Source organism: Bifidobacterium sp. UTCIF-1, from assembly GCF_006408915.1.
Classification (GTDB): Bacteria; Actinomycetota; Actinomycetes; order Actinomycetales; family Bifidobacteriaceae; genus Bifidobacterium; species Bifidobacterium reuteri.
This window is the reverse complement of the sequence record NZ_JFAG01000001.1, coordinates 57,672-173,014: the sequence shown is the minus strand read 5'-3', so window position 1 is coordinate 173,014 and position 115,343 is coordinate 57,672. Positions and strand designations below refer to the sequence as shown.

General features: G+C 60.6%; 87 protein-coding genes, 3 pseudogenes and 2 riboswitches (2 of these 92 cut by a window edge). Of the genes and pseudogenes, 67 read left to right on the top strand and 23 right to left on the bottom strand.

Annotated features, from left to right (window positions below; genetic code table 11):
* The 10 genes from BW09_RS00680 to BW09_RS00635 form a co-directional block, all read left to right on the top strand.
* On the top strand, window positions 1–699 hold the 3' portion of the coding sequence (locus tag BW09_RS00680; protein ID WP_044088650.1) for a glutamate ABC transporter substrate-binding protein. Its footprint begins 141 nt before the window's first position; only the last 699 of its 840 coding nucleotides appear in the window; its start codon lies beyond the left edge, outside the window; the stop codon is at window positions 697–699.
* On the top strand, window positions 699–1,376 hold the full coding sequence (locus BW09_RS00675; protein ID WP_044088649.1) for an amino acid ABC transporter permease: 678 nt from the start codon (window positions 699–701) through the stop codon (window positions 1,374–1,376). The genes BW09_RS00680 and BW09_RS00675 overlap by 1 nt, the downstream gene beginning before the upstream one ends.
* A 4-nt stretch (window positions 1,377–1,380) precedes the next feature.
* A complete protein-coding gene (locus BW09_RS00670; protein ID WP_258184901.1) occupies window positions 1,381–2,580 on the top strand; it encodes an amino acid ABC transporter permease in 1,200 nt (399 codons plus the stop codon).
* Window positions 2,581–2,707: 127 nt separating this feature from the next.
* Window positions 2,708–4,210 carry a phosphatase PAP2 family protein gene (locus tag BW09_RS00665; protein WP_181161709.1) on the top strand — a complete coding sequence of 501 codons (1,503 nt, stop codon included), beginning with the start codon at window positions 2,708–2,710 and terminating at the stop codon, window positions 4,208–4,210.
* A gap of 178 nt (window positions 4,211–4,388) precedes the next feature.
* Window positions 4,389–8,204 (top strand): 5'-nucleotidase C-terminal domain-containing protein, encoded by a 3,816-nt coding sequence (locus BW09_RS00660; protein WP_258184900.1) that lies wholly within the window; start codon window positions 4,389–4,391, stop codon window positions 8,202–8,204.
* A gap of 257 nt (window positions 8,205–8,461) precedes the next feature.
* Window positions 8,462–11,035, top strand: a complete 2,574-nt coding sequence (locus tag BW09_RS00655) for an RNA helicase (protein ID WP_044088646.1) — start codon at window positions 8,462–8,464, stop codon at window positions 11,033–11,035.
* A gap of 63 nt (window positions 11,036–11,098) precedes the next feature.
* Window positions 11,099–12,478, top strand: coding sequence for a replication-associated recombination protein A (locus tag BW09_RS00650; protein ID WP_044088645.1), 1,380 nt, complete (start codon window positions 11,099–11,101; stop codon window positions 12,476–12,478).
* Window positions 12,479–12,551: 73 nt separating this feature from the next.
* The gene (gene mtrA, locus BW09_RS00645; protein ID WP_044088644.1) at window positions 12,552–13,271 is read left to right on the top strand and encodes an MtrAB system response regulator MtrA; all 720 of its coding nucleotides are present in this window, start codon (window positions 12,552–12,554) and stop codon (window positions 13,269–13,271) included.
* Between the two features lie 26 nt (window positions 13,272–13,297).
* Window positions 13,298–15,139 carry an MtrAB system histidine kinase MtrB gene (gene mtrB / locus BW09_RS00640; RefSeq protein ID WP_140464576.1) on the top strand — a complete coding sequence of 614 codons (1,842 nt, stop codon included), beginning with the start codon at window positions 13,298–13,300 and terminating at the stop codon, window positions 15,137–15,139.
* Between the two features lie 119 nt (window positions 15,140–15,258).
* Window positions 15,259–16,860 carry an LpqB family beta-propeller domain-containing protein gene (locus tag BW09_RS00635; RefSeq protein WP_241451108.1) on the top strand — a complete coding sequence of 534 codons (1,602 nt, stop codon included), beginning with the start codon at window positions 15,259–15,261 and terminating at the stop codon, window positions 16,858–16,860.
* 90 nt (window positions 16,861–16,950) lie between these two features.
* Here BW09_RS00635 and BW09_RS00630 read toward each other — a convergent pair whose 3' ends face one another.
* Window positions 16,951–17,220, bottom strand: coding sequence for a hypothetical protein (locus BW09_RS00630; RefSeq protein WP_044088642.1), 270 nt, complete (start codon window positions 17,218–17,220; stop codon window positions 16,951–16,953).
* 287 nt (window positions 17,221–17,507) lie between these two features.
* Here BW09_RS00630 and BW09_RS00625 point away from each other — a divergent pair, with 287 nt between their 5' ends.
* The 6 genes from BW09_RS00625 to BW09_RS00600 all read left to right on the top strand — a co-directional run bounded on the left by BW09_RS00625 (window position 17,508) and on the right by BW09_RS00600 (window position 25,459).
* Window positions 17,508–18,497 (top strand): ABC transporter substrate-binding protein, encoded by a 990-nt coding sequence (locus tag BW09_RS00625; RefSeq protein ID WP_044088641.1) that lies wholly within the window; start codon window positions 17,508–17,510, stop codon window positions 18,495–18,497.
* A 142-nt stretch (window positions 18,498–18,639) separates the two neighbouring features.
* Complete coding sequence (locus BW09_RS00620) at window positions 18,640–20,178, top strand: sugar ABC transporter ATP-binding protein (RefSeq protein ID WP_140462526.1); 1,539 nt, start codon at window positions 18,640–18,642, stop codon at window positions 20,176–20,178.
* Window position 20,179: 1 nt separating this feature from the next.
* Window positions 20,180–21,250: an ABC transporter permease gene (locus BW09_RS00615; RefSeq protein ID WP_044088639.1), complete on the top strand. Its 1,071-nt coding sequence runs from the start codon at window positions 20,180–20,182 to the stop codon at window positions 21,248–21,250.
* Window positions 21,247–22,266: an ABC transporter permease gene (locus BW09_RS00610; protein ID WP_044088638.1), complete on the top strand. Its 1,020-nt coding sequence runs from the start codon at window positions 21,247–21,249 to the stop codon at window positions 22,264–22,266. The genes BW09_RS00615 and BW09_RS00610 overlap by 4 nt, the downstream gene beginning before the upstream one ends.
* A 646-nt stretch (window positions 22,267–22,912) precedes the next feature.
* The gene (locus BW09_RS00605) at window positions 22,913–24,409 is read left to right on the top strand and encodes an MFS transporter (protein WP_044088637.1); all 1,497 of its coding nucleotides are present in this window, start codon (window positions 22,913–22,915) and stop codon (window positions 24,407–24,409) included.
* A gap of 63 nt (window positions 24,410–24,472) precedes the next feature.
* The gene (locus BW09_RS00600; RefSeq protein ID WP_044088636.1) at window positions 24,473–25,459 is read left to right on the top strand and encodes an NAD(P)-dependent oxidoreductase; all 987 of its coding nucleotides are present in this window, start codon (window positions 24,473–24,475) and stop codon (window positions 25,457–25,459) included.
* Between the two features lie 79 nt (window positions 25,460–25,538).
* On the opposite strand, the gene BW09_RS00595 is transcribed toward BW09_RS00600, so the two are convergent.
* The 5 genes from BW09_RS00595 to BW09_RS00575 all read right to left on the bottom strand — a co-directional run bounded on the left by BW09_RS00595 (window position 25,539) and on the right by BW09_RS00575 (window position 30,692).
* Window positions 25,539–25,961: a hypothetical protein gene (locus BW09_RS00595; protein WP_044088634.1), complete on the bottom strand. Its 423-nt coding sequence runs from the start codon at window positions 25,959–25,961 to the stop codon at window positions 25,539–25,541.
* Window positions 25,962–26,254: 293 nt separating this feature from the next.
* Entirely contained in the window at window positions 26,255–26,920 is a 666-nt protein-coding gene (locus BW09_RS00590) for a TM2 domain-containing protein (RefSeq protein ID WP_081886601.1), read from the bottom strand.
* A gap of 191 nt (window positions 26,921–27,111) precedes the next feature.
* Window positions 27,112–27,417, bottom strand: coding sequence for a YhbY family RNA-binding protein (locus tag BW09_RS00585; RefSeq protein ID WP_044088632.1), 306 nt, complete (start codon window positions 27,415–27,417; stop codon window positions 27,112–27,114).
* A 49-nt stretch (window positions 27,418–27,466) separates the two neighbouring features.
* On the bottom strand, window positions 27,467–29,944 hold the full coding sequence (locus tag BW09_RS00580) for an energy-coupling factor transporter ATPase (RefSeq protein ID WP_044088631.1): 2,478 nt from the start codon (window positions 29,942–29,944) through the stop codon (window positions 27,467–27,469).
* A gap of 82 nt (window positions 29,945–30,026) precedes the next feature.
* The gene (locus BW09_RS00575; RefSeq protein ID WP_044088630.1) at window positions 30,027–30,692 is read right to left on the bottom strand and encodes an ECF transporter S component; all 666 of its coding nucleotides are present in this window, start codon (window positions 30,690–30,692) and stop codon (window positions 30,027–30,029) included.
* 5 nt (window positions 30,693–30,697) lie between these two features.
* A riboswitch (FMN riboswitch) is annotated at window positions 30,698–30,850 on the bottom strand.
* Between the two features lie 483 nt (window positions 30,851–31,333).
* Here BW09_RS00575 and BW09_RS00570 point away from each other — a divergent pair.
* The 5 genes and pseudogenes from BW09_RS00570 to BW09_RS00550 all read left to right on the top strand — a co-directional run bounded on the left by BW09_RS00570 (window position 31,334) and on the right by BW09_RS00550 (window position 44,055).
* A pseudogene (locus tag BW09_RS00570) lies at window positions 31,334–39,464 on the top strand (beta strand repeat-containing protein).
* Between the two features lie 104 nt (window positions 39,465–39,568).
* Window positions 39,569–41,200, top strand: a complete 1,632-nt coding sequence (locus tag BW09_RS00565) for a SpaH/EbpB family LPXTG-anchored major pilin (RefSeq protein ID WP_044088629.1) — start codon at window positions 39,569–39,571, stop codon at window positions 41,198–41,200.
* A 107-nt stretch (window positions 41,201–41,307) separates the two neighbouring features.
* Entirely contained in the window at window positions 41,308–42,273 is a 966-nt protein-coding gene (locus BW09_RS00560; RefSeq protein WP_044088628.1) for a class C sortase, read from the top strand.
* Window positions 42,257–42,994: a prealbumin-like fold domain-containing protein gene (locus BW09_RS00555; protein ID WP_044088627.1), complete on the top strand. Its 738-nt coding sequence runs from the start codon at window positions 42,257–42,259 to the stop codon at window positions 42,992–42,994. Before BW09_RS00560 ends, BW09_RS00555 begins: the two co-directional genes overlap by 17 nt.
* Before the next feature lie 38 nt (window positions 42,995–43,032).
* Complete coding sequence (locus BW09_RS00550; protein WP_375137531.1) at window positions 43,033–44,055, top strand: glycosyltransferase family 2 protein; 1,023 nt, start codon at window positions 43,033–43,035, stop codon at window positions 44,053–44,055.
* 270 nt (window positions 44,056–44,325) lie between these two features.
* Here BW09_RS00550 and BW09_RS00545 read toward each other — a convergent pair whose 3' ends face one another.
* Window positions 44,326–45,111, bottom strand: a complete 786-nt coding sequence (locus tag BW09_RS00545; RefSeq protein ID WP_044088624.1) for a nitroreductase family protein — start codon at window positions 45,109–45,111, stop codon at window positions 44,326–44,328.
* Between the two features lie 231 nt (window positions 45,112–45,342).
* Here BW09_RS00545 and ppgK point away from each other — a divergent pair, with 231 nt between their 5' ends.
* The 3 genes from ppgK to BW09_RS00530 all read left to right on the top strand — a co-directional run bounded on the left by ppgK (window position 45,343) and on the right by BW09_RS00530 (window position 48,471).
* Window positions 45,343–46,110 (top strand): polyphosphate--glucose phosphotransferase, encoded by a 768-nt coding sequence (ppgK, locus tag BW09_RS00540; protein WP_140462522.1) that lies wholly within the window; start codon window positions 45,343–45,345, stop codon window positions 46,108–46,110.
* Window positions 46,111–46,365: 255 nt separating this feature from the next.
* A complete protein-coding gene (locus tag BW09_RS00535) occupies window positions 46,366–47,574 on the top strand; it encodes a pyridoxal phosphate-dependent aminotransferase (protein ID WP_044088621.1) in 1,209 nt (402 codons plus the stop codon).
* Window positions 47,575–47,676: 102 nt separating this feature from the next.
* Entirely contained in the window at window positions 47,677–48,471 is a 795-nt protein-coding gene (locus BW09_RS00530; RefSeq protein WP_044088620.1) for an energy-coupling factor ABC transporter ATP-binding protein, read from the top strand.
* 35 nt (window positions 48,472–48,506) lie between these two features.
* Here the strand turns inward: BW09_RS00530 and BW09_RS00525 are convergent, their stop codons facing one another.
* Entirely contained in the window at window positions 48,507–50,684 is a 2,178-nt protein-coding gene (locus BW09_RS00525; RefSeq protein ID WP_140462550.1) for a hypothetical protein, read from the bottom strand.
* A gap of 218 nt (window positions 50,685–50,902) precedes the next feature.
* Here BW09_RS00525 and BW09_RS00520 point away from each other — a divergent pair, with 218 nt between their 5' ends.
* Window positions 50,903–54,223 (top strand): hypothetical protein, encoded by a 3,321-nt coding sequence (locus BW09_RS00520; RefSeq protein WP_044088727.1) that lies wholly within the window; start codon window positions 50,903–50,905, stop codon window positions 54,221–54,223.
* Window positions 54,224–54,439: 216 nt separating this feature from the next.
* Window positions 54,440–57,160, top strand: coding sequence for an NAD-dependent DNA ligase LigA (gene ligA, locus BW09_RS00515; RefSeq protein ID WP_140462521.1), 2,721 nt, complete (start codon window positions 54,440–54,442; stop codon window positions 57,158–57,160).
* Here ligA and BW09_RS00510 read toward each other — a convergent pair.
* Entirely contained in the window at window positions 57,138–57,362 is a 225-nt protein-coding gene (locus BW09_RS00510) for a hypothetical protein (RefSeq protein ID WP_219846505.1), read from the bottom strand. The two genes, ligA and BW09_RS00510, sit on opposite strands and share 23 nt — an antisense overlap.
* Window positions 57,363–57,451: 89 nt before the next feature.
* Between BW09_RS00510 and BW09_RS00505 the strand changes: the two genes are divergently transcribed.
* Window positions 57,452–58,570: an Mrp/NBP35 family ATP-binding protein gene (locus BW09_RS00505; protein ID WP_044088615.1), complete on the top strand. Its 1,119-nt coding sequence runs from the start codon at window positions 57,452–57,454 to the stop codon at window positions 58,568–58,570.
* A 158-nt stretch (window positions 58,571–58,728) separates the two neighbouring features.
* Here BW09_RS00505 and BW09_RS00500 read toward each other — a convergent pair whose 3' ends face one another.
* The 5 genes from BW09_RS00500 to BW09_RS00480 form a co-directional block, all read right to left on the bottom strand.
* Window positions 58,729–59,718 (bottom strand): cation transporter, encoded by a 990-nt coding sequence (locus BW09_RS00500; RefSeq protein WP_140462520.1) that lies wholly within the window; start codon window positions 59,716–59,718, stop codon window positions 58,729–58,731.
* A 123-nt stretch (window positions 59,719–59,841) separates the two neighbouring features.
* Window positions 59,842–61,278 carry a type I glutamate--ammonia ligase gene (gene glnA / locus BW09_RS00495; RefSeq protein ID WP_094667715.1) on the bottom strand — a complete coding sequence of 479 codons (1,437 nt, stop codon included), beginning with the start codon at window positions 61,276–61,278 and terminating at the stop codon, window positions 59,842–59,844.
* Between the two features lie 301 nt (window positions 61,279–61,579).
* The gene (locus tag BW09_RS00490; RefSeq protein WP_140462519.1) at window positions 61,580–62,362 is read right to left on the bottom strand and encodes a DUF4191 domain-containing protein; all 783 of its coding nucleotides are present in this window, start codon (window positions 62,360–62,362) and stop codon (window positions 61,580–61,582) included.
* Between the two features lie 75 nt (window positions 62,363–62,437).
* Window positions 62,438–63,925: an NAD(P)/FAD-dependent oxidoreductase gene (locus BW09_RS00485; RefSeq protein ID WP_140462518.1), complete on the bottom strand. Its 1,488-nt coding sequence runs from the start codon at window positions 63,923–63,925 to the stop codon at window positions 62,438–62,440.
* Between the two features lie 191 nt (window positions 63,926–64,116).
* Window positions 64,117–64,737: a DUF3043 domain-containing protein gene (locus tag BW09_RS00480; protein ID WP_140462517.1), complete on the bottom strand. Its 621-nt coding sequence runs from the start codon at window positions 64,735–64,737 to the stop codon at window positions 64,117–64,119.
* A gap of 94 nt (window positions 64,738–64,831) precedes the next feature.
* Between BW09_RS00480 and BW09_RS00475 the strand changes: the two genes are divergently transcribed.
* The 4 genes from BW09_RS00475 to BW09_RS00460 all read left to right on the top strand — a co-directional run bounded on the left by BW09_RS00475 (window position 64,832) and on the right by BW09_RS00460 (window position 69,562).
* Window positions 64,832–66,199 carry a dipeptidase gene (locus BW09_RS00475; RefSeq protein ID WP_140462516.1) on the top strand — a complete coding sequence of 456 codons (1,368 nt, stop codon included), beginning with the start codon at window positions 64,832–64,834 and terminating at the stop codon, window positions 66,197–66,199.
* Window positions 66,200–66,530: 331 nt separating this feature from the next.
* Window positions 66,531–67,130 carry an ECF transporter S component gene (locus tag BW09_RS00470; RefSeq protein ID WP_140462515.1) on the top strand — a complete coding sequence of 200 codons (600 nt, stop codon included), beginning with the start codon at window positions 66,531–66,533 and terminating at the stop codon, window positions 67,128–67,130.
* Window positions 67,130–68,614, top strand: a complete 1,485-nt coding sequence (locus tag BW09_RS00465; RefSeq protein ID WP_181161701.1) for an ABC transporter ATP-binding protein — start codon at window positions 67,130–67,132, stop codon at window positions 68,612–68,614. Before BW09_RS00470 ends, BW09_RS00465 begins: the two co-directional genes overlap by 1 nt.
* A gap of 129 nt (window positions 68,615–68,743) precedes the next feature.
* Window positions 68,744–69,562: an energy-coupling factor transporter transmembrane protein EcfT gene (locus tag BW09_RS00460; protein WP_140462547.1), complete on the top strand. Its 819-nt coding sequence runs from the start codon at window positions 68,744–68,746 to the stop codon at window positions 69,560–69,562.
* A gap of 914 nt (window positions 69,563–70,476) precedes the next feature.
* Here BW09_RS00460 and BW09_RS00455 read toward each other — a convergent pair.
* The gene (locus BW09_RS00455) at window positions 70,477–70,959 is read right to left on the bottom strand and encodes a hypothetical protein (protein WP_258184895.1); all 483 of its coding nucleotides are present in this window, start codon (window positions 70,957–70,959) and stop codon (window positions 70,477–70,479) included.
* 186 nt (window positions 70,960–71,145) lie between these two features.
* On the opposite strand from BW09_RS00455, the gene BW09_RS00450 reads away from it, so the two are divergent.
* The 17 genes from BW09_RS00450 to BW09_RS11305 all read left to right on the top strand — a co-directional run bounded on the left by BW09_RS00450 (window position 71,146) and on the right by BW09_RS11305 (window position 87,457).
* Entirely contained in the window at window positions 71,146–71,571 is a 426-nt protein-coding gene (locus tag BW09_RS00450; protein WP_140462513.1) for a hypothetical protein, read from the top strand.
* Between the two features lie 23 nt (window positions 71,572–71,594).
* Window positions 71,595–71,726, top strand: coding sequence for a hypothetical protein (locus BW09_RS11035; protein ID WP_258184893.1), 132 nt, complete (start codon window positions 71,595–71,597; stop codon window positions 71,724–71,726).
* 167 nt (window positions 71,727–71,893) lie between these two features.
* Window positions 71,894–72,763 carry an RNA methyltransferase gene (locus BW09_RS00445; protein WP_140462512.1) on the top strand — a complete coding sequence of 290 codons (870 nt, stop codon included), beginning with the start codon at window positions 71,894–71,896 and terminating at the stop codon, window positions 72,761–72,763.
* 63 nt (window positions 72,764–72,826) lie between these two features.
* Entirely contained in the window at window positions 72,827–73,894 is a 1,068-nt protein-coding gene (gene pheS / locus BW09_RS00440) for a phenylalanine--tRNA ligase subunit alpha (RefSeq protein WP_140462511.1), read from the top strand.
* A gap of 7 nt (window positions 73,895–73,901) precedes the next feature.
* On the top strand, window positions 73,902–76,511 hold the full coding sequence (pheT, locus tag BW09_RS00435; protein ID WP_140462510.1) for a phenylalanine--tRNA ligase subunit beta: 2,610 nt from the start codon (window positions 73,902–73,904) through the stop codon (window positions 76,509–76,511).
* 56 nt (window positions 76,512–76,567) lie between these two features.
* Window positions 76,568–77,203, top strand: a complete 636-nt coding sequence (locus BW09_RS00430; RefSeq protein WP_140462509.1) for a DUF4190 domain-containing protein — start codon at window positions 76,568–76,570, stop codon at window positions 77,201–77,203.
* 165 nt (window positions 77,204–77,368) lie between these two features.
* Window positions 77,369–78,463 carry an N-acetyl-gamma-glutamyl-phosphate reductase gene (gene argC, locus BW09_RS00425; RefSeq protein ID WP_140462508.1) on the top strand — a complete coding sequence of 365 codons (1,095 nt, stop codon included), beginning with the start codon at window positions 77,369–77,371 and terminating at the stop codon, window positions 78,461–78,463.
* On the top strand, window positions 78,460–79,635 hold the full coding sequence (argJ, locus tag BW09_RS00420) for a bifunctional glutamate N-acetyltransferase/amino-acid acetyltransferase ArgJ (protein WP_140462507.1): 1,176 nt from the start codon (window positions 78,460–78,462) through the stop codon (window positions 79,633–79,635). Before argC ends, argJ begins: the two co-directional genes overlap by 4 nt.
* A 143-nt stretch (window positions 79,636–79,778) precedes the next feature.
* The gene (gene argB / locus BW09_RS00415; protein ID WP_044088594.1) at window positions 79,779–80,735 is read left to right on the top strand and encodes an acetylglutamate kinase; all 957 of its coding nucleotides are present in this window, start codon (window positions 79,779–79,781) and stop codon (window positions 80,733–80,735) included.
* Window positions 80,725–82,032, top strand: coding sequence for an acetylornithine transaminase (locus BW09_RS00410; RefSeq protein WP_044088592.1), 1,308 nt, complete (start codon window positions 80,725–80,727; stop codon window positions 82,030–82,032). The genes argB and BW09_RS00410 overlap by 11 nt, the downstream gene beginning before the upstream one ends.
* A gap of 26 nt (window positions 82,033–82,058) precedes the next feature.
* Complete coding sequence (gene argF / locus BW09_RS00405) at window positions 82,059–83,024, top strand: ornithine carbamoyltransferase (protein ID WP_044088591.1); 966 nt, start codon at window positions 82,059–82,061, stop codon at window positions 83,022–83,024.
* Window positions 83,021–83,533, top strand: a complete 513-nt coding sequence (locus BW09_RS00400) for an arginine repressor (RefSeq protein WP_044088589.1) — start codon at window positions 83,021–83,023, stop codon at window positions 83,531–83,533. Before argF ends, BW09_RS00400 begins: the two co-directional genes overlap by 4 nt.
* 125 nt (window positions 83,534–83,658) lie before the next feature.
* Complete coding sequence (locus BW09_RS00395) at window positions 83,659–84,897, top strand: argininosuccinate synthase (protein WP_044088588.1); 1,239 nt, start codon at window positions 83,659–83,661, stop codon at window positions 84,895–84,897.
* Window positions 84,898–85,242: 345 nt separating this feature from the next.
* Window positions 85,243–85,650: a GntR family transcriptional regulator gene (locus BW09_RS00390; protein ID WP_044088587.1), complete on the top strand. Its 408-nt coding sequence runs from the start codon at window positions 85,243–85,245 to the stop codon at window positions 85,648–85,650.
* A gap of 13 nt (window positions 85,651–85,663) precedes the next feature.
* A complete protein-coding gene (locus BW09_RS00385; protein ID WP_223847846.1) occupies window positions 85,664–86,833 on the top strand; it encodes a DUF1648 domain-containing protein in 1,170 nt (389 codons plus the stop codon).
* A gap of 294 nt (window positions 86,834–87,127) precedes the next feature.
* Window positions 87,128–87,259 carry a hypothetical protein gene (locus BW09_RS11030; RefSeq protein ID WP_258184892.1) on the top strand — a complete coding sequence of 44 codons (132 nt, stop codon included), beginning with the start codon at window positions 87,128–87,130 and terminating at the stop codon, window positions 87,257–87,259.
* A gap of 30 nt (window positions 87,260–87,289) precedes the next feature.
* On the top strand, window positions 87,290–87,457 hold the full coding sequence (locus BW09_RS11305; RefSeq protein ID WP_202962227.1) for a DUF3791 domain-containing protein: 168 nt from the start codon (window positions 87,290–87,292) through the stop codon (window positions 87,455–87,457).
* Window positions 87,458–87,583: 126 nt separating this feature from the next.
* On the opposite strand, the gene BW09_RS00370 is transcribed toward BW09_RS11305, so the two are convergent.
* Genes BW09_RS00370 through BW09_RS00360 form a run of 3 tightly spaced genes read right to left on the bottom strand, consistent with a single transcriptional unit; the run spans window position 87,584 to window position 88,362 of the window.
* Window positions 87,584–87,862, bottom strand: a complete 279-nt coding sequence (locus BW09_RS00370; RefSeq protein ID WP_044088586.1) for a DUF4160 domain-containing protein — start codon at window positions 87,860–87,862, stop codon at window positions 87,584–87,586.
* Window positions 87,855–88,082: a hypothetical protein gene (locus BW09_RS00365; protein ID WP_044088584.1), complete on the bottom strand. Its 228-nt coding sequence runs from the start codon at window positions 88,080–88,082 to the stop codon at window positions 87,855–87,857. Before BW09_RS00365 ends, BW09_RS00370 begins: the two co-directional genes overlap by 8 nt.
* Window positions 88,075–88,362 carry a hypothetical protein gene (locus BW09_RS00360; RefSeq protein WP_202962223.1) on the bottom strand — a complete coding sequence of 96 codons (288 nt, stop codon included), beginning with the start codon at window positions 88,360–88,362 and terminating at the stop codon, window positions 88,075–88,077. The genes BW09_RS00365 and BW09_RS00360 overlap by 8 nt, the downstream gene beginning before the upstream one ends.
* Window positions 88,363–88,423: 61 nt before the next feature.
* On the opposite strand from BW09_RS00360, the gene BW09_RS00355 reads away from it, so the two are divergent.
* The 4 genes and pseudogenes from BW09_RS00355 to BW09_RS00340 all read left to right on the top strand — a co-directional run.
* Window positions 88,424–90,193, top strand: a complete 1,770-nt coding sequence (locus BW09_RS00355) for a DEAD/DEAH box helicase family protein (RefSeq protein ID WP_081886603.1) — start codon at window positions 88,424–88,426, stop codon at window positions 90,191–90,193.
* Between the two features lie 116 nt (window positions 90,194–90,309).
* Window positions 90,310–91,791 (top strand): argininosuccinate lyase, encoded by a 1,482-nt coding sequence (gene argH, locus BW09_RS00350; protein WP_140462506.1) that lies wholly within the window; start codon window positions 90,310–90,312, stop codon window positions 91,789–91,791.
* Between the two features lie 79 nt (window positions 91,792–91,870).
* Window positions 91,871–91,972: riboswitch (TPP riboswitch) on the top strand.
* A gap of 186 nt (window positions 91,973–92,158) precedes the next feature.
* Complete coding sequence (thiS, locus tag BW09_RS00345) at window positions 92,159–92,353, top strand: sulfur carrier protein ThiS (protein ID WP_140462505.1); 195 nt, start codon at window positions 92,159–92,161, stop codon at window positions 92,351–92,353.
* 82 nt (window positions 92,354–92,435) lie between these two features.
* Window positions 92,436–92,819, top strand: a pseudogene (locus BW09_RS00340) (thiazole synthase); the annotation flags it as partial.
* Window positions 92,820–92,826: 7 nt separating this feature from the next.
* Here the strand turns inward: BW09_RS00340 and BW09_RS00335 are convergent.
* Window positions 92,827–94,095: an IS110 family transposase gene (locus tag BW09_RS00335; protein ID WP_140462504.1), complete on the bottom strand. Its 1,269-nt coding sequence runs from the start codon at window positions 94,093–94,095 to the stop codon at window positions 92,827–92,829.
* Window positions 94,096–94,370: 275 nt separating this feature from the next.
* Here BW09_RS00335 and BW09_RS00330 point away from each other — a divergent pair.
* The 10 genes and pseudogenes from BW09_RS00330 to BW09_RS00290 all read left to right on the top strand — a co-directional run.
* A pseudogene (locus tag BW09_RS00330) lies at window positions 94,371–94,856 on the top strand (thiazole synthase); the annotation flags it as partial.
* 184 nt (window positions 94,857–95,040) lie between these two features.
* Complete coding sequence (gene thiF, locus BW09_RS00325) at window positions 95,041–95,850, top strand: thiazole biosynthesis adenylyltransferase ThiF (protein ID WP_140462503.1); 810 nt, start codon at window positions 95,041–95,043, stop codon at window positions 95,848–95,850.
* An 86-nt stretch (window positions 95,851–95,936) separates the two neighbouring features.
* Window positions 95,937–97,253, top strand: coding sequence for a DsrE/DsrF/DrsH-like family protein (locus BW09_RS00320; RefSeq protein ID WP_140462502.1), 1,317 nt, complete (start codon window positions 95,937–95,939; stop codon window positions 97,251–97,253).
* A gap of 213 nt (window positions 97,254–97,466) precedes the next feature.
* Window positions 97,467–98,021, top strand: coding sequence for an HD domain-containing protein (locus BW09_RS00315; protein ID WP_140462501.1), 555 nt, complete (start codon window positions 97,467–97,469; stop codon window positions 98,019–98,021).
* Window positions 98,022–98,046: 25 nt separating this feature from the next.
* A complete protein-coding gene (locus tag BW09_RS00310; RefSeq protein ID WP_140462500.1) occupies window positions 98,047–98,946 on the top strand; it encodes a putative ABC transporter permease in 900 nt (299 codons plus the stop codon).
* Between the two features lie 159 nt (window positions 98,947–99,105).
* Window positions 99,106–100,428: a tyrosine--tRNA ligase gene (gene tyrS / locus BW09_RS00305; protein WP_140462499.1), complete on the top strand. Its 1,323-nt coding sequence runs from the start codon at window positions 99,106–99,108 to the stop codon at window positions 100,426–100,428.
* Window positions 100,429–100,520: 92 nt separating this feature from the next.
* Window positions 100,521–102,518: a lipopolysaccharide assembly protein LapB gene (locus tag BW09_RS00300; RefSeq protein WP_258184891.1), complete on the top strand. Its 1,998-nt coding sequence runs from the start codon at window positions 100,521–100,523 to the stop codon at window positions 102,516–102,518.
* Window positions 102,519–102,526: 8 nt separating this feature from the next.
* Window positions 102,527–103,573, top strand: coding sequence for an HAD-IIA family hydrolase (locus tag BW09_RS00295; protein ID WP_140462546.1), 1,047 nt, complete (start codon window positions 102,527–102,529; stop codon window positions 103,571–103,573).
* Window positions 103,570–103,746, top strand: a complete 177-nt coding sequence (locus BW09_RS10815) for a hypothetical protein (protein ID WP_181161702.1) — start codon at window positions 103,570–103,572, stop codon at window positions 103,744–103,746. The genes BW09_RS00295 and BW09_RS10815 overlap by 4 nt, the downstream gene beginning before the upstream one ends.
* An 81-nt stretch (window positions 103,747–103,827) precedes the next feature.
* A complete protein-coding gene (locus BW09_RS00290; RefSeq protein WP_140462498.1) occupies window positions 103,828–104,619 on the top strand; it encodes a TlyA family RNA methyltransferase in 792 nt (263 codons plus the stop codon).
* Window positions 104,620–104,651: 32 nt separating this feature from the next.
* Here BW09_RS00290 and BW09_RS00285 read toward each other — a convergent pair whose 3' ends face one another.
* The 3 genes from BW09_RS00285 to BW09_RS00275 form a co-directional block, all read right to left on the bottom strand.
* Window positions 104,652–105,329 (bottom strand): polymer-forming cytoskeletal protein, encoded by a 678-nt coding sequence (locus tag BW09_RS00285; RefSeq protein WP_258184890.1) that lies wholly within the window; start codon window positions 105,327–105,329, stop codon window positions 104,652–104,654.
* Window positions 105,330–105,544: 215 nt separating this feature from the next.
* Window positions 105,545–106,207 (bottom strand): TrkA family potassium uptake protein, encoded by a 663-nt coding sequence (locus BW09_RS00280; RefSeq protein ID WP_140462497.1) that lies wholly within the window; start codon window positions 106,205–106,207, stop codon window positions 105,545–105,547.
* Window positions 106,208–106,270: 63 nt separating this feature from the next.
* On the bottom strand, window positions 106,271–107,749 hold the full coding sequence (locus tag BW09_RS00275) for a TrkH family potassium uptake protein (RefSeq protein ID WP_140462496.1): 1,479 nt from the start codon (window positions 107,747–107,749) through the stop codon (window positions 106,271–106,273).
* Between the two features lie 182 nt (window positions 107,750–107,931).
* On the opposite strand from BW09_RS00275, the gene BW09_RS00270 reads away from it, so the two are divergent.
* The 3 genes from BW09_RS00270 to BW09_RS00260 are packed head-to-tail and all read left to right on the top strand — an operon-like array spanning window position 107,932 to window position 111,328.
* On the top strand, window positions 107,932–108,897 hold the full coding sequence (locus BW09_RS00270) for an NAD kinase (protein WP_140462545.1): 966 nt from the start codon (window positions 107,932–107,934) through the stop codon (window positions 108,895–108,897).
* Window positions 108,897–110,660 carry a DNA repair protein RecN gene (gene recN / locus BW09_RS00265; RefSeq protein ID WP_140462495.1) on the top strand — a complete coding sequence of 588 codons (1,764 nt, stop codon included), beginning with the start codon at window positions 108,897–108,899 and terminating at the stop codon, window positions 110,658–110,660. Before BW09_RS00270 ends, recN begins: the two co-directional genes overlap by 1 nt.
* 8 nt (window positions 110,661–110,668) lie before the next feature.
* Window positions 110,669–111,328 carry an HAD family phosphatase gene (locus BW09_RS00260; RefSeq protein ID WP_140462494.1) on the top strand — a complete coding sequence of 220 codons (660 nt, stop codon included), beginning with the start codon at window positions 110,669–110,671 and terminating at the stop codon, window positions 111,326–111,328.
* A 52-nt stretch (window positions 111,329–111,380) separates the two neighbouring features.
* Here BW09_RS00260 and BW09_RS00255 read toward each other — a convergent pair whose 3' ends face one another.
* The gene (locus tag BW09_RS00255) at window positions 111,381–112,001 is read right to left on the bottom strand and encodes a GNAT family N-acetyltransferase (protein ID WP_140462493.1); all 621 of its coding nucleotides are present in this window, start codon (window positions 111,999–112,001) and stop codon (window positions 111,381–111,383) included.
* Between the two features lie 247 nt (window positions 112,002–112,248).
* On the opposite strand from BW09_RS00255, the gene BW09_RS00250 reads away from it, so the two are divergent.
* Both BW09_RS00250 and BW09_RS00245 read left to right on the top strand, forming a co-directional pair.
* Complete coding sequence (locus BW09_RS00250) at window positions 112,249–114,300, top strand: sodium:proton antiporter (RefSeq protein WP_140462492.1); 2,052 nt, start codon at window positions 112,249–112,251, stop codon at window positions 114,298–114,300.
* Between the two features lie 115 nt (window positions 114,301–114,415).
* Window positions 114,416–115,343 carry the 5' portion of an ABC transporter ATP-binding protein gene (locus BW09_RS00245; protein ID WP_140462491.1) on the top strand. 188 nt of this gene lie beyond the right edge of the window, so 928 of the gene's 1,116 nt are visible here — the first part of the coding sequence; its start codon is at window positions 114,416–114,418; its stop codon lies off the right edge, out of view.

Below are 115,343 nucleotides of genomic sequence, written 5' to 3'. Positions count from 1 at the left end.
GGCCTCGGCTTCAAGAAGTCGGGCACCTATGTGGGCTTCGACGTGGACGTGGCCAAATACATCGCCAAGAAGCTCGGTTACTCTGAGGACGAGATCGTCTGGAAGGAGGCTCCGTCCAAGCAGCGCGAGGCGATGCTCCAGAACGGCGACGTGGACATGATCCTCGCCTCTTACTCCATCACGGACGAGCGCAAGAAGGCTGTATCCTTCGCCGGACCGTATTTCGTGGCCGGGCAGGATCTGCTGGTGCGCAAGGACGACCAGTCCATCAACGGTCCCGAAGACCTCAATGGCAAACGCCTGTGCTCGGTGACGGGTTCGACTTCCGCAGCCACCGTCAAGGAGAAGTTCGCCTCCGAGGTCCAGCTCATGGAACAGCCTGGATACGCCGAATGCGCCACCGCATTGTTCTCGGGCATCGTGGACGCCGTGACCACCGACGACATCATTCTCGCCGGACTCGCCTCCGCCTCACGAGGCAAGCTCAGGGTGGTCGGCAAGCCGTTCACTCAGGAATACTATGGCGTGGGCATCAAGAAGGGCGACACCAAGCTGGCCGTCAAAATCAACAACGCCATCGTCGATATGATTCAGGACGGCTCCTGGGAGAACGCGGTCAGCGACAACACCAAGGGCACCGACTACACGCCTGACGTGCGGTACAACCCGCCCACGCCGAACGAGGGGGAGGACGCCTGATGAACGGATTCCTGCAACTGTTTAGCCAGTATGATGTCCTGGGCGCTTTCCTGGTGAACATAGAACTGACCCTGTGGAGCGCCCTGTTTTCGATGATCCTCGGTGTGATCCTCGTCGTGATGCGCATTTCGCCGATCTCATCCCTCAGGGTCGTGGCCGGCGCGTATGTGGAGCTGTTCAAGAACCTGCCGCTGACCATCATCATGGTGTTCATGGTGCTTGGCGCCTACGCGCAGCTCAAACTCAGCTTCTCCGACACATTCGCCACCAACTTCTTCTGGCTCGCCGTGACCGGCCTGAGCCTGTACACGGCGGCATTCGTTTGCGAATCGCTGCGTTCGGGCATCAACACCGTGCCGATTGGCCAGGCCGAGGCGGCGCGTGCGCTGGGATTGGGCTTCATGCAGTCCGCCACCGAGATCATTCTGCCGCAGGCGTTCCGCGGTTCGGTGGCACCGCTCGGCAACACGCTGATTGCACTGCTCAAGAACTCCACCGTGGCCGCAGCGGCATCGGTCTCCACCGAAACCTCGTCGTTGATGAGCCAGATGATTGAATTCCGCCCGGATGTGATCATCCAGATCTTCCTGATCTTCGCCTTCGGATATGTGATTCTCATCATCCCGATCGGCATGCTCACCACATACCTGTCCAACAAGCTCGCCGTGAGGAGGTGACACCATGGCTGATACTTCGAATTCCGTATTGTTCGACGCCCCCGGTCCGAAGGGCCGTCGCACCATCCGCATCGCCAACTGGGTGGCCGGCATCGTATTCGCCGTGGTGCTGGTCCTGATACTCATGCGGTTGCACAATCCGCCGGACGGTGAGAACCAGCTCAGCTGGGAGCTGTGGAAGCCGGCGCTCGAGCGCGAGGCTTGGACTGACTTCTATCTGCCGGGCCTGTGGATGACCGTCAAAGCCACCGTGCTGGCCGTGGTCGGCGCCGTGGCGTTCGGCCTCGTGTTCGGCGTGGGTCGTCTGCTGCCGAATACGCTGTTGCGCGGCATATCCGCAATCATTGTGGAGTTCTGCCGTGCCGTGCCGGTGCTGCTGCTCATGATTTTCTTCTGGCGCTGGTTCGCCTTCGCTGGACTGCCCGACCCCTCCTACTGGGCGGTCGTGCTGGCTCTGGTGCTGTACAACGGTTCGGTGGTCGCCGAGCTGGTGCGCTCCGGCGTGGGCAACCTGCCGGGCGGTCAGCGAGAGGCGTCGCTGGCATTGGGATTGACCGAAACGCAATCGTTGGTGCAGATCGAGGTGCCGCAGGCGGTCTACGCCATGCTGCCGGCCGCCGTCACCCAGCTGGTGGTGGTGTTGAAGGACACCGCCCTGGGTTCGATCATCATGTACACCGACCTGTTGCAGGAATCACGTCGACTCGGCTCGATGTACTTCAATATCCTGCAGACGTTGGTCATGGCTGCGGTGATCTACTTCATCGCCTGCTGGCTGCTGTCCAGACTCGCCGAATGGCTGCCCGAGCGCATGCAGCAGCGCACCGCCGCCCCGGCCGAGCCTGAGCCGTTGGCGCCTATAGCCGCCGGCGACGCCTCCAATGTAAACCAGATCGCCGTGGCCAAGGAGGTCGAGGAGCTGCCGTTCGGCGGCGCCCCGCGCAAGTATCACGTGCACCATCGTGGAACCAACGCCTCGATTCGCAATTGGCGCAGGACGCGGTATGAGCAGGGTTATGACGTCGAGCATCCGGAAACCGAGGAACAGCACGATCGCGGTACCGGCAAGCCCGGTACGCCCCAAGCGCCCGATCCCAAGCTCTCGTCAAGGGAGCATGAGCATTCCGATCACGGCACGGTGTTCAAGCGTGGCGACAATATCGGGGGAGGGCGCACGAGCCTCGGTGCGAAGCCGAAAATCTGAGCCGTTGGACACGTCGTGTCGATCGTCTGGGAACCTTAGTCGGCGCTAGTGCGGCACAAAGAGTTCACCGAGTGTTCTATCGGCTCCACGGCTACGTAGCTGAACGGGGGATAGGTTGGAGCATATGATGTTGCGCAACCTATCCTCCGTTTTCGCTATCGCCGTATGTTTGCCTCTGGCCTTGGCCGCGGTACCTGCGACCGCCCAGGCCGACCAACTGCCCAACCCTGATTGGGTGTCGCTTTTGTCCGACTACGAAAAGGACTATTGGCAGGCACCGGTGGACTCTGAACACGGCGGCAAGGTCCTTGATGCCGCCGCCATGAAGCTGGACGAGGACCTGGCGGTGCAGATCAACCATCTGGGATCGGAAAACCTGGATGACAACGGGCTGAATGATCAGCGCAAACGCGCGCTCATCGATTCCGACCTGATCGGCGAGGAGACCATGCCCGACTCCCTGGGGCCTGTGCTGGGCAAGTACATGAGCGAAGGCTTCGCACAAGGAAAGCTCAACAGGATCTCCGACCTGTTCAAATTCAACGTGGCCTCCACCTTCCAATCCAAACGTGCCGCCATGCATCCAAGGCCCTATCTGAACCGCTCACAAAGCACACTCGGCGGCACGAACGATCTCGCCGGACTTCCCGCCACACTCGACATCAAGCAGTCGCCCTCGTGGCTCGAGCATATCCCCGGATATTCGACGCTCCAGAAGAACAGCTCCTACCCATCCGGGCATACTACCACCGCATATTCATGGGGTATTGCGCTCGCCGGCATGATCCCCGAACTGGCGCCGCAGATCATGGCCCGCACCTCGGAAGCGGGCAACAACCGCATCGTGCTCGGCGTGCATTATCCGTTGGACATCATGGGCGGACGCATCGGGGCGTCGGCGCAGAACGGACAGTATTGGCATAACGAATTCGCCTCCGCCGTTGTGCCGGCGGCTCGACAGCTGCGCGACTATCTGACCGAACGGTGTCAGGCCGACCATCATGGGGATACGCTGGCCGACTGCATCGCCGATCTCAAGGCCAACGGTTCGGGCGGATATTCCAACGACTTCCTCGACCCGGTGGCCACCGAACCGGTCAGGGACCAGTCGTCCGCCGTGCGCGTCTACACCGCGCGCATGACCTACGGCTTCCCGCAGGACAAGGACGAGGCCGGCCGGGAGTTCACCGCGCCGCGCGGGGCCGCCGACGTGCTGCGACTCGCATACCCACAGTTGCATGCCGATCAGCGCAATGCGATCCTGAAGGCCACGGCTCTGGATTCGGGATATCCACTGTGGGAGTCCTCCGAAGGCTGGCAGCGCATCAACTGGGCCAAGGCCCTGTGTGCCCGCGTCACGCTTGACCGGAATGGTGATGTGACCAAGGTGGAGACCGCCGACCAGACGAAGCTGAGCGGCCCCACCGTGGTCAATGCGCAGTACGCCGACAACGGCGACCATCCGCAATCGGACATACAGGCCGGAGAGAACAGCGCGGCCCAGGCCGGTCCTGATTCCTCGGTGATTCACATGGTGCAGGTGCCGGCTCTGACTGCTGTGGCGGTAGGAACCGCAGCCGCCGCGCTCATCGGAGTGCTCCTGCATCTGCGGGGCCGCCGCCGGCAATAGACGCCACCAATAGATGCCACTGTGAGTTGGTCCAGAGTTCAATTTGCAGACACATCCCGTTCTTGTCGGTACTGTGACCGGTTCATATTTCCTCCATAGGCTTGGAGATTGACCATGATTGCTCAGCGGACGGCCCAATGCCGTCCGTACATGGGCCACCGAGGAAGGGGACAGGGCAGTGAACCAATACACTGACTTCAAGCGCGGCACGAATCGTGCTATCGCGCTTGTCGCATCAATCGCCACATTGGCGGGATTGGCAGGCATGACGCCTGCGGCATTCGCCGCGCCGACAAGCCAGCCGCCAGCTGCGACCGCGCCGGCGACCGCCGCCGAGACGGACTCCGACGACAACATCATCAAGGACGAAACCACGGCGCTGTATCTCAAGCGCATCGAAGTGGGCACCGACACCGTCACCATCGGATCGAAGAACACCGCAGTCGTGGACATTTCCGGCTACTCGATTCGTGATGACAAGGACTCCGCAGACCATACGTACACCATCGCCGATGGCACCAAGGTGCCGGCAGTCGGCGAAGCCACCTTCAACCTGGACCAGCTTGCGGGCATCGGTCTCGGCAAGGAAGACAAGGTCCGCGTCTATGACAAGACCGGCAAGCTGGTGCTGAGCTTCAGCTGGAACGGCGACGACAAGAACGCCGTCTACGTGGCCAACACGGATGCCGATGGCATGGTCAAGGAAGGCGAAACCACCAATCCCGACAATCCTGGCAGCGGTGACACTGAGAAGTTCACCGTCGATGCATGGCCCGGCCTTGCCGAGGTGACGGCCATTGACGGCACGGATGAGTTCGGCGCCGGCCAGGCCACCGGAGAGCACACCGACGGCAACCTGTCCGGACTGGTCTATGAGCCCGGTGCCGACGGACAGCCCGGCACGCTGTGGGCGGCCGACAACGACCTCAACCCGACCCTCGGCATCACCGGCCCCAAGGGTGCAGGCGCCATCAACAAGTTCGTCTACAAGGACGGCAAGTGGCAGCAGGATCCCGCCGACGGCTGGACGTTCGACAAGGACGGCAAGACCAAGGGCGGCAAGCAGCTGCACTTCAAGGACGGCAAGGGCGGAGTCGACTCCGAGGGCATCACGCTGATCAATGGAGACGCCTCCAAGGGCGTGTTCATCGGTGCCGAGCGCGACAACGAGAACAAGAACACCCCGCGTCCCTCCATCCTGCGCTACGACGTGAGCCAGCCGACCACCGACACCAACGGTGACGGCGCGCAGGACCTCACCGCCGTCAACGAATGGAACCTGACCTCCGCGCTGACCCGGTTCGATGTGCAGATGGGTAAGGACGACGCGAACCTCGGCATCGAGGGCGTGGCATTCATCCCGGACGCGACGCTGCTCGCCAACGGTTTCCAGTCGAACCTCGACCCGGACAACGTGCACGCGTACGACCCGACCGGCACCCGCAACGATTTCGGCGGCCTGTTCTTCGCCGCGCTGGAGAAGACGGGAGCGATCTACGCCTTCGCCCTTGCCACCGTGGACGGTCAGGACGTCGCCTACCCGGTCGCCCAGATTCCGCTGCCGGCCGCCGCCACCAACGCCGGCTACTCCGGACCGCGTGACCTGTTCTGGGATGCCGAGCATAACCAGCTCATCGCCGAGGGCGACAACACCATCGGCGCCGATGAGAAGGCCACCAAGGCGCTGATCGGTACTTACGAGTTCAAGGACGGCGCCCTCCAGCTCACCAAGCTGACCGACACCCCGGCTGAAATCGCCGCGCAGAACTCCGAGGGCTACGCCATCACTCCCGACGCCGAGGCGTCCAAGGTGGTGGACGGCAAGAGCTACAAGCCGGTCTTCTGGGCCGACGACGGCGTGACCGACGGCCACTCCCTGCGTCAGGGCTGGATCGAGACCGCAGCGCCGGCCTCCACCAAGACCACCATCAACCTGCTGAACTTCAACGACTTCCACGGCCGCATCGACAAGAACCTCACGGTTCCGTTCGCGGCGACCATCGAACAGCTGCGAGCCGAATACCCGAACAGCTCGCTGCTGCTCGCAGCCGGAGATAACATCGGCGCATCCCTGTTCAACTCCTCCGTGCAGCGTGACCAGCCCACCATCGACGTGCTCAACGCGCTCGGTGTGAAGGCCTCCGCCGTCGGCAACCACGAGTTCGATCAGGGTTACGACGACCTGACCGGTCGTGTGATGAATGGCACTGAAGGCAACAACAAAGCCCAGTGGGACTACCTCGGTGCCAACGTCTACAAGAAGGGCACCAAGACCCCGGCCCTGCCTGAGTACAGCATCCAGGACGTCGACGGCGTCAAGGTCGGCGTGATCGGTGCGGTCACCCAGGAGACCTCCACGCTGGTCTCGCCCGGCGGCATCAAGGACATCGACTTCGGCGATCCGGTCGAGGCTGTGAACCGCGTGGCCAAGCAGCTCACCGATGGCGATGAATCCAATGGCGAGGCCGACGTGATCGTGGCCGAATACCACGAGGGCGCCCCCGCCAACGAGGATGACGAAACCGGCAAGCCCACGCTCGACGAGCAGAAGGCCTCGAGCCCGGTGTTCAAGGAGATCGTCGACCAGACCGACCCGGCAGTCGATGTGATCTTCACCGCCCACACCCACATGAAGTACGATTACACCGATCCCGCCCACAACAACCGCCCGATCATCCAGACCGGCAGCTACGCGGCGAACGTCGGCCAGGTCGTGCTCGACTATGACAAGGCCAACGGCCAGGTCTCCTACGTCAAGTCCGACAACAACGCGGTGGACACCAGCAAGTCCGATGACGAGCTGGTCGCGTCCGGCGACGAGACGGTCAAGAAGGTCAAGGAAATCGTGGACGCGGCTCTTGAGGTCGCCGACAAGAAGGGCAACGAGAAGGTCGGCTCCATCGCCGCCGACATCACCACCGCATTCAAGGACGGCGCCCGTGACGACCGTGCATCCGAATCCACGATGGGCAACCTCGTGGCCGACTCGCTGCTCGAATCGCTGAAGTCCGCCGACCGTGGCGGTGCCGAAATCGGCGTCGTGAACCCCGGTGGCCTGCGCGCCGAGTTCTGCAAGACCGGCGACAACGAGAAGTGCACGCTCTCGGCTGATGGCTCTATCACCTACGCCCAGGCCAACGCCGTATTGCCGTTCCTCAACAATCTGTGGACCACCACCCTGACCGGCGCGCAGTTCAAGGAGGCTCTGGAACAGCAGTGGCAGCTCACCGCTGACGGCAAGGTGCCTTCACGCCCGTACCTGCAGCTTGGCCTGTCGCACAACGTGTCCTACACCTACGATCCGGAAGCCGTCCAAGGCCACCACATCACCTCGGTGACCGTCAACGGCAAGCCGCTCGACCTCAACAAGGAGTACCGTATCGGCTCCTTCAGCTTCCTGCTCCAGGGCGGCGACAACTTCCGTGCCTTCGCCCAGGGCAAGAACACCAAGGACACCGGTCTGGTCGACCGTGACGCATGGATCGACTACATCGGCAAGAACTCGCCGCTCAAGCCGCGTTACGACCGCCGTGCGGTGGCCGTGACCGGTGTGCCGACCAAGGCCGTCAAGGCCGGTGACTCGTTCACGCTGAACTTCTCCAAGCTCACGCTCACCTCTCTGGGTGTGCCGCAGGAGACCAAGCTGACCGCCACCATCGACGGCAAGACCGTGGGAGAAGCGCAGGTCAACAACGGCGACACCGCTTCGCTCAAGGTGACGGTTCCCGCCGACACCAAGGCCGGTGACCTGACCCTCACCGTGGTCGGCGCCACCAACGGCACCACGGCAAGTCTGCCGCTCGCCGTGGCAGCCGGTGAGGGCGGCAACCCGCAGCCCGGCAAGCCTCAGCCTGGCAAGCCGGTTGCGAAGCCGAACAAGAAACTGTCCGACACCGGTTCCTCCATCGCTCCGCTGGTCGCTGCGTTGGCGATCACTGCGGCCGGTGGCGTCACGGTGCTCGTCATCAAGCGCCGCGAAGCCTCGCGTCACTGAAGAACCCAGCCGGCCGAACCGTTATGACAGAGCACTATCATGCGGCATACATGACATGACGGCATGACGGTAAAAGCCGGATTAGCCTGCCATCGGCATCAGGGCGTCCGCCCACAATCCGCTCATAGGCGGGGCGTGGACGGACGCCCTGATTGTTGTGGGCGCTGAGTGTGGGCGCTGAGACGTGCACGTTGAGATGGCAGACTGCCAGTTGGGAAATCACATACAGGCATTACGGGCGGCTAGACTGGGGGACTATGACTGACGAGAAGGAATATGGATCGCTGGGACGTCTGGCCCCCGAGTGGGATGGCGACGGACGACAGCGCAATCTCACCGCCGACGATATCTACGAGCGGTTCTTCGGCTGGGTGCAGGAGGTCAAAGGCATCGAGCCGTGGCCGCATCAGGAGGAGGCCATCATGGACCTGCTCGCCGGCGACCATGTGATCCTCAACACGCCCACCGGCTCCGGTAAATCGCTGGTGGCGCTCGGCATGCATTTCGCCGCCTTGTGCACCGGCCGGCGTTCGTACTACACCGCACCGATCAAGGCCTTGGTCTCGGAGAAGTTCTTCGATCTCGTCGAGGTGTTCGGGCGCGACAACGTCGGCATGATCACAGGCGACAGCCATATCAACGCTGACGCGCCCATCATCTGCTGCACCGCCGAGATTCTCGCCAACCAGGCGCTGCGCGAAGGCGTCCATGCGGACGTGGGGCTCGTGGCCATGGACGAGTTCCATTACTACGGCGACCCGGAACGTGGCTGGGCATGGCAAGTGCCTCTGCTCACCCTGCCACAGACCCAGTTCCTGCTGATGAGTGCCACGCTCGGCAACGTGGACGCCGTGGCCGACAAGCTCGCTGACCTCAACGACACGCCCGATGTGGACGTGATCGCCGACGCGCCTCGTCCGGTGCCGCTGAGCTACGAGTACACGCTCGACCCGCTCGAGAAGACCGTCGAACTGACCTTCCGCAACGGTGAGACGCCGATCTACGTCGTGCATTTCTCGCAGGACGCCGCATTGGAGACCGCGCAGGCGCTCGCCTCCACCGGCGTGTCCAGCAAGGAGCAGCGACAGGCCATCGCGGATGCCATCAAGGGGGTGAAGTTCACGACGGCGTTCGGCAAAATACTCCAACGGCTGCTGCGCACCGGCGTCGGCATCCACCACGCCGGCATGCTGCCACGCTACCGCCGTCTGGTCGAGCAGCTCGCCCAGCAGGGCCTGCTGCCGGTGATCTGCGGCACCGATACGCTGGGCGTCGGCATCAACGTGCCGATCCATTCGGTGGTCCTGACCGCCCTGACCAAGTTCGACGGCACGAAGATGCGGCGGCTCAGGGCCCGTGAATTCCATCAGATCGCAGGCCGCGCCGGCCGTATGGGCTTCGACACCGAAGGATTGGTGATTGCCGAGGCCCCCGAATATGAGATCGAGAACCAGAAGGCGCTCGCCAAGGCAGGCGGCGACCCGAAGAAGCTCAAGAAGGTCAAGCGCAAGAAGGCGCCCGAAGGATTCGTGACCTGGAACGAAAACACGTTCGACAAACTCATCGACGCCGAACCGGAGACCTTGGTCCCGCATCTCAAGATCACGCATTCCATGGTGCTCAACGAGGTCGCGCAGGGCGGCGACGCCCGCGCCCGCGTCGAGGACCTCATTGACGACAGCGCCCAGACCCCGGAGCAGAAAGAGCATTTGCATCAGCGCGCCGACGAGATCTTCCAGACCCTGTTCGACACACAGGTGATCGAAACCGAGGACAGGCAGGACGGCGGCAAGGACTATTTCATGACCTTGGACATGCCGGACGATTTCGCACTCGATCAGCCACTCTCCCCGTTCCTGCTCGCCGCCCTCGAACTGCTCGACCCCGAATCAGAGACCTATGCGCTGGACGTCATCTCGATGGCCGAGGCCACGCTCGAAGACCCCAAGCAGGTATTGCGCGCCCAGGAGCGCCAGGCGCGAGACAAGGCCCTCGAGGAGATGAAGGCCGACGGTCTCGACTACGACGAGCGCATGGACAAGCTGCAGGAGATCACCTATCCCAAGCCTCTGGAGGACATGCTCGAGGCGGCGTTCGACCAGTACCGGCATGACGTGCCATGGGCGAACGATTACTATCTGAGCCCCAAATCCGTGGTGAGAGACATGGTGGAGACCGCCTCCGACTTCACCGGATATATCGCCCGATACAATATCGCCCGCTCCGAAGGCACGCTGCTGCGCTACCTGTCGGACGCCTACCGCACGCTGGCCCGCACTGTACCGCCTGAGAAATGCGACGAGCAGCTGGAGGACATCATTTCCTGGCTGCGCGTGCTCGTCCGCTCCATCGACTCCTCGCTGGTGGACGAGTGGGAGAACGCCGGAGATTCCTCAGCTCAATCCGAGGCTGCCGCATCCCTGGCCGCGCCCGGCAAAAAGAACCAGGTGGTCGAGGACCGGCGAGGGCTCATCGTGCTGGTTCGCAACGCCCTGTTCCGCCGTGTGCAGCTCATGGACCTCGACGACCCCGACAAACTCGGTGCGCTCGACAAGGACTGGGGCTACGGCGTACACGAGTGGGAGGACGTGCTTGACGACTATTACGACGAGCACGAATACGTCGGCATCGGTGCGGACGCGCGTTCGCCCAAGCTGTTCATGCTTGACGACCGGCATGAGCAGGACGAGCACACATGGAAGGTACGCCAGATCATCGACGACTCCGATGGCGACCACGATTGGGCCATCGAAGGTGTGGTCGACCTCGACGCGACCCAGGACACCGGCGAAGTGGTCTTCTACGACTACAAGGTGGGCAACGGGGACTGAATTCGAAATATGCACGAATCATCATATCGAACAGATGTTCGAGCCGTGCTGTAGGGTGGAACCATGAGTCAGAACGATCTGTTCGGGGCGTCGGATGCGCCGGAGACGATGACGCGGCCATTGGCGGTGCGTATGCGGCCGCGCACATTGGATGAGGTCATCGGGCAGCGGCATGTGCTGGGGGAGGGCAGTCCCCTGCGCCGCCTCGCCAATCCGGCCAGCAAGGGAAGCCTCACGGCCCCAAGCTCGGTGATTCTCTTCGGTCCGCCCGGCGTCGGCAAGACCACGCTCGCCACCATCGTCGCCGGGCAGTCCGGCCGCGTGTTCGAGGAGCTCTCGGCCGTGACCAGCGGCGTCAAGGATGTGCGTGACGTGCTCGTCCGCGCCCACGAACGTCTCGTCTCGCGCGGCCAGGAGACCGTATTGTTCATCGACGAGGTGCATCGGTTCTCCAAATCGCAGCAGGACGCATTGCTGCCTGCTGTGGAGAACCGTGACGTGACCTTCATCGGAGCCACCACCGAAAACCCGAGTTTCTCGGTCATCAAGCCGTTGCTGTCCCGTTCGGTGGTCGTCAAGCTCGAATCCTTGGAAGCCGACCAGCTCACCGAGCTCGTGCACCGTGCGCTGGACAGTGAACGAGGGCTTAAAGGCGAAGTCAAAGCCACTGATGAGGCCATAGCCGACATCGTGCGCATGGCCGGAGGCGACGCGCGCAAATCCCTGACTATCCTCGAGGCTGCCGCCGGTGCGGTCACGGGGGACGAGGCCCGCAAGAAGGGCGCCCGCCGCCCCATCATCACACCGGACGTCGTCGCCAACGTGATGGACACCGCCACCGTGCGCTACGACAAGGACGGCGATGACCACTACGACGTGATCTCCGCGTTCATCAAATCGATGCGCGGCTCCGACCCGGACGCCGCCATCCACTACTTGGCCCGCATGATCAGAGCCGGTGAGGATCCACGGTTCATCGCCCGACGCATCATGATCGCGGCGGCCGAGGAGGTGGGGCTCGCCGCTCCGCAGATCCTGCAGGTCGCCGTCGCCGCCGCCCAGGCCGTGGCCCTGGTCGGCATGCCAGAGGCGCGCATCATCCTCGCCGAGGCGACCATCGCAGTGGCCACGGCGCCCAAGTCGAACGCCAGCTACAACGCCATCAACGCCGCGCTTGCCGACGTGGACGCGGGAAAGATCGGCGCGGTGCCGCTGTATCTCAGGAACGCTCCCACCAAGCTCATGAAAGAATGGGGCAACCATGAGGGATACAAGTACGCGCACGATTGGCCCGGCGCCGTGGCGCCTCAGGAATACATGCCCGAGATGCTGCGCGGCACGGAATACTATCATCCCAACGATCGCGGTTACGAGCATGAGGTGAGCCAGCGCCTGGCGATAATCCGACCAATTCTGCATGGCGAAGATGGCGGGAAGAGGTAAAGTGTAACGGAACAGTGAAGTGTTCCAACGGTGGTGTAGGGAAATCGGTGCGAACAGAGGAGCGTGGAAGGGCATGTCGGTCATTCTCATTGTCGACGACGATCAGGCCATCGGCGAAATGCTGAGCCTCGTATTGGAGAACGAGGGATTCCAGACCGTCACCTGCACGGACGGCCTTCGGGCGGTGGAGATGTTCCCGACGGTCAAGCCGGACCTGATTCTGCTGGATGTCATGCTTCCCGGGCTGGACGGCACTGAAGTGGCCCGTCGCATTCGCCAGACCTCGAATGTGCCGATCATCATGCTTACTACGAAATCGGACACCACCGACGTGGTCGCGGGTCTCGAGGCGGGAGCGGACGACTATGTGCCCAAGCCTTTCAAGGTGGCCGAGCTTCTGGCGCGCATCCGTGCCCGTTTCCGCATCGCCGCACCAATGTCGGCGACTGGTGGGTCAGAGACGGCTGCGAACGCCGCCAATGTCAATCATGTCGAACGTGGCGGCATCGTCATCGACCGTCTGGAGCATACCGCCACCAAGGACGGCAGGGACCTGGGCCTGACCCCGATGGAATTCGAGCTGTTGTTCGTGCTCGCGGCGGCTGCGGGTGAGGCCATCAGCCGCTCGGCGTTGCTGCATGACGTGTGGGGGTATGAGAGTTCGGGCGACACCCGATTGGTCAACGTGCATGTGCAGCGCCTGCGCGCCAAGGTGGAGGATGATCCGGAGAACCCGCAGATCATCCAGACCGTGCGCGGCATTGGCTACAAGTTCGTTACGCCTGAGGGCTGACGGTGTCTGACTCCAAGACGCCGAAGATGAGCGGGGATACGGGGCGCCGGGAGCATCGTGCCGAGCCGGTGTCTCGCCATAGATTCAGCGTCAGGCGTCTGTTGCGCCATGGCCGATCTGAAGTGCGACGTTCATTGCAGGCGCGTACAGTGGCCCTGACAGTGATTTTGACGCTATCGGTCGCGGTAGTGTTCTCCGTGGTCTCCATGGTGTCTGTACGCGCCTCATTGCTGACTCAGACCACGTCACAATCCCAAGCCGATTTCTCCAATATGGTCGAACAGGCCCAGAACAATCTGGACGCTTCGGATGCCACCACCACGGTGCAGATCCAGCAGCTGGTCAACGATCTGGCGTCCAACCTGCAATCGGACGGCTCCTCCAATCTCGTGGGCGTCTACCTGTGGAGCCGTAAATCCACGGCGCGTTCCATCATCCCGGTGTCCACAGAACCGACGTATGAGGATGTGATCACCGCAGACATGCGTTCCGCGGTGGCCTCCGACCTTGATGGCAATGTGTTCTATCAGCCGGTGGGGCTATCCATCGCCTCGGATGTGATGACCGGGAATACACCGGGAGCCGTGTTGGGGACGGTGCTTGATTACGGGCTGGCGGGAGACCTCGAATTCTTCGCTGTGTATTCATATACGTTGCAGCAGCAGTCACTCACGCAGATTCAGCTGAGTCTGCTGACTGTTTGCGCCATGCTGTCGATAGCGGTGGGCGTGGTGATGTGGCTGGTGATACGTGGCATCGTGCATCCGGTGGAACGTGTGGCCGACGCCGCGGCGACGCTGGCCTCGGGTGATCTGGACACGCGTGTCAAGGTGGATCGCAAGGATGAGCTTGGCGTTCTGCAGCGGTCGTTCAACAGTATGGCCGATTCGCTGAATCAGAAAATCGATGAGCTTGAAGAAGCCAGCGCATCCCAGAAACGGTTTGTCTCTGACGTCAGCCATGAGCTGCGCACGCCGGTGACCACGATGCGGATGGCTTCCGATCTCCTGGAGATGAAAAGGGATGGTTTCGATCCCGCCTCGCGGCGCACGATCGAACTGCTGTCCGGACAGATCAACAGATTCCAGGACATGCTCGCAGATTTGCTTGAGATCTCCCGGTACGATGCCGGATACGCGGCATTGGATGCCGTTGATGCCGATGTGCGTGATCCGGTCAATGACGCAGTGGATCAGGTCTCCGGCATCGCTGCGGCAAAACATGTGGAGATCCGGACCATGCTGCCCAACGTGCCGGTATGGGCCAAAGTGGATGTCCGACGCGTCACACGTATCATCCGCAACCTTCTGGCCAATGCCGTCGATTTCGCGGAAAACGGGCCGATTGCGGTTCGTATCGCCGCCAACCGCAAGGCCGTGGTCATCAGCGTGCGCGATTTCGGCGCAGGCATGGACGCGGATACCGTGTCTCATGTGTTCGACCGGTTCTGGAGGGGCGACCCCTCCCGCTCGCGCATCACCGGAGGTACGGGTCTGGGGCTTTCCATCGCGATGACCGATGCGATGCTGCACCATGGTTCAATCACCGTGCGCTCGGCGATCGGCCAAGGCACTTGGTTCCTGGTAGCACTGCCGTGCGATCCGCGAGGAGCTCATCTGTCTGAAGGGGACCTGCCCATCGCGTTCCGCGGAGCCGATGCTGACGACTTCGCGGTGACTGGAGGATTCGGTGTGGCGGCGAGCCCGGTCGCCGAACGCGGGGAGATTGCGGCGGGACATCCGCCATCGGATACGGTTCAGGCTCGGGTTCAGGCTTGGGTTCAGGCTCGGGCTCAGGTTCAGGCTCAGGCGTCCGCGGACGATGCGCATTCGGAAAACCAGCCCGATGACAATGGAGGTCCACAATGAACAGATGGTGTCGTTCAGCGGCCTCTCTGGCCATGGCGCTCGTGTGCTGTCTGACGGTCAGTGCATGTTCGAGCCCTCTGGCATTGCCGTCCAGCGGCAATGTGCAGACGCTTGAACCCATGGAACAACAGTCCCGTCGTGTCTATACCAATCCACAGGGGCCGGTTGAAGACGCACAGCCGGAAAGCATCGTCAAAGGGTTCTATGACGCCATGCCGGCAGGCGTGCAATCCGACGGATACCACGTGGCCCGTCAGTTCCTAGCCTCGTCGGCCTCGGCGGCATGGGACGGCGATGGTGCGGCGCTGATCTACAACGGCACTCCTGATTTCCGGCGTCGCGCCAATACTCTGACATCGCCGCAAGGTACGGAGAACTCTCTGATTGTGGAGGTCGAGCTTCAGGTCGTCGGCACATTGGACCAGAACGGCTCATACCGTCCGGTGCACGACAGCGAGCCACGCAAGATCCCGTATACACTGGTCCAGCATAAAGGGCAATGGCGCATCTCCCGTTTGGACGATGGCGTGGTGATTTCCGTCGCTGATTTCGATCAGGTCTTCCGTCAGGTCTCGGTGTATCAGGTGGCTTCCTCGGGCAAGCAGATGATTCCGGACGTGCGCTGGCTGAGCTGGCGCAATTGGCGCGCGCGGGCGGTCCTGGAGGTGCTGGGGGATGTTCCGGACTGGCTGCGAGGCGCGGTGAAACAGGCGGACGTGTCCTCGATATCGTTGACGACTGATTCGATTCCGGTGCAGAACAATGTGGTCGAAGTGAGACTGACCAGCGGCATCAATGCGATGAGCGATGAGGATCGCGCCATCCTCGTGCACCGCATCAGATTGACGCTTGGTGATGGGGGCACCGGTTATTCATTGAAGGTCACCGGCGACGGTGTGGATTATTCGGATGCCGATACGAACCTCAAGCTCGGCGTCGATCAGCCTGCGGTCGGCGTATATACCTTGACCGGAGGCCACATCGTTTCCCTGTCCAGCTCCAGCCCATTGCGCATAGCGGATGTGTCGGATGCCGAGGATGCGTCAGGCCTCGCATATTCGGCGAATGGGGGAGCGGTGCTCCACTCCAATGGCATCGCGGAGTGTCTGAACGCGAATGGCGGATCCTGCGGCACGGCATTCGGTGGCGCGAGGCTGAAATCACTGACTTCCGGAGCGGACGGCGAGGTGTGGGGAGTCGGTGAAGACGGACGGACGCTGTACGTGTTCAGCGATGGGAAAACCGTGCGACTCGAGATTCCCTGGCTTGATTACGGGGGGCAGGTCTCTTCGGTGAACGTCTCGCCGGAAGGTTCGAGGCTGGCATTGGCCATCGATGGCGGTGCGTTGAGCGGCGTGGCCGTCACCGGGGTCATACGGGATTCGTCCAATACGGTGACCGGGTTGAGCGATGCTGCGGCGTTGGTCTCCCAGGTGCAGCATGTGGCCATGCTGACGTTCTATAACGACCTCAATCTGGTGTACGCCACCGAGGTGTCTGCCGACGGCAATCAGGCTGCGTACCGTCAGATCGTGCCGGGGCCGGCGGTCAACCAAAGGCTGCCCGAAGGTTCGATAGTGTCGATGGCATCCGGGCAGATCAGTTTGTACCGTCGTCTTGCCGTACTCGACAGCACCGGCAATGTCCGTTCGGTGTCCGGGTCGTTGGACGGATCCTGGTCCATAGCCGATAGTCAGGTTGACGCTCTGGGCTCCCAATGAAGTGACAAGGAACAACAAATGAGCCTCCTCATGTATGAGGAGGCTCATGATGAAACCGGCTGCGAGGCGGGAGCGGCTGTGGCAGGCGGATCAGATGCCGCCGTACTCCTTCTTGAACAGCTCGGCGGGCACCTCGGAGTTCAGCGGCACCTCGTAGATGAGGTATTCCATGTTGAACGGGATGTTGAACAGGTGGCGGGTCACGCCATACTCTTCCTTGGTGCCCAGGAAGTTGAAGTTGTCGGGGCATTCAGGCTCCCACTTGGCCAGCAGGTCAGCGGCGTCGCCGATGGTCTCCGCCACGCCTGCCAGATGCTTGACGCCATCCACCTGCTTGAGGATAAGGAACACGGTCTTCATAGTTTCCCTTTCTGTGAACTGTATTGCGGCAACCTTGTCGCCCGGCTGACGGGCGGCATTGCCACCGTGCAACCATGTACCATTATGGCGGAAAATCGGCATGAATTCGCCGAAATAGGGCGCATTCGGGCCACTGTTACCAATTTGTTATAAACCTGTTATCAAACTGTTATCGCTCACGATTGAACAATGCGCCTGTTCGTTCCATACTGATAACTGTCGATGACATGGAGTCATCAATGTGGATGGAAGAACATCCAGAGAATATTGCTCGAGGAGGAGTTTTCATGAAGAATTGGAAGAAAGCCATTGCTCTCGTTGCTTCGGCTGCCGCTCTGGTGAGCGTCGCGGCCTGCGGTTCCAGCAACAATGCCGGTGGCAGCAGCAGCGATGGTGGCAAGAAGACCGTCGGCTTCGTGGCTGTCGGCCCTGAGGGCGGCTTCCGTACCGCAAACGAGAACGACATCAAGTCTGCGTTCGCCGACGCCGGCTTCGAACTGGTCTACTCTCCGACCCAGAACAACGATCAGCAGAAGCAGATCCAGGCATTCAACAAGTTCGTCAACGACGAAGTGGACGCCATCATCCTGTCCTCCACTGAGGATTCCGGTTGGGATGACTCTCTGAAGAAGGCCGCTGAGGCCGAGATTCCGGTCTTCACCGTGGATCGTAACGTCGAAGTCAAGGACGACGCCGCCAAGAAGGCCATCGTCTCCCACATCGGACCGTCCAACGAATGGGCTGGCGAGCAGGCCGCCGAGTTCGTGAACAAGAACTTCCCGGACGGCGCCAACGGCTTCATCCTGGAAGGCCCCGCCGGCCTGTCCGTGGTGAAGGACCGTGGCACCGGCTGGTCCAACAAGATCGGCTCCAACATCAAGGTCCTCGAGTCCCAGTCCGCCAACTGGTCCACTGATGAGGCTAAGACCGTGACCGCAGGTCTGCTCGACAAGTACAAGTCCGACAACCCGCAGTTCATCTTCGCCCAGAACGACGAGATGGGCCTCGGTGCCGCTCAGGCCGTTGACGCCGCCGGCCTCAAGGGCAAGGTCAAGATCATCACCATCGATGGTACGAAGAACGCCCTGCAGGCTCTGGTGGACGGCGACCTCTCCTACGTGATCGAGTACAACCCGATCTTCGGCAAGGAGACCGCTCAGGCCGTCAAGGATTACCTGGATGGCAAGACCGTCGAGAAGGACATCCAGATCGAGTCCAAGACCTTCGATGCCGCTTCCGCCAAGGAAGCCCTGGACAACGGCAGCCGCGCATACTGACGGCAACCCGATCCTGATGCAGACGAACCGAACTGAGTGAATGATGGTGTGAGAGGGATTCCGAATCCTTCCACACCATCACTCATGTTCGGCCGAAACATCACAAAACGATAACAAATCCCTTTTCGTTTAAGGCAAAGACATGACTGATAAAACCCCTATCGTCGTGATGAAGGGCATCACGATTGAATTCCCGGGCGTCAAGGCTTTGGACGGTGTCGACCTGACCCTGTACCCGGGCGAAGTGCACGCTCTCATGGGTGAGAACGGTGCAGGCAAGTCGACCATGATCAAGGCTTTGACCGGTGTCTACAAGATCGACGCCGGCTCCATCACCGTGGAAGGCAAGCCGCAAAGCTTCAACGGCACGCTCGACGCCCAGAACGCCGGCATCGCCACCGTATACCAGGAAGTGAACCTGTGCACCAACCTTTCCGTCGGTGAAAACGTGATGCTGGGCCATGAAAAGCGTGGTCCGTTCGGCATCGATTGGAAGAAGACCCACGAAGCCGCCAAGACGTATCTGGCGCAGATGGGTCTGGAATCCATTGATCCGCACACCCCGCTGAGCTCCATCTCCATCGCCATGCAGCAGCTGGTCGCCATCGCGCGCGCCATGGTCATCAACGCCAAGGTGCTGATTCTCGACGAGCCGACCTCCTCCCTGGACGCCAACGAGGTGCAGGACCTGTTCAAGATCATGCGCAAGGTGCGTGACTCGGGCGTGGCCATCCTGTTCGTCTCCCACTTCCTCGACCAGATCTACGAGATCACCGACCGCCTGACCATCCTGCGTAACGGCAAGTTCATCAAGGAGGTCATGACCAAGGACACCCCGCGCGACGAGCTCATCGGCATGATGATCGGCAAGTCCGCCGCCGAGCTGAGCCAGATCGGCGCCAAGAAGTCCCGCCGCGAGATCGAGCCCGGTGAGAAGCCGCTGCTCGAGGTCAAGGGCCTGGGCAAGAAGGGCACCATCAACCCGGTTGACCTGGACATCTACAAGGGCGAGGTTGTCGGCTTCGCCGGCCTGCTGGGCTCCGGCCGTACCGAGCTCGGCCGTCTCCTCTACGGCGCCGACAAGCCGGATTCGGGCACGTACGAGTTCAACGGCAAGAAGGTCAACATCTCCGACCCGTACACCGCCCTGAAGAACAAGATCGCCTACTCCACCGAGAACCGTCGTGACGAGGGCATCATCGGCGACCTGACCGTCCGCCAGAACATGCTCATCGCCCTGCAGGCCACCCGTGGCATGTTCAACCCGATTCCGAAGAAGGAAGCGGACGCGATCGTGGACAAGTACATGGAGGAACTCAACGTTCGTCCGCGCGACCCTGATCGCCCGATCAAGAACCTCTCCGGTGGTAACCAGCAGAAGGTGCTGATCGGCCGCTGGCTGGCCACCCACCCCGAACTGCTCATCCTCGACGAGCCGACCCGTGGTATCGATATCGGCGCCAAGGCCGAAATCCAGCAGGTCGTCCTCGACCTTGCCTCCAAGGGCATGGGCGTCGTCTTCATCTCCTCCGAGCTTGAAGAGGTCGTGCGCCTGTCCGATGACATCGAGGTCCTCAAGGATCGCCACAAGATCGCAGAAATCGAAAACGGCGACACGGTCTCCCAGGCGACCATCGTCGAAACCATCGCCAACACCAACGTGAACGGAAAGGAGGCGTGAGATGGCTGAAAAGGCAAAGGAAGAGGGCAATGCCCTCGTCAAGAAGCTGCTGAGCAACAACCTGACCTGGTCTGTCGTCGCATTCATCCTGCTGATTGTCATCTGCACCATCTTCCAGCATGACTTCCTCGCTCTGAGCTGGAACACCAACACCGGTGGTCTGGCCGGCCCGCTGATTACCATGCTTCAGGAATCCGCGCGATACCTGATGATTGCCACCGGCATGACCCTGGTCATCTCCACCGCAGGCATCGACCTTTCCGTCGGCTCCGTCATGGCGGTGGCCGGTGCCGCCGCCATGCAGTCCCTGTCCAATGGCGTGAACGTGTGGGTGTCTATCCTGATTGCCCTGCTCGTCGGCCTGGTCATCGGCTGCGTCAACGGCGCTCTGGTCTCCCTGCTTGGTCTCCAGCCGTTCATCACCACGTTGATCATGATGCTCGCAGGCCGTGGTATCGCCAAGGTGATCACCTCCGGTGAGAACACCGATGCCTCCGCAGTCGCCGGCAACGAGCCGCTGCGCTGGATCGCCAACGGCTTCATCCTGGGCATCCCCGCCAACTTCGTCATCGCCGTCGTCATTGTGATTCTTGTCGGCCTGCTGTGCCGCAAGACCGCAATGGGCATGATGATCGAGGCCGTCGGCATCAACCAGGAAGCCTCCCGTATGACCGGTATCAAGCCGAAGAAGATCCTCTTCCTCGTGTACGCCGTGTCCGGCTTCCTTGCGGCCATTGCAGGTCTGTTCGCCACCGCATCCGTGATGCGCGTCGACGTGGTCAAGACCGGTCAGGACCTCGAAATGTACGCCATTCTGGCGGTCGTCATCGGCGGCACCTCGCTGCTCGGTGGCAAGTTCTCCCTCGCCGGCTCCGCTGTCGGCGCTGTGATTATCGCCATGATCCGCAAGACCATCATCACCCTCGGCATCAACGCCGAAGCAACCCCGGCCTTCTTCGCCGTCGTCGTGATTGTGATCTGCGTGATGCAGGCTCCCAAGATTCACAACCTGGGTGCGGCAATGAAGCGTAAGCGCGCGCTCAAGGCTCAAGCTAAGGCGGTGGCAGCATGACAACAGCTACGGCAAACAAGGTAAAGGCTCCCAAGAAGGGCTTCAAGCTCGATCGTCAGATGATCCCGACCCTCGCGGCCGTCGTGATCTTCCTGCTGATGATCATCATGGGACAGGCACTGTTCGGCACCTATATCCGACTGGGCTTCATCTCCTCCCTGTTCATCGACCACGCATACCTGATCATTCTGGCTGTGGCCATGACACTGCCGATTCTGACCGGCGGCATCGATCTGTCCGTCGGCGCCATCGTGGCCATCACCGCAGTCGTCGGCCTGAAGCTGGCGAACGCAGGTGTACCCGCCATCCTGGTCATGGTCGTCATGCTCCTGATCGGTGCCGTGTTCGGTCTGCTGGCCGGTACTCTGATCGAGGAATTCAACATGCAGCCGTTCATCGCGACCCTGTCTACGATGTTCCTGGCCCGTGGTATCGCCTCCATCATCTCCACCGACTCGCTGACCTTCCCGGACAACAACAACTTCGCGTTCATCGCCAACGAGATCAAGATCATCGACAACCCGAAGATCTCCAACGATCTGTCCTTCAACGTCGGCGTGATCATCGCTCTGATTGTTGTAATCTACGGATACATCTTCCTGCATCACACCCGCACCGGTCGCACCATCTACGCCATCGGCGGCTCGCGCTCCTCCGCGGAGCTCATGGGTCTGCCGGTCAAGCGCACCCAGTACACCATCTACCTGACCTCCGCGATCCTTGCCGCCTTGGCCTCCATCGTGTACACCGCGAACATCGGTTCCGCCAAGAACACCGTCGGTGTCGGCTGGGAGCTCGACGCTGTGGCCTCCGTGGTCATCGGCGGTACGATCATCACCGGTGGCTTCGGCTACGTGCTCGGCTCTGTGCTCGGCGCTCTGGTCCGCTCCATCCTCGACCCGCTCACCTCCGACTTCGGTGTGCCGGCCGAATGGACCACCATCGTGGTCGGCCTCATGATCCTCGTCTTCGTGGTGCTGCAGCGCGCCGTGATGGCGGTCGGGGAGAAAAAGTAGCGTAGCCCGCGCTACCGGGCCGAAAGGCCGTCTCCCTAAGGACGCTGCAAGACAACTGAATATCGGAAACTGAATAACGATAACTGAATAGGCGGGTGCCATCCAGGCCTCTCCGAGGTCATTCCTGGTCACGGCAGTGGCCCGGTGCATCACCCGCCACCTCTTTCTTCTCCTTATCTTCCTTTCATCGCACTGTGGGGCGCGTTCCCGGGTTCATAACCCAGGGGCGCGCCCCACAGCGTTTTTGGTATCTGGTAATCCCATGGTTTGGCTGTGGCGTTTGTCATATGCGGCTCGATTGTTTTGGCCTTGGAATCTATTGGTTTTCTATGTTGGATTTCTTGCGGTGGGGAGGTTCCGGAGAACAAGGTCTAGGCGCAAATGAGTCAAGTACACAAGATTCAAGATGATGTGGAGCGTTTCGTGAATCCTTGCGGTGTGGACGGGTGGCGATGGTGAGTTGATGTTCGGATGGCAATGCCCGAGTCTGCCATGAGCCCTAATATTCCTTGATGGCGGTAACGGGATGCGTTTGCGCGAGAAGCGACTCGCTCCTATCTGTACCACAGCAATACAGCACTGCACACGCCGGTTGGTAAACCTGACTTCCAGACGTTTCACAATGATGATGTAGAGGAGACCTATCATGTCCCAATCGCAGCGGCAGCCCGATTCCGCCGTCGTCCAGAACTCCGCAGACAGCGAGCGCATTCCACCGCGACTCATCGGCGCCATCGTGGCCGTGGGATCGCTGGCCTTCATCGGCATCCTCACCGAAACCGTGATGACCGTGCTCTTCCCGGCATTGATGCGCGAATTCAACGTCGACACCGCAACCGTGCAGTGGATCACCACGATCTACCTGCTGTCCGTGGCGGCCTCAATGCCGATCAGCTCGTTCCTCAAGCGCCGGTTCCGACTCAAGGCCATCTTCCTGGCCGCTGTGGCGCTCGGCGTCACCGGGTCGCTCATCATGATCGTGGCGCAGGCGTTCCCGCTCATGATTCTGGCCCGCATCATCCAAGGCGTCGGCTCCGGCGTCGCCACGCCGCTGATGATCAACATCATCCTCGAGCAGTCGCCGCGTTCCAAGATCGGCCGTCTGATGGGCGTGGGTTCACTGGTGATCACCGTCGCCCCGGCTATCGGCCCGACCGTGGGTGGCGCGGTGACCAGTGTGCTGCCGTGGCGTGCGATTTTCGTTGGCGCGGTGCCGTTGATGCTCATCGCCGCGGTGATCGGCTGCATCTGCATTGAACAGCGCACGCCCACCGAAGACGCCTATCTCGATCCGGTCCAGCTGTGTCTGATCGTCCTGGCGCTGGTGGGACTCGTCCTCGCCCTGAATCAGGGCGGCGTGGCAGTGAGCGCGGCGGTGAGTGGGGGAGTGACCGCAAGGCCCGGCATCATCGCCGTAGTGAGTCTCATCGTGGGCCTTGGCTCCCTGATCCTGTTCGCCAAGACCTCCCAGCGTGCCTTCTCCCCGTTGCTGCGGCTGGGTATCCTGCGTGACCCAGCCGTGCTGCTCCATGCCGTCGCTTATCTACTGCTGCCGCTGGTGGGCATCGGCTATGGTTATGTGATCACCAATGTGTCGCAGCTCTCACTCGGCACGTCCGCTTTCGTGGCCGGTTCGCTGGTGCTGCCCGGTGCGTTGATCGGTGCTGTGTGCGCGCCCGTGGGCGGTTGGTTCTATGACCGGTTCGGTGCGGTCAAGCCGATTCTCATCCCACTGGGCATCGCAATCCTGGGACCGGTACTCATGCTGGTCTTCTCCATGCATCTCACGCCCGGTCTGCTGGCTGGATTCTATTTCATCTTCGGTTTCTTCTACGCCATCGGCAATGCGAATGTGATGACCAGCGGCCTGTCCGAAGTGCCGCATGAGTTCCGTCCGGACGGCAACGCCATCTTCAACACCTGCCTGCAGTTCGGCGGCGCAGCGGGTACAGCCCTGTTCTCCACCGTGCTGACCGTGGCCCAGGCCGGTGCCGGGGCCGAGGGAACGCCACGGTTCGCGCACGCCACCGCAGTGGGCGGTGCATGGACCTTCGCCGTGATGATCGTGATCTGTCTGATCGGATGGGGGTGTCTGGCGTCCGCCTTCCGCATCCGTGCGCGTCGTGGGGCCATAAAGGTCTGACGCAGGCGCAAGGCAAGCGCATTGTTGACACAATATCCGTACTGACGCCTAGGTTGTTGGAATATGGGAATCGAGAACACGGATAAGCTGATAGTCAACTGTCTGCCGCTGAACGAATCCGAGCGTCAGGCGTTTGCCAAGGCCGCGCGGGACGTGCCGCAGCAGTTTGTGGGGTGTGAGGCACATCGTGGGGATATGGTCTGGCCTGTGGAGGTTCCTGACGAACTGAAATACCGGGCCACTGCGGTCATCGGCAACATTCCGGTGTCCGAGGTCGGGCGATACGCACGGCTCGAGTGGCTGCAGACATTCAGTGCAGGAGTGGATCCGTATCTTCGGCCCGGCGTATTGCCGCGTGGCGTCATGGTCACCAGTGCCAGCGGCGCATATGGACAGAGCGTATCCGAGCACATGTTCGCCATGATGTGGGCGCTGATGAGGAACATCAACCGGTATGCCTCCAACCAACGTGACCGTCGGTGGGAAGACGTGGGGCGGGCGCTGAGCCCGCAGGGTGGCATCGCGCTCATTATCGGCACCGGGGACATCGGTTCGCATTTCGCACGGCTGGTACAAGGAGTGGGCATGCGCACGTTTGGTGTACGCCGTCATCCTGAGGTGCCTGCGGAAGGCATGGAGAAGATGTACGGGTTTGAGCGCTTGGATGCGTTGCTGCCGTTGGCCGATGTGGTGGCGCTCGCGGTCCCGCATTCGCCCCAGACCCATCATCTGCTAGATGCCAGACGTCTTGCAAAACTCAAGGACACTGCCATTGTGATCAACGCCGGTAGGGGAGACGCCGTCGATGCGGATGCGCTTGCCGCTGCATTGCGGGAGAACCGTATTTGGGGTGCTGGTCTGGATGTCACCGAACCTGAGCCATTGCCCGAGTCGAGCCCGCTGTGGAGCGAGCCGCGATGCCTGATCACCCCTCACGTGGCGGGAGGCAATCATCTGGAATCCACGGGCGATCGCATCATCGGCATCGCGTTGAACAATGTGTCCCGTTACGCGCACCATCAGGAGTTCATCAACCTCGCCTGTCGATGAATGGCGGTGGCGACATAACAAAGGGGTGCGGACGTCGTTGTCCGTACCCCTTTTACGTGATGATGGCGGGAAGCGCCAATCACCACTGGTTCGCGCCGGTACCCTCGAACTTCACGGTGAAGCCGCGCTGGTAGTGCAGGAACATGGCGGCACCGTAGCGATCCACCTCACGGTGGGTGAACAGCATGCGGATGGCGAAAGCGGTCTGCACGTCCTCAGGCAGCGCAAGGAAAGCCTTGTGCGCATCCCAGTACGGGTGTTCGGTGATGGCGGCATCCGGCACGTAGGCGTAGCCGTAGCCGTCCTCGTTCACGTAACCCATGAACGGCAGATCCCATGCGTTGTGGTTGGTGAGCTGCTGCTTGAAGTACTCGACCTCGTCCAGCGCCTGGTCGCTGATGCCGAACTTCTTGGCGACCTCGTTGCCGTGGGATGTCTTGGTGTCCGCATCCTTGTTGAACAGATCGGGGTCTACGATGATGACTTTCTCCTGCTCCGCCATGATTGTTCCTTTCGCCGGAAGCTGCGCATGCCATAGCATGTGGTGTTCGATTACGTAGTTAAACGCACATCTTCAATCCTTGCTCAGATGGGCAAGGATGGGCACATTGGCTTGTGCTGGTTCCTTAGAATAGCAGCAAAAACGGCTTAATTAGGCTGATTAACGAACAATTCATATGGTGGTAACCGCTTTGGGGCGTTGTGTGAGATTTCTGGCGTTCGGTGTTCTTTTTGTATAAAAGCGAACATTTGCATTGTTTGTTTTGGTGGCGTATTGGATATAGTGCTGACCACTTAGTCAATAAGCTCCAGACCATTGGCATCGCGATGCCATGGAGAACCATACTGGCTGGTCAGAATCAGGATGCCCTCCACCAGTCCCCAGACGGCGGCTGCGATGGGTCCCAATCCCAACAGCACCCATCCGACCAAGGTGAGCAGCAGCTGAGCCACGGCCTTGCCGGTGTTGCCCAGATAGAAGTTGTGCACGCCCAGACCGCCCAGGAAGATGCCGAGAAGCCCTGCGGCCAGTTTGGATTTTTGGGAATAACCGGCGCCGTACTGCGGAGCGCCATACTGTGGAGCCCCGTACTGCGGAGCCCCGGGCTGTGGGGCTGCATATTGTGGGGTGCCATATTGCGGAGCGCCGTACTGTGGGGCTGCGGGCTGCGGCGCGCCATACTGCGGTGCGCCATACTGCGGCTGGGTGTATGGGTTCGCGGGTTGCGCATACGGATTGGGCTGGGCCGCCGTCGGCTGGCCGTAAGGCGCGTATTGCGGCTGCTGTGGTTGCGCGTATTGCGGTTGCTCCGTCTGGGCATATGGTGTCTGTTCCGATTGCCCATAGGCGGGTGCGGCCGGAGCATGTGCGGACGATGGGGAAGCCTGGGGAGTGTTCTCCGCTGGAGTGTCGGGTTCGGGATTGGTCGTGTCGTACGGTTGTTGTGCGTTGCTCATCATCAGGTCCCTTCTTGAAACTGCGGCATCACATAAGTCGCATGGAGCTGTGATGCATACGTCATTGATACACATCTTCTCATATTTCGTCCCGAATAGGATGCGTGACAGGCGATACCGCCCTGAACACATCGGAAGGTCGGTGGGTTTCCCTCACCGACCTTCCGATGTGTCAGCAATACCGTATACGAGGCTTATTCGCGCACCAGCTTGATGTGCTCGATATCCTCGCGCTGTGAAGCGCGGTAGAGGACGAAGCGGTTGCCGATGGACTGCACCACTTCCGCACCCAACTGGTCGGCGAGATCGGCGGCGGCCTCCTTGGCGGTCATGCCGGAACCGTCCTGCACGGCGCATTTCATCAGCTCATGCGCCTCGATGGTCTCGTCGGCCTGCTTGATGGCGGCTTCCGTGAGATCGTTCTTGCCTACATAGAACAACGGCTTGAGTGAGTTGGACAGTGCGCGCAGCTGCTTGATTTGCTTCTTGGTCAATGCCATGGGTTCATCCTTACGTCAAGTAACCACAACAGCATAGCCGCCGGGCCGGTCATGCGAGGATGTTCATGGCGATGATCGCCGCGATATAGCAGACGATTATCATCGTGAACGCCGCATCGCGCCAGCTCGGGGAGAAGACTCGCCAATGCGTGCGCGTGATGCCCTCCTCATAGCAGCGCGCGTCCAATGCCAGACTGAGATTGTCGGCATGGCGCAAGGTGCCGGCGAACACGGGCACGATGATTGCGCTCATCGCTTTGACGCGCTGCGGGAGCGATCCGGTTTCCACTGTGCCTCCGCGTGCGGCCTGAGCGTTGATGATCGATGTGGTCTCGCTGGTCAATGTGGGGATGAAGCGCAGTGCCAGGCTCATCACCAAAGCGATTTCCTGCGTGTGTATGCCGAGGTGCCGCAACGGTTTGAGCAAGGACGCGAAGGCGTCGGTCATGGCGGTCGGCGTCGTGGTGTTCAGGAAGATCGCACCCATGATGATCACCAATGCGAAACGACAGGTGTACAGCACGGCGATGGTGACGCCGTCGCCGGTGATGCTGAACGGTCCCCATGCCACGAGCGTGGGTCCTGTTCGCACGACCACCAGGTTGGCGAGGCTCATCAGCGCCAGCAATGCCAGAATCGGGTGGATGGCGGCGATCAGACGCAGGGGATTGAGGCGTGCGGCGGCAATCATCCCCAAGGTCAGGGCGATGCCCAAACCAAGCTGAATCGGCGTGTTCACTGCGAACATGGTGAACATCGCGGCGAGGAAACAGACCATCTTCGCGCGGGGGTCCAGTCGCTGCATCACCGATTGCTTGGTTGACGTCGGGTGTACGGCTTGTATGGCCGATTGCCCGGCGGACGACGGGGCCTGCGCGCTCGAAGTCGCAGTGTGTGTTCCAGCTTGCGCGAGATCGGGACGGACGCCATCCGATGCCATGGGGGCGTCATGCGCGTCGGGCATCCGCACCACTCGGTCCGCCAGTGCATACGCTTCCGCACGGTCGTGGGTGACGATCAGCATGGTCACCCCCTGTGCCTTCAGGGTGCGGATCAGCTCATGTATCCTCGAAGTGGCGTGCACGTCAAGGCTTGCCGTGGGCTCATCCATGATGAGCACATCCGGCCGGCACGCCACCACGCCAGCGATGGCGACAAGACGCTGCTGCCCTCCGGAAAGATCGAAGGGGGAGCGGTCCGCCAGATGCGCGATGTGCAGCATCTCCAACGCCTGCTTCACACGTTCCTGCACAGTGGACTCGCCCAACCCCTGGTTGCGTGGCCCATAGGCCACGTCCTCGGCCACCGTATCGGCGAACAGCTGGTGTTCGGGGTGTTGCATCACATACCCGACATGGCGTCGCAGCTCCGCCAGTTGCCTGCGGTTCGCCAGACGGGGCTTGCCGTTGCGTCGTGTGCATGCGGTCGCCGTCATACTTGCGACCGGAACGCCGGCGACTTCGACGCTGCCGACCACAGGCTTGGCCAGCGCGCACAGCAGGCGCGCCAACGTGGATTTGCCCGAACCGTTGGCACCCATCAGCGCCACGGTCTTGCCGGCATCCATATGGAAGGAGAGGTCTCTGATCACGGTCCGCCCGGAACCATATCGGTAGCTCAGATGCCGCACTTGGATGGCCGGAGACATTGCGGCGGGCTCCTTCTGTCCCAGCAGCGGCAGTGGTGAGGTCGGTGCGGCCCCCGCGGCAACGGTACCGACGGCGGGGTCGGGGCATGTTATGTCGGCAGTAGCTGGGACTACAGTGCCTGCGCCGTCGGTCCCATGTGGTTCGGCATCGTGTGGTTCGGCATCGTGTGATGCCGCGATTGCCGTGATATGGCCGCCTTCCATGTGCACTACACGGTCGGCGTGCAGGGTCTCCATAGGTCTATGCGTCACATGGATGATTGTGGTGCCCCGAGTCTGCAGCGTATCGAGGATGGCCATGACCTCGCCACGAGCCGTCTCATCCAGCATGGCGGTAGGCTCGTCGAGCACCAGTATCCGTGAATTCATGGCCAACATGCCGGCGATGGCCGTGCGTTGCTGCTGCCCGCCGCTCATACGGGTCGGATCGGAACCCCGGTGTGAGGACAGGCCCACGGATTCGAGCGTTCTCGCTATGCGCATCCCGATGTCTTCGCGGGGGATGCCGAGGTTCTCCGGTCCGAATGCGATGTCATCCTCCACGATGGTGGTGACGATCTGATCCTCGGGGTTCTGGAACACCATGCCGATGCCCCTGCGCGCCGCACGATAGGCGTCGGCATCCGGGCCGGAGTCCGAGCCGAACACGTGATGCCCCAACAGGGTGATGTCACCGCCGTCTGGGGCGGTCAATCCCGCAATCAGCCGAGCCAACGTGGACTTGCCCGAACCGTTAGGACCCACCAGACAGATTCGCTCCCCGGGTTGAATGGTCAGGGATACATCATCCAGCGCCCATGTGGCGCCATGGTCGTAACTGAATCGGACATGGCGCAATTCGGCGATGGGTGACATGTCCGGGGAGTGGCTATCGCTCATGAATCACTTCCTGGGGCCTTCATATACAGTTTGATGCGCCACGGGCTATTGCGGCTCATGACGCATCAAACGGAGCGTGGATTCACTGCTGCTTGGCGAGCAGGTTGGAGATCGGCTTGTAGATCAGGAAGGTCACCACAGCGTGGATCGCCATCTTGGCCACGTTGAACGGCAGCAGGATCGGCAGGATCATCGCGGCCACAGCCTGCACCGTCATATGTGCGTAGATCGGCGTCACCACGAGGTTGCCGAGGAGCGCGGCCACAATGGCCAGCACCGCGCCGACCAGAATGCCGATAAGCGCGCCCTTGCGAGTGCGGTTCGCGCGGTAGATGAACGAAGCCGGCACGGATAGGCACAGCGCCACGAGCACCGCCATCAGCGTGCCCCACGGATCGGCGAACAGATGTGGTACGAAGCCGAGCACGGAGACGATCGCGGCTGCGGAGGGGCCGAAGGCGAAGCCGGCGATCAGGCATACGATGCCGGACGGGTCGTACTTCAGCCATGTGACCGGGGTGATCGGGAATTCGATGAAGCTGGTGACCATGGCCAACGCCACGAACAAGGCGTACATGGCGATGCGCTTGGTGGACCAGCGGCCGGAATCGGCCACACCGGTCGAATGCGAGCCGAGCTTGGCGTTGGAGACGTCGCCGGCGGCGGAACCTGAATCCGAACCAGCCCCCTGCGCCTCAGGCGCGACGGAACGGACAACCTGCATGCGAATACGCGAAGAAATGCTCATGTGAGCCCTCGTTTCTTCCATCCGGACTGTAACCGTTGGCTTCGGATTCTCACCGAATCGGCCGCTTTCGCGGGTCGCGGGCTCGCCTGCATTTCCGTTATGAATCCCGGATGCGGCATCACCGCCAGTAAGGAATTGCACCTTCCCTGAAACTGACAGCCAATATTCATACGCCATAGGGCGTACAGATGCAAGCGCTGTTTCATTTCGCCTGATAGCGATACGAAAACAGGGGGGAAGCACCCCCCGAAATGTCGGCGTGTCTACGTTGCGGGCATTGTTTCATATGTTCATTTTTTGTTGCTGTGAGCGATAACGATACAGTTCGATACTGTTCGTTTTCGGTTGATGCCGGGTCGGAAACCCAGTAATCACGCCATTGTGCAGTGTTCGCACCATCACGGTGATTGTTCGTTTCTGCATCGTGTATTGAGACAGTTCAGTCGCCTATGCCCAATTATTAAGTCCGGGGGGGGGTAATTATTCGGTGTAATTTCACGAATCGTTCACTGCGCCGTAGGGAGAGGTGAGAAGATGCGCGTAGGACCGGTTGTTTCTAGGTCCAAGGGTTCCGCGAAGGCGGGGGTGCGAAGCACGCCCCAACGGGTATTCGAGTCATTGCCGGTGTATTGGTTTCCGCAATGACGCTCACCTGCGCAATCCCAGCTGCTTATGGTCAGACTTCCGCAGGTTCTGCGGTTTCAGGCTCCTCTTCAGGAGTCACCGTGATTTCCAATGGTGCTGTGGTCACGGATTCCACCATCGTGTCCGCTGCGGAAACACTGCGACGCACATCAGGTGACGGCAACGATACTGCAACTGCTCAAACGTCATCTTCTCAAATATCTGAGATCGGGCAGTTCCCCTCTGACGCGCACTCCGCATTCACCACGAGGACCATTCTGGATGCCGGCGATGATTCCGCCGATACGCAGTCGGCCGATGATACCGAAGCCGACCATGCCCAGACCGACAATGCCGACAATGCTGCGTCCGATGATGCCGTTGGGTCCTCCGGCGCGACCGAGCCGGCGCGAGCGGTCGCTGATACGTTAGGCGGCCGAGACTACGCAGGACAGGTCACGAAGGAGATCGGCGGTAAGACCTACATCTTGATCGGCAATGAGCAGCAGTTGCGCGCCATAGGTTCCGGCAAGAAGGTCGTTGGCGGCACTGTTTATCAGGTTCCGCAGAAGGTAGTCAATACAGGAAGTGTGCTGCTGCCAAAACTTGAGTGGCAGGATGCCGGCGATGAATCGGTGGCGTATGCCGGTGATGCCGATTTGGCTGATAACGATACATTGCGTGACGAGAATTTCGATGACCATGATGGCGGTCTCAGCCTTATTCTTGGTTCCACTCGAACCAAATACTTCGTCAAGGACGCTCATGGCAATCGTCTGGACGTGACAGACGGCACATATGGCCCCAATACCGGCTTGAGCTACGCCTCGGATGGGAACTACATCATCTTCCGCGATATCGATCTGTCCCGTAATGCCGCTGATCAGAACAGCACGGACTGGTCACCGTTGATGTTCTCCGGGACCATGCTCGGCGCGGTAGTCGCCGACGCCGCGACAGCCGGCGCTCTATTCGATGTGATTGATGCGGATGGCCCCGGTGTAAAGAACAACCCCGCTAAGCCGGTTATCGCTCATGTTGTGGTGAATCAGCCCGAAGGCAACCTCGATGTGGACAAGCAGCAGGGCATCGGCTTCTTCGCGTCGATCACGAGCACTTCGAGCATCACGAACAACGGCAACAACAAAGGTGGTGTGCAGAGCCTGGGCACGGTCACGGTCGCCAATCTGAAGCTTGACGATGTGACCGTGAGCAACAACGCCACGGTCGCTCACGTGGATGAGACACTGGTATCTGCTCTGCTCAAGTTGGTCGGCTTGCTGCTCAAACCACTGGGCCTTGGTCTGGATGAACTGCTCACCGTGCACAAGAACAACCCGTCCAATTTCGCGACCGGTGCGTTCGCAGGTCGTATCTATGGTGATGTCAAGGTGACCGGTTGCGAGGTCGCAGACGCCACTGTCGCGAATGTCAAAGGGATGACCGGCGGATTCGCCGGCTACGTTGAGGGTGCAACCCGGTACGATATCGCTTCGGAGTCGCTGGGCACACTCATTACGGTGCTCACGGATATTCTGAACGTGATTCCATTTCTGGGCTTGGGCGACCTTGTCGACTGGCTGCTCGGCAGCACGTTGGGCCTGAACGCTTTGGTGCCGGTCGGCTACTACAACCCGGAGATCTCCGACTCGCATGTGGTGAACTTCAAACAGAACACTGTGATCGGCAATGATGATTCGGATTATGCAGGTGGATTCGTCGGTGCGCAGATCGGCGCGATCATTGAACAATCCTCAGTGACCAGTGAGAACGCGTTTTCCGTGAAGGCCGGGAAGTATGCAGGTGGATTCGTCGGCGTGAGCCGCAACGGTGAAGTCGGCGGTCTGCTTGGATCATTGGGCATCACGATTCTTTCCGCATTGCGCCCGCAAAGCCTCATCGAAGAGTCGTCCCTTAGTGTGACCGGCGGCCAGGGCCTGGTGGAGATTACCGCAGAAAACTATGCGGGCGGATTCGCAGGGCGCTTGGCGAATGCTTATGCGATCAATGATTCCTTGAGCGCAGCTGTGAATGTCGTCGCTACGGCATCCCATGCTGGCGGTTTTACCGGTCGAGCTTCGGCCGGCTGGGGTTTGGAAGCGGGCACCGATTCGGATGAGAAGCTCTCCGATACCTCTTTGGTCAAAAACCTCACGACTATCCTCACCAAACTGCTTGGCACCAATCCCGACGGCGCCGGCGCTTTGCTGACCATCGCCGGGGTCAATCCGTCCGTTGTCCTTGGCGCGCAGATGGACGGCGACATCACCGTCACCTCTCAGGGTGACTACGCCGGTGGTCTTATAGGCGATGGCTCGGGCACGATTATCGCCGATTCGACTCAGGAACGTATCGCAGATCTGTCATTCTGGAAATACGACAGTTCACGTGCCATCCCGCAGCAGCGTTCAACTGTCGTCAAAGGGTTGCGTTCGATCCAGGCTGATGGTTCATATGCAGGCGGCATTGCGGGCAATCTTCAGCCGACCACTGTCGCCGGCTTGCTGAACAGCGTCGTGAAAATCGGCGACTTGACCATGCTCCAGAAATTTGATCAATTCGCGCCATTCACCGTTGACAACGTGACCATGCAAGGCATTCAAGACGGATGGTCGGTGAAGGCGGGCGACTATCGGGCTGGCGGTGCAATCGGTTGCGCTACCGGTGGTGATATCACCAACACGAATCTGAGCGCAGTAACCAGTGTGGAAGCACGGGGAGAAGCTGGCGGTTTCATCGGTTTTTCCGGCCCGGGAGACACCGTTGGGGCGAACAGCCTGAACCTTCTCGGCCTGGTCAAACTGTCCGGTCTGCTTTCGGTCGCCGAATACTCCTCTGTCGAAGTGACGCAGTCCAATGTGGCCGGCATCGCAAGCGGCTTCACCGTTCAGGCGACAGGCAGCAACACCAACGGTGAAACCAACACCTATGCCGCAGGCGGTTTCTACGGTCAGGCGAACAGCACGAAAACCCGTGAAAGCCATGTTGCGAACCTCAAGTCCGTCATCGCAGACAGCACCATGTCGGACGGCATGGCCGGCGGTTTCGTCGGCTATTCAACAACCGGTGGCCTGGCGGAAGCCGTCAGCGATTCCGATGATTCGGATGCGCTGAAGAATCCGCTGACCGGTTCGCTCATCTCCATCGACGACCTGCTTGGCGCAGTGCCGTATCTGATCCCGGACTACAAGGACACCACCGTGTCTTACGTGAACGGTGGCTATGTGGAAGCCGATACGGCTGGCGGTTTTGCAGGCGACCTGCAGAGCGGCAAAGTCAACCAGTTCTCCAGCAAGGAACTGGAAGACATGGCGATGCAGGCTATTCAGACGCGTGTCGCTGCAGACGATTACGCCGCGGTCATCAATCTCGACCATGTTGCCGGCGGCGCATATGCAGGCGGCTTCGGCGGCAAGGTGGTATCCGGCGCGCTTGCCTCTGCCGGCAAGGGCGGCATCAGTCTGCTCGGCAAACTCGGCACCGTGCAGTTGAACAATCTGGTGGATTTGGTGCAAGGCTACGTGCCGTACATCTCGTATGCCTCAGTGAAAAGCGATGCGACAACGGTAGCAGCCGATGCCAGCGGCAATGCCATCAGCGATCCGAAGAACCCGGGCCTCGTCGTTTCCGCTGACCGTCTCGATCAGACTGATGCGCAGTCCGGTTCCGCCGGCGGTTTCATAGGCTACGGCTCCGGCGTGCAGGTTTCTCATTCCAATGTGACGCAATTGCGCTACACCAAGGTCACCGAGCCGAAAGCTCTCGAAGGTGCCGACGGGTCGTCATACTTCGATACCGCCAAGAGCGCGTATGCGATTGACGGCAAGCGTTACGCCGGCGGCTACATCGGCAAGATGGACATCGGCTCCGCCGCCTCCGTGGGCAATGGCCTGAGCCTGCTCGGCCAGAACCTGACGCTCGACGGTGTGGCAAGCGTGCTCTCGGTGGTGGTCTCCACCATCGAACACTCCGACGTGACCGGTGACGCCGCCGGCTATTCGGTCATCGCCAGCGACACAAGCGAACAGAATACGGTTGTCGGCGGTGGCACCGCCACTCCAGGCAGTGCGGATAATCCTCTTGGAGAAGCCGGCGGTTTCGCCGGCCGTGTGATGGGCGGGCATATCCAGGATTCCAATTCCCATAACTTCGCCTATATCATCGGTCAGATCACGGCAGGTGGCTATGCCGGTGGAATCGCGCCGGGCGATGCGGCGGACATCCTTGGAGAGCATTCCTCGATACTGTCCGGACTGGTCGATACCGATGAGGCTCTTGCGTCCGTATTGCAGGACTTCGTGCCGACGATTCGCAACTCCTCCACGGACGCGGTGCCATGTGGTGCCGCGATTCGCGCGCAAGCCGTTTCGGAAGCGGGCATTCGCCGTGGTATGGCTGGCGGTTACGTGGGCCACAATGAAGGCGGACACATCTGGGGCAACAACAGCTCCAGCTGGAAAAGCGAGAACGACGACAACGGGTATAGCGGACCCAAGCGCAAGGCATATGCCGCGCGTATCCGTTCGGTGTATGGTGCAGAACTCGCCGGTGGCTTCACCGGGTTCATGGAATCGGCCGATACCGCCGAAACCGGCAATCTCAGCCTGCTGTTCGGCCTGATCAAGGTCAACAATCTGCTGGGCGCCTTGAAGATGGCGTATCCCACCGAAGAGCATTCGGAAGTCACCGGCCCCTTGCGCAATCTCGACCTCGACACGTGGCAGGCATGGGTGAAAGCCGTAGGCATCAATGGCGCATACGGTAAGGAATTCGCAGAGCTCATCAAGAACTCCGACACCATCACCTCCACTGGTCAGCTTGACGGATACATCTATGGTTTCAATGTGGTGGCAGGCCGCAGCGAATACTCCAATGATGCCGATCTGCTGGATTCCGGCGTAGCAGGAGGTCATGTCGGCCTGATGCGTACGGGCACCATTACCGATGGCCAGTCGCTGGACGTGAAAGCCGTGTCCGCCATGCGTGCGGCCGGCGGCTACGCGGGCACCATGGAATCCGGTACGGCGGCCCAGTTCGGCTCCGTGCAGCTGCTGGGGGAGAAGGGCCTGAACCTGAGCTTGGCCCAGCTGCTTGGCGTGGCCGAGGTGTTTGTCCCTGTCACCAAATCCTCCAGCGTGAATGGCTACCGCAAGGGCATGAAGGTCGAGGCCACAGGTACGGATATCACTCATGGCACTGGTAATGCCGGCGGCTATGTCGGTTTGGCGGTCGGTGCCCAGATCTGGGGCGACCGCGACGCCAATGGCAATACGCTGGCCGATGGCACCGAGGCGAGTGCGGCTGCCGGTGCGAATGTGACCAATCTGCGTAAGGTCTCCGGCCGCAACAATGTGGGCGGTTATGTGGGCATCGCCACATCCGGTTCGGTTGCCGACGTGAATACCAATGCATCCAGCGGATTCCTCCAGGGCGTGATCGACCAGCTCATTCAGGACGTCAACCCTGGCGGTCTGATCAATGTGCTGCAGGCCACCGTGGTGACCATTCGCGGTGCACATGTCAGCGCGGACAGCAGCGACTGGGGTTATACCGTTGAGAGTGCTTACACCGATGAACAGGGCGATATACAGTACGCCATCAATGCCGGCGGGTTTGCCGGCTCGTTGCAGGCTGCGATTCTCGGAGACAAGGATTCGGCCAAGGGCACAGGAACCGCCGCGGACGTATCCAAGGATCCCGCTGCAGTAACCGTATCCGACCTGCGTGCCGTAGAAGGCGGCCAATACGCCGGTGGCTTCTTCGGCCTGGCCGACGTATCCAGCGTGGCATCGGTCGGCGGCAACACCGCCGGCACGGGTGACGACACCAACCTGGTGCTGAAACTGCTCAAGGTCGGCAATATCGGTGTGCTGGAAGCCTTCCGCGTGTTCATCTACGACGGTCGCGTGGCCGGCGTGCCGGATGGCATTCAGGTCAACGCGCATACGGCCCAAACCTATGGCATGCTCGATAGCACGCGATTCACCGGCGCGGCCGGTGGCTTCGGCGGCGGCCTGATCAATGGTTCGGTGAAGAAGTCCACGGTCACCAACCTCAATAGCGTGACCGGCCTGAACTACACGGGTGGTTTCATCGGCCATCTCGGCAAGTCAGGCACAGTGAGCGCCGACAAGGTGACAGCCGCCGATTCCGTACTCGCCGGATTGACCGCCGGCGTTATGGACATCTGGGGTTCTCATGTGGAGGATTCCTCGGTTGCTGGTATCAGCGCAGGCTTTACCGTCACCGCTACACATAACGGTGAGGACTATGGCCGTGATGAATCGTTGACTGATGCCACTCATCGCAAGGGTGAGGAGATCGCCGCAGGTTTCACCGGTTATGCCGACCTTTCCCGCATCTCAGGCAGTTCGGTGACCAATTTCAAGAAGGCATCGAGCGGCGAACTCGCCGGCGGTTTCGCCGGACAGACCACGAAAGCGTATCTGGTGGACGCCAAAGCGAACTCCGCGCTGGTGAATCTGCTGGTCAAGTGGATTATCAATCCGCTGCTCAAACTCCTATACGTCGAAAAGATCGAGAATATCGGCAACAATCTGAGTCATTATAAGGACCAGTTGTTCGGCCCATTGACCAAGTTCATCGATCTGGAGCTGTTCACCGACGGCAATGCATTGTATGTCAACCTGCTTGGGCTGAAGATCGGCGTTGCCCTCGATAAGACCGGCACGGACACCGAAGACACCGCATACATCTTCATTGGCGATTCCAAGATCAGCGTCGGCTGCTCGAAGGATGGCGTCGACCCTGATTCCGTCAGCAATATCAACGCCCAGCTGATCAAAGCCAATCGCACGAAGATCGCAACCTCTTCGGTGCAGGGCATCGCCGACGGCTATGACGTGTTCGGCGGAGACGCCACCCAAGGGTCGGACGGTACCGGCGCGACCGGTTACGCAGGCGGCTTTGTGGCCGTGAACGACGAGGGTCTGCTCGAAGACAACGACATGACTTATGCGGATACGATTCGTGGCGCTTCCGGTCTGGTCGGTCCGTTCTCCGGCAGGACGAATCTCGAATCCGTATACGACTTCAATACTGTGCATGGTATCGAAGGCAACGGCAACACCTACCACATCTATCGTGATGTGCCGGAGACGTGGTCGTATGCGTTGACTGCCGAACGCAAGCAATTCACTTACGGATCGCACATGGACAATGCCACAAAGGCTGATGGTACGGCGAGCGGTACCGCAGGCGTGCTCACGCTGAACCTGAACCGTTATGACGTGGCTCATCTGGCTGAGAATACCGTAATCAAGCAGTTCTCCGACTACACGGACGCCGTGATGGCTAACAATGTGGGCGGCTCGAATACTGGAACGTCGTCCACGGGCGTCAAGAACGAGGCCGCGCCGCTCGGCGTGTACGTGTCCGACGCCAAGGCCGTGCTCATGCTCGATGCCGCAGTCGAAGACAACAACGGCGGCTTCACCCCCCGAGCCGGATGACGGCCAGGACCCTTGCGGCAAGGATGGTTGCCAGACCGTGGACCTCACCCTGCAGAAGGTGTGGAAGGATTACGGCCGTGTGGCACGACCGGATGCCATCGCATTGAAGATCACGGCAACGTACACCAACGACGCGGGGGAGAAGGTGACGCCGGACTCCATTCAGTGCTTCGACGGTGATTGCAATGCCGTGGAACAGCCGAATGGCTGGACCGTCGTATTGGATTCCTCCGACGGCGCTCTGTGGAGCAGCACGTGGCGCAAGAAGATCACCGGTCTGCCGGTGGCCTTCAAGGACGATGCCGGCAACCTGCACTACTACACGTACACCGTTTCCGAAACCTGGATGATGTTCGGCACAGGCGATATCACCCAATGCACGACATCGGTCGGAGCCGATGCCAAGGAAGGCTGCAAGACGCCTGCCGATGCCGGCTACTCGGTCTCGGTGTCATACGCCGCAGATCCGAACAACACCACAGGCGAAGGCAACAAGGAGTATGTGGCCACGGTGACGAACTCCGTACCTCTGCCGGAAACCGGCGGTCAAGGCACGGCATGGTTCGTACTGTTCGGTCTGCTGTTGCTCGGTCTCGGTACCGCATGGTATCTCCGGGCGAATTCGAGCGGCACAACAACGCCGCCTCGCCGACGTGGACGCCACGCAACCGCATAATCGCAAGATTTCCCGCAGCTTCGGCTGCGGGCCAACCAATATCAGCCAACGTCGTTTCCCGAAACAGAAGGTCGGGAAGCAACAACAGAAGAAAGGAACCAGTGATGAACTCACTGACCAGGAAGCTTGCGGCAGGCGTGATTGCCGCGGCCACGATGCTCGGCATCGCAGGCCTGGGAGCCACCACCGCCAATGCTGCGAATGCTTCTGACGGCGTGATCAAGATCAGCAGCTCCAGCGCGGAGTTCAACGGCAAGACCGTCACCGCCTACCAGATGTTCACCTATGACAAGGAAGCCGTGGACAATGGTACGGCCACCAACGGCGGCTATGCGCTGATCGACAGCTGGGATGCGTTCTTCAAGGCCAAGGCCACGGACTTCGGTCTGACCGATGTGACTGACGACAATGTCGATCAGAAGGCATACGACTACGTCTCCGGCCTGAATGATACCGCTGTGGTTACGTTTGCCAAGACGGCATCCGATTGGGCCAAGACCAACGATGCGACTCTGAGCGGTGCTAATCTCAAGTACACTGCGACTGCCGCCGTTGATGGCGCCAAGTACACTGCCACAATCGAGAACCTGCCGTATGGCTACTATGTGGTCAGCCCGCAGGGCGGCTCCACCGATACCACGAAAAAGCGCGGTACCGACGCCATCCTGCTCAATGTGAAGAGCAACACCGCCGTGGAGCAGGAACTGAAGTCCACGTATCCGACCGTGGAGAAGACGGTTGATGGCGATAACCACAACAGCGCCCAGATCGGCGACACCGTGAACTTCAAGCTCGCCTCCACCGTGCCGGATATGGCCGAGTACACCAAGGGCTACACCTTCAACTTCTCCGATACCCTGTCCAAGGGCCTTACGCTGAATCTGAATGCCGCGGGCGATGCCTTCGAGCCGGTCGTCAAGATCGGAACCACGACTCTCACCAAGGGTACCGATTACAACACCACCTATTCCGTCGACCAGACCACCGGTAAGACCACTCTGACCGTCGAGATGATCGACTTCCGCAATCTGCATCAGAACGATGCAGGCAAGGCCATCACCGTCGAATACTCCGCGACCCTGAATGAGAATGCGGTCGTCGGCGGTACCGGCAACGACAACACCGCCAAGGTCGAGTACAGCAACGACCCGATCGAAGGTGGCACCGGTGAATCGCAGGAGGACAAGACCTACACCTACGACTTCAACTTCGGCATCGACAAGGTTGACGCCGAGGATTCGAACACGAAGCTCGCCGACGCCCAGTTCGAGCTGCAGGATTCCACTGGCACGAAGATCGAACTGGTGAAGGTCAATGACAACACCAACACCTTCCGTCCGAAGACCGCTGCCGATACTACAGCCGCCACCGATGAGGATGTCAAGACCGACGCCGCTGGCGCTCTGAACTTCACCGGTCTCAAGGAAGGCACCTACAAGGTCGTGGAGACCAAGGCTCCTCAGGGCTATAACAAGCTCACCGCTCCGATTGAGGTGGTTATCACCGCCCAGTACGATGCAGAAGGCAAGCTGACCGAATGGGGTGTCCACAAGTCCGGTGACGCCTACGCTAAGGACAATACCACCATCACCGTCCAGAACAATAAGGGTCTCGAGCTGCCCTCCACCGGTGGCATGGGTACAGCCCTGTTCACCGTGTTCGGCGTGCTGATCGTGGCTCTGGGCGCCGGCTGGTACGTGAAGTCCAACCGCAAGTCCTCCAAGCACGCTGCCTGAGCCAGTCACGGGCTCTTTGATCGTGGGAATACCGCAGGCTCCCCTCGTTGAGGGGAGCCGTCCCGCGCAAGCGGAGTGAGAAGAGCCCCAAGACAATAGGACAACACATGAAGAAGCTGCGCGGCATTGCGCCACTGCTGGTCATCGCGATAGGACTGTCTGTCCTGTTCTATCCGACAATCAGCAATGTCCTCGTCATGAAGAACGCTTCGCGTGCGGTCACCAACTATGATGCCGCCGCGCAATCCATCTCAGATGAGCAGTATCAACAGATGCTGGCTGCCGCGCACGCCTATAACGAACAACTGGCCTCGAGCAATGCCGAGGCTACGGATGCGCTTGCATCGGCTGTGAATACCGAATCCGTCAATAAGGAATACAACAACCTGTTGAATCTCGATGGCGACGGCATGATGGGGTACATCACCATCCCACGGCTCAAGGAAACCATGCCCATCTACCACGGCACAGCGGAAAAAGTGCTGCAAGTCGGCATTGGCCACCTTGAACAGACCTCACTGCCGGTCGGCGGCGAATCGACGCACGCGGCGCTTTCCGGCCATCGTGGACTGCCCACGGCCAAACTGTTTACCGACCTGAATCTGATGAAGAAGGGCGACCGTTTCTACATCAAGATCCTCAAAGACACCTACGCCTATCAGGTCGATAAGATCACCACAGTACTGCCCACGGACACCAAGGAACTCGCCATCGAACCCGGCAAAGACCTGGTGACTCTGATCACCTGCACACCGTACGCGGTGAACACGCACCGACTGCTCGTGCGTGCCCATCGCATCCCCTACACGCCCGAACAGGCCGAGGAGTCCAAGCCGACGTTCCGTGTGGATATCCCTCTGCAATACCTACTGCCATCCATCGGACTTATCACATTGCTCGCCGGATGGACCATATGGCGACACCGAACGCAGCGTCGTGCAGCGGCTGCCGTTCATGACAATGCCGGCAATACCTCGGCGTCGGCGGCACAACAACGTACAGAACCCTACCACGACACCACCATAGACGAAACACACAGGAAAGGACGGGCCAGACATGGCAGACATGCATAACAGCTTGGGCATCGCGACACGGCGCATGCTCGGTGCAATCAGCGGTCTCGCCGTCATCCTGTCCCTGATGGTTGCAGGAATCGCCACTGCTGCCATCGCCCCGCAAGCACAGGCAGCCAGCGTAGGCAGCCTCACCATCGATGCGGTATGGGATCGCGGTGAAGCCGATGCTGCACCGCTCGCCGGCGACACCTATTCCATAGTGCGCGTGGCATCCGTGGACTTGGACGATGACGGGAACATCGCGGACTTCCATATGCTTGACTCGTTCACACAGTTCGATCAGAACTGGGGGAGCATCACCTCATCGCAATACCATGACGCGGCTGCCAAGATTTCAGCTTACGTGAAACAGCACGATCTGTATGCACAGTCCGCCACCACCAATGCAAACGGCAAGGCGCTTTTCGCCGGATTGCCGCTTGGCCTCTATCTGGTGGAGCGTACAGGCGTGGCCGATGCCAATGCGTCGTATGACTGTGATCCATTTCTCGCGGCAGTACCCGGCAGCGACAATGGTGCCTCATTGCTGGACGTTACCGTCGAGCCCAAATTCAGCGAGCAGAGTACGGTGACACCTCCGACGAATAAGCCCGCACCAAAACCGGAAACGCCAGCCGACACCGGTTCGGCAGTCAGGTCTATCGCCATCGCGGCCATCGCACTGGCCGTGATCGCCTTGCTGATCGGCGTCTATCGCCATCATCGAGTGGAGCTCTGAACACTATCTGTGTGAGCATGGAAGCAAGTGTGCATAGAATGGAACCCATGAGTGAAAAGCATGCCGTACAGCGAACCATCAACAAACTCGCATTGATTGTCACCACATACAAGCGCCAGCAGCTGCTCGAAGTGCTCTTCGATTCGATTCTCGCTTTGGAGCAGGCTCCGTGGCGCATCGTGATCGTGGACAACGAGCATTCCGACCGGACCGCGGATATGGTCAATGAACTCTCGGCCAAGGTGACTGGCCAGTGGGGGACCACTGTGGCCGACCTGTCCGGCAACGAGGAACGTGTGGTGTATGCCCCGCAGACCGAGAACCTGGGCGGCGCGGGCGGCTTCTCCGCAGGCGTCAAGAAGGCGTATGAGCTGGGTGCCGAATGGTTCTGGGTGATGGACGATGACGTCGCCGTGCTTCCGGACGCCATCGGCAAGCTCGCCAAGTGGACCGGAAGGCATGAAGTGATTCAGGGGTCCCGCTATGACTATGACGGAGGCCCGTTCTACTGGCAATATGACTTCATCGTGCCGCTCGGCATCCCGAATCCCATCGCCCCGGCCGCATTCGGCCCGGCCGGTTACCGTGTGATGGATACGCTCTGCTTCGAGGGCGGCCTGTTCAACCGTCGCGTGGTCAAGGCGATTGGCCTGCCCGACCCGCGGTTCTTCATCTACTGGGACGATACGATCTACGGCTACCGCGCCAGCAAGGTGACCAATCCGATTGTGGTGCCGGATGTGATCCTGCGCCGTACGCGCGAGATCGGCAACTGGGATATCGCCGGCGTGCGACAGCTCAACTCCACGTCGGACATGAACCGCTATCACATCATGCGCAATCGTGGCTATATGGCCCGATACTTCATGGTGCACGGTGACTTCCACCCGCTGATCTTCGGTGTCGGCACGGTGCTCACGGCGATCAAGGAAGTGATCCGCCTGGTGATGGTCGACCGCGAACATGTGAGGACCGGTCTCGTCAAGATCGCGCAGGGTTGGTGGGATTCCCGCAAGCTTCTCCACGATCCCGACTGGAAACCCATGCCGCCGCTGGCATGACGTTGTGTTGCCCGGACCTTCTTGGCTTATTTGGTTCTGGGCATATTCCTGCCAATTGTTCTGGGCATAGGTGGGTGAGATACGAAGTTCTGGGCATAATCCTAGGGATTGGAAGCCGTAAGTGGCTTCCTGGACGTGGGATTATGCCCAGAACCACATTTGAGGGTCTGTATTGTGTGGGATTATGCCCGGAACGCGCGCATTGCGACGCGCGCGTCCCGGGCATAATCGGAGGAGTCACCAGCCGGCTTGCGTGCGCGAGGCTGTCAACTACTTGTGGATGAACAGCCCGCCGTCACCCCACGCCCACTGTCCCTGACCGGCACCGATCTGGAAGTGGAGCTTGGCGATGCCCAGATCATTGAGCGCATAGTGCTCATCACCGGCAGAGGTGTCGATATGCGCGGCGGCGGTATCGTCATCCGGATTATAGGAGAAGGTGATCGGCTGCCGATTCATGGCACTTGGCGCCTTCATCGCGGCCTCCACGCCGGCTTTGAACCAGTCCGGAGCCTGAGCACGAGTCGTGTCATCCATCGTGGCGGTGAACTGCTCATAGGTCTTCGAAGCGCGATGGGTGCGCTGACGCTCGCACAACTCGTCGTACGTCATGGACTGATACGCCAGACGGTTCTTGGGATAGCCGATCACCACGGCGAGCAGTAGCGCCTCATCCTTGGCGATTCGGCAGTGCTTGGCAGCCTCCGCCTTATCCCAGGAACCGGCGACCCAGAGCGTGCCCAGTCCGCGAAGCGTCGCGGTCAGCACCGCACGTTCCGCGTAGAACCCGGCTCGCTCCTTCGCCTGCTCGTCATCTTTCGGCGCCACTATCGCAATGTAGTTCGCCGCTCCGGTCAAATGCCCGGAAGCATTGGCTTCTTCGAACACCTTAGGCTGGTTGAGCACCAGCTGAAGGTTCACGTTGCCGAGCAGGTTGACCGGTTGCAGGGTCATATCAAGCTGTCGTGCCGCATCGTCGTCGATCGGCTCGCCATCATAGGCGCGCACTGCGGTACGGATATTGATCGCATCAATGAGTTGGTTATGTTCTGCCATGGCTCCATTATCACCCGTGTTCAGGTTTTTGTAAGGTGCGCAACGCCTGAGACACGTCGTGTCGTGTCTCAGAAGCGCCGGGTGCATCATGCGTCCACGGATTCGGGGTGCCGACTGACCACGTATCCGTCGGCACGTCAGGCAAAGCTGGTCGTGATCTTTGGCTTTGCGCTCAGGCGCGCGATAGACTAAGGGCGAACCATTCGACGTATCAGGAAAGGAAAGTCAACGATGATTGAAACCGCACAGGCGTTTGGCGTTGACATTGGCGGTTCCGGTATCAAGGCCGCCCCGGTGGATCTGGTCAAAGGCGATTTCGCCGAGCCGCGTCTGAAGATCCTCACCCCCGAGGTGTCCACTCCGCAGGCCGTTGCAGCCATCGTCAAGCAGCAGCTCGACCACTTCGAGGTGCCGGCATCCGCACCGGTCGGCATCGCCTTCCCGGCCCCGATCAAGCCCGGCAAGAAGCTCGACTTCATGGCCAATCTCGACCAGTCTTGGATTGGCGTGGACGTCACCGAGGTCTTCTCCGAGGCCTGCGGACGTCCAGTCGTCGTGGTGAACGACGCTGACGCCGCCGGTCTTGCCGAGGTGCAGTACGGTGCCGCAAAAGGTCAGGAAGGACTGGTCATCGCGACCACATTGGGCACCGGCATCGGCACCGCGCTGATCTACAACGGTCAGCTGATCCCGAACACCGAGCTGGGACACATCATCCTGAGCGCCAAGCATTTGGATGCCGAGAAGTACGCTTCCTCCGCAATACGCGAGAACGAGGATCTGGGTTACAAGAAGTGGGCCAAGAGACTGACCAAGTACTACGGTCTCATGGAGAAGTACTTCAATCCCGATCTGTTCACTGTGGGCGGCGGCGTGAGCCGCGTCAGCGAGAAGTTCCTGCCCTACGTGGACATCAAGACGCCGATCGTGCCCGCCAAGCTGCGCAATCAGGCCGGCATCGTCGGCGCAGCCTATTACGCCAGCACCAAGCAGGCGTAAGTCGTACTGCCACGTGCCACGCAAATGCAGATTCGTCTGAATTGCATTTGCGTGGCAGGTGACTGAACACCCTGAATGATATGAATGGCGGAATTCCGCCGATTGTGTGATGTACGTTGTGCCACACGAGTGCGAAATCGCTGAAAATGCGCTGGCGTGGCAATCACGCATGCCACGCAAATGCAGAATCGCCGGGAATGCATTTGCGTGGCACGGTCAGGCCGGATTCTATACCAGGCTCTATGGTGGAGAGGCATGACCGTGCATTTCTCCTCCCGCGTGAATGTCAGTGACCCGAATCCGATTGCGTTGGCCGAAGCCAAGGCCAAGGCGGACGGCGTCACGCTGGGCAAGCTCAATGACTCCAATCCCACGCGGCATGGGTTGGCGCCGGCACTGGTGCCGAGCGTGTACACCGCTGAGCCGCGCGGTCCGAAATCCGCGCGCACGGCTTTGGCGGCGTTCCTATCGGATCGCAATGCCGAGGATGCCGCGTCGCATGAGGCCCATATGGGCTATCCGAGGGTCGATGCAGACGACCTGTACATTCTGAGTTCCACATCCGAGGCGTATTCCTGGCTGATCAAACTGCTGTGCGATCCCGGCGACGCGGTGCTCGCCCCCAAGCCCGGGTATCCGCTCATCGAATCCATCGCCCGGCTTGAAGGGGTGGAAACGGTCGAATACCAGCTGCAGTTCGACGGTTCCTGGTTCCTGGACACCGCATCCCTCGCCGAATTGCTTGACGGTGAACACGGCAGCCGGATTCGAGCGCTGGTGTTGATCAATCCGAACAACCCCTCAGGTTCGTACATCAAACCGGACGAGCGCCGGCAGATTGTGAAACTGTGCGTGAAACATGGCGTGGCGCTGATCGCCGACGAGGTGTTCTTCGATTACAGCCTTGAGCCGTTCGCAGGTAACGCGCGGCTGGCGGGAGAGTCAGGTGTGCTGACGTTCGCGCTGGACGGATTCTCGAAGATGCTCGCCGCCCCCCACGCCAAGGTCGGCTGGATTCAGGTATCCGGCCCCAAGGATGATGTGGAACAGGCGAAGCGTCGTCTGGATGTCATCGCCGATGATTATCTGCCCATGAGCGATATCATCGCCGAACGCATCCCGGCACTGCTTGAGGCCGCGCCGGTCCAGACCGGGCGCGTGCGCGAACGGGTGCGGGGCAATCTCGCCCGGCTGCATGAGATGCTGAAAGCCGACCCGAATGGCCTGGTGAACGTCCTTCGTGCGGAAGGCGGATGGAATGTGCTGCTGCGTGTGCCTTCGGTCATCGACGAAAACGAATTGGTGCTGCGTCTCATCGCCGACTGCCGTATCACCGGCCAGCCCGGCTACTTCTTCGATATGACGTCCAACGGGTATCTGGCGATATCGCTGCTTCCTGAGCCCGCGGAATTCGAGCGCAACGTGCGTGCGGTACTTGACGTCACCGCACGCTTCATGGAGTGAATCATGCGGCGACGCCGGACACCTGACACTGGACACCATTCGAGGGCGGTGTCGTATGGCGGCTTCGGCTGCCGGTGATGAGCGGGGATTACAATAAGTGCTATGGGATTCTCATTGTTCAAGTCCAAGGAACTGCCGCGTCCGCAATCATTGACGTTTCGTCTTGAAGGCGCAGCTCATACGTACGATGACGGGCAGCTGGGGCTTGGTCCTACCACGCTGACCATCAGCGAGCGGCGCGTGGCGGTCATCGGTCTCAATGGCGCCGGCAAATCCACGTTGCTGGGATTGCTCGATGGGTCATTGAAGGCGACGGCCGGTGCCGTCGTGATCGAGGGTGGCGAGGAGCGGCTTGATCCGACGTCGAAGAAAGACGACAAACGCATCAACGATCTGGTCGGCATCGTTCGCCGCGAGGAGATCCCGAACAGCTTCTACCGTGCGAAGAACATCGCCGAAGCGGTATCGGAGGCTTTGAAGAAGCACAAGATCCCCGAAGGGGAGCGGCAGGCGCGCATCGGCAATCTGTTCGCCCATTTCGATCTGGCGCAGGTCTCGCGGGCGAAGGCCAGCGAGCTCGATTCCCTGAAGCGCCATCTGCTGGCCATAGCCGCCGCATTGAGCTTCGAGCCCAGTGCCATCGTGGCGGACGAGCCCAGCAAAGGGCTGGATGAAGTCGGCACCGCGCATGTGGCCAAGGCGCTGTTCAGCTATGACAAGCAGGTGGTGTTCGCCACACATGACACCGATATGATTCGCCGGCCCGAATACGCGATCGACCGCGTACTCGTCGTGGACGATCACAGTATTGTGTTCGACGGCACGCCGAACGATGCGGTGGCCTTCTATGAGCATCTGATTCGGGGCAAGTACGAGGCCGCCAAACAGCAGGAGTAGGCGTCCGGTGTGCCGGCTGGCCGCAGGGCAATGGGTCACAGCAGGGAGAACCATGAGGCCACGTCGTGCCACACCGTCGGATTGTTGTTGATCAGCGCATCATCGCGTGCCAGTACGAAACAGCTGAGCACTGCGATGGACAGCGTGAACAGTGTCAACAGCAATACAGTCCAGCGCATCAGCCAACGCCAAGGCGTCACATGGGCGATGCCGTCGCCCGAAGCGGCGTCGTTCGCCCCCGCCAAGGAGTGGCTGGGCTCCCTGCCATTGACCAGCCATAACGTCGCAGGTATCGAGGCCAACGCGAACAGCCAGCCGAAATCGGCGCTGTAACGCCAACCAAGACCGCCGACATAGGCGTCGAACACGATAAGTCCGCAAGCCAGCATCGGGCAGCCGATGAGCCAGGGCCGCAGACCATGCATCTCGAGATTGTTCATATATGGCAGCAATACGGCGAGCAGCATCACAGGCGTGGCGGTGAACAACGCGCCGACCATCACCTCGTAGTATCCCCACACGGGCATGGGAGCGGGGGAGATGGCAAGCCAGGGGAACTGCGGAACGAATCGCAAGGGCAGGAACAGGTAATACCATATGGACGATGGCATGTCCGCCATGGGCGTGGTGTACCGCGTCATATCGGACACGGTGAACTGATACGCGTTGCCGAAGTTGAACAATGAGCCGAACCTCGCATGGTTCCACGCCATAAGAGGGGCCACGACCGCAATGGCGGGAACCAGCATGGCAAGGGGAGCGCGCAACGCCTTGGCCACACTGATGCGATGGTGCCGCAGCTCGCCGATCACGGCCCGGATCTGCGGCCAGAACAGCGGGAACGCCAGTAGCGCGGCAAGGGTGAACGTCGGACGGCAGCCGAAGTTCGCGGCAATGCACAAGGCTCCGGCAGCCAGTCGCGGCAACGACAGCGGCGCCGTGTCACCGGCACGCCAGCGGTCGACGGACAGCACCGGCCGTGCGGAAGTCTCGGCACCGAGCCAGAACCATAGTCCGAGCGATGTCAATGCCAGTGATGCGGCGAACGGCACCTGATAGAAATTCGTGCGGTACACCAGATATCCCGTCTGTGCTCCCAGCAGACCGGAGACCGTGGTCAGTGATGCCGCAGCCAGAGAGGTTCGCGGCATCACACGGTGAATCGTGCGGATCATCAGCATCGAGAAGAAGATGATGAACAGCAGCATCAGGAACTGTTCGGCGGCTCCGGTGGACAGCATTCGCCCGGTAATGAGGCGATACGGGGCGAACAGCACTGCAGCCGGAACCACACCGAAGTAGGAATACCAGTGTCCGTCATGGAACGCATAATCCCAGTAGATCGGGCTGACTCCGTCGCTCAGCAGTTTGAGACGGGTCGGCACATCATACGGCTGCTCGGCCTGCGCAAGTTCGCTGGGCACGTCTAGATCCAGCCATGGACGGCCGGCAATCAGGGAATCCGCCACATGCGCGTACTGGTCATAATCGTAGGTGTATCCGCCTGCGGTATGGAACACCATTGGCGAAGCGTAGATGATCTGCGCAATGATCGACCAGCCTAGAGCGATCGCCGGAATAGCCATCACCGCTGCGAATGCCAGACGCTGTCGAACACTGGCGGGATTCAGTTCGATGCGCCACAGCCTCGACCCCGGCCTCCACAGCGCCACCAGAGCCGACAGCAGTGCCATCACTCCGACACGTATCCAGTTGAAGGCAAACGGCACTTTCACGTTCGCACGCGCATCGCTCACCGGTATCACGGCGCCGCGCTCCTCTTGGATCCAGACACGGACCAGGCCCGCGCCGACTGCCTTGACATAATGGCTGCGTGTGGAGCTCGGGCTGATCGACTGCATGCGTCCGGTCGTATCACCGATATCCACGCGAACATGCACGGTGGAGGAGGGCATGGCGAGTTCCGTATCCCCCTGGGAATGGGATTGCCTGAGGGTCTTGTCCCGTACGGAGCTGATGGTGGCCGCATCGACCGTATCGATGCGGAGGAAATCCGACGTGCCGTCCGCAGTCAATTCCAGATAGGCGTTGGTGGGATCGGTCACAGTCAGCATGCCGTCGCTGCTTCGGGTCAAGCCGCTGCCGAGCGCGTTATGCACGGCGTTGGTGTCGGTGCTTGCGCCAAGCGTGCGCCAGAACGGCATATTGAACACTATGCACTCCAAGGCGAGCATCACCATGGCCACCGCCATGATGGGAAGCAGGATGCGGCGAAGCCTTGACGCGATATGCGACGGCTGCGAATGGTGCGTCGTGGGGCTGGCTGCTGAGGAAAGGTCCATGGAATGCACGCCATTATTCTATAAGCTTTATGTCGGGCAAACAGGAGAGAATGAGAATCATGCCAAATCGTATGTCGAATCACAGGAACCAGTCGCGCAAGTCCCTGCTGGGGGAAATCATGGATTCGATGAATGCGTTCGCCGCCGATTTGGGCCTGGCAAAGCCGAAGAAGGCCGGAACGAATCCATTCGGTGACGCACTGCGGGAAAACAGCGAGCGTGAAGGCAGCGTCATCGATGAGCTGATTCGCCATGCGGTCACGATTTCCCCGGTGGTCAAGCGCCACACGTTCCCTGCCTTGGAGAATGTGCCGGAACATCTGGTGCTGGGATGGGCGCAGCTGCCTTCCACGCGAGGACGGGGCTTCTCACTGGGTATTTTCCCCGACCGTGATCATTTCGCCCAGGTGGCGTTCGCCGATACGCACGGCCGTGTATTCGTGGGTTCCGACCCCGACATGGATGTGCAGGACATGCAACCGCGGTTCATGTTCGGCAAGGAGAAGAACGTCACGCTGCCGGACGGGGAACGTCTGGGCTTGGATGAGAACGCGCAACGCGGAGCGATGGACGGTATGCGCGCGCTCGAGCGGGCGCTGCGCCGCAGGAACGGGAAACCGGTGAAGGCCGTGGCGGGCGGCGTCATAGGCAGGGACGATACCGGACGCATGACCTGGCTGGCATCCTGGCTGAAAACCGATAATCGGTACACGCTGGAACAGATGCGAGCCAATCTGCCGTCTGAGATGCGTCATGATCTCGAATACCGCGATGCGGTGGCCATCGCGTTCTTCGCCGCATATATGCTGCCGCAGATCAACGGACTGCTGATTGGCTTCGGATCCGGCAACATCTTCCGCCGTCTGAACCGTGAGGCGCCGATTGGCGCCATCCGGCGCTCCGTGCGTGATACGCTGGCTGCGCGCGCCCACGGCATGAGAGCCTCCGGATTGGAGGATCACTTCGCCGATCTGATGCGCGAGGCCGGAGCATTGGACAAGCTTGAGGGGCTTGAAGCCGTGCATGGCGCCGAAGCCTTGCACCTGTATACGTCCAGCTATTCGAACAGTTACTTCTTCACCTGGGACAAGTCTCTCGCATTCGCACAGGCATTGAAGGCGTTGAAGATCGAAGGCAATCTGAATCGTTTCGCCGCCGTCAGTGCATGGTTGGAGCGCAATTCCTCGCTAGGGCGCACACTCACCGAGGATACGGTGACCCGAGCGGAGGCGGCGCAGATCGATATGAAGCTCATCGAGAATTCAGCGATCATGGCTCTCGATCCGTTCGAAGGCACCGACGAACGTCAAGCCGTGCTCAAGCTGGTGGATATCGCCGGCCACACCGCCCGGAGAATCCGCGAGCAATTCCCCGATCCCAGAATCGCCTCGGATGGTCGACAGGACGCACATGGGTATGCCGGCAAGCCCAGCGAATGGGTGTATCGCCAGGCAATGGCCACGCTGCTGCGTCGGCTGCGCCTGCCCTACCGCTTTGATGTGGAATTCCGCTCATGTCTGGAATCAGGCGAGGTGGCCATCGGCTTTACCACGGCCGGCACGTCGATGATGCCCAACAGCCGTTATGACGAGATCAGCCATGCCTGGCGCACCTTGTCCAGTACCGAGCGCGCCGCGATGAGCGTGGCCTACAATCTGCGCGTCGGCCTGATGATGGCGGCACTGAGCTTTGGCGTCAGCCCGGCGGTCAAACAGGTGTCGTTGCACATCGACTCCATCGGATTGGAAGAGGCCATCACCGAGCAGGACAGCGCCATCGAACAGATGATGAGCGAGGCGTTGCGCGCATTCGAGCATCTGCGCAGCGGTGACCTGGGTCGTTCCGGTTCCAAGGCGGACCCCAAAGACGGTGATTTCCACGGTGACCCGACGCGACCCATCGCCCATGAGGAGTCCTTCGGACATGATGCGCATGAGGGCGATGCCGCTGATGGTCAGGACGAGGGACAGCACCAGTCCGATGGACAATCCATCGACTCCCAGTTCGAGGACCTGATGCGGGGTGTCGAGATCGACGATATGTCCTTCGGCTTGGGGGCCGACGATGGCGGGAATGCCGATGACGACGCCGATATGGCCGATGACCCGATGAACGTCCTGCGCAGGAATCCCACCGTGCGCAACATGGTCACCGTCACATTGAGCCGCGACGCGTTCCTGCGGCGTCTCCACACGGATGGTCTCGACCATCCGCAGGACACCTATCGCATGTTCGGCGCTGTGATGGACGTGGATGGCGAAGGCGGTCTGAAGCCCATCAATGCGGACTTTGACCTTGCCGACAGGCGTTTTTCGCCGCGCGGCTCCCAAGAGGAGCCCGAACTAACCGAACGGGTTTTCGACCCCGCTGTGGCCCAGGTGCTTGGCGCGGCCAGCAGCGATGGTCTGGCGATCCAACGTGTGGACATGCTGCAGCGCGCGGTGAACGAATTCCATGCGTTGGCTCAGAACCGGGAACTGGATTCCGTCGGCAAGGCGCAGCGTGCCGTGGGTCTCATCGAGAGCATATGCGATCCGGAACTGACCGGACGGTCCTCCGAGGTGACCAGCGCGCTGATCGACGGACGAGACACCCCGGATCTGACGTTCACGCTCGCCGATGAACTCGACAAGGCGCGTCTTCACGCCCGGGATTTGCTGTTCTCCGGTCAGGCCGATCAGGCCATTGAGACTTCGGAGGCGGCCGTGACCCGTATGGATCAGCTCTTCGCTTCCGGCGCAGGTGTGCCGCGGTATTTCAACTCCTATGCCGAACGCGTGGTGTACAACCGGCTGTTCGCCACACGGGATGAGCGAACCATGCTGATTCCGGACAACCTGTTCTATGCGCATATGGAATTGGCCGACGTGCTCAGTCAGATCAAGGGTGCCAAAGCCGCCATACCGCATCTTAACCGCATGGTCGCCTACGCTCCCGCATATCCGCTCTCCCATCTCAAGCTCGCCATACAATTGGCGCGTAGCGAGGATTGGGATTCTGCCCGCGCAGCCTGCCTCAATGCACTCCGCGTGGCCCTGGATCGTGATGATGCCGCGTTCGCCTACTATCGATTCGCCTATTGCGAGTGGATGCTGGACCATTTCGAAACGGCGGCTGCGGCCTATATCCTCAGCGATCACATCGCTCCGGGCGCCATCAGCAGTCTGGAAGGCGAACTGCAGGAGCTTGTGGCACGTGCCGATTCGCAATGCATCAACGTGCCCGAATCGGTGGATGAAGCGTCCTATGTGCTCGCATCGCATGATCTGCCGGTCTGGCCGCATGTGGAAGTAGGGGATATCGTGCGTGACGCCGCCCGTGTCTGCGTGGACGAAGGCATGTTCGTGCCGGCACGGACACTGTCCGTGGCGGTGGCCCGCATGAATGCCGGAGGCGACGGCGACATCGACGTCATCCAGGCGCAATACCTGCGTTCCCTGACCACCTGACGGATCCCCCGTATCTGGATTGCGGCCCATGTCCTGCATGTTGGCCGCTGACGGGTACGGAATACGCTTCCCGACACGCTCAAGGCCGTTCGGCCAAGCCTACGGTCGGGAGGTGCCTCCCACCACCCACAAGCTCCGTATCAATTCGGATTGCTTCGTCGGGCTTGCTTTGCGGACAATGCTGTGGTTCCTCATGCTCGGCTAGGATAGGCGGTTATGAGCACTGAACAGTTGGCATGGGATTTCGATGATGGCGGGATCGCCGAGGTGAAGCCCGACGAGGGCGCAACGCGTTTCGCGCCTGGCTCGGAGCAGTGGATTACGGCTTTGCAGCCCACCGATGACGATGCGATGCGGCTCGACCGGCTCGATGTGAACACGTTGAGCTCCGAAGCCGCGGCGCGCCTGTGGGCGCGTGTGGCTGCATGGGTGGAAGCCGACCAGATCGCCTATTACATCGATGATGCTCCGGTCAGCTCCGATGCCGCCTATGATGCTCGCATGCGCACGCTCGAACGGCTCGAAGCGGGCTTCCCCGCGTTGGACAATCCGCAGTCGCCCACCCATCGCGTCGGCGGAACATTCTCCAATGACTTTGCCTCCGTGCGTCATCCCAGCCGCATGATGAGCCTCGATGACGTGTTCTCCATCGAAGAGCTCAGGGACTGGTACGATTCGGTGATCCGCGACCTCGACTGGCCTGAAGGCAAGCCGTTGCCGATGAGCTGCGAGGTCAAGATCGATGGTCTTGCCCTGAATCTCATCTACCGCAACGGCGTATTGGAACAGGGGCTGACACGCGGCGATGGCGTGACCGGCGAGGATATCACCCTGAACGTGCGCACCATCGGCTCTATCCCGGCCAATCTGGGAGGGCCCAAGGAGGACATCCCGGACTTCGTGGAGATCCGTGGCGAGGTGTTCATGCGCTGGGATGACTTCCATACGCTCAACAGCGAGCAGGAGGATGCTGGACGCGCCCCGTTCGCCAACCCGCGCAACGCCGCAGCCGGTTCCCTGCGCCAGAAGGATCCGCGTATCACGGCCACACGGCGTCTTAGCTTCTATGCACATGGTTTGGGACAACTCACCTGGGGACCCGATCATCCGCGCGGCACGCATGACGTGGTGGCCGACCAGTCGCAGGCCTATGAGCTCTATCAAAAGTGGGGCATACCGGTCTCGCCGCACAATCGTTCAGTTACCTCCTTCCGAGAGATACTGGACATGATCGACTACTATGGCGAGCATCGCGGCGATATCGAGCATGCGCTCGATGGCATCGTCGTCAAAGTCGATGATCTGGCCTTGCAGCATACTTTGGGTGCCACATCACGTGCGCCGCGTTGGGCTATCGCCTACAAATATCCGCCCGAAGAGGTGAACACCGAGCTGAGGGACATCGTCGTGCAGGTCGGGCGTACCGGCCGTGTTACGCCGGTCGCCGTCCTGAAGCCTGTATACGTGGCGGGCTCCACCGTGGCCCGCACCACGTTGCACAATGCGTATGAAGTCAAGCGCAAAGGCATTCTCATCGGCGACACCGTCGTGGTGCGCAAGGCCGGCGATGTGATCCCCGAGCTGGTCGGTCCGGTGCTGGAGCGGCGCAAGGGCCGCGAAGGGGAGCTGCGTGAATTCGTGATGCCGGAATACTGCCCGTCCTGCGGGGCTAGACTGGCTCCGGCCAAGGAAGGCGACAAGGACATCCGGTGCCCGAATGTGGAAAGCTGCCCTGCACAGCTGACCGAACGCGTAATCTCCCTGGCGTCACGCAAAGCCTTCGACATCGAGCATCTGGGAGAGCAGTCGGCCTTGGCGTTGACGAACCCGGAGGAGAACCGCCCCGGTTCCGTGGACACGTATGCGCCGAACATCACCGAAATCGTCGTGAAGCCCGGGGAGGAACCCGAACCGTACGAGCCGGTGGAAGGATTGGAACTGCCGACCGAACAGACGCCGGTGCTGTCCAACGAGGCGGGACTGTTCGCGCTTGCTGCCGACGATCTCAAGGACATACGCGTCTGGCGCGAGGCGGCGATTGTCGAAGTCCGGGAAACCGTTGACGGCGACGGCAAGAAGAAGCGAACCCGCAAACGCGTGGGCGGCTCGGGACTGTGGCATCAGGTGCCGGCGTTCTGGACAGCGCCGACTCCCGCGAAAAAGCTCACCGCCAAGCAGCTGGCCGCGCGCGGGGGATCGGATGCCGCTGATATCACGGTGACCGCCTACCCGGATTACGACGTACCCGCCGACGCCGTGATCGTACGCGTGGACCATAAGCGGACCCGCGCCGGCGAAACCGACGTGCCGGTGTACATTCGACCGGGCGAGAACACCCGCAAGATGCTCGATGAGATGGACAAGGCCCGCCATGCCGATCTGTGGCGTGTGCTGGTCGCGCTGTCCATTCGCCGACTCGGCCCGCCCACCGCACGTCTGATCGCCTCGGCTTTGGGGTCGCTGGATGCCATAGCCGCCGCGAGCGTGGACGAACTGACGCAGATCGACGGCGTGGGACCGGAAATCGCCGAATCCGTGGTGAACTGGTTCGCCGCCGCCCGCGAGCCCGGTGACTGGCGTGGGGAGACCTTGCGCGCGTGGACCGCGGCAGGTGTCGGTGTGGCTGCCGCAGAACAAAGCACGTTGCCGCAGACGCTGGCCGGCAAGACCGTGGTGGTCACCGGCTCCTTGGAGGGCTACTCGCGCGATTCCGCCAAAGAGGCGATTCTTGAGCGTGGCGGCAAGGCCGCAGGTTCGGTGAGCAAGAAGACGGATTACGTGGTGGTCGGCGCGAACGCCGGCTCCAAGGCAGCCAAGGCGGAGGAGCTCGGCATTCCGATGCTGAATGAAGCCCAATTCGCCCAGCTTCTGGAAACCGGCGAGGTCAGTGCTGAACGAGGTGAGGCATCGCCTGTCAGTCGCGCAATGCGAGCATGATCACCGGGAACACGATCGCGGCTGCCAGCGTAATCGTGCCGAGCAGCCGCACGTTGCCCGTGTAGAAGTCGATCGGCTCCCCGCCTTTGACATCGAGATAATGCTTAAGCTTGAAGACAAGTTCGGGCTTCCATAACAGAAAGCCGCCGATGCCGATGAGAATCACCTCACTGAGCACTATCTGCAGGATAAGAGGCATCATTGCTCCTTTCCACGTGAAAGTATCACATCAAGACCCTAGCATGCCGGCCGATTGCACGGTACTCTGGTGGACGGCGATAAGGAGGATTGATGAGCGAAACCCGTGCAATCGAAGCAGCGATATACGAACGTCTTAGCCGTGTGATCGACCCGGAATTAGGACGATCGGTCACCGATTTGGGCATGATTGCGGCCATCGACGCAACCCCGTCTGCGAACGATGCGGAAGGCGACTACGACGTCACCGTGCATGTGGAGCTCACCGTGGAGGGCTGTCCGCTCTCAGAGACCATCACCAATCAGATCAACGGTGCGGTGGCCTCCTATCCGGATGCCAAACTCACACCTCATATCGAGGTCTCTTCGATGAGCCGGGACAAGCTCGACGATCTGGTGGCCGACCTGAAAGCCGAACGCAAGCAGAACCCGTTCAGCAAGCCCGGGGTCAAGACTCGCATCTTCGCCATCGCATCGGGCAAGGGAGGCGTCGGCAAATCGTCGGTGACGGCGAACCTTGCCGCCACATTCGCGGCATTGGGCTATGACACCGCCGCCATCGACGCCGATATCTACGGGTTTTCGCTGCCAAGGCTGTTCGGCGCGCACACCCAGCCGACGAACCTGAACGGCATGCTGATGCCGGTCACCGCGTGGGGCGTCAAACTCATTTCCATCGGCATGTTCGCGGGCGCGGATCGCGCCATCCTCTGGCGAGGCCCGCGTCTGCAGCGCTCGCTGGAACAGTTCCTGTCTGATGTGTGGTGGGGTCAGCCGGACGTGCTGTTGCTCGATCTGGCACCCGGCACCGGTGACATGGCGATATCCGTGGCTCAGGCGCTGCCGAACGCGGAGCTGGTCGTGGTCACCACACCGCAGCCGTCCGCATCCGATATCGCCGTGCGTTCCGGCTTGGTGGCGTTGCAGGTACCGATGAAGGTACGCGGCGTGGTGGAGAACATGAGCTACTACGAGCACAACGGCGAGAAGCTGCGCATTTTCGGCGAAGGTGGAGGTCAACGGGTCAGCGAACAGCTCACCGAAGCGTTGGGATACGATGTGCCGTTGATGGCACAACTGCCGCTGGAACCCGAGGTGCGTGAAATCGGCGAATCCGGCCGACCCGCGGTGTTGGATGCCGATGGCGCACTGCGCGCTGACGGCATTGGTGCCACCTTCCGTTCGCTGGCCAATCAGCTGATGCGTAGCTGAGGGGGGTCGTCAGACTCATCACCAAAGCCCTCATGAGGAACGCTTGTGTTCTGCGTCAGAAACTCATTACTGTATTTCTGGCTCCCCTTGTCAGGGGAGCTGTCGACGAAGTCGACTGAGGGGTAGTCATTTTGTCAACGAACTTCTGACGCAAGACGCTAGTGCTGCGCCCGCCAGATGTCCGGCTCCACGTAGATTTCCCAGATATACCAAGGCATGGCCGTGCGGATGTTGGTCTCAATCTTATCGACGGTCTGCACGTCGAAATCACGGTCGAGCTTCGACGTCTCCACTTTGAGGCATAGCAGCACGGAATCCTCATCCATGTGGATGGCTTGCATGTTGATGAGCCGGTCGACGCCGGCGGTGTCCTCCACGGCCTTGACCACCATTGTGCGCGTGCTGGGGTCAAGGCTTTCGCCCACCAGCAGCGAGCCGGATTTGAACGCCAGCGCGGCCGAACCGCAGACCAGCACCAGACCGACGAGCATGCCGCCGATTGCATCATAGAGTTCGTCGCCGGTCACTATCGACAGTCCGATGCCAAGTCCTGCGAATGCCAGACCAATCAGGGCCAGCGTATCCTCCATCATGACCGAAGCCAATTCGGCGGACTTGGTGCGACGCCAGAAACCAATCAGCGAATCATCCTCCACCTTGACGCGTTTCATACGCCCTCGAGCCTCATGGACGGAGGTGTGCAGGCCATACCCTTCAAGACATGCGGAGACGCCGACCACCACCAGTGCGGCGATGAGTTCAACCGAGTTCGCATCACGGGACGCCGTGCCTTCGATGAGCGCGCCTAGTTTGCCCGCCGCCTGAGAGACCGCGAACACGCCGCCGACGAAGAACAGCAGCGTGGCCACAATGAAACTGGCGAGATACTTCACGCGGTGAAGCCCGAACGGGTGATCGCCACGGGATTTATGGTCGGATGCCTTATCGCCCACCATCAGCACCAGTTCATTCGCGCAATCCGCTACCGAGTGCACGGATTCCGAGAACATGGATGACGATCCGGTGAACGCCGCCGCCGCGAACTTGGCACAGGCGACACCGACATTGGCAAGTAGTGCGGCCTTGACCGCCGCTCCACTGTTCTTCTGATCAGACATGAGATATACGCCCCTCTTCCACCGCGGCATTATAGCGTTCTCCTGTACCGAATGCCTTCATCGGGCAGCAATACGGAAAAGCCCAGCCGCACGATGCAGCTGGGCTTTTCCGTATTGCGCTACCGGCTCATTGTCAGGCCATGCGGCCAACAATCAGATGTGGTAGTAGAGCTCGTACTCGAGCGGGGTCGGGGTCAGGCGGGCCTGATCGATCTCGTCGCGCTTGAGGCCAATCCAGGTCTCGATGAGGTCATCGGTGAACACGTCGCCGGCGGTGAGGAAGTCGTGGTCCTCTTCCAGGGCGTCCATGGCCTCGGCCAGGGAGCTCGGCACCTGCTTGATGCCGGCGTGCTCTTCCGGAGGCAGCTCGTAGAGGTCCTTGTCGACCGGCTCCGGAGGCTCGATGTGGTTCAGGATGCCGTCCAGGCCAGCCATCAGCTGAGCGGAGAAGGCCAGGAACGGGTTGCAGGACGGATCCGGGGCGCGGAACTCAATGCGCTTGGCAGCCGGGGAGGTGCCGGCCAGCGGGATACGGATGGCGGCGGAACGGTTGCGGGCGGAGTACACCAGGTTGACCGGGGCCTCGAAGCCCGGAACCAGACGGTGGTAGGAGTTCAGGGACGGGTTGGTGAAGGCCAGCACGGAGGAGGAGTGCTTGATGAGGCCGCCGATGTACCAGCGGGCCAGATCGGACAGGCCGGCGTAACCCTTCTCATCGTAGAACAGCGGCTTGCCGTCCTTCCACAGGGACTGGTGGCAGTGCATGCCGGTGCCGTTGTCGCCTGCAATCGGCTTCGGCATGAAGGTCACGGACTTGCCGGCCAGAGCGGCGGTCTCGTGGACCACGTACTTGTACTTCATCAGGTCGTCACCTGCGTGCTGCAGGGTGTTGAAGCGGTAGTTGATCTCCTGCTGGCCCGCGCCGGCCACCTCGTGGTGGGAGCGCTCGAGGATCAGGCCGACCTTCTGCAGGTTGGCGACCATGTCGTCGCGCAGGTCCTGGCTGTGGTCGATCGGAGGAACCGGGAAGTAACCGCGCTTGACACGGTTCTTGAAGCCGATGTTCGGGGTGCCGTCCTCTTCGGTGTCCACGCCGGAGTTCCACGGGGCCTCAATGGAGTCGACTTCGTAGAAGGAACGCTGCATGGAGTTCTCGAAGCGCACCTTGTCGAAGATGAAGAACTCGGCCTCAGGGGCGAAGGACGCGGTGTCGGCGATGCCGGTGGACTTGAGGTAGGCCTCGGCCTTGCCGGCGACCTGACGGGGGTCGCGGGAGTAAGGCTCGTCGGTCAGCGGGTCGACGATGGAGAAGGCCACGTCGAGGGTCTTGTGCTTGCGGAACGGGTCGACGAAGGCGGTGGTGATATCCGGAACCAGCTTCATATCGGACTCGTTGATGGCCTGGAAGCCCTGGACGGACGAACCATCGAACGGCATGCCTTCGGTGAAGGCGTCCTTCAGGAACTCGCTTGCCGGCACGGTGAAGTGCTGCTGAACGCCGATAAGATCGGTGAAACGAACGGAGACATACTCGATGCCTTCCTTATTGATAAGGGCCTCGGCGTCTTCCTTGGACTTGAGTTCGGTCACGGGACCGCTCCTTTCGTGTGAAACGTAACGATATACATCGTAAAATCGTGCGTTTCGCGAGCTCGAAACTTGGGTTACGAGAATGTTTCGTGACTATGGCCTATTGACGTTCAAGCGCGGTATTCCAACGAAACGTCATTACGGATCGGAAACGAAGGACCTTGTGCAAAGGCCGAGACCGTCCGCAACGTGGACAGTTTTGAATCCGTACGACGATACGAGAAATACGAGGAAGCCCCCTTGAATCCGGCATGGGATCCAAGGGGGGCTTCCTCGTTATCATCTGGCGGTCGAACCGTGATCAGCGTCCGCGCATCGCGCGACGGGACACCTTCTGCGGGTGGTAGGGGTCGATTCCCTTCGGCACGCCGTATCCGTTCTTCATCTGCAGAGTGCGCAGACGATCGTTCAGCGTGGCGATCTCGGATTTGGTCAGCAGGAAACGACGACGGGGATGGATCTTCGCGATCAGCGGGTTCTTGTGATCAGTGGGCTCATACGTCTTGGCCTTGGTCACGGCGTTGCGCAGCTTGTCCAGCGGCACCTGCTTGGGGCCGTGGCCCACGGCGATGCGGTACACCGGGATGGAGGAGCCGGCGGTGACGCCCTTGATCTCACGCTCCTGACGGTTCATGGCGCGCATGACCCGGCCGTAATCGCCCTCGCCGATCAGATAGATGCCGTTCATCGACGTGCCGCGCCAGATGGCATCCTTGGTCTTCGGATCGATCCACACCGGTTCCTGCGGGAAGTCGAAGCCTGCCTTGCTCATGTTGCTCAGCACGCTGATGGCGGCACCCGGCTTGCCGTCGATCTGCTTGTATCCCACGGCGTCGGCACGACGGGTCAGCATCATCGTGGCGAGCAACAGACCCAGCATCACTGCGGTGATCATCAGGAAGATCCAGGTGAGCCATGTCCACTTGAAGATCAGTCCGATGATGACCATCACGATCACCGGCAGCAGGAAAGAACCGGCCTCAAGCCAGGGCAGTGCCTTGTCTTCCTTCGCTGTGTACTTGTAGATCTGGATGATCTGCTTGATCGTGCTTTGCTTTTTGGGCTTTGCTTCCTTGTCCGCCATCACTTTTTCCTTTACTGCATGCTTTTGCAAACGAACACACTGGCAAATAACTGTATCAGGTGCGCTGGTCCGGTTTCAGCGCGTGTGCAGAGGGCGGCCGTCCGCTTTGAGCAGCGCCTCGCCTAGCGTCTCGCTGAATGTGGGGTGGGGGTGGATCAGCCGGGCGGCTTCGCTCAACGGAATATGGTTGCCGACCAGCTGTTCTGCCTCCGCGATGAGGTCCGAGGCCAGTGGAGACACGATATGCACGCCCAGTATGCGGGGCGCATCCGGCGCCGACTGGTCGCATCCTGAGACGATGGTCATCGATCCCGCCGTGCCCCGCATCAGCATGCGGGCGTTCGAGAGCATGGGATAGGCGGTTTCCTTGACTTCCACAAGATCCTCCCGGGCCTGCGCCTCGTTGAGGGTCAACCCCACGCAGGCGGCCTCCGGCGAAGAGAACACCACCTGGGGGATGGTGTCCTCCTCCACCGGCTTGACATGCTGTCCCGCGATCGTTTCAGCGATGACCAGTCCCTGCTCGAATGCGCGATGCGCCAAGGCATGGCCTTCGGTGACATCTCCCACCGCCCAGATGCCGGGTTTGTCGGTATGGCCGAATGCGTCGGTGGAGACAAGTCCGTCGCTGGTGAGGGCGACGCCCCACGAGGAGTCGGTGATGGGGTCGCGTCCGATGGCCGCCAGCGCGACTTCGCCCCAAACGCTGTGCTCGCCGTCTTCTCCTTGGACGGTGTAATGCACGGTGGCGCCGAGGTTCACGCCGACGTCCACATGGGTCACGGTGGAATGGGTGATGACCTTGATGCCATGACGCTTGAGTTCGCGGGTGAGCGTCACTCCGGCGCGACGGTCCCATGCCGACAGCACACGATCCTTGCGGATGAGCAAAGTGATGTCTGATCCGGCGGCGTTCCACATGGAGGCGAACTCCAAAGCCACTGCGCCCGCACCGATGATGACCGCAGACGAGGGGAACTCGTTGGCCTCCAACGCCTGCGTGGAGTCGATCAGCGCCCCTCCGAACGGGTTGCCGGGCAGGGGGCGCGGGCGTGCGCCGGTGGCGATCACGATGTCGGTCACGCTGAGGTCCAGTGCCGTACCGGCAGGCTTCGGAACATTGGCTTTATGGTAGACGATGACCTCGTTCTGTTGCGGGGCCGGAGCGATATGCACGATATGCCGTCCGCCGGTGTCGGTCTCGTCCGCGGCGAACGTAGCGAATCCACGGTATACGGTGATGCCTCGATGTGCCAGCAATCCCGACAGCCCCTGCACCATCGTGTCGACGATATGCCGCCTGTAATCGTGCAGCTTGCCGAAGTCGATACCATCGACCGTGGCTTGAACGCCGAGCTCGGCTGCGCGATGCACGGTATCGATGGTATGTGTGGCCGTGATCAGCGCTTTGGATGGAATGCACCCGCGGTTGAGGCAGGTGCCGCCGACCGTGGCGTCCCGTTCGATCAGAGCCACCTTCTTGCCAAGTTCAGCGGCTCGCAATGCTGTGGAATAGCCGCCCGGTCCTGCGCCGATGATTGCGATATCGTACTGTTCGCTCATAGTGTCCTCCCTGGCAAACACAGGTAATCACATAATAAAACTCCCCTCAACCGAAGCGAGGGGGAGTTGATTCATTGCATAGCAGAGGTATGAGAAGGAGACACTAGTATGGCTCCCCTTGTCAGGGGAGCCGGCCCGCGAAGCGGGACTGAGGGGTAGTGAATTCGTCAACGAATTTCTGATGAAGAATGCTAGTCCTCGGGCCAGTGGCCGCGCTTCGGATAGCGTGGCTTCGGCAGCCTCCAACGACGCATCTGAATGGAGCGGCTCCAGGCATAGGTGAGCGAACGGGAACCCTTGGCCACGGATGCCTCGCCGTACTTGGCAATCAGCTTCGGCTTGAGCTTGCGCCACATCAGCCAGACGTCGATGATGATCGCAGCCAGATAACCGTACATGATGATCATCATGATCAGCGACGCCCAGGCGTTCGGGAAGAGCGAGGACACGACCATGGACACGATTAGAATGCCGAACGCCACCGGGATGAACCATTCGCCAAGGTTGATGCGGGCGTCCACATAATCACGGATGTAGATGCGCCACGGAAGACGTTCCGCCTTGGGCATGTGGTTGATGTCGCCCTTCTGCATGGCCTCGTATTCGGCGTTCTCGCGTTCGCGCATCCGGGCTTTGGCGGCTTTCGCGCTGGCCTTGCGATTCGCAGGTACCAGCGGGCGGATGCCTGCGGCCTGCGCCTTCTTCATCTTCGGCGTCGGACGGCCCTTGCCTTCGGACGGATTCTTCTGTGGTGCGGCCTGCTCAACAGGAGCCTGGGCCTCTTCTTTCTTCTTGAACGGATTCCATGTCATGCTTAGAGGTTACGGTGACGTTCAGACACATGTTCCTTGGGCGTAACCATTGCAATGACGCCTTTTATATGACTGGTATATAAGGAGGACACACATGGCAGAACTCACCGTAGACGAGGTTCGCGCGCGCGTCGAAGCAGATTGGGACCGTATCGTCGAAGTGCTCAGGCGCAAGATCGCCTTGCAGTCCGTCTCCGCCAAAGGCATCACGGCAGACCATATGAAGCGTTCTGCTGAGTTCGTGGCCGAGGAGCTCAGACTGGTGGGCGTGGACGCGAAGGTGGTGCAGGCGTCCAATGAGGACGGTACCCCGGGCGCGTGGGAGGTCATCGGTTCTCGTATGGTCGGCCCGGATGCCCCGACCGTTCTGCTGTATGCCCATCATGATGTCCAGCCGGTGCCCGATCCGGCCGAATGGGACACCGACCCGTTCGTGGGAACCGAAATCGACGGACGGCTCTATGGCCGAGGATCCGCCGATGACGGCGGCGGCATCGCCATCCATTCCGGTGCGCTCAAGGCGCTTGGCGACGATCTCAAGGTGAATATCAAGGTGTTCATCGAGGGGGAGGAGGAGATGGGCTCGCCGAGCTTCATCCCGTTCATCAGTGCCCATAAGGACGAGTTCGACTCCGATGTGATCATCGTGGCCGATTCCGGCAACTGGTCCGCCGAAATCCCGTCCCTGACCACGTCGCTGCGTGGCAACACCTGCGTGGACGTGACCGTGCGCGGACTGAAGCATCCGGTGCATTCCGGTCAGTACGGTGGGCCTATTCTTGACTCGAACACGCTTGCCGCCATGCTGATCGCCTCCCTGTATGACGAGAATGGCGATATCGCCGTGCCGGGCATCGCCTCGCAGGAGCCGGTCGGCGGCCTGCAGCAGGACGTCGACGAAGCCGGCGTGCGCGCCGACGCGGGCGTGGTTGATGGATACGTGCTCGCCGGATCCGGCTCCCTGGCATCGCGTCTGTGGACCAAGCCGAGTCTGACGGTGATCGGCTTCGATGCACATCCGGTGGACGGATCCTTCAATGTGATCGCCCCCGAGACCCGCTTCCGCCTGTCCCTGCGCACAGCTCCGAGCCAGCGCCCCGAAGAAGCCCAGGATGCGTTGGCCGAGTTCCTGCTGTCGCATGCTCCTTTTGGTGCCGAAGTCGAGGTGGCCAAGCTGGAGAACGGCATGGGTTGGGCCATGGATCCGGACGCTGTGGCCACTCGCGATGCTCTGGAGGCCATGGAGGAGGCATTCGGCGTCAAGCCGATCAACCAAGGTCAGGGTGGTTCCATTCCGTTCATCCCCGAACTGCAGCGCCTGTTCCCGTCCGCCCAGGTGCTGGTCACCGGCCCGGAGGACCCGAAGGCCAACGCCCACAGCCCGAACGAGTCCATCTCGCTGTACGGCTTGAAGCACAACGTGATCACCGAGGCGCTGCTGCTCGACAAGCTCGGCAAGTAGCGGCTCACGAGAGGCTCGCGGGCCTTGCGCCGGATGTCGGCTGTGTGATCATAGCGATGGCTGACGCTCATCGTGATGATCACATGATCCGGGAAGGCACCGATTTCAGGATTCCTCTATTGCCTTTGGCGGCGGCTTGCCTTATAGTCGGGGAGTTGACACGGGAGCTGCCGAAGGGCGGCTGAGAGGAGACGTTGAGTCTCGACCGATGGAACTTGGACGGGCAATGCCGTCCACGGAATTGTCGCTCTTACATACCCGTGCCTGAATCCGATGCGATTCTCGGTCACTGTGCCGCGAATCACATGAGAGAAGAAGGAAAGGCACAATCATGGCTGAAGCCGTCGCCAAAGCAAACTACAAGTGGCGCGTCGTGGATATCGTCGTCGCCGCCATCATCGCCGTCGCATCCGGCGTCATTTTCTGGGGCTGGGACATCGTCTGCGCAGCCCCGCTTGCCCTGTTCGAAGCCGTCACCCCGGGCTTCGAAGGCCTGCTCAACGGCTTCTGGCTGTTCGCAGGCCCGCTGGCCGCCATCATCGTGCGCAAGCCGGGTGCCGCGCTATTCGCCGAGACCCTTGCCGCATTCCTCGAGCTCACCTTGGGCAACCAGTGGGGCGTGGGCGGCTCCCTGATCGTCGGCATCATGCAGGGCCTGTGCGCTGAGATCGGCTTCGCGATCTTCATGTGGAAGAAGTGGAACATCGTCACCACCATGCTGTCCGGCGCCCTTGCCGGCGTCGGCTGCTGGGCCTACTACTGGATGACCCACCCTGGCTGGAACGCGATGCGTGTGACCTGGTACCTGGTCGGCTCCATCATCTCCGGCATCGTGCTCGCCGGCGCGCTCATGTGGGCGCTGCACAAGGCCATCGCCGCTACCGGCGTGCTTGACCGCTTCGCCTCCGGCCGTGCCGAGGCCCGCGTCTGATGCGCATCACGCCCGCCCATCTCGAGGCAAAGCAGTGGGGATGGCGTCACGCCACGCGAAAGGACTTCGCCCTGCGTGGGCTTGACTTCGACATCCAGCCCGGCGAGCATGTGTTGCTCCTCGGCTCCTCAGGGGCGGGCAAAAGCACGCTTATGGCCGGATTGGCCGGCGTGCTTGGCGGATCCGACGAAGGTGAGCAGGAAGGTTCCCTGACCATTGATGGCATCGAGGCCGGCATCGCCCGCGGCAAAGCCGGCCTCGTGCTGCAGGACCCGGATTCGCAGATCATTCTCGAGCGCGTGGGCGATGACGCGGCCTTCGGCTGCGAGAACCTGAACATCCCACGCGATGAGATCTGGCGGCGCGTTCGCGAATCGCTCAATCTGGTCGGTTTGAAGGACATCGACCTCGACCGTTCCACGCGCCACCTGTCCGTCGGGCAGAGGCAACGCCTCGCGCTCGCCGGCGTGCTCGCCATGCAGCCCGGACTGCTGCTGCTCGACGAGCCGACAGCGAACCTCGATCCCGAAGGCGTGGTCGAAGTGCATGATGCGGTGTGTGACTTGCTCGCACGCACCGGACAGACCTTGGTCGTCGTCGAACACCATATCGACGTGTGGATGGATCTGATCGACCGCGTCATTGTCATCGGACACCCGGATCCGGACTCGCCTGTGGGCGGCATCATCGCCGACGGCAGTCCGCATGAGGTGTTCGGTCGATACGGCGATCTGCTCGCCGGCGGTGGCGCATGGGTGCCGGGGCGGGCGATTCCCGACCGCGAGCCGAAGACTATCGCATCCGCATCCTCGGGTGCTGAACCGGCGCTCATTACCGAAGACCTGAGCTTCGGACGTGGCACGGCACTGGGCGAGCATATCGACCTCGCTTTCCAATCAGGTGAGGTGACGGCGCTCATGGGCCCGAACGGCGCCGGCAAATCCACGCTCGCATTGACTCTCGCCGGTCTGCTCGAACCGCTGAACGGGCACGTCCGCGTTCGCGCGGACATCGCCGACGGGGCTCGAGGCGATGAGCCGAACCATTGGAAAAGCCGTGAACTGCTCGGACGCATCGGCATGGTCTTCCAAGAGCCGGAACACCAGTTCGCGGCGCCGCTCGTACGCGACGAGGTCGCCATCGGCCCCAAATCGATGGACGCGGACGATGCCAAGGCGTACGCCATCGCCGACGAGATGCTCGAACGCATGAACCTGAACCGTTTCGCCAAAGCCAACCCGTACACGCTGTCCGGCGGCGAGAAGAGACGGCTGTCCGTTGCATCGATGCTTGCCAGCGCGCCGAAGATCCTCGTCATGGACGAGCCGACGTTCGGACAGGACTTCACCACATGGACGGAGATGGTCGACCTCATCGCCGGCGTGCGCGACCGAGGTTCCGCCGTCATCGTCGTCACGCACGATGAGGCACTCGTTGAAGCGTTGCACGCGCGACGCATCATGTTCGGATTCGCGGGGGAGTGAATTGAAATGATTGGGAGGGACAGGACGATAGCGTTGGCCGTGGCGGATGAGACAAGAGCTGGCACAGGTGTTGGCGCGGCGGCTGATGTTGTTCTCGCTGATCGGACGGTCGGCACGCCCAAGAACGACATGGTGACCGTCACACCGCCGTCCGCGCGGCATGAACCGGCGAAGCCCGCATCGCCCTCATGGTTCATCGCGAAAGTGAACCCGGTGGCGCGCATCATCGGCGCACTGCTGCTGTGCATCCCCATGTTCGTGAGCCTCGACGTGGTGTCCGCATCCGTGGCGCTGGGACTCGAGGTCATACTGCTGTGGATTGGAGGCGTGAACCCGCTGCGCGTCTGCCGCAGTACATGGCCCGTGTGGATCGCTGCGGTCGGCGGATTCATCTCGGTGCTGCTTTACGGTCGCACCTCCGGCGCGATCCTGTGGTCCGCCGGCTGGATCGTAGTGTCCGAGGGATCCGTGTACCTCGCGTGCGCCACGTTCCTGCGCGTGCTGGCCATCGCCGTCCCCGGCGTGGTGCTTGCACTCGGCCTTGACCCGACCGATCTGGCCGACGGTCTCGTGCAGATCCTGCATTTCTCCCCGCGCTTCGTCTACGGCGGTCTGGCCGGCATGCGCATGTTCACACTGCTGCAGGATGATTGGCGTGCGCTCGGTCTGTCGCGGCGCTCGCGTGGTCTTGGCGACGGCAACGCCATACGCCGCGCGTTCTCGCAGGCGTTCGGCCTGCTCGTATTGTCGATTCGCCGCGCGACGAAACTCGCTACTGCGATGGAGGCGCGAGGATTCGGCGGCACAGGTCCCCGTTCGGCGGCCCGCGTCTCGCGCCTCAACCCGATCGACGCCGTGTTCTGCGCGATCTGTCTGTTGATTCCGCTCGTCGCGCTCGGTGTCGCCGTGCACGCCGGCTACTGGCATTTCGCCTTCCAAGGCGCGTGAGCATTGCCGACGCGACTGTGATCCGCAAGTCGTGGGACGCACAGCCATGATTCATGGAGCTAGCCGGTGATTTCGTGACCTCGTGGTCTTTCGCACATCATGATTATGGGGCTCGACGAAGCGCAGAACTGTCTTCTAGCGTATTCCCCGGGTAATGGACTCGCCCTTTGGATCTCCGATGGATTTCGAACAACCCGTAGGGCGCATTGGTATTTCGTGAGCTATTGGAGTGCGTTGCAGGTATTTTGTGTACTCGTAGAATCCGTTGCAGGTGTTTTGTGTACTTGTAGAGCCCGGAAATCTCCGTACAAGTACACAAAACACCTGCAACCTGTTTTCAAAGCACTGTTTCACCTGCATTCCGCCTCGTAAAAGTGCCTGTTCCGCCTGCAACGGGCCGCAGAAGCCGACGGGAACCGCCTCAGGCGGCGCCTTCAACGACATGTTTCACCTGCGACGAGCTCCGGATTCATGCCGTCGTCGATGGTTGCGTTGCGGCGTGCAGGTCGTTGCGTCGGTGTCTGCTCAGCCGTTGGCTGGTTATGACCATCTACTTGTGACCATCTACTGAAACGTCGCTTAGCCCGGGGAGATCGAATGCTTCCTGATGCAGTTCATGCGAGGCCATCGGTTCTCCTGCTCTTTAGAGCCTCGTGTGATTGAATCTTCGCGTGGTTCCTGGGAGTCATTTATGGCCGCTCTGATCGTCGAAAGACAAGATTTTCCCGTCCTTCATATTCATGAGGCCGGCTGCCTGCACTACGGGGTCCTTGCCGCCGATCAGCGTTTATGGTCCTTGTCATGTGGATGCCACCATTTACACCACACAGACAAGTAGGCGATGAGTCCCCCTAGGAAAGGCAGGAAATTAACTAACTTCATGATTCACCCCCGCAGATGAATAAAGAACCTGTTCAGCAGTGACTTGAAACCCACGTCCAGAAGAATGCAAAACCAAATCCCACCAACACAGCGATGGCGGGATTCACCCCGACAAGACTCAATGCGGCTTGCCATGCTGCATCATGACCAGCTCCTATGGCGGCGACAAGATACGGGCATACATCATGCGTCGTAATCCTCAACTGTGCCCTGTTCACAAGTTCCTGACGTTGTTCCGCAGGAATTTTCTCAAGCTCATTCGCCGCATTGGCGACTACCGCAGCTAGGGATTCAGTGCGAACGGCACCATTGAAATCCTTGACCGTAACGATTCCTGTGTCGTAGTTGATTGTTGCGGTCAACGTACCTTGCCCATCCACTTCGACGGTCGAGGTATTTTCGCCGTGAAGCTCTCCTCCGAATGCCGCAGGTATGGACTCTTTTGGCATTCCACTGATTGCAATCTCTGCCGCATCTGCTGATGTCATCGGCACGAGTCCCAAAACCAGCGCCACGGAGAATGAGACTACCAGAGCGAGTATCCCACGTGCCGATTTCATAAGACGAGCCATTGATGCCTCCGATACTCCATCGCCTTAGTAGGCAGCGTATCCATTATTTATTAGGCAAGTAGCACATCGCTTGTCTGGTAAAAAGCATATCAGATTGATACCGCGACGATTCCAGTCAAACAGAGAATCGTGGATACTCTTGCCGAATGTGGGATAAAGGAATATGCCGATGACTCGTATTCGGTGTTTTCTGGTTCACTGGCTATTGAGGACTTTTGTCATATGCTTAAGGATGAGGCCGGCTTGGGGGATCCGGACTTGACGTGGAGGGAAGCGGCAGCACCTTTTGCCCGTGTAAGTACGTCGCATGAGATCGACTATGCGAAACCATTGAACGTCTCGGCTCAAGCGCCGGATGCCCACGCCGTGAAAACGCTTGAGAAGATGTTCAGCGTCTTCCAACCCATCAAGGAACTGGAAGCGACAGCCTTGGATGCGCGGAATCGATACGAGGTGATGCGTAGAGGGCCCGGCAAGTATGGGGCTTTCCGATTACATATCATTGAGAAGCAAACGGGATCGGAAGAATGCGCAAGCGCAGCTGAAGATGGCTGAACGAGAACTTAACGATTGCCGATATGGGACAGACCGGAACGTTGAGTTCAGAGGAGTGGAACAAGGCGGGAGAACTCAATGGCACCGTCCAACGACTACAGGCGCAGATCGACTCCTGGGACAAGACAGAAACATTGAAAACGAAGATGCAGTAGACATCCGCGGAACTGCAGGCACAACGGCCGAAGCTCATCGTACAGTGGTCTTCCTGAATGCCGACGAGCGGGCGCTCTATGGCAGACGATGGAACAAGATCGAAGAACAAGAGGAATCGTGACTACGCGAGGAGCTCTGCGGTAGGCGTGACTGTAGGCTGGAATTCATGCCTATCAATGCTCAGATTCTCGACAATCCGAAATCCGACCGAGTGCGCCGCATCGCCGACCTTGTACGCGACAAAGGCCGCGAACGCTCCGGACGCTTCCTCATCGAAGGCCCGCAGGCGGTGCGCGAAGCCGTCATCTGGAGGCCGGACGTGGTGCAGGATCTGTACGTGGAGGTCTCTCAGGCGCTGGAACATCCGCGCATCATCTCGTCCACGTTGGAGAAGATCGTGGACAAGTCGCAGGATTCCACGATCTACGTGCACCATTGCACCGGCGACGTCATCCGTCATATCAGCAAGGATGCGCAGGGCATTCTCGCCGTGGGCAACGCGCGCGCGATGCAATGCGACATCGAGGACCTCAGACTGGGCAGGAAGCCTCATATCGCCGCGTTCTGGCAGGTGCGTGACCCGGGCAACGCCGGCACGGTGATTCGTGCTGCCGACGCCGCCGGCTGCGACGCCGTGGTCTTCGTGGACGATTGCGTGGACCCGCTGAACCCCAAGGTCATCCGCTCCACCGTCGGCTCCCTGTTCCATCTGCCCGTGCTGCACATGGGCACCGACGAGTTCTTCGGCTGGGCGAAAGACCACGATATGGACGTGTGGGCTGCGGATGTATACGGCACCGAGGACCGCAGGCCGGAAAGCCTGCCCCAGGTGCTCGCCGACCCGGCGTCGGCAGACGAGGCCAAAGCCGTGCTGTTCGGCAACGAGGCGCGTGGATTGGAGCCGGAAATCCTTGGAAAATGCGACAGGATCGTGTCCATTCCGTTGTATGGCAAGGCCGAGTCGCTGAACCTCGGCACCTCGGCCGCAGTCATGTTGATGAGCTTGGCTATGTCGGGTCATATTGAAACAATGTGAGTTTGGAAAACGCTGCAAACAACAGAAAACCGCGTTGAGGAATCATCGAACGAAAGGGTTCTCGTGGCAGAACAAGTGGTGTTCGACGCCGACCAGGTGACCGCTGCGGTCGCCGAGGGCATCGAGAAAATCCAGAACGCCTCCGACCTGGAGGAGTTGAAAGCCATCAAGACGAAGTACGCAGGAGCCGAGTCCGTAATGACCCAGGCCAGCAAGGCCATCGGTTCATTGCCTGTGGATCAGAAGAAGGACGCCGGCAAGCTGATGAGCAAGCTGCGCGCCGACTTCGGCCGTGCCTACGGGCCGAAGGAGATCGAGCTCAAGGAAGCAGCCGAGAAGGCGGCGCTCGCAGCCGAGACCGTGGATATGACCCTGCCCGTGGACCGCAAGCCGCTTGGCGCGCGTCACCCGCTGGCCAAGCTGATGGAGGATGTCGAGGACTTCTTCATCTCCATGGGCTGGCAGATCTCCTCCGGTCCGGAGATTGAAGCCGAATGGTACAACTTCGACTCCCTGAACTTCGGCCCGGACCATCCGGCCCGTCAGATGCAGGATACCTTCTACGTCAAGGGCAACCAGGCCAAGGACGCCGCCGGCTTCGTCGGCTCCAATATGGTGGTGCGCACGCAGACCTCCTCCGATCAGGTCCGTGCCCTGCTCACCCGCGGCGTGCCGTTGTACATCGCCAGCCCGGGACGAGTGTTCCGCACCGACGAGCTGGACGCCACGCACACCCCGGTGTTCCATCAGTGCGAGGCGCTTGCCGTGGACAAGCACCTGACCATGGCCGATCTCAAGGGTGTGCTGGACAAGCTCGCCGTGGCCATGTTCGGTCCGGAAGCCAAGACCCGCCTGCGCCCGAGCTACTTCCCGTTCACCGAACCCAGCGCCGAACTCGACCTGTGGTTCCCAGACAAGAAGGGCGGTCCCGGCTGGCTCGAATGGGGTGGCTGCGGCATGGTGAACCCGAACGTATTGAAGTCCGCCGGCATCGATCCCGAGGTCTACACCGGCTTCGCCTTCGGCGTGGGCATGGAGCGCACGCTGCTGCTGCGCAGTGACATCAACGATATGCACGACCTGGTAGAAGGCGACGTGCGTTTCGCCGAACAGTTTGTGATGGGGGAGTGATTCAGCCATGCCTATGATCGACATTGATTGGCTCAAGGACCATGTCGAGGTTCCCGAAGGACTGACATACGAGCAGCTCGCCAAGGATCTGGTCAAAGTGGGTCTTGAGGAAGAGGAGATCCACGCCTCGCAGGTGACCGGTCCCATCGTGGTCGGCTATGTGGTCGACGCCACTCCGGAACCGCAGAAGAACGGCAAGATCATCAACTGGTGCCATGTGGACTGCGGCGATGAATGGAACGAGACCGACGAGAACGGCAACAAGGTGCCGCGTGGCATCATCTGCGGCGCTCCGAATATGAGGGCCGGCGAGAAGGTCGTCGTCACGCTGCCCGGTGCCGTGCTGCCCGGTGATTTCAAGATCGAGCCGCGCAAGACCTATGGCCACATCTCCAACGGCATGTGCGCGTCCGAACGTGAGCTCGGTCTCGGGGACAACCACAACGGCATCATCCTGCTGCACGAGTACGGCTTCACCGAAGCCGAATACGAGGCGTTGCAGCCAGGTCAGGACGCGATGCATCTGCTGCATCTCGATCAGCCGTTGCTGGAGATCAACATCACGCCCGATCGCGGATACACGCTGTCCTATCGTGGCGTGGCCCGCGAATACCACCACTCCACGGGCGAACCGTACACCGATCCGGCGGTGGCGCTGAACGAGAAGGCTCCGGAACCGGCCGACTACGCACCCGGCACCCAGCTTGACATGGACATCGAGATCGAGGACAACAATCCGATTCACGGCGTCCCCGGCTGCGACCGTTACTACGCGCGCGTGGTGCGCAACTTCGACCCGACCGCCAAGACCCCGAACTGGATGCGTCGCCGTCTGACCCGTGCAGGCATGCGTTCCCTGTCCCTGGCTGTGGACGTGACCAATTACGTGATGCTGGATCTCGGACAGCCGATGCATGCCTACGATCTGGACAAGCTCGAAGGTCCGATCGTGGTCCGTCGCGCGAATGCGGGCGAGAAGCTCACCACGCTTGACGGCAAGGAGCACGAGCTGAGCGTCGAGGACCTGCTGATCACCGATTCGCCGAACGGCGCCCGTGGCTCCCGCATCCTCGGCCTTGCCGGTGTGATGGGTGGTCTGTATGGTGAAGTGACCGCCGATACCAAGAATATCTTGCTGGAGGCCGCGCACTTCGACCAGGTGACGATCGCCCGGTCCGCGCGCCGACACAAGATCCCCTCCGAGGCGTCCCGTCGATTCGAGCGCGGCGTGGACACCGCTCTGCAGCCCGCAGCGGCCCAGATGGCGTCCGAGCTGCTCGCCAAGTACGGCAACGGTGAGCCCAGCGAACACCCGAATGACGTGAACAACACAGTTCGCCCCAAGGTCATTCATTTCAAGGCCTCCGAGGTGGCGCGCGTTGCAGGACTCGACGTGGACATCAACCGTGTCTCCGATATTCTCACCGACATCGGGTGCACTGTGGCCGGTGGCGGCAATGGCGAATTCTCCGTGACCCCGCCGACATGGCGTCCTGACCTGAATGCGCCGTGCGATCTGGTCGAGGAGATCGCCCGTCTGGTCGGCTATGACCAGATTCCCGTCACTGTGCCGCCTGCTCCGGTCGAGGGATTGGTCGGGCTGACCCCGAACCAGCTGCGTCGCCGTCGCATCGCCGACGAACTGGCCGAATACGGCATGGTGGAAGCGCTGAGCTACCCATTCGTGGGCGACGAGGACTACAAGGCTTTCCGCTACGACGCCGAGCAGACCAAGAAGGTCAGCGTGGAGATCGCCAACCCGCTGTATGGTGACCGTCCGTATCTGCGCCGCGACATCCTGCCGACCCTTGCCACCACGGTTCAGCGCAACATCCGCCGTGGCATCGAGAACGTATCCCTGTATGAACTCGGCCATGTCTATCTGTGGAACCCAGACGCCCCCGCCATTCCGGCGTTGCCGGGCGGCGTGCGTCCGACGGATGAGCAGCTTGCCGCGCTTGACGCCGGTCTGCCGGATCAGCCCGACCATGTGGCCGGCATCCTGACCGGCCTGGCCGAGGATTCCGGCTGGCTCGGTGACAAGCGTCCGGTGGATTGGTCCGACGCCGTCGAGGCTGTGCGCCGCATTGCCGGCCGCATCGGCGCTGTGATCGCTTTCGACCAGCCCAAGGCGGACGATGTACCTGCACAATGGCATCCGGGTCGTGCCGCCCGCGTCAAGGCCGGCGAAGTCTTCGTCGGCTGGGTGGGCGAGTTGCATCCGCGCGTCAACGAGGCGCTCGGCTTCCCCGAGCACTCCGCCGCCTTCGAACTGAACCTCACCGACCTGTTCTCCACGCTGACGGGCAAGCCGGTTCAGGCCAAGCCGATCTCCACGTTCCCGCCGGTCAAGCAGGATTTGGCCTTCACCGTGGACGACACGGTGAGCGCCGCACAGCTCGAGGATGTTATTCGCAAGGCCGCAGGCGCCAACCTCGAATCAATCGAGCTGTTCGACGTCTTCACCGGCGAGCAGGTGGGCGAAGGCAAGAAGTCCCTGGCCTATGCCGTCGTCTTCCGCTCCCCGAGCAAGACGCTATCCGCAGAAGACAGCGATGCCATCCGTCAGGCCATCGTGGCCGAAGCGGCGCAAATCGGTGCGCAATTGCGCGCCTGACCCACTGGTGGCCTGCACCGCAGGCCACCTCCAGCAAGTCGAATCAAAGGAGCACCATGAACCAGCCGGAACAGCAATCGCCGCAATACGGGCAGTACAAGAAGCCTGAATACGGTGCGATGTCTGGCCAGTACGGGCCCAACTACAACCCGTACATCTATGGTGCTCCCGATCCCGACCCCAACCAGCAGCAGGCAGCCGGTACCACGCAGAATGCCGGAGCTGCACAGCCCCAGAATGCGCAAGGGTATTATCCGGGTGGTTACCCGGGCGTTCAAGGGCAGCCCTACAATGCAGGCAATCAATATGGCAATCAATTCGGCGGGCCCGCGAACCAGGGTGCACAGCCTCATCAGCCCCGATACTATAACGGTGTCGATCTGAACGACCCCAATCAGAACCCGTTGTATGGGCATTGGGATTCGTATGCGATCATCTCATTCGTGTTGGCGCTCTTCTTCCCGGTACCGGTGCTTTCTGCGCTGATGGGCATCGTGGCCATGTGGCGCACCCGCACCTTCCACATGAAGGGTTTTGGCCTGGCCGTGGCTGCAGTGGTGCTCAACGTGCTGTACACGTTGGCGGTGCTGTGGATGACGTTCAACGGCTATGATCCGATGACTCTGTATCAGGATGCCCTGCAGCAGTTTGTCGGCGGCTCGGGATCATCCGGCGATTCCATCTCCGCCTGATTCGCCATTGCCTGTTGAGGCCGGAATCAGCAGACATCCGATTGTCGTGGTCGTCCATGTTATGACGCCCCGATGATGCCGTCCAACACACCATTGCATAACTATGCATAAGTTTGCATAATCATGTATACTCGTCTCTGTTGCTTCAATGGAAAAGAGATGAGTATGCCGAAATATTCAGTGGCCGTGGCTGGTGCCACGGGATATGCCGGAGGTGAGGCGCTGCGCATTCTTGCGGCCCACCCCGACTTCGAGGTCACATGCGTGGCCGGCCATTCGTCCGTGGGGGATTCCATGGCGAAACATATGCCGCATATTCCCCAGCTTGCCGATCTGACGGTGGAAGACACCACGCCGGAGGTGCTGAACGGCCACGATGTGATCATCCTCGCGCTGCCGCATGGCGCATCGGGCAAGCTCGCGGCGCAGCTCGACCCCGATGCGGTGGTCGTCGATCTTGGTGCCGACCATCGCCTTGAGAAGAGGTCCGCTTGGGATGAGTTCTATGGTGGCGATTTCTATGAGCATTGGACATACGGCATGCCCGAGCTTATCACCGGCAAGAACCCGGACGGTGCGTACACCCGGCAGCGCGAGGCCCTGCCCGGTGCCAAGCGCATCGCCGGACCGGGCTGCAACGTCACCGCCACGACGCTGGCATTGCAGCCGGCCATCGCCGAGGGGCTCGTGGATTCCAAGGATATCGTGGCCGATCTGGTCGTAGGCTATTCCGGTGCCGGCAAGAACCTGAAACGCACGAATCTGCTCGCTTCCGAGGCGTTGCAGTCCGCCTTGCCGTATTCGGTGGGGGGAACGCATCGTCATATCCCGGAGATTCTGCAGAACTTCGCCCATGCCTCCGGAGCGAGTGCTGCGGCGGCCAGTGAATTCACGCTTGGATTCACACCCATTCTGGCGCCGATGTCACGTGGCATTCTCGCCACCGTCTCCGCCCGCATGAACGCCAAGGCCCTCGCCATGAGCGACGCGGACATACGAGCCGTATGGTCCAAGGCATATGAGGGGCAGGACTTCATGGTGCTGTTGCCGGAAGGCATGCTGCCGGCAACCGGCAACATCATCGGATCCAACGCCGCGCACCTGCAGGTGGTCGTGGATCGCAGGTCCCAACGTCTGTACGCATTTGCGGCCATCGACAACCTGAACCGTGGCACAGCCGGACAGGCCGTGCAATCATTGAACATCGCACTGGGCCTGCCTGAAGACGCAGGTCTGACCAAGATTGGAGTAGCACCGTGAGCGTTACCCTTGCCCAAGGATTCTCAGCCGCCGGCGTTCAGGCCGGCATTTCCGCAGTCGCCGGCAAGAAGGACCTGGCCCTCGTGGTCAACAATGGGCCGTTGGATGCCGCAGCGGGCGTGTTCACCTCGAACCGATTCTGCGCCGCTCCCGTGCAGTGGAGCCGCGGCATCGTCGCGGACGGTCACGTCAAAGCCGTGATCCTCAATTCCGGCGGCGCCAATGCATGCACCGGGGAGGCCGGATACGCCCAGTCGAAGGCCACTGCGGAGAAGGTAGCCTCATTGGTCGGCGTCGAGCCCGATCGGGTGGCGGTGTGTTCCACAGGCCTGATCGGCGAACTCCTGCCGCTTGACCACGTGCTGGATGGTGCCGAGAAAGCCTACGCCGCGTTGGCGGACACTGCGGATGCCGGTGCGGACGCCTCCCATGCCATCATGACCACCGATACCAAACCCAAGACGGTCGAACTGACCGGCACTACCGGATGGAAGATCGGTGGCATGGTCAAGGGATCCGGCATGATCGCCCCCCAGCTGGCGACGATGCTGTGCGTCATCACCACGGACGCCGTGGTCTCCGCCGGACAGTTGCAGGCGGCGCTGACGGTGGCCGCCGAACACTCCTTCAACCGCATCGACGTGGACGGCTGCATGTCCACCAATGACACGGTGCTGCTGCTCGCATCCGGTGCCTCCGGCGTGGAGCCGGACAAGGATGAGTTCAACGATCTGGTCCGTCAGGCATGCGCCAGCCTCGCGCGACAGATCATCGGCGATGGCGAGGGCGCGTCCCATGACATCCGTATCACCGTCACCGGCGCCACCAGCGAGGAAGCGGCATTGGCCTGCGGCCGTGCCGTGGCAGCCTCGAACCTGCTCAAATGCGCGATCTCCGGCAACGACCCGAACTGGGGCCGAATCGTCAGCTCGCTGGGTACCGTGCCCGAGGATGTGGCGCCGTATGATGCCGACAAGGTGACCGTGGACGTGAACGGCGTGCGCATCTGCGAGAACGGCGGAGCCGGACGCGACCGCAGCGAGGTCGATATGACCCCGCGGGAGGTGCACATCGATATCGATCTGAACACCGGTTCGGATGCATGCGCCACGGTCTGGACCGACGACCTCACCCATGAGTATGTCCATATCAATGCCGATTACGAAAGCTGAGCAATGGTCGTGCGAGGGTTGAACCGGTGTTCGTTGTCCGACACGCTCCGGGCCGCTCAGGCCAAGTCCTTACGGTCGGACAACGAGCACCGGCATCAAACCCTTACTCGGTTGAATACATATGAGGGGAAAACAGTAGATTTATGGCTAGTGAAGTAAAGGGACCAGGGTTCCACTTCGACGTGCATACGGATCTGCGCGCCGATCAGAAGGCGGAAGTGCTCATCGAGGCTCTGCCGTGGCTGGAGGAGTTCGCCGGCCAGCGCATCGTGGTCAAATATGGCGGCAATGCCATGGTGGACGAGCATCTCAAGCAGTGCTTCGCCGAAGACATGGTGTTCCTGCGCCAGGTCGGCATCCATCCGATCGTGGTCCATGGTGGTGGCCCGCAGATCTCCCAGATGCTGAAGGCGTTGGGCATCAAATCCGAGTTCAAGGGTGGACTGAGAGTCACCACTCCCGAGGCCATGGATGTGGTGCGTATGGTGCTGACCGGCAAGGTCTCCCGTGAACTGGTTGGCCTGATCAATGCGCACGGGCCGCTGGCGGTTGGCTTGTCCGGTGAGGATGGGGGCTTGTTCTCCGCGACGCAGCGCAAGCCGGTGATCGACGGTCAACCCACCGACATAGGTCTGGTCGGCGACGTGGTATCCGTGGATGCCTCCGCCGTTGAGGATCTTGTGGCGGCAGGCCGGATCCCGGTCGTCTCCTCGGTCGCGCCGAACGAGGAGGACGCCACCGAAGTGCTCAATGTCAACGCCGATTCCGCCGCCGCGGCGCTGGCTGCGGCGGTAGGCGCCCACAAGCTGGTGATCCTGACCGACGTCGACGGCCTGTACGCCGATTGGCCGGACCGGAACTCGTTGATCGGACGCATCGGCGTGGAGAACCTGAGGGACATGCTGCCCGATCTTGAGTCCGGCATGCGCCCGAAAATGGAGGCGTGCGTGCGCGCCATCGACGGCGGCGTGCCACAGGCCCACATCATCGACGGTCGCAAACCGCATTCGATCCTGAACGAGATATTCACCTCCGCTGGTATAGGCACCATGGTCGTGCCCGAGGACGGACTGGAAATGAGGAGCTCTTATGTCTACTGAACAGCCAATCGAGCATAAGGAAACACTGGGGGACGAAGACAGCAAATGGCTGGGTGAATACTCCCGAGTGCATATGAACGTGTTCGGTACGCCGCTGCGTGTCATGGACCATGGCCAAGGTGCACACCTGTGGGATGTGGATGGCAACGAATATCTGGACTTCCTCGGGGGCATCGCGGTCAATTCCCTCGGCTATGCACACCCCAAGTGGGTGAAGGCCGTATCCGAACAGGCCGCGAAGGTAGCCCATATCAGCAACTATTTCGCCTCCGAGCCGCAGATCGAACTTGCCGCCAAGCTGGTGAAGCTCGCGGGCGCTCCGGAAGGCTCCAAGGTGTACTTCGGCAATTCCGGTGCCGAGGGCAACGAGGCCGCATTGAAGCTCGCCAAACTGTACGGCCGCACGTTGCCGGGCGCCCTGCCCTCAGTGGGGGGCAAGCCGGCACGCATCATCGCCATGACCCAGGGATTCCACGGCCGTACCATGGGCGCTCTTTCCGCGACGTGGAAGCCCGGTATCCGAAAGCAGTATGACCCGTTGGTGCCGAATATCGAGTTCGTGCGCCCGGGTGACAAATACGCCCTGCACGACGCCTTCGCGCAGACCGGTATCGGCCATTACGGCAAGGGTCCGGTCGCCGCAGTGATCCTGGAGCTCATCCAGGGCGAGGCCGGCGTCAAGCCGCTGGGTGCCGACTATGTGCGATTCGTGCGCGAGATGTGCGACATCAATCACGCGCTGCTTATCATCGACGAAGTGCAGACCGGCATCGGCCGCACCGGCGCATGGTTCGCCTTCCAGCGCGAGGATCTGGCCGGCGGCGTGGTTCCGGATATGGTCACCTTCGCCAAGGGTGTGGCGGGCGGTTTCCCGATGGGCGGCATGATCGCATTCGGCGCCGAACTCGCCGCGTTGTTCACGCCGGGTTCGCATGGCTCCACATTCGCCGGCAATCCTCTGGGCGCCGCGGCGGGCCTCGCCACACTCGGAGTCATTGAGGAGGATGATCTGGTTGCCAATGCCGAAGCGCGCGGCAAGCAGCTGCGCGAAGGCATCATGGCCACCGGTAATCCGCTGTACGTGTCCGTGCGGGGAGCGGGGCTTCTGGACGCCGTGGAACTCAAGCACCCGTGCGCGCACGCGGTGATGAACTACTGCCTCGAGCACGGGCTGATCGTCAACGCAGTGGCACCTGACGCGCTGCGGTTCGCCCCGCCGCTGATCGTCACCGAACAGGACGTTGACGAAGCCCTCGCCGTACTCAAGACCGTGCCCGTTGATCTGCCCAACGACTGATTGCCGAACCGTAAAGGAGCAACACCATGACCCCAGAATTACGACACATGCTGCGTGATGACGATCTCGACCATGACGAGCAGAAGCAGGTGCTTGAACTCGCCATCAAGTTCCATCACGACCGTTTCTACAAGCAGCCGTTCGCAGGCCCCCAGGCTGTCGCCGTATTGTTCGACAAGCCATCCACCCGAACCCGTTCCAGCTTCTCCATCGGCGTGGCGGAGCTTGGCGGATACCCGCTCGTCATCGACAAGTCCGGTTCGCAGCTCGGCCGCGGCGAACCAGTCGCCGATACCGCACGCGTGCTCGACCGCATGGCGTACGGCGTGGTATGGCGCACCTTCGGCCAGGACCGCGTGGAGGAAATGGCCAAGTACTCCACCCATCCCGTCATCAACGCGCTGACCGATGACTTCCACCCGTGCCAGATCCTCGCCGACTTCCAGACCATCGCCGAGCACCGCGGTGGCGTCGACAATCTGAAGAACCAGACCATCGCCTACGTGGGCGATGCGGCCAACAACATGTCCAACTCTTATCTGCTCGGTGGCGCTGTGGCGGGCATGAACGTGCGCGTCGCCGGTCCGCAGGGGTATCTGCCCCGTCCGGATATCGTCGCCGACGCCGAACGCATCGCAGCCGAGAACGGTGGTTCCATACTGGTCACCACCGATGCCCGTGAAGCTGTGAAGGATGCCGACTGCGTGTTCACCGACACGTGGGTCTCGATGGGTGAGGAAGCCGAATACGCCATTCGTTCCAAGCCGTTCTGGGACTATCAGGTCAACGCCGAATTGATGGCGCTCGCCAAGCCGGATGCGCTCTTCCAGCATTGCCTGCCTGCATATCGTGGCAAGGAGGTCACCGCTGAGGTGATTGACGGGCCGCGATCCGTGGTTTGGGATGAAGCGGAGAACCGTCTGCATGCGCAGAAAGCGCTGATGACATGGCTGGCCGGCAAGGCCCGCGGGGACGAAAGCCTGCTGGCATGAGCGACTCCTCTCCGTCGCTGCAGCGGCCGGCCACCCGGGCAGCCAGGCTCAGTGCCATTGAGCAGGCGTTGGCCACGCATATCGTCACCTCGCAATCGCAGCTTTCCAAAATACTGATCGATGAGGGCATCGCGGTGACGCAGGCTACGCTGAGCCGCGATTTGGATGAGATGCATGCGGTGAAGACCCGGTTGAAGGACGGTACGGTGGCATACGCGGTCGAACGCGGTGCCGCCGCGCCGGACGGGGATGCGATGGGGGAGCGCACGGAGGCGCAGATGTCCCGTGTGCTGAGCGGTCTGGTCACCTCGGTGGCCGCCGCCCGCAACCTCATCGTGGTGCACACGCCTTCCGGTGCCGCCCAATACGTGGCGTCGGTGATCGACAAGCAGCCGATCGATGGGGTGCTGGGCACCATAGCCGGAGACGATACGGTGATGATCATCTGTTCCGATGACGCCACTGCAGGCGATAGAGCCGACTGGCTGCTCGCCCTTGCGTCGAAATGACGTCCTCGTAAAAGGCTTTTTGCGTGCTGGGATTGTCTTTCGCCCAACACGCCGTGCATAAATATGCATACCTCTGTATATAATTGCATTCAGTTTGTTTTTTTATCGTTTAGGAAAGGGAAGCAATGGCAGACAACAAGCGCATTGTTCTGGCTTATTCCGGTGGTCTCGACACCTCCGTCGCCATCTCGTATCTGAAGGAACGTACCGGCAAGGATGTCGTTGCCGTGTCCCTCGACGTCGGTCAGGGCGGTGAAAGCCTTGAGACCATCAAGCAGCGCGCGCTTGCCTGCGGTGCCGTGGAGTCCTATGTGGTGGACGCCCGTGACGAGTTCGCCAATGAGTACTGCATGAAAGCCCTGAAGGCCAACGCCATGTATGAGGGCGTCTACCCGCTGGTCTCCGCCATCTCCCGTCCGCTGATCTCCAAGCACCTCGTGCGCGCCGCCCACCAGTTCGGTGCTGACACCATCTCCCACGGCTGCACCGGCAAGGGCAACGACCAGGTCCGCTTCGAGGTGTCCATCGCCTCCATCGACCCCACGCTGAAGGCCATCAGCCCGATTCGCGACCTCTCCCTCACCCGTGACGTGGAGATCGCGTTCGCCAAGGAACACAAGCTGCCTATCACCCAGACCGAGAAGTCCCCGTACTCCATCGATCAGAACGTGTGGGGCCGCGCCATCGAGACCGGCTTCCTCGAGGATCCGTGGAACGGTCCGACCAAGGACTGCTACTCCTACACCGACGACCCGGCCTTCCCGCCTGTCGAGGATGAGGTGGTCATCGAGTTCAAGCAGGGAATCCCGGTCAAGATCGACGGCCGCGACGTCACCCCGCTGCAGGCCATCGAGGAGATGAACCGTCGCGCCGGCGCCCAGGGCATCGGCCGTATCGATCTCATCGAGGATCGTCTCGTCGGCATCAAGTCCCGTGAGCTGTACGAGGCTCCGGGTGCTGTGGCCCTCATCACCGCGCATCAGGAGCTCGAGAACTGCTGCCTCGAGCGCGAGCAGCACCGCATCAAGCGTGACATCGACAAGCGCTGGGGCGAGTTGGTCTACGATGCGCAGTGGTTCTCCCCGGCCACCCAGTCGCTTAACGCCTTCATCGAAGACACCCAGAAGTACGTCTCCGGCGAGATCCGCATGATCCTGCACGGTGGTCGCGCAGTCGTCACCGGCCGTCGCTCCGACTCCTCGCTGTACGACTACAAGCTCGCCACCTACGATTCCGGCGACACGTTCGACCAGAAGTCCTCCAACGGCTTCATCGACATCTACGGTCTGCCGTCCCGCGTGGCCGCAGCCCGCGACGTCAAGTTCGGCAACGGCATCGAGGTGCCGTCCAACACCGTGGAGTAGGTTCCGACTCAATCCGATTCCAAGTCGATGCGGCAATCTGCATGCCGCAACGCCATATTGAACTCCCCTCAGCAATGAGGGGAGTTTTTGTTATGCGCGTGTGGCCTTTCCTCGTAAGCGAGTTCAAGTGTGTCGCGTGCGAAGTTCGTTGATTATATCGTTGGCTCCCCTTGTCAGGGGAGCGCCCGCGAAGCGGGAATGAGGGGTAGTTGAATTCGCCAGCGAATTTCTGATGCAGATTCTCGGTAAAAATAGCCTCCGGGGCGCGTGATATGACAGAAATACGCAAAACTGTTATAGAAGATATAGAACAAATAGTATGATTGGTGTGGGAAAGGAGAGGCTGTGATTATCGAGGTCGACCAGCGAAGCGACGTACCGATCTATGAGCAACTGCATCGCCAAATCATCGCTGCAATAGCCAACGATGAACTTGTCCTGGGCGACCAGCTGCCTTCGGTCCGTTCGCTGGCTGTAGATCTGGGTATCAACCTGCACACGGTGAACAAGGCCTATGCATTGCTGAGGGATGAGGGCTACATCGTGATGCGACGCGGGTCGGGCGCGCTTGTCGCCGATCGGCGTGATGGCTCAGGCGAGGTGAACCTGATGGCTGAAATGCAAGACAAGCAGATGAACGATGACTTGTATCGTCTGGCTTTGGCCTATAAGGCCCGTGGCGGAGCCGCGGCGGGGTTCCTTGATGCCGCAGAGCGTCAGTGCGGGCGCGCATATCGGAAATGCAACAGTTGAAAGGAGTGTTGTGATGGATAACATCAATACGATGACTGTGGCGACGAACATCATGCTGGGGCTGTTCTTTCTGTTGCTGGTATTGATGACCGCCAGTGTTTCGATGGTGCCATGGATCGCCGACCGGCATGCGGTGTTCGGAGTCAGTGTGCCGTTGTCCGCCCATACGGACAGACGCATTCGTGGATATAAAGCGATGTACGCGTGCAATATAGTGAGTTGTGGCATTATTGCCCTGCTTATCGATGCGATGATTTGGCGTAATTTCGGCATGGCCGGTGCGCTCTGGGCGTTGTTCATCAGTTCGCTGGTGATTGCGGCAATGGGGTTTATCGCGCAGCAGAGGTATCGGCGTCTTACGCTCGAGCTCAAGAAGGAGCGCGGCTGGACCGCGACCGGCGAGCGTCATGCCGTGTTGGTGGGGGAGCGGGACAATCCACAGCCGTTGGGTCTTGCGTGGGAGCTCTTGCATGTCGTGGCGATTGCCGTCACGATAGCGGTTGGTGTGCTTGGCTATGACCATATGCCGGAACGGGTGGCGATGCATGCGAATGCTGCCGGGCAGATCGATGGCTGGGTGGACAAGGGCCCGATGCTGATTTGGTATCCGGTGATCGTGCAGGTGCTGCTGGCTGTGGTCATGACGGCCGGTCACGCTGCGATTATCTATGCCAAGCATCCCATCGACCCGGACCATCCTGCCACCACAGGGTATGCCTATGGCGTGTTCTCCCGCGTGTGGAGCATCTACATGCTGGTCATCGGACTGCTGACTGCCGGTGGCGTCGGTCTGGGCATACAGCTGTCCAACATAGGGGTGATCACGCTGGGGACGTTTGGCGTATTCGCCATGTTCATCGCCGTGGTGGCCCTGTTGGGCGCACTGGTGATAGGCCTGTATTACGGGCAGAACGGATCCCATGAATATGCGGAGCGCCGTTCGGTGACTATGGGCCGTGGCGGCGAGGATGCTGCAACCGATGGTGATGAGCCGATGCCATATGATGACGACCGACATTGGGTGGCAGGCGTGTTCTACGTCAATCATGACGATCCTGCCGTCATGGTGCCCAAGCGTTTCGGCGTCGGATGGACGGTCAACTTCGCCCGCCCGTCGGTGATCATCGTGTCTGTGGTCCTCATTGTGGTTTGCATCGGTTCGCTGGTGGTCGCGGTGATGTAGGCAAGAGATATCTTGAAGGGGTCATTGTCTGCTCAACGTTGGTAAGGGAACTGGTCGTGTTACCGATACATGGCAATTCGCATCCGCTTGGGAACAGCGTAAGTATGAATTGCTGCAGAACATCAAGAAATCCTTGCTTGACGAGATGATTGTGTGAGGGAGGCGGTAATGACCACGTTGGAACGGGAGCTGCTCATTTATTACGACCGTGAGATTGTCCAGCGTATATGCAGCAAATACGGTTTTTCTCCTATGAAGGCGCTGGAATCCTTCATTCGTTCGTAGACGTACGCCATGCTGCGCGATCCGGAATTGGCGATGACCGAGTTTTCTCCTGCGGGCATCTTCGACATGTGGGAGGTAGAACAGATCACCGGTGATCCTAGGGATTCACTGTATTTGAGGAGGGATGAGGTTGACGCGTGAAATGAGCTTCTTCATCTACCTACTGGAGCAATATGCCGGCGACAAGGCCGTTCTGCCTCCGATGTACTGCGTGAATGGGACGAGCACGGCGTCACGCAGGAGATCTACGACATGTACGAGATGTACCATCAGGAAAGCATCTGCAATGCCTACGAGGATATCGATCATCTCGTAGCTACCGGCGAACACAAATGGTGAGGAAGTTGCATGATGAGCAGATAAATGAGCAGATAAACGCATCTGATGATGTTATTGTCAGTAACACTGACAATAACGCTGACAATACTGGCCGCTTCAAAGCTCAGAAGCACAGGGAGGGTGGAATCATGACTCGTAAAAGTCCTCGGTGCTGTACTCCTTCCATTTGAGATACATCTCGCGATAGTTCTTTTTGATGAATTTTTGGATGATGCCGACTTCTTTGGCTGTGAGTCGTCCCTGTCGTTCTAATGTCGTATCGCCATTTGGTTTGACAAAGAACTTCGCTGAGCCGGTTTCAGTCAATTTGGTATCACTGGCATGGACATGCATGCATTCAATCACGCAGAAGGAAGTGAAGTAGAGGTAATAGCCGGCAACCATGAATTGGAAGTATTTAGGCATGATCCAAGAACTCCTTATTGGCACGGTAGTACTCTTGGACAATGCCGATCTCCATATCGTCCATGCTGGTTTCGAGCAGGCTGCCGTCGCTATTGAGCACGGCTGCTGATGTGGGAACGTTAAGGTTCAATACTCTTACATGGCCGTTATCGACAGGAGTGAATGCGTAGCCATTGATGATCATTCCAGCCGAATCGGCTATTGCCCTGATGTCAGTCATGAGCGATTTTCACTTTCTTTATGGGTTGCATGAACGAATTGGCATTGATGTACAAGTCGTTGAGTATCGGCTCCAGATCGATGTATTCCTCTTCTGGAACAGTGTTTTGCTTGTATTGGGCGTCTACCACGAGATAGCCGTTATCCCACTGTTTGACATCAGTGTATCGTTCTAAGGAGTATGGGGCTCGGAACCGTATACGCAGTTTGCCGTATTGAAACACGGTGAATCCATTCTCCGCGCTTAGGTATGCGGTGTCATTCGGCGTTGTGATCGTCACGGTTCGCTGCTCCTTCCTTGATATGGCATCCTTGGCGTGTCAATGCACGTAATGCAATGTTGTGCTGATAGCCATTATAGATTGTGATGAAACTCCGGGCTTGTGCCTGAAGGTGCTTCGCAGCTACCAGTACATCGCCGCCAATGCCATCTCCGACCGGGTACGCAAATGCGATTGGGAACAACGGCCGGCCTTGCCCGGTCGCCCCGGTGGATACGTATGGCATACCACCGGTTCCGGGAAGACCATGACCAGTTTCAAATCGGCACAGCTCATCGCCGATTCCAAGAATGCCGACAAGGTCGTGTTCCTTATGGATCGCATTGAACTGGGGACACAATCACTGAAGGAATACCGCAGTTTTGCGGACAATGAGGATGATGTGCAGGGCACCGAGAACACCGGCGTGCTGCGACATCGTCTTGCCAGCGCGGATCCAAAGGACACGCTTATCGTCACCTCAATCCAGAAAATGAGCAACATCAAGCTTGGCGAAGGCGGCGTTACCCAAGCCGAATTGGACAATATGGCAAGCAAGCGCATCGTCTTCATCGCTGATGAATGTCATCGCTCCACCTTTGGCGACATGCTGCAGGACATCCGGCGATCCTTCCCGAACGCTCTGTACTTCGGATTTACCGGCTTCGACTCGAAATGGGTGAACACGCTGTATCTCGATAAGGTAATTGAAAACGAAAGCAAAAGCATTATTCAGGCGTTCAGCCGCACCAATCGACTCTTCGGACCGGACAAGCCCTTTGGAATGATTCGTTACTATCGCAAGCCCCATACCATGCGCGACAACATCGCGCGTGCGGTCAGGCTTTATTCCGGTGACCGGCCACTCGACCTGTTCGTACAAAAACTGCCACAGAACGTGGCCTCCATGAATGCGCGTTACCGGGAGATTCTAAGCGTGTTCAACGATTCAGGGCAATCGGACCTGCGGCAGCTGCCCGAGTCGGTGGAATCCAAGCGCAAGTTCGCCAAGGAATTTGTGGAGCTCAATCAATTCCTGGAAGCGGCGAAAGTACAAGGATTCGACGGGAACAAAGAATCATTCGAGTTCACGGATGAGAATGGCGACTCAGTGAACGTGCGCCCGGAGCTTGACCAACGCACATATCTGATACTGGCGCAACGATACAAGGAGCTCTTCGGTGACAAGTCGGAAGGAGACAACGCGCCGGGTGACGGCAAGGATGACGACGAAGCTCCGTATGAGCTGGACGGGTATCTGACCGCCATCGATACCGGGCTGATAGACACGGATTACATGAATGCCAACTTCACCAAATGGCTCAAAGCGTTGCGCGAAGAAAGCGCTGAATTGACCAAGGTGACGACGGAATTGCACCGCTCGTTCGCGACGCTCTCGGCCGATGAACAACGACTCGCGGAACTGTTCTTGCGTGACGTGGAACGTGGTGATGTGACCGTCGAGGACGGCATGACATTGCGTGGCTACATCACCCGTTATGCGCGGCGTGAGAAGGACGGACAGATAGACAAGCTCGTGGGCTACTTCGGAGTGCGGCGCTCTCTCGTAGAGGAGTTCATAGGCCAGTTCATCACTGAGGCGAACATCAACGAATTCGGACGGCTTGATGCCTTGTATGACTCCATCGACAAAAAGTTATCGAAATCCACGCTAGAAGTATGGATGGGTGTGATTATTTCACAGCCCAAAGCGAATCGGACAGTGCGAAACCTGCTGAGGCGTTTCGTGTTGGGAGGTGGATTCGATGTCGATGAAACGCTTGAAAAGATGCGAATTGCGAAAGGCGAGGAGGAATCGGACGATACGCCGCGTGATGTAGCCCAACGCTGATACTCTGACAGACAGTCGCAAACCATATGAATGCATGTAAAGTGCGCCATCGTGCACGCACGCGCATTCCCCCCCCGGGATATCGCATGACGCGCAGGAACGCGAAGGAGTAACGCATGACCGAATCCAACCAGCAGTCCGAACACCTCGCCCTGTGGGGCGGCCGCTTCACCTCCGGCCCCTCGCCCGAGCTGGCCCGCCTGTCCAAGTCCACCCAGTTCGACTGGCGCCTCGCGGACGATGACATCGCCGGCTCGCGAGCCCACGCCCGCGCGCTCGGCCGCGCCGGACTTCTGACCGCTGACGAGCTTCAGCGCATGGAAGATGCGCTCGACACCCTGCAGCGCCGGGTGGACGACGGCTCCTTCGCACCCATCGAAGACGATGAGGACGAGGCCACCGCGCTCGAACGCGGCCTGATCGACATTGCCGGTGACGAGCTCGGCGGCAAGCTTCGCGCCGGACGCTCACGCAACGATCAGATTGCCTGCCTGATCCGCATGTGGTTGCGCCGCCACTCCCGCGTGATCGCAGGGCTCCTGCTCGACCTTGTCAACGCGCTCATCGAACAGAGCGAAAAGGCCGGCCGTACCGTGATGCCCGGACGCACCCACATGCAGCACGCCCAGCCGGTGCTGCTGGCCCACCAGCTCATGGCCCACGCCTGGCCTCTCATCCGCGACGTGCAGCGCCTCATCGACTGGGACAAGCGCATCAACGCCTCCCCGTACGGCTCCGGCGCGCTCGCCGGCAACACGCTTGGCCTCGACCCGGAGGCCGTAGCCCGCGAGCTCGGATTCTCCCGCGTGACCGACAACTCCATCGACGGCACTGCCGCGCGCGACCTCGTGGCCGAATTCGCGTTCGTCGCCGCCATGACCGGCGTGGACATCTCCCGTCTCTCTGAGGAGATCATCATCTGGAACACGCAGGAATTCGCGTTCGTGCGCCTTGATGACGCCTATTCCACAGGCTCCTCCATCATGCCGCAGAAGAAGAACCCGGACATCGCCGAGCTGGCCCGCGGCAAGTCCGGCCGTCTCATCGGCGATCTCACCGGTCTGCTGGCCACGTTGAAGGGCCTGCCGACCGCATACGCGCGCGACCTGCAGGAAGACAAGGAAGCCGTGTTCGATCAGGTCGACACGCTGGAGGTGCTGCTGCCCGCCTTCACCGGTATGGTTCGCACCATGCGCTTTGACGCCGACCGTCTTGAAGCCGAGGCTCCCACCGGCTTCGCACTGGCCACCGACATCGCCGAATGGCTGGTCAAGAACGGCGTGCCGTTCCGCCATGCCCACGAGCTCTCCGGCGCATGCGTCAAGATCGCCGAAGGTCGCGGCCAGGAGCTCTGGGACCTGACCGACGAGGACTTCATCGACACCTTCGCCGCATTCCTGCCTGCCGATAAGGCCCCGGGCGTGCGTCAGGTGCTCTCCAGCCACGGTTCTGTGGACTCCCGCAACGGCAAGGGAGGCACCGCCTACGGTCGCGTGCGCGAGCAGATCGCCGATGCCAAGGCGCAGGTCGAGGAGCTCAAGCTCTTCCCGGCTTCCACGTCGGACGGCTCCGCCTACAAGGCGCCCGGCACGTTCTGAGTGCCATACGGCTCCCCCTCGCGCGAGAGGGGAGCTTTTTCATTTGTCCATATGTCACAGAGGGTCTCTACACTGGGCAACTGTAACGAACGGGAGCCGAAAGGCTGAGAGGAAGCGCCAGCTTCGACCGGGGAACTTGACGCGGGTCATGCCGCCGTAAGGAATCGTTGTTGAGCGGTTTGCCAAGTTGCCCGTAGCAGTCTTCAGTTTCCGTGAACACAACTAAGCCGTACAGGCTGTTTGTTGGCGTAGCCAATGCGCCGAAAAACAGGCTGGCGGTCGCATGACAGGGTTCATGAATGGGCGCACCACTTACGGTACGGTTCGTTTCGTGCGCCCTTTTTTAGTATTCGGAAAGGGGACCGCAATGCAGGTCAACGGAGAGCAGGTCAAGCTCGAGCAGCCGGTCAGTGTGGCCGACTATCTCGAAACGCATGGATTCCGCGCCGAGCGTGTGGCCATCGAACTCAATGGCGAGATTATCCCACGCGAGAAACGTGCCGGAACCATGCTCGACGACCAATGCGTCATGGAGATCGTGCAGTTCGTGCAGGGTGGCTGACTTCGCGCTTCACCCGTCGGCTCCATTGGCCTCCAGTGACAAGGAGAGCCGGAAACATCATCAATCCAATGAAGGGAACATCATGAGCAATATCAATCCGGTCACCGAAGCATCCGTCGAAGCTACGCCGTTGCCGCCGCAGCCCAAGGTCGTCAATCCGGTCGGCACCGCAGCGCCGATGCTGCCGGTCGAAGACAAACCTCTCAATCTCGGCGGCCATGAATTCGAGTCCCGGTTCATTCTGGGCTCCGGTCGTTACGACCTGAACCTCATCAAGGCCACCGTCGAGCACGCCGGCACGCAGATCGTCACCATGGCATTGCGCCGTGCCCAGACCACCGAGAACAGCGTGCTCGACTACATCCCCGAAGGCATCACACTGCTGCCGAACACCTCCGGCGCGCGCAACGCCGAGGAGGCCGTGCGCATCGCGCGTCTCGCACGAGAGGTGTGCCACACCGATTTCGATGCTCCTATTTATTGTCAAATGGTTGAGAGTGTTGTGTCGTCGGGGTGGTGATGGAGTGTATCCATTGGGTGGCGCGTTGTTCGAGTTCGGGCAGGTTGCGGGTCCCGCGTTCGATTTCGCTGATTCTGCTGGAGGGTACGGCCAATGCCTCGCCGACCTGTTGCTGCGTGATGCCGTGGCTCGTGCGCAGACGGCGTAGTCGCGCGCCGCGTTCCCGCGGTGTTTCTCGTTGTCCTGCGTTGCCGTTGCGTATGGCGAGAAGCGCCTTGTACGCTTCGCGGGCGATGTAGCGTTTGAGGCAGCGGATGATTTCGAGTTTGCTTTTGCCTTCCCTGGTTTTCTTTGACACGTAGTCGCGGGTTGGCTGGTGGTATCTGAGTCTGACGATGGCGATGCGGTGCAGCGCCATGTTGCCTTGCCTGTTGCCGCCCCGGTTGAGCCTGTGGCGGTTGGTTTTGCCGCTGGACGCGGGGATGGGGCACGCGCCGCAGAGTTTGGCGAACGCAGCCTCGTCGCGGATGCGTTCGGGGTTGTCCCCGGCGACGATGGCGATCGTGGCCGCAGTGATGGTGCCGGCGCAGTAGATGTCGAGCAGGGGACGCGCGTTGGCCTCGAGGATGCGGCGCATGCGTTCCTCGAGCAGGTCGGCCTGCTCCTTGAGTGTTTTCCACGCCTTGGCGGCGCTTTTGAGCGCGGTGAGCACGCTGTGTGCGACGAGGCCTCCTGACGGCCGGCATGAGGCAAGGTGGTTCATGCGGGTCTCGGTGCGCAGCCCCCGGTATCGTTCCCTGACCGGTTCGGGGGCGGTGACCAGCAGGCCTCCGGTGGAGTTGGCCAGCATGGTCATCGCCGCGACCAGCTGGGAGCGTTCCGCGTTCAGGTGCCGTAGCGCCTCGACCCAGCCGTCCGAGCTTTTCGGCAGGCTCGTCGCTTCGCCGGCGAGCACGCCGCGCGCGGCGGCGATCGCGTCGATGGGATCGGATTTCCCGTCCTTGCGTCGCACGCCGCGGTTCGGCCTGAGCACCTCGTATACGGGGAACCCTCCGGCCGAGAGCCGTCTGGCCAGCGCCGCGCCGAACGAGTTCGTGCCCTCCACGCCAATTCCGGCACAGCGTGAGGGCTTGCCGAGGGCGTCGATCAGGCGTCCGTATCCGTCCGGGCTGGTCTCGAACGTTTCGGTGGAAATGACCCTGCCGTTCGTGTCGAGCAGGGCGAGGGTGTGGGTGTCGGCATGGGTGTCCACGCCGGCGATGACCGTGGTCGGCGGCTCCATCGTCGTCTCCTTCGTCGGTTCGTTGCCTTCCCGGGGCGTTCCGGCCCAGACAGGACGTTGACGGGACACGCTACCATGGTTCTTGCAGGGATCCGATGGAGCGTCCACGCTCCTATGAGGTCATGCGCCATGCGCCTCCGGGTCGGTGGCCGGGCGGGACAAATCAAAATAAGGACAGGCCCCGCTAGCCGGGGCCGTCAGTCAAGTTTGGGGTCACCGCCAGGCCGCCACTTCCATTATCACCGGCCAGCTAAACCGGCATAACCATTATCAACGTCAAAGTCGAAATCGAGCATGAGACCAAATACCTGCTGCCGGACAACGCCGAAACCATTCGCGCCACCGAAATGCTGGCCAAGGAAGGGTTCGTCGTCATGCCGTACATGTTCCCGGACCCCATCGCCGCACGTCAGCTCGAGGAGGCCGGTGCTGCCGCGGTCATGCCGCTCGGTTCGCTCATCGGCTCCAATATGGGACTGCGTATGCGCGATTTCATCGAGATCATCATCGCCAACGCCAATGTGCCGGTGATCATCGACGCCGGCATCGGTCGTCCGAGTCAGGCGTGCGACGCGATGGAGATGGGCGCGGACGCCGTCATGGCGTACACCGCAGTGGCCTCGGCGGGCAATATTCCTCTGATGGCCGAGGCGTTCAAGAACGCCATCAACGCCGGCCGTGCAGCCTACCTGTCCGGTCTCGGCAAGGTGACCGAAGGGCAGGCCGTGCCGTCCAGCCCGACTACGGGGTATCTGCACTGATATCGGGAATGACTCCCTTCGGTCCGTCCGGCTCCCCCCAGAAGAGGGGAGCCGAGTGAGGGGTCTGGCGTCGCGGTTCCCTCAAGTGAGGGGAATCGAGCGGGGGTCTGGCGTCGCAGTTTCTCTCGCTTGGGGGCGAGGTGTGGGCTTCCTCGCTTGAGGGAGTCAGGATTATGGAGAAAACATGGCATTATCTGACGAACAGCTCGAACGATACTCCCGTCACCTCATTTTGAAGGGTGTGGGCGTCAAGGGGCAGAAGAGGCTGCTTGCCGCCAGCGTGCTCATCATCGGCGCGGGCGGACTCGGTTCACCAGCAGCCCTGTATCTGGCGGCTGCAGGCGTGGGACGCATCGGACTCGTGGACGGTGATGTGGTCGATCTGAGCAATCTTCAGCGTCAGATCATCCACACCACTGCCGCAGTCGGCACCCCCAAAGTGGAGTCGGCGGCAGCCGCCATCCGTGAGCTCAACCCGGACGTAACGGTTGAAACCCATCAGGAATTGGTTGACGCCAGCAACATCGCATCGCTGATTAAGCCATATGATCTGGTGATTGACGCCACGGACAATTTCGCGGCGAAATTCCTCATCAACGACGCCTGCGTGCTGTCCGGCAAGCCGTTCATTCACGCCGGCGTGGTCGGGTTCGCCGGTCAGGTGATGGATGTCGTGCCAGGCGAAGGCCCCTGCTACCGCTGCATTTTCCGCGACATGCCCGCAGCGGGTGAGATTCCGACCTGTAAGGAGGCCGGTGTGCTGGGTGCCGTGGTCGGCGTGGTCGGCAGCCTTGAAGCCACTGAAGCCGCCAAACTCATCGTCGGCGTGGGGGAGCCGCTGGTGGGCCGCATGCTCACCGTCGATGCGCTGACGATGAACATCCGCCGTGTGCTGCTGCCCTCGCATGTGCCGGACTGCCCGGTGTGCGGCGACCATCCGACCATCACCACGCTCGATCCGGCCAACTACGTCCAGCCGGCCTGCGCCATCTGAACCGCACCATCGAAACCATCGAACAGGACGGCCGTATAGGCTCGTCCGCACGGCCATCGGGAAAGGCCATTTCGGAAGGGGAAACCATGACCATCACCTTGAAGCACAATCATGATGCCGACGACTACCGGCACATTGACGCGAACGAATTCGCACATCTCGACACATCCTCGGTCACGCTTCTGGATCTGCGCGATCCGGATGAAGTGCTGGTGCACCCGATTGCCGGAGCGATCAACATCCCGTTCGAGAACATCGGACACATCGGCAATGCGCTGAGCGACATTCCGAAATCCAAGCCGGTGGTCGTCTTCTGCAGGGTGGGAGACTGGAGTGCGCAGGTATGCGAGATCTTGGCCGACCGTGGATATGATGCCGTCAATCTCGATGGAGGGTATGAGGCATTGCGGGAAGCCACTGCCGGGCCGTCCGAGGTTGGTCGGTCCGAAGGCGACTCGTCCGAGGTCGGCCAGTCCAAGCGTCAGGCCGTCTCTGATTCGTCGTCCTCTGCGGCCGCTTCCAGTTCCGCGCCGGTCACGCCGCCCGTCGCGCCGGTCACGCTGACCGTGCCTGTCTCATCCAAGACTCAAGGTGGCAGCACCGCATCGGACGGTACCGCAACGTCGCAGCTGTTACATGTGGATGCCAAGGGGCTCAAATGCCCCGGACCAATCGTGGCCGTGGCCGATGCCCTGCGCGACCAGCCGATCGGCACCCGCCTGAAGGCCGAGGCCACCGAGGACGCCTTCTGCTCGGACATCGCCGTATGGGCCGAACGCACCGGCAACCGTCTCATCGATCTTCGCCGGGACGACGAGGGCATCATCCATGTCGAGCTTGAGAAAACGGCCGTCCCGACACAGCCTGCAGGGAGGTCTTTCGGTGCGAACTCGAGCTCGGCTCCGGCGCCCACCGACGCTGGCGGCGATGTGCTCCATGACAAGACCTTCGTGGTATTCAGCGGCGATCTGGACAAGACCATTGCGGTGTTCATCATGGCCAACGGCGCCGCGGCGATGGGACGCAAGGTCACCATCTTCTTCACGTTCTGGGGACTCAACATCCTGCGCCGTCCCAAGCGCGTGCGCACGAACAAGAACCTCATCGAGCGCATGTTTGGTTTCATGATGCCGCGCGGCACCCGTAAGCTTGGTCTGAGCCGCATGAACATGGGCGGCCTTGGTGCAGCTATGATTCGTTGGATCATGAAGTCCAAGAATGTGGCATCCCTTGAGGAGCTCATGCGTCAGGCCAAGGAGCACGGTGTGCGGCTGGTGGCCTGCCAGATGTCCATGGACATCATGGGCATCCGCAAGGAGGAGCTGATTGACGGCGTGGAACTGGGCGGCGTCAGCACGTTCCTCGGCTCCGGCGAGACCAGCGATATGAGCCTGTTCGTGTGAGACCATCCGTGCGGGCGAAGTCCATATGAACTTCGCTTGCGCGGCCTGGCCATCTCATCCCGAGGTATGAAGGCGAGCGGGCAAGGTTCCGTCGTACAATCGGCCACGGAAGTCGGAGCCCGACGGCACATCGTCACGCACGCCGGCCCGATGCGATGGCTTTGCACTGTCATCGCATAAGACCTTGATTTCCGATGAGGAGGACCGAATACCGTGTCACATCTGCTCACCCGTACGCAGATTCAGCAACTGGTGGCCGTGCATGGCCGCGAGGTCATTGGACACAGGCACATGGACATAGAACGATGCTGCTATCAACATGGGAACGTGACCACTTTCGCCCATTCCGTGCGCGTGGCTTGTTTGGCGGTATGGATGGCCGATCGTGCGCATCTGTGGCATCACGTGGACCTGCGTTCGCTTATCCGGGCGGCCCTGCTCCATGACTATTTCCTGTATGACTGGCACGACTGGGACAACGGCACCCACCGTTGGCACGGGTTCACCCACGGTCATGCAGCGCTCGTCAATGCGCTCAAGGATTTCAAGCTCAATGCCATCGAGAGGGATAGCATCGAAAGGCATATGTTCCCATTGACTCCGATTCCGCCGCGATATATCGAGGGCTATCTGGTCACCTTGGCGGACAAGATCTCCGCCACCAGGGAGACGCTCTCCATGGGTCGATTCCATAAGAAGCCGTTGCCGTCTGCGCAAGTCCGTGCCGCCATGATGAAGAATGCCACTCGTCGAGAATCGGTCCGATAGGTCAACCCGTGATAGGTAAACCCGTATGCTGCTGTTCTTTGAATATCTGTTTGTGTGGTTCGTGTTCTACAGTTTCGCCGGCTGGGTGTACGAGTCGATTCTGGTATCCTGCCGGGAACGCCGATGGGTGAATCGTGGATTCCTGAACGGCCCGCTGTGCCCGATCTATGGTACAGGTGCGGTGGCCGGCGTGGTGGTGCTCGGAGGCGTTCGCAATCCGGTCGTCCTGTTTGTGCTGTCAATGGTGGGCGCTTCGATTCTTGAATATTTCACGTCGTGGGCGATGGAACAGCTATTCCATGCGCGATGGTGGGATTATTCGCATTTTCGATTCAACCTCAATGGCCGCATCTGCCTGCTGGGAGCCGTGGTGTTCGGCATCGCGGGTGTGATCATCGTCGACGTGATCCAACCGGTCGTCGAACAGATGACCATGATGGTTCCGTTGCGAATCATCCATATGATGTGCGCTGTGCTGCTGGTGCTCATCATCATCGACACCATTGTCACCGTGTGCGGTATCGTCGACTTCGAACAGAGCCTTGAACGGTTCAAGGTCGTTGCGTCCAGATACGGCGATGCCATGCGGGAGAAGGTTACGGACGCTGTCTCCGGTGCCGCCGAAATGGCCAATGGCGTGGTGGGGGATGCTGCTGGTATAGCCTCCAATGTCATCAGCGGCGCATCCGACAAGTTCGGCGGCATGCCATCCGCGGTCAGCCAGAAAGTCGGCGACTCTTGGCAGAACGGCAAGGATATGTCGGCGGAGCTTATGCTGCGCATCAAGGATGCCGCCGATTCCGTGTTCAACCGTCAGCAGCGCCGTATGATTGCGTCCTTCCCGAGGCTGAAGACCACCCGGAACAACGAAACGCTGCAGCAGCTGCGCGAGACGCTTGAACGGCTGTACCGGCGCGGGCGGTGAATGCTCGTAGGCGCGGGGGAAGACGTCATATGGTGTGTGCGCGATATGGAAACCCGACCTGCGCGGCACTGTCGGTGTGTCCTGCGAGACTTATAGACGCTTGAAATAGAAGTAGGGCATCATCCAATCACACAATTCGATAGGGAGAAGCATCAAGCTATGGCTCACGTCACCGACTTCAAGGAAGCGGGTTTCGACACCCTGCTTGAGGAACTGGAATGGCGCGGGTTGATTTCCCAGTCCACGGACAGGGATCGACTCGCGGAAGCATTGAACGGCGAGCCCATCGCTTATTATTGCGGCTTCGACCCCACCGCTGCTTCGCTGCATATCGGCAACCTCGTGCAGCTCATCAACATGCGTCATCTGCAGCTTGCCGGCCATCATCCCATTGCCCTGGTCGGTGGCGCCACCGGTCTGATCGGCGATCCACGTCAGTCCGGTGAACGCACATTGAACCCGAAGGATGTCGTCGCCGGCTGGGCGGAGCGCCTGAAGCGTCAGATCGGCGGCATTCTGGAGACCGAGGGCGCCAATCCGGTGCGCTTCGTGTCCAATTACGACTGGACCGCGCAGATGACCGTCATCGATTTCCTGCGCGATGTCGGCAAGAACTTCCGTCTGGGCACCATGCTTGCCAAGGACACCGTGGCCCGCCGTCTGAATTCCGAGGAGGGCATATCCTTCACCGAATTCAGCTATCAGGTGCTGCAGGGCAATGATTTCCTGCATCTGTTCGATGAATACCATTGCACGCTTGAGCTCGGCGGTTCCGACCAGTGGGGCAACCTCACTTCCGGCTTGGACCTGATTCACAAGGTGCGTGGCGTGGACGTCAACGTGTTCACGAGCCCGATCATCACCGATGCATCAGGCAAGAAGTTCGGCAAGTCCGAAGGCAACGCCGTATGGCTGGACGCCACGATGCTCAGCCCGTACAAGTTCTACCAGTTCTGGATCAACCGTCCGGACGTGGAGATGGAGAGCCTGCTCAAGGCGTTCACCTTCCTGCCCAAGGCTGAGATTGAGCGTCTGGTCGAGGAGTCCAAGACCAATCCGGGCGCCCGCGAGGCGCAGAAGGCGCTGGCGTGGGAAGTCACCAGCTTCGTGCACGGCGAGGAGGCGACCCAGGCCGCCATCGACGCCTCAGGCGCGTTGTTCGGCCGTGGTGGCAACCTCGAGGACATCGACGAGGCGACGCTTGAATCCGTGCTTGACGGATTCAAAGTGGCTGACGAACAGGGCAATCATGTCTTCCCGGTGGCCCATCCCGGCGACCGTGTCATCGATGCCGCTCAGGCGGCGGGCCTGTTCAAGTCCGGTTCCGAAGCGCGTCGCGCCATCAAGTCGGGTGGCGTCTACCTCAACAACAATCGTGTCGATGATGAAGAGCAGGTGCTTGGCGAGGGTGATTTCCTCTCAGGACGTTTTGCGCTGATCCGTCGTGGCAAGAAGGCGCTTGGCGCCGTGGAAAACCGTTAGTTCTCATGTTCGGCGACCGTCTGGCGATTCGTAATCGCAGACGGTTCGGCGAGCATCACGATTCGTAATTCGCAGTGAAGAAAGGCATGCACATGGCAGAAGGAAACGAGCGTTCCGGCAAATCGTACGGCGGCGGACATAAGGGTTATGGAGACCGTCGTCCATCCAGCCGCGGTGGCAACGGTTTCAAGCCACGCGGCAAGGGAGGCTTTAAGCCGCGTCGTGAGGGAGAAGGCTTCAAGCCTCGTTACCGCGACAATGGGGAAGGCCACACGCCCCGTCGGGATGGTGACGGCGAGAACGGTCATGGCGGCTTCCGCAAATCGTACGGCAAGTCCGGCGGCTTCCATAAGGGCGGTTTCCGCAAGGATGGCGAGCGCGGTGGATTCCGCAAGGAAGGCGGCTTCCGTCGTGACGGAGGATTCCATAAGGATGGTCCGCGTCGAGACGGCGGATTCCGCTCCCATGAAGGCGAGGCGGGGGAGAACCCGCGCTATCAGCATCGTGACGGCGAACACCGCGATTTTCGTCGTGACAATGACCGCCGTGGCTTCCGCCACGACGGTGAGCGCGGTGGTTTCCGTCGTGATAACGACCGTCGTGATTTCCATCGTGATGACCGCCGCGATGGCGAGCGCCGCGACAACCGCGATTTCCGTCGTGATGGCGAACGCAACGAGGGCCGTGGCTTCCGCGGCAATGATGACCGTCGCGATTTCCGTCGTGACAATGACCGCCGTAACTTCCGCCGCGATGGTGAGCGCGGTGGTTTCCGCCGCGACGACCGCCGCGATAACGATCGCCGCGGTTTCCGCGGTGACAAGGAACGTCGTGATTTCCACCGCGACAACCGTGACGACCGTGGTGGCTTCCGTCGTGATGACCGTCGTGACGGCGAGCGTCGTGAATTCTCCGCGGAAGAGAAGACCCAGTATCGGGAGCAGAAGCGCAGCGAATACATGAGCCGTCCGCGCCGCAACTCCGACGGCACGATGAGCTTCCCCTCGCAGAACCCGTACACGGCCCGTCGCCCCGATGAGCCGCGCATGCCCAAGGGAATGGAATGGTCCATGCTGTCCTCGGACGAGCGCGAACGTCTGCGTGGTCTGGCCAAGGAGCACGCAGAGAACATCGGTCTGCACATTCTTGCGGCGTATGCGCTTGAGGAGAAGGATCCGCAGGCGGCACTCGAGCATGCCAAGTGGGTGGCCCGTCAGGCGTCCCGTATCGATTTCGCCCGTGAGACCCTGGCGTTCATCGCCTATCGTCAGGGCAACTACAAGCTTGCCCTGCGCGAGTTCCGCACTGCCTACCGTATGAACGGATTCCAGGATTACCTGCCGTTCATCGCTGATTGCGAGCGTGGCGTCGGCGATCCCAAGAAAGCCGTGGAGATCGCGCAATCCGAAGAAGGCAAGCAGCTGCATGGCGCTCCCAAGGTGGAGATGTTCCTGGTGTATGCCGGTGCGCTCGGCGACCTGAAGCTGTGGGACAAGGCCATCGAGATCGTGCACACGGTCGGTCGCTCCCAGGGCCTTCCCGGTGAGTACCGTATGCGCGCGGTGCAGGCGGAGCAGTACTTCCTGGAAGAAGCCGGTCGCAATGGGGAAGCCGAGAAGCTCGACCGCGTACTCGATCGCCTCGAAGAACAGTATGCTGATGAGGACTTCGATGAGGACAGCGATGATGTGGTCATCGATCATGACCTCGAAGAGCTGACCGATGATTCCGAAGTGCTCGAGCAACTGGGCATCGATCCGTCCGAGGCGCGATTCGCACCTGAACCGGAACCCGAGGATGATGAATCCGAGGACGCATCCGACGATGAGGATGATGACGAAGACACGGAAGAGTCCGGTGATTCTTCGGAAGACGATTCTGATGATTCCGGTGAATCTGACGATTCTGACGAATCCGATGAATCCGAGGATGCATCCGAGGAATCCGATGGGTCCGAGGAACAGTCCACCGTCGATGACGCTGATTCTGCTGAGTCCGATGCCGCGGATAGCACGGACAATACGGACGCGGATGCTGAGACCGACACTGCGTCCGATGAGACCAGCGTCTCCGAGGAACCGGAGCAGTGAGCCTGACCATGACACGCTTCCTCAAAGGCACCGATCGGCCCTTGGCACAGGCATACCAGCTGGCGTTGCTTGACTTGGACGGTGTGGTATATCGAGGCAAGAATCCGGTCGAGTATGCCGCCGATTCCATTCGTGCCGCAGAACAGGCCGGCATGACCATCGAATACACCACCAACAACTCTTCGCGATTCCAGCACGTGGTGGCCGACCAGCTCAGGGGCTTCGGTCTGGATGTGGAACCGTGGCAGGTCATCACCTCGTCCGTGGTCGCGGCCCGTATGGTGGCGAAGGCCTTGCCGGAGGGGGCGCGTGTACAGGTATTGGGCGCCGAACACTTGCGTGAGGAGGTACGGCATAACGGCCTGACCATCGTGGACGGGCCGGAAGCACATCCCGAGGCGGTCATCCAAGGATGGTATCCGCAGATGACCTGGCAGATGATGGCCGATGCCGCATTCGCCGTGGAGGCCGGCGCCGCGTATTTCGTGACCAATCGCGATCTGACCATTCCGCGCGAACTGGGCATCGCGCCGGGTTGCGGCTCGATGATCAACGCGGTCGTCACCGCCACGGGCGTGGAGCCCGTGGCATCGGCCGGCAAGCCGGAATCATACATGTATGACGAGGCACGCGAACTCAATGCGGCGGAAGGCCATGACCTGGTCCCCAAGGAATCCTCGCTCGCCATAGGCGATCGTCTCGATACGGATATCGAAGCCGGCAACCGTGGCGGTTATGATTCCCTGGCGGTCCTCACCGGCGTCACCAACCCCACGGAACTGATGCTCGCTCCGGCCCACCTGCGTCCTACATTCGTTGCGCAGGACCTGCGTGAACTGGCCAACATCCAGCCTGAACCGGTTCGAACAGAAGACGGCACCTGGGAATGCCGCAACGCCTGCGCCTGGTTCGAGAACGGTGCCGTGCACGCGAGCGACACCACCAGTATGGATGCATTACGTGCGGCCATGTGCGCGGCATGGGAGGCCGAGGACAAGGGCGCGATGCTCGAGCCGAGCACCGTGCCTGCATTCGAGTTCAGGCGAGGGCAATGAACGGGCCGTCCAACGACACGGATGAGGGTACGGATACGCAGGATGACGCGCCGATTGCGCAACGCTATCCCGAGCTTGCCGACATCGATCGATTGAGCGATGACCGCAAGCTCGAGGTGTACCGTTCGGTGCTCGAATCATTGCAGCGCGAACTTGACTCCAGCCGCGAGTAACGGCCGCGGGACAAAGGAGCAAAAGGATCGTATCGGCTGGATCGCTGACTGCCGCTGGCGGAAGCGGTGAAAGGATGAGCTATGGTCACGCAGGCCATTGACCCTGCGACGCCGCTTGATCGTCTTGACATGATGCTGGTGGCTTCCGGGCTGGTCGAATCACGAGCCAAGGCGCAGCGCCTCATCAAGGGCGGTCATGTACGTGTCGATGGCATGACGGTCACCAAACCGTCGTATATGGTCAAAGCCGGACATGAGGAACTCGCCGTAGACAAAGGTGACGACTACGTATCCCGTGGCGCGTACAAGTTGCTGGGCGCGTTCCAGGCCTTTGCGGCCCAAGGACTTACTGGTCCCCGTGGCCTGCGTTGCCTGGACATCGGTGCCTCCACCGGAGGGTTCACCGATGTGCTGTTGCGTGGGGGAGCCGCCGCAGTCGTGGCGCTTGATGTCGGCCACGGACAGCTCGACCCCCGCATATCCGCCGATGCCCGCGTCACGGAGATGAGCGGCGTCAACATTCGCGACGTCGAGGCGGATGATCTGCCATGGCGTCCCCAGATGATCGTATCTGATGTCTCGTTCATCTCGCTGACCTATGTGGTTCCGGTGATCGCCCGCATAGCCGCACCGGATGCCCATGTGGTGCTTCTGGTCAAACCGCAGTTTGAAGTCGGCCGCACCGGTCTGGGCAAGAACGGCATCGTCGAAGACCCGGCATTGCGCAGGCGGGCGCTCGATACGGTCGTCGATTGCGCCAACCGTCATGGGCTTGCCGTGCGAGGCACCGCCGACAGCCCCATCGAAGGCACGCACGGCAATGCCGAATACCTGCTGTATGCGGTCGCAGGCAATGGTCCGCGACCGTTATAAGTCGGCAGGCATAGCGCATGGCGCGAATGGAGTCAGGAGACCGCTCTGAGATGGGTTCTCCGGCAGGCTCCGGTCAGCAGCAGCACGCTTGATGTTCGGTCTATGCCCAACGAAGTCGAACAGGCGGCACTTTCCACGGAAGTGCCGTTCCTCAGCGTCGCGGTGTCAACCGTCATCGTTCTGCATGTCAGACGTGAAGCATCCACATTGCTGACACTGATGGCGTCCGCGTGGCTGCGTGCCTGATAATCCGGCATACCGAACCTCGAGAACATGGTGCTGTGCAGAGGACGGACGGTGAAGGAACGGCCATCGATGTCGTTGCCATGCAGCACGCCGCTGAGTTGCATCTCATCGGCGGTGATGCGATGCGCATTGCTGAGAGTGCCGGTCATCTCCATATTTCCGGAGCAGTAGATGTTGCCGTCGGAAACCAGGCTGCCGGTCAATTGGATGCTGTCACAGACGATATCGCCTTTGACCTCGAGCGTACCGCATCCGGCTATGCGTTTGACACGTATTTTGCCTGAACATCGCACTACGCCTTTGTTGATGATGAGGTTCTCACCTTGGATGTTCGGCGCCTGCAGGCTCCCTTCCACCATCGTGGTGCGGAATCTGACCGCGTCGGCGAATGTGGCGTTTTGCTCTACATCGATGAGGTCGTAATCGCCGCTGTGTATCAATGAGCAGTCCGTGGACTTATGCATGGTAATACCCCCTTCCGGGACTCTCAGCATTTCAGCCTAAGCGCAGATTCTCTGGCAGGGGAGCCGATGTCCGCAGAGTAACGGGGGTATGCGCGAACAGGGGGCGTTCCTATGGTATTGCCGACTTTCTGAGGGGTTGATGTGATCCGCCCCGCTTAGTATGCAGCGTCAGCAGTTCGTTGAGCGCCTGTCATTGATGGTTTGTCTTCCACACCTCATCCCTGAATGAAGTGGTCGATCTGATCCTGCTTGCCCATGATGATGAGTTCGTCATTGCGGTGCATGACCAATTCCCGTGAGCCGTATTGGAACTCCTTGCCGGGGGCCTTGATGCCCACCACGGTCACACCGTATTTGTCATGCACCTGCACTTCCTCGATGGAGCGTCCGACCGCATACAGCGGCGTGTGAATCTTCACGACCGTGTACGGGCCATCGATCTCGATGTAATCCAGGTAATTGCCGGCCACCAGATGTCCGACACGTTTTCCGGCGTCGGTCTCCGCATTGATGATATGCCGTGCGCCGATGCGCTGCAGGATGCGGGCGTGCTCCTGGGACACGGATTTCGCCCATAGGTCGGAGATGCCCGCGTCGAGCAGGTTGCCGGTGATGATCACGGACGCTTCGATGCTGTCGCCTATGGCCACGACGGCGGTGTCGAATTGTGCCGCGTCGATTTGCTCGATGGCCATCACATCAGTCATATCGGCCTGGATGGTAGGAAGATGGGCGGACCAGCGCGCCACGATTTCGGGATTCTTGTCCACCGCCAGTACATCCTGTCCCATGGCATCCAGCGTGGATGCCACGGCCCCGCCGAATCGTCCGAGACCGATGACCAGTACGCTTTTGCCGGTGTTCGATTTTGATGCCATGATGACCCTTTCCTGAAATGTCAATGGTAGTTGGATTGAACGTATGCATGTGGATTGGATGTGTCAGCCGACGATGATGTTCTCCTGCGGATATCGGATGGGTTCCGGCGCCATCGGCCTGCTGATGGAATAGGCGATGGTCAACGGGCCGAGCCGTCCGACGATCATCTCAGCCGAGAGTATGAACAGGCTCGCCGGATTGCCGGCGCTTGCCACGCCGACCGAATACCCGCCCAGCGAGAACGCCGAGGACGCTTCGAATATGGCGTCCACGAAATCGCACCCGGTGACGAACATCAGCGCCACGGCACCGATCAATACCAGCGCGGAGCACGCCGTGATCACCGATACGGCTGTCATCTGGATGCGTCGGGGGATGCGTCGCCGGAACACGGTCACATCCCTATGGCCGGTGAACGACGCCGCGCAGATCAGCATGATCACCGCGAACGTGGTCACGCGTATGCCTCCTGCGGTGGAGGATGAGCCGGCGCCGATGAACATGAGCAGGCTCATGAACACCTTGGTCTCGTTGCTGACATCCGGCACCCAGGAGATGTCGAATCCGGCCGAGCGAGGCATGACGGCGGCGGACAGAGCCCGGCGCAGCTTCATGCTTGCGTCGTCGGCGGGAAACAGTGTGGCGTTGTCCCATTCGACCGCCAGAAACCAGATCAGGGAGGCCACGACCAGTATCGCAGTGGTGGCCAGAGTGAGTTTGGTGTGCAACGTCCAACGCTTCGGACTGATGCGCCGGTATGCGCATTGCACGACATTCAGGACCACGGGGAAGCCGAGGGTGCCGACGAATGCGCTGAGCAGAATGGGCAGTCCCACGCCCCAACGGTTGATATGCAGTCCGGTGGCGTCCGGCGTGAATCCTGTGTTGTTATACGCGGACACCGCGTAGAACAGGGCCTGCCAGAGAGTGCGGCCGACCTGTCCGTTGTTGATGCGGAACAATTCTGGCAAGAGGAGCGCGAAGGTGAGCACCTCCGCGATGACGAACGTGCCGATGGCCACGGACAGCACGCTTTTGATTTCCGAAAGCTTGGTGGTGCCCAGTTCGCTGGCGGTGAGGATGCGTTGGGAGACCTTGAGTCTGCGGGATGCGCCGAGCGCCACCATGGATGCGAAGGTCATCACGCCGAGGCCGCCGAACTGAATGGACAACAGGATGACCACCTGCCCGAACATGGACCAGTATTCGCCGGTGTTCACCACCGGAATGCCGCAGGTGGACAACGCGGAGACGGCGGTGAAGAACGCCACGGGGAAGTTGGTGAACACCCAGCTCCGGGTGGAGATCGGCAGCAGCAACAAGCCGGTGACCACCACGATAAGCACGAGGAAGTAGAGGATGGACAGCCGTCCGGGATGATTCAGCAGCCGATCGGTCAGACTGATGCGGCGGATACGGCGTGCCTTGCGCATGCCCTCCTTGTCCCGCTCATTCGCGCCAGTCGAAAAGTTGGCGAACCACCAGGACAGGCCTTGCGAGGATTTCCGGTTGAGGAAGGATTCATCGAAGTCGTTGGACATGGTTCCCGTGCTTCCTCAAACTGCTCGTCGTCACTGGTTCATCCGCCGCGGCTGGAAGGCGAATCAGGGCCATTGTAGGACGTTTTGCCGGGATATGCGATTCCCAATGGCGTGCATGGCGGTTAGGATGGTCAATGGTGCAGTGCGAATGCGATGCATCAGCCGGCGAACAGGAGGATGGCATGGCCAAGCGCAATGCGGTTGTGGTGACGCATACCAGGCTCAGGCAGTCCGGGACCGTGGTGTCCGAAGCGGTCAGCCAGCTTCGTGTGGCAGGGTTTGCGGTCTCCATCATCGACAACACGGAAGCACCGGATTTCGGCGTGCAGCCGCCGTGCGTGCCGGATGATACGGAGATAGTGGTGGTTCTGGGAGGCGACGGCACCATTCTGAGGGCCGCGGAACTGGTGCATTGCACGCAGGTGCCTATTCTCGGCGTGAACATGGGGCATGTGGGATTCCTCGCCGAATTCGAGAGCTTCCAGATCGATGAGGCTATTCGCAGGGTCGCCGAGCATGATTACTCCATTGACGAACGCATGATCGCCCATGTCGATGTCTGGCTGCCTGGCGCCAGCGCCCCGCTCGAGGATTGGGCGCTGAACGACATCACCCTTGAGCGGGCCGATCGCGGTAAGATGGTGGAACTGTCCATTCAGGTGGATGGCGTCGAGATGAACTCGTTCGGCGCCGATGGAGTGATCGTCTCCACGCCCACCGGTTCCACGGCGTATGCGTTCTCGGCAGGGGGGCCGGTCATATGGCCGAACGTCAAGGCATTGCAGCTGATTCCATTGGCCGCACATGCCCTGTTCGCCCGTCCGCTGATCATCGGTGCCGGCTCCACATTCACCATTGATATTCTGGACGAATCGATGTCCGAAGGCTGGATCTGCTGCGATGGCCGCAGGCAACGCGCGCTGCCGCAGGGGACCCGTGTGATCGTCCGCGAATCGCGTGACACGCTACGTCTGGCACGGCTGTCGGGTGTGCCGTTCACCAACCGTCTGGTTTCCAAATTCGATCTTCCGGTAGTCGGGTGGCGCGAGCATGCACGTGCGGAAGCCACAGGCCAGGTCGCGGAGCATCATTCCGGTACCGCCGCATCGTCAGCTGGGGCCATGCGACTCGGCGAGGTGGCCCGCTGATGCTGGAGGAACTCGATATCCGTAATCTTGGCCCCATCCACGAGGCCACCATCACACCGGCGCCAGGCATGACCGCCATCACAGGCGAGACCGGTGCCGGCAAATCCATGCTGTTGTCCGCGTTGAGCCTCATTTCCGGAGGGCCGGCGGATGCCGGTCGCGTGACCGCCGGCGCCGACGAGGCCTGGACGCAGGGCATCTTCGCCGTCGGTGATGAGACTCCCGCTGCGGGCGTGGCGCACGAGGCCGGTGTGGATGTGGAGGACGGGGAACTGTTCCTCGCCCGTACCGTCAAGGCGGCCGGCAGGTCGCGTGCGGTACTCGGCGGCAAAAGCGTGCCCAAATCCGTGCTTGCGAATGTCGCATCCGCATTGGTCACCATCCATGGCCAGGCCGAGCAGCTCAACATCGCATCGGCGTCGCGGCAACGGGAATTCCTCGACCATGCATCGGACGATGGGAAGCAGCTAGAGGCCTACCATGCGGCATGGCGCGCATTGCGTGATATGGATGACCGGTTGGAGCGTCTGCGCTCCCAGGAATCCTCGGCGCGTCAGCGCGCCGACTATCTGCGTGAATCGGTGGGGCGTATCAACGAGGTCGACCCGCACCCCGGTGAGGACGAGGACCTCAAGGTCAGGCGCGACCGGATCGAGAACGCGGCGGATATCGCCGAAGGCGTATCGCATGCGCTCGCGGCGCTGGATTCGTCGCAATTGGAATTCGACGCCTCCACCGAGTCCGCCGGCGCATCCGACCTGCTGTTGCAAGCCGCCCAGGCGCTGCGTGGCATCCATGCAGCTGGTGAATTCCAGGAGTTGGCCGACCGTCTCGAATCGTTGAATGCCGAACTGCAGGATGTGGTGTTCGCCTTGTCGAAGCATCTTGATGAGGACTTCGGCGATGCGGATCTCGACGCATTGAACGCTCGCATCCATGAACTTTCGGAGCTGACGCGCAGATGGGGACCCACGTTGGCGGATGTCCTCGAATGGCGGGACAAGGCATCGTTCGAGATTGAGGATCTGGATGCCTCGCCGGAAAAGATCGCCGAGCTTGAAGCCGAGCGGGACGGCCTGTATCGCAAGACCGTGGCGGCGGCGGATGAGCTCAGTGAGGCGAGGTCCAAGGCTGCGGCGACACTCGCGGGCAAGGTCACCGCCGAGTTGGAGTCCCTGGCCATGCCCGGAGCGTCATTGGAGATCCGGGTGACTCGCCGAAGCGGCGAATCCGAAGACGCGCTGGACGCCAATGGAGGCGATGACATAGCCTTCCTGTTCACTCCATATGAGGGGTCCACTCAATTGCCGATGGGCAAAAGCGCCTCCGGCGGCGAACTGAGCCGCCTGATGCTCGCGTTGGAGCTGTCTGCCGCGGACATGCATACCGGTGAATCGTCGCAGGACAAGCAGGATGCGGAATCCGGCATGACCTTCATCTTCGATGAGGTGGATGCCGGTGTGGGCGGCAAGGCGGCAGTCGAACTCGGCAGACGGTTGGCCCGTCTGGCATGTACGTCGCAGGTCATCGTCGTCACGCATCTGGCTCAAGTGGCTTCCTGGGCGGACAGTCAGTTTGTGGTGACGAAGATTCCGCCGGATGCCGATGACGATGCCGTGGGTGTGATTACGACAGTGCAGCAGGTGCAGGATGATGCCCGTATCCGGGAGGTGGCACGCATGCTGTCCGGCTCGGAATCCGAAGCGTCGCTCGACCATGCGCGCGAGCTGCTGGCCGATTCCCGCTTGAATGCCGGTGAGTGAGGAGCAAGATGGTAGTGAGTCCCGTCAAAGCCGCCATTTTCGATCTGGATGGCACGTTGCTTGATTCCATGGGCGTGTGGAACCAGATCGACATCGATTTTTTGGGCAGGCGGGGCATCGCCGTGCCGGATGACTATATGTCCACTGTGGCATCGATGCAGTTCAGGCAGATTGCCGAATACACCATCGACCGGTTCGCATTGCAGGAGACACCCGAACAGGTCATGGCCGAATGGGATGAGATGGCGCACGCCGCCTACGCCACCCAGGTCATGCCGAAAGCCGGGGCCATCGCTTATCTCAACGAGCTGAAACGATTCGGTGTGAAGCTCGGCGTGGCTACGACGCTATTGCCGAAACTGCGTGAAGCGGCACTCGCGCATCTCGGTATCGCTGAATGCTTCGATGCCGTCGTTTCGGTGGACGATGCAGGTGGAGTGGGCAAAAGCAAGCCGGACGTATACCTCTTGGCCGCCCGTCGTCTGGGTGCAGAACCCTCTGATTGCATAGTGTTCGAGGATCTTCTGGTCGGCATTCGTTCGGCCAAGTCGGCGGGCATGCATGTGTGGGCCATGTATGATGATTCGTCAAGCGCGGATTGGCCCGAAATCGAACGTATCGCCGACGGTGCCCTCCATGACTTCCATGAGGCCCCGCGCAACTGGTGATGCCGCTGCGTGGGGCCTCATGGAAGCATACGCAGCGGATGCGGAAGAGGATTCAGAAGACCGAGAGCAGGTCGGCGGGACGATTCGATGCGAACCGCTGCCGTTCCAACTCCTCGCCTTCCCGGCGCTCCACCTCTTCGGAGGATATGCGCTGCAGCAGCACCTCCACGGGTGCGCGGTAGGTCACTTCATCGAACGAATGTCCATCGCGTTCCACGGCGTCGCTGCGCCGGGAAACCTCCTTCAGGCCGAAGGATTCCGCCATATGGCGTGCACGCAGGTTGAACGACCATACGTTGACGGTGATCGTTGACGCGCGCAACTGCTCGGCCGCGAGTTTGATGCCGAGCTTCATCGCCTGATTGCCGAAGCCCAAACCCTGATAATACGGACCGATGAGCAGGGCCATCGTCGCGTCGCGTTCCGGATCGGTGCAGCCCCAGGCGGCGAGGTGGCCGATGGGCTGGCCGTGCGGATCGAGCACGGTGCGACCGAACTGATGGTCGTCGTCCGTATCGCTGGCATTGTGGAACAATGTGTCGATCTGACCGTTGGTCAATGTCTCCAAGGTGTTTCGGCATGCGTCAGCTATGGTGTCTGTATTCCACCAGATCTCGAAATAACGGTAGTCATCGGGTTCGGTGATGCGCAATGTAACGGCGTTGTCGGGCATGGCTGCTCCCTTCCAACCGCATTATAGGCATGGAGGATGTTACGGCTTATCGCAGCGGCGGGATTCGGCTGCATTGTTCGTCTGAAGTTCATCCAAGCCGCTTTGCCATGCGGCCACGCATGAGAAAACCGTTAGGGAAACGCCGTCGCACACGGTGAAAACCGTATGTCTTCCGTAAGGGATGGGGGCGGCGTGAGGCCGGCTGATTACATTCTATTTCCGTATAGACTGGGGGAAGGCGGCAACGATGGAGAACGCGATACTGGTCACGGAGATTCTGTTCGCGATTCTCATCTCCTCGTTCCTGAGCCGGTTCCTGCCGAAGATCTCCACGCCGCTCATCCAGATAGCCTTCGGCGTCGCATGGTATTTCACCCCTGGATTGCGCAACATCCAGTTCGATCCGGACATGTTCATGCTGCTGTTCATCGTCCCGCTGTTCTACCTTGAGGCGCGCAACATCGACCGCAAGGCGCTGAGCAAGGACCTGAGCCTCTCGTTGTCTCTGGCGGTGGGCCTGGTCATGGTCACGATGGCGCTGAGCGGAGTGGCCCTGCATGAATTGTGGCCTGCCATTCCGATGATGGCGGCAGTGGCGATGGGCGCGATCATCAGCCCCACCGATGCGGTGTCCGTGGCGCAGCTGGGTGGCGTCGTCAAACTGACGCCAAGACAGCAGTCGGTGCTGCAAAGCGAAAGCCTGCTCAATGATCCCGTCAGCCTGGTTGGTTTCCAGACCATGCTGGTGGCGCTCGCCACGGGTCATTTCTCGCCTGCGGGGTTTGGCTGGCAGGTGCTGATGAGCTTCGTGCTGGGCACCCTGATCGGCGCCGTGGTGGGGTGGCTGTTCGACCGTCTGGTCCTGTTCATGCGAAAGCATAACTTCGAGGACGTCACCACGCGCATGCTGATGGAATGCTTCCTGCCGTTCGGCGTATACCTGCTCTCTGAGCATGTGGGTATCTCCGGTCTGTTGGCTGTGGTGGCGTGTGGCGTGGTCATCACGTTCCCCCGAACCGGCGTAGGCGGGGATGTGGCGCGCGTCAATCTGGTCTCGAACTCCGTATGGCATTTCGTGGACTTCACGCTGAACGGCATGGTGTTCGTGCTGCTCGGCATCGAACTGCCGATTGCGATGCGTGCGATCTGGGATGATCCGCGCGTCGATCTGTGGGCGATGATCGGTCTGGTGCTGTTGCTGACGCTGCTGACGTTGGTACTCCGATTCATCTGGTGCGTGGGCACATTGCGTTGGGCCAAGGATCTGGCCACGGGCAAGCGCCGCAAGATGACGCGTGAACGTTGGCATTCGGCGGTGGTGATGACCTTCGGCGGGCCGAAGGGCGCGATTTCGCTGGCCATGGCGTTCTCGCTGCCGTATTCAATCGACAATGGTGCCTCGGTGCCGGTGCGCAACATCATATTGTTCATCGTCTCCGGCTATATCGTGCTGTCCATCGTGATTTCGAATGTCATGCTTCCGTTGCTGTCGCCGAAGCCTGCCGACACGTCGAAGGAGGAGTGGGCCAAGCGCGATATCGAGATGCTGCGCCGCACCATCGCCAAAATCGTGGACAACGAGACGCCCGAGACCCATGCCGCCGTGACGCGCGTGCTCAAAAGCTATAACGACCGCATCGAACGCGTGGAGGCGAACATGCCGTCCGCGTCTCCTCGCGAGGCCAACGAGCTGCGCATCCGCACGCTCAGGTGGGAGAGGGATTGGCTCACCAAGGCGATTGCCACCCGTGAGAACGTCGTCAATCCCGATCAGGAGACCATCACCCAGCTCACAGGTGCACGCTACCTGCTCGAACATGTCGAAAGCGTGTTGGAGCGATTGACTCCTGAGGGGGGTTCCGGGCACGGGCTCAGATTCAATATGGCCAAATTGCGCCGTCGTTTCATGCCTGTCATCCGGCGGTTCTGGGAAGGCATCGCACGCCGCACGCCGGGTCTGGAAGCCGAGCGCACACGTGCAATCCGGGCGGTGCAGGTGCCGCTGTACAACGACATCATGGAACGGCTGCAGGATCTCATCCTCGACCATGTCTACGATGCCGAGCTGGTGGCCGAGCTGCTCATCGAATACCGCAGGGCGCTGAACCAGATCCTCGACAACTCCATGTCCCCTCTGCATGCGGCTGACAGCTCGAAGGTCGAGGCAGTGCGCGCCAATGCGCTGCGCATGGAGTTGGACACCATACGAGAAATGCTCGAGGCCAAGGAGATCACCCGTGAGGATGCCCGCCTGATGCGCTCGAACGTGTACCTCATGCAGGCCGAATCGGTGGTCTAGTGATGTGCGTGCGCATCCGGGGTCTTGCCGGCACCCGCAGTGGAGCCGGGCGCATGGTGATGTGTGATGACGGATGTGAGCGTGTCCGAGAACAGATGAGGGGGAGAGCCTGATTATGACAGGGGCTGACAGGAGCGATGCAACTGCGCGTGACGGCCATGGCGGTGAACATGAGCCTGCGATTGTCACGCGTCATCTGACCAAACGCTACGGCAAAGCGAGAGGCATCACTGATGTGGACCTCGTCGTGAAGCGGGGAGAGATCTTCGGCTTCGTCGGCCCCAACGGCGCTGGCAAATCCACGACCATCCGTTGTCTGCTGGGCCTGATCCGTCCGACAAGCGGCTCTGCATCAGTATTCGGACTCGACAGCATGCGCGACCGGGTGCGGATTCTCGAGAACGTGGGGTATCTGCCCAGCGAGGTGTTCTACTACGAGGGCATGCGCGCCCGCGACCTGCTCGCCTATGCTGCGAGTTTCTATCACAGGGACTGCTCCGCCCGCATCATGGAACTCGCGCAACGGCTTGACCTGAACCTCGACCAGAAGATTGAGGACATGTCGCTCGGCAACCGTAAAAAGGTCGGCATCGTGCAGGGACTGCTGCATTCGCCGAAGCTGGTGATACTCGACGAGCCGACCAGCGGCCTTGACCCGCTGGCGCAGCGCGCGTTCTTCGATCTCATCCGCGAAGAGAACCGCGAGCATGGCGTCACCGTGCTGTTCTCCTCACATATCCTTTCCGAAGTGCAGCGCATGTGCGATCGTGTGGCGATCATACGCGAAGGACGGATTGTGGCGGTGAAGGATGTCGCCGAGCTGCGCCGCTCGTCGGTCAAACGGGTGTCGCTGGTACTGGGTGGAGGCGGTGCGCGTGCCGATGGCGATGGCGGCGCTCGACCGGTGGGTGTCCCCGGTGCGATTCGGGATGAGCATGCTGATGTTGTGTCCGCCCGTATCAAGGCGATGCTGTCCGGCCTTACGGGCGTGCGTTCGCTGACGGTGGGTGGCGGCTCGTCCGAGGACGTGAGCTTCCTGTTCG

Coding starts and splice junctions, on each gene's coding strand:
- BW09_RS00505 (WP_044088615.1), top strand. CDS start 57,452: ATGAGCGAAACCCGTGCAATCGAAGCAGCGATATACGAACGTCTTAGC.
- BW09_RS00595 (WP_044088634.1), bottom strand. CDS start 25,961: ATGGCGGAGCAGGAGAAAGTCATCATCGTAGACCCCGATCTGTTCAAC.
- BW09_RS00385 (WP_223847846.1), top strand. CDS start 85,664: ATGGATAACATCAATACGATGACTGTGGCGACGAACATCATGCTGGGG.
- BW09_RS00275 (WP_140462496.1), bottom strand. CDS start 107,749: ATGTCCAACGACTTCGATGAATCCTTCCTCAACCGGAAATCCTCGCAA.
- BW09_RS00500 (WP_140462520.1), bottom strand. CDS start 59,718: ATGCCGCGGTGGAAGAGGGGCGTATATCTCATGTCTGATCAGAAGAAC.
- ligA (WP_140462521.1), top strand. CDS start 54,440: ATGAGCACTGAACAGTTGGCATGGGATTTCGATGATGGCGGGATCGCC.
- BW09_RS00620 (WP_140462526.1), top strand. CDS start 18,640: ATGACTGATAAAACCCCTATCGTCGTGATGAAGGGCATCACGATTGAA.
- BW09_RS00655 (WP_044088646.1), top strand. CDS start 8,462: ATGACTGACGAGAAGGAATATGGATCGCTGGGACGTCTGGCCCCCGAG.
- BW09_RS00520 (WP_044088727.1), top strand. CDS start 50,903: ATGAATGCGTTCGCCGCCGATTTGGGCCTGGCAAAGCCGAAGAAGGCC.
- BW09_RS00465 (WP_181161701.1), top strand. CDS start 67,130: ATGCGCATCACGCCCGCCCATCTCGAGGCAAAGCAGTGGGGATGGCGT.
- BW09_RS00310 (WP_140462500.1), top strand. CDS start 98,047: ATGCTGCTGTTCTTTGAATATCTGTTTGTGTGGTTCGTGTTCTACAGT.
- BW09_RS00280 (WP_140462497.1), bottom strand. CDS start 106,207: ATGGCATCAAAATCGAACACCGGCAAAAGCGTACTGGTCATCGGTCTC.
- BW09_RS00565 (WP_044088629.1), top strand. CDS start 39,569: ATGAACTCACTGACCAGGAAGCTTGCGGCAGGCGTGATTGCCGCGGCC.
- BW09_RS00625 (WP_044088641.1), top strand. CDS start 17,508: ATGAAGAATTGGAAGAAAGCCATTGCTCTCGTTGCTTCGGCTGCCGCT.
- BW09_RS00410 (WP_044088592.1), top strand. CDS start 80,725: ATGTCTACTGAACAGCCAATCGAGCATAAGGAAACACTGGGGGACGAA.
- BW09_RS00395 (WP_044088588.1), top strand. CDS start 83,659: ATGGCAGACAACAAGCGCATTGTTCTGGCTTATTCCGGTGGTCTCGAC.
- argC (WP_140462508.1), top strand. CDS start 77,369: ATGCCGAAATATTCAGTGGCCGTGGCTGGTGCCACGGGATATGCCGGA.
- BW09_RS00320 (WP_140462502.1), top strand. CDS start 95,937: ATGACCATCACCTTGAAGCACAATCATGATGCCGACGACTACCGGCAC.
- pheT (WP_140462510.1), top strand. CDS start 73,902: ATGCCTATGATCGACATTGATTGGCTCAAGGACCATGTCGAGGTTCCC.
- BW09_RS00610 (WP_044088638.1), top strand. CDS start 21,247: ATGACAACAGCTACGGCAAACAAGGTAAAGGCTCCCAAGAAGGGCTTC.
- BW09_RS11030 (WP_258184892.1), top strand. CDS start 87,128: ATGCTGCGCGATCCGGAATTGGCGATGACCGAGTTTTCTCCTGCGGGC.
- BW09_RS00605 (WP_044088637.1), top strand. CDS start 22,913: ATGTCCCAATCGCAGCGGCAGCCCGATTCCGCCGTCGTCCAGAACTCC.
- BW09_RS00255 (WP_140462493.1), bottom strand. CDS start 112,001: ATGCCCGACAACGCCGTTACATTGCGCATCACCGAACCCGATGACTAC.
- BW09_RS00600 (WP_044088636.1), top strand. CDS start 24,473: ATGGGAATCGAGAACACGGATAAGCTGATAGTCAACTGTCTGCCGCTG.
- BW09_RS00560 (WP_044088628.1), top strand. CDS start 41,308: ATGAAGAAGCTGCGCGGCATTGCGCCACTGCTGGTCATCGCGATAGGA.
- mtrB (WP_140464576.1), top strand. CDS start 13,298: ATGAGCGGGGATACGGGGCGCCGGGAGCATCGTGCCGAGCCGGTGTCT.
- BW09_RS00430 (WP_140462509.1), top strand. CDS start 76,568: ATGAACCAGCCGGAACAGCAATCGCCGCAATACGGGCAGTACAAGAAG.
- BW09_RS00250 (WP_140462492.1), top strand. CDS start 112,249: ATGGAGAACGCGATACTGGTCACGGAGATTCTGTTCGCGATTCTCATC.
- BW09_RS00615 (WP_044088639.1), top strand. CDS start 20,180: ATGGCTGAAAAGGCAAAGGAAGAGGGCAATGCCCTCGTCAAGAAGCTG.
- BW09_RS00670 (WP_258184901.1), top strand. CDS start 1,381: ATGGCTGATACTTCGAATTCCGTATTGTTCGACGCCCCCGGTCCGAAG.
- BW09_RS00335 (WP_140462504.1), bottom strand. CDS start 94,095: ATGGAGCCGCCGACCACGGTCATCGCCGGCGTGGACACCCATGCCGAC.
- BW09_RS00650 (WP_044088645.1), top strand. CDS start 11,099: ATGAGTCAGAACGATCTGTTCGGGGCGTCGGATGCGCCGGAGACGATG.
- BW09_RS00290 (WP_140462498.1), top strand. CDS start 103,828: ATGGTCACGCAGGCCATTGACCCTGCGACGCCGCTTGATCGTCTTGAC.
- recN (WP_140462495.1), top strand. CDS start 108,897: ATGCTGGAGGAACTCGATATCCGTAATCTTGGCCCCATCCACGAGGCC.
- BW09_RS00480 (WP_140462517.1), bottom strand. CDS start 64,737: ATGACATGGAATCCGTTCAAGAAGAAAGAAGAGGCCCAGGCTCCTGTT.
- BW09_RS00545 (WP_044088624.1), bottom strand. CDS start 45,111: ATGGCAGAACATAACCAACTCATTGATGCGATCAATATCCGTACCGCA.
- BW09_RS00285 (WP_258184890.1), bottom strand. CDS start 105,329: ATGCATAAGTCCACGGACTGCTCATTGATACACAGCGGCGATTACGAC.
- BW09_RS00400 (WP_044088589.1), top strand. CDS start 83,021: ATGAGCGACTCCTCTCCGTCGCTGCAGCGGCCGGCCACCCGGGCAGCC.
- BW09_RS00585 (WP_044088632.1), bottom strand. CDS start 27,417: ATGGCATTGACCAAGAAGCAAATCAAGCAGCTGCGCGCACTGTCCAAC.
- BW09_RS00460 (WP_140462547.1), top strand. CDS start 68,744: ATGGTGACCGTCACACCGCCGTCCGCGCGGCATGAACCGGCGAAGCCC.
- BW09_RS11035 (WP_258184893.1), top strand. CDS start 71,595: ATGGGACAGACCGGAACGTTGAGTTCAGAGGAGTGGAACAAGGCGGGA.
- BW09_RS00470 (WP_140462515.1), top strand. CDS start 66,531: ATGGCTGAAGCCGTCGCCAAAGCAAACTACAAGTGGCGCGTCGTGGAT.
- BW09_RS00475 (WP_140462516.1), top strand. CDS start 64,832: ATGGCAGAACTCACCGTAGACGAGGTTCGCGCGCGCGTCGAAGCAGAT.
- BW09_RS00260 (WP_140462494.1), top strand. CDS start 110,669: ATGGTAGTGAGTCCCGTCAAAGCCGCCATTTTCGATCTGGATGGCACG.
- BW09_RS00525 (WP_140462550.1), bottom strand. CDS start 50,684: ATGGCGGTGGCCATGGTGATGCTCGCCTTGGAGTGCATAGTGTTCAAT.
- BW09_RS00530 (WP_044088620.1), top strand. CDS start 47,677: ATGGGATTCTCATTGTTCAAGTCCAAGGAACTGCCGCGTCCGCAATCA.
- thiS (WP_140462505.1), top strand. CDS start 92,159: ATGCAGGTCAACGGAGAGCAGGTCAAGCTCGAGCAGCCGGTCAGTGTG.
- BW09_RS00635 (WP_241451108.1), top strand. CDS start 15,259: ATGGAACAACAGTCCCGTCGTGTCTATACCAATCCACAGGGGCCGGTT.
- BW09_RS00630 (WP_044088642.1), bottom strand. CDS start 17,220: ATGAAGACCGTGTTCCTTATCCTCAAGCAGGTGGATGGCGTCAAGCAT.
- BW09_RS00550 (WP_375137531.1), top strand. CDS start 43,033: ATGGAACCCATGAGTGAAAAGCATGCCGTACAGCGAACCATCAACAAA.
- BW09_RS00490 (WP_140462519.1), bottom strand. CDS start 62,362: ATGGCGGACAAGGAAGCAAAGCCCAAAAAGCAAAGCACGATCAAGCAG.
- argB (WP_044088594.1), top strand. CDS start 79,779: ATGGCTAGTGAAGTAAAGGGACCAGGGTTCCACTTCGACGTGCATACG.
- BW09_RS00270 (WP_140462545.1), top strand. CDS start 107,932: ATGGCCAAGCGCAATGCGGTTGTGGTGACGCATACCAGGCTCAGGCAG.
- BW09_RS00295 (WP_140462546.1), top strand. CDS start 102,527: ATGACACGCTTCCTCAAAGGCACCGATCGGCCCTTGGCACAGGCATAC.
- BW09_RS00675 (WP_044088649.1), top strand. CDS start 699: ATGAACGGATTCCTGCAACTGTTTAGCCAGTATGATGTCCTGGGCGCT.
- BW09_RS00535 (WP_044088621.1), top strand. CDS start 46,366: ATGACCGTGCATTTCTCCTCCCGCGTGAATGTCAGTGACCCGAATCCG.
- BW09_RS00445 (WP_140462512.1), top strand. CDS start 71,894: ATGCCTATCAATGCTCAGATTCTCGACAATCCGAAATCCGACCGAGTG.
- argH (WP_140462506.1), top strand. CDS start 90,310: ATGACCGAATCCAACCAGCAGTCCGAACACCTCGCCCTGTGGGGCGGC.
- BW09_RS00575 (WP_044088630.1), bottom strand. CDS start 30,692: ATGAGCATTTCTTCGCGTATTCGCATGCAGGTTGTCCGTTCCGTCGCG.
- ppgK (WP_140462522.1), top strand. CDS start 45,343: ATGATTGAAACCGCACAGGCGTTTGGCGTTGACATTGGCGGTTCCGGT.
- tyrS (WP_140462499.1), top strand. CDS start 99,106: ATGGCTCACGTCACCGACTTCAAGGAAGCGGGTTTCGACACCCTGCTT.
- BW09_RS00370 (WP_044088586.1), bottom strand. CDS start 87,862: ATGCCTAAATACTTCCAATTCATGGTTGCCGGCTATTACCTCTACTTC.
- BW09_RS00510 (WP_219846505.1), bottom strand. CDS start 57,362: ATGATGCCTCTTATCCTGCAGATAGTGCTCAGTGAGGTGATTCTCATC.
- BW09_RS00555 (WP_044088627.1), top strand. CDS start 42,257: ATGGCAGACATGCATAACAGCTTGGGCATCGCGACACGGCGCATGCTC.
- argF (WP_044088591.1), top strand. CDS start 82,059: ATGACCCCAGAATTACGACACATGCTGCGTGATGACGATCTCGACCAT.
- BW09_RS10815 (WP_181161702.1), top strand. CDS start 103,570: ATGAACGGGCCGTCCAACGACACGGATGAGGGTACGGATACGCAGGAT.
- BW09_RS00365 (WP_044088584.1), bottom strand. CDS start 88,082: ATGACTGACATCAGGGCAATAGCCGATTCGGCTGGAATGATCATCAAT.
- BW09_RS00580 (WP_044088631.1), bottom strand. CDS start 29,944: ATGAGCGATAGCCACTCCCCGGACATGTCACCCATCGCCGAATTGCGC.
- BW09_RS00665 (WP_181161709.1), top strand. CDS start 2,708: ATGTTGCGCAACCTATCCTCCGTTTTCGCTATCGCCGTATGTTTGCCT.
- BW09_RS00300 (WP_258184891.1), top strand. CDS start 100,521: ATGGCAGAAGGAAACGAGCGTTCCGGCAAATCGTACGGCGGCGGACAT.
- mtrA (WP_044088644.1), top strand. CDS start 12,552: ATGTCGGTCATTCTCATTGTCGACGACGATCAGGCCATCGGCGAAATG.
- thiF (WP_140462503.1), top strand. CDS start 95,041: ATGGCATTATCTGACGAACAGCTCGAACGATACTCCCGTCACCTCATT.
- BW09_RS00590 (WP_081886601.1), bottom strand. CDS start 26,920: ATGATGAGCAACGCACAACAACCGTACGACACGACCAATCCCGAACCC.
- BW09_RS00485 (WP_140462518.1), bottom strand. CDS start 63,925: ATGAGCGAACAGTACGATATCGCAATCATCGGCGCAGGACCGGGCGGC.